Genomic DNA, 90,039 nt, shown 5'->3' on the forward strand with positions numbered 1-90,039 from the left:
AGAGTAAGGCGTTGCTTATTTTTTTCAATGGTTCCTCAATTCTATACAGCCCCTATATAACCTGTTTCTTCTTGAAACTCTCTGATAGCAGCCATTACAGAAGTTTCATTAATCTCCCCATAACCTCTCGGCAGCTCTATAATATAGCTTTGATGAGCTTGTCGAAATACTCGAACAAATAAAAACAAATCATTTAGTTTGGCAATAATAATAGCGCCGTTATTCGATCCCTGCTCTTTTATAAAATGGTATTGATTTTCTTGTAATACTTTAAACCAAGGATTTTCGTATACAGTTTTCACTTAATCTCCAAACCAATTTTCTTTTGCATAATGGGATACATGCCAAACCAATTTCTTCTAGTAAACTGTTCTTGACCTTTTTCTATCAGTTTATCTTCTATATATCCTACCGCTTCATCTGTCAAAAACTTTGCAATTTCGGTAGTACCTAAGGTAGATACTATTTCATATAACTTCATAGCATATCCTATGTAGTCAATTTCTTTTTTTAAAGACTTTACGTGCATGCTCGCTTCTAAAAATGCTTTTGGCACTTTATCTATATATCGTATATTATCTTGTAAAAAACCCTCTCCCACGTTAGCGAATAGCGAGTTGTAGGCTGGATCTATAATTTCATTTTTAAACTGCTGAGAAGGGATATCGCTATTATTTATTTTAAAATACTTGTCTGTTAACTGATACCATTGTGACCTAGAGTTCAATATTTGGCATTTTTCTAAAAACTCTTGTTTAATAGATCTCTTGCATAAGTCATTGCTAGCCTTTGATACTCCGTCAACGAAGGTCAATAAAACGGTACTTTTGCAAGAGGTCTAATGTGCTCAGAAGTAAAATACATATGATCCGAGCTTTGTAGTACAGGTATTATTTTATGAGTTAACGAATGACTGGCTATCTCTGCCTTTTCAAATGTAGGCGTCAAGCTACGAGTCAATTTCTGAATTGTATCAATTTTTCTTAAGATATTATCGAGCTCATCCTTGGTAATATCAGATTTTTTGGGTTTACGCTCTAGGCTCGAGATAATATAACTATCAGGAAGTTGCTTAAAATATTCGACAAGACACATGCTACCATCAAAATTCACTCCTCTAATTATCAGCTTTCCTTGCCCATCCTCTTTTAAATACTTAGTTATATTACCTCTATCCAAAACTTTCAATATATGGTTGCTATCGATCAGCATGTTTGGAGTTACTATAATGCCATTAGCAAAGGTTAATCCTGTCAAAAATCGCTTCAAAAGCTCCTCAAACTTCAAATCACGAGTAGAGTCACAGTTGGATAGAAGCAAGTTTTCTTTGAGAAACATATAACCCTCTTTGGCTTTTTTAATGGAGTGAACAAACCATAAATGTACTTATGAACCTTTAAACTACAATAGTCTTCTAAAATATTTTATAAAACTCTCTATGTAAAAAGTATTAAGATTAAACACCACTAAACGCCGCATAAACTCGATTTAACCCCTCAAGCAGCAGTGCCTCAGGACACGCCACATTAATACGCATTTTAAGGTGTCCCTCGCGGCCATATTTGATACCAGAATTTAGCTCAACTTTCGCCGCGCGCAGCTTGTCATACAGCACTTGATCGTCATCAAAGTACGCCGAGCAATCGAGCCAAATCAAATACGAGGCTTCTGGGTGCATGACCTTGATATCTGGCAGATGCCCTGCTAAAAACTCTAGCGTAATCTCAATATTTTTTTCAATATAAGCCAGTACCTGTTCAAGCCATTCTCCGCCCTCTTCATAAGCACTTTGCATCACCGTATAAGCAAATAAATTCAGCTCATATTCATCATTTAAATTTTGCTGCTGACTGATTTTTTTGCTCAGCGTCTCATCTTTAGCAAAAATCATTGAACCTTTGATACCCGCGATATTAAAGGTTTTAGTCATGGAGGTCAGGCTGACCACCTTGTGCGCGTAACCTGCCGCTTCTGCTAACTTTAAGAAAGGCGTAAACGTATGATCAGTCAAGGTTAAATCTTGATGAATCTCATCGCTGACGATCGCTACTTCATACTTTTTACATAGCGCAAGTAGTGCTTTAAGCTCATCAATAGTCCAGACGCGCCCGCCCGGATTGTGCGGGTTGCATAATAGATATAGCTTAACCTTATGCTCGATAATTTTAGCTTCGATATCTTTTAGATCGAGTTGGTATTTACCCTCGACTTCCTTTAACGCAGACATCACAAGCGTGCGCTTATTTTGCTGCACCTTAGTTATAAACGGCGTATAAATGGGATCATTGACCATTACCGCATCGCCTACTTCGGTAAATATCTGCATCATTAGCGCTAGACTTGGCACTACGCCCGGCGAGAATAGAATATTTTGCTTATTCAACTGCAAATCATAACGACTGCCGTGCCAGTTGATAATCGCCTTATACAAAGCATCAGTCGGTTTGGTATAACCCAAAATACCATGATCTACGACACGCTGTACGCTAGCCAAGATAGGCGGCGCTGCTCTAAAGTCCATATCGGCGACCCATAGCGGAATGGTATCGTCACTATAGTGCCACTTAAGTGATCCCGTACCGCGTCTATCGATGATTTCGTCGAAGTTATATTGCACTGGTATTGTCCTTGGTCATACGGTTAAAGAAAGCTTTACATCATGCGTTCGGTAGCGTTACGAGTCTCTACCCACCCTTAAACTCAGGCTCGCGGCGCTCAACCATCGCCATTGCGCCCTCTTTTGCGTCTTCTGAATGAAATAAATGCGGCAGATAACTGTGGATATTGGCCAGAGCTGACTTTGCGCCATTACGGCTGGCATCTTGCGCGGAGGATAGTAGCCCTTTTACCCCAAGTGGCGCGGCGCTGCAAATCTCTTTGGCAATCGTTAGCGCGCGCTCGTACTCTTCACCATTGGGTACGACTTCACTGACTAGGTTTAGTCTGTCGGCGGTTTGCGCGTCAAAGTTTTTACCTGTCAGCAAGTACGGCATGGCTTTTTGCCAGCCTGCCGCCGCAACAAAGCGTACCGTCGCCCCGCCAAACGGCATGATACCGCGCTGCACCTCCATCTGCGCAAAGTTGCAATTGCTACTAGCGATAACCACGTCACTGTTAAGCATCAGCTCAATCCCAGCGGTAAAGCACGTGCCTTGTATCGCCACCACGACAGGTTTGGTGCGCAGCTTACCGCCGATACCCCATGGATCGATTTCATCGTCACTAAATTCAAACGCGCCTTTGTCCCATTTGTCTTGCAGCTCCATCAGATCAAGACCAGCGGTAAAGTGCTCGCCATGTGCGAAGATGAGCGCACAACGTAGATTATCGTCGTTCTCATAATCTGTTAACGCCTCGGAGAGTTGTTTGATCATATGACTGTCAAAGGCATTGCGTTTGTCGGCGCGATTAAGCCCGATGAGACAAATGTAGCCGTCAGTTTCATAAGTGATGCGATTGCTTGTATCGTTTTGGGTGGTCATGGTTATATCCTTTTTAGGTTTGTCGTTATCGTAGGGTGTGATCTCATTTTTAAAATAATGCTACTGACTTTTAATATAGACAGCCTTACCCTATAACACAAGACGAAAAGCACTAGCATCGGTAGCAGTTGACCTTAAAATTAATAGCTGCCACTATTATTAATCTTACGATACTCCTTAGTAACCACTAGAGCATTTTATGGAATTTTGGCACGGTTTTTTGCTTATCACTAGCGTGCACTTGCTAGCAGCGGCCTCCCCTGGCCCTGATTTCGTCTTAGTTTCACGTGAAACATTAACCAAAGGTCGACGTACCGGGTTGATTTGTAGCTTAGGGATTACCTTAGGTCTAGCCGTGCATATTATTTATTCGGTGCTAGGACTAGCGGCAGTGATTGCCCACTCACAGCCGTTATTGACCGCTATTAAATGGTTGGGCGGCGCGTATCTTATTTATCTAGGTTGGCAAGGAATTGGCGCTAAACCCAAACAACCAGTAGAAACGACCACTTTTACTAATAATGTTAATAGCAACAGTAATAGCAATGTTACAGATAAAACTGAATCTAGCTTTGCTACTCTGCGCCGAGGTTTTTTTTGCAACGTTTTTAATCCCAAAGCGCCAGTCTACTTTGTCGCTATATTTACTTTAGTATTATCACCCGATATTCCGCTTTGGCAACTCTCTATCTACGGTGTATGGATGATGGTATTACAGATGGCTTGGTTTAGCACGGTGGTGATGCTATTGTCGATTCCTGTCATCCTCAAACGTTTTCAGCGTTTTGAGCATTGGATAGATCGCGTACTCGGTACAGCAATGGTTGTATTGGGCTTAAACCTGATCTTCCGTAGCCGATAAACCATTTAGCGTTGATGAAATCTGCTAAACTAGACGGTTATCTTCAGACTTTATAGCCTACTACTACTATGACTAGCAGACCAAACCCTAATAAGCCCCATACAGCGCATAGAAACCGCTCGCCTGAGACCGCGAAAAAACTCGGTCAATTGCATCCGCGTAATCCGCATCAAGGTCGCTATGATTTTGAGCTATTGACCCGCGCGCTACCTGAACTTGCCGATTACACAATTACCAACCCGAAAGGCGAGCCAACGATTAATTTCTCCGACGCCAAGGCCGTACGTGTGCTTAATCAAGCACTACTCGCGCACTATTATGGCGTCAAGTTTTGGGATATCCCTGAAGGTTATTTGTGCCCGCCGATTCCTGGACGCGCCGATTACATTCATTATATTGCCGACTTGTTGGCGCAGACTACTCATGTGAGCGAAGACAATACGCCGCCTACAGGCAAAGATATTCATGCACTTGATATCGGCACTGGTGCCAGTGCTATCTACCCTATTGTTGGCAGCCAAAGCTATGGCTGGCGCTTTACCGCGAGCGACATCGATCCGGTCTCAGTGAATACGGCGACGGTAATTAGCCAAGCCAATCCTAAGCTCAAAGGCGCGATTAAGGTCAAACTGCAACCTGAACCTAAGCATATCTTTAAAAATATTATCGGTCGTCAAGACTATTTTGACGTCGTCATATGCAACCCGCCTTTTCATGCTTCATTAGACGAGGCCATGGCCGCCAATAGCCGCAAGCAGCACAACTTGCAGCGCCATCGCGGCAAAAACGAAAGCGCGCAAATCAGTCGTCACTCTACAAAGTCAGGCAATGCCGCGCAAAACCTTAACTTTGGTGGTCAACATAAAGAATTGTGGAGTGAGGGCGGCGAGATTGCTTTTTTGAGTAATATGATAAGAGAAAGCCAACAGTTTGCTGCGCATGTAGGCTGGTTTACCAGTTTGGTCTCAAAGTCTGAAAACGTGAAACCTTTGCAGCAGCTACTAAAAAATATTGATGTGGCGCAAATGCGTATTATTGAGATGAGCCAAGGTCAAAAGAACACGCGGGTCTTAGCTTGGCGTTTTGATACTAACGAAGCGTAATTATCGCTAAAAAATGATGATATCGTTTCACGTGAAACAAAAAACTGCTTTGGCTATCAAAGCGGTTTTTTTAATCCATTTAGATGACTATATAGATTGAATTGAGAGCATACCCTAGCCAACAAACATGACCTTTAAGCCAATGAGTACAAGTACAAAGCCGCCGAGCGCTTCTGCTTTATCTTCAAGATAGGTACCTGATTTTTTGCCCAAGTAGATGCCGATAGCGCTAAAAACAGCTGTGACAATCGCGATGATTACACAAGCAAGCCACGCATTAAGCGCCAACAGGTTAAGTGTAAAACCAGCAGCCATCGCATCGATACTGGTGGCAATCGCCAGAGTAAACATGGTGCGATGACTGATGTTTTTCTTTCGGCTATCGTCTATAGCAGCCGCTTCATTATTTACTTGCAGCCCCTTATCTACGGTCTCTTCCTCATCTGCCAAAAAGACTTCATAGAGCATCTTGCTACCCAGTCCGATGAGAATAAATCCACCGATCCAAGGCGCAGCAGCAGCCAGCCAACCTAACAGTGCCGCGCCCAGCAAATAGCCGATAAGTGGCATCACACCCTGCGCAATACCAAAATATAACGCTGCATAAATAGCCAAACGCAAGGTATAGCGTGGGTTTTGTTGTTGCGATTTAGCGCCCAGTCCAATCGCAACTGCGAATGCATCCATCGCTAGCGCAATAGCGAGTAACAGTACTTCAATCATCTGATGTCCATCAATTATAATTGCCAGCTTATGACAATTTACTTATAAAAGTTTCACGTGAAACAAACTTATTATTAAAAAAATACCGCCTTGGAAACCAAAGCGGTATTTTGTATAAACGCTAAAGATTAGATATCAAGATTAGACACTGTAAGCGCGTTTTCCTCGATAAACACGCGGCGCGGCTCGACATGATCGCCCATTAGACAGGTGAACATATGATCGGCAGCGATGGCATCTTCGATGGTGACGCGTAGCATACGGCGATTCTCTGGGTCCATCGTAGTGTCCCAAAGCTGATCAGCATTCATCTCACCTAGACCTTTGTAGCGCTGGATAGCTAGGCCGCGGCGCGCATCGAGCATCATTTGCTGCCATAAGTAATCAAAGTCGCGTATCGGAATATCTTTAGTAGTACCACTACCCGCTTCACGGCGAATAAAGGCGCTATCTTCTAACAGAGTATTCCACTCCGCTGATAAACGCAGCAGCTTGCTATACTCGCTCGAATTGATAAAACTGGCATCGAGCAAGTAATGATGCGCCAGCTGATGCACATACACCGTGATACGCGGTAACCACTGGGCCTTGGTCGATAAGGCATCGCTATCAGCCGCCTCACTCTCATCAGCAGTCAATGCGGGGGTCATACCCAGCAGATCAGCGGCAGCAGCGTCCATATTTTCTGGTTGCGGCTCATGGATATTGACCAGCTCAATCTCAGGGCTTAGCTCATCACCGAATTGATTCAGCTGAGTTTGTAGCTGCGCCTGCCACTCCTGCATCGCTGACTTATCATACGTCATATCCGTATTTAGCTTGGGCGTGTGCGTCAAAGCATCCAAAATCACGGCAGGGAAACGTATCTGCAAACGGGCTTTTATCAGCTGCGTTTGGTTATAGTCGTTAAGCAGTGTCTCAAGCGCTTGACCAGTAATCGCTGGCGCATCTTCAGAGACGTGCAGCTTGGTATTATCAATCGTTGAGGACAATAGATAAGCTTTTAGTGCTTCATCGTCTTTTAAATACAGCTCTTGACGACCTTTTTTCACTTTATACAATGGCGGCTGTGCGATATAAATATAACCACGCTCAATCAGCTCCGGCGTTTGACGGAAGAAAAAGGTCAGCAGTAGCGTACGAATATGTGACCCATCGACGTCAGCATCAGTCATAATGATGATTTTGTGATAGCGAACTTTATCCGGGTCATATTCATCAGGTCCGATACCACAGCCAAGTGCGGTGATTAAGTTACCGACCTCAGCTGACGATAGCATCTTGTCAAAACGTGCGCGCTCGACGTTCAAGATTTTACCTTTAAGCGGCAAGATAGCCTGAGTTTTACGGCTACGGCCTTGCTTTGCCGATCCGCCCGCAGAGTCACCCTCCACGATGTAGAGCTCTGATAGTGATGGATCTTTTTCTTGGCAATCTGCCAATTTACCAGGTAGACCTGCGATATCTAACGTAGTCTTGCGGCGCGTCATCTCACGTGCCTTGCGAGCAGCATCACGGGCTCTAGCGGCATCGATAATCTTATTGGCAATCGCTTTAGCCGCACTTGGGTTTTCAAGCAAATAATCATTAAATTTATCATGCATCGCCGATTCGACTGCTGACTTGACTTCGCTTGATACCAGCTTGTCTTTGGTCTGGCTAGAGAATTTTGGATCAGGCACCTTCACTGAAACAATCGCACTTAACCCTTCTCGTGCATCATCACCGCTGACCGCGACTTTTTCTTTCTTAAACAGATTTTCGCGGTCCATATAACTGTTTAGACCACGCGTGAGCGCTGAGCGAAACCCTGATAAATGCGTACCGCCGTCGCGCTGCGGGATGTTATTGGTGAAACAAAACACCTTTTCGTTATAGGTATCCGTCCATTGCAGCGCCACTTCTACCGCGATACCGTCGTCTTGCTCACTGGTAAAATGAAAGACCTCGTTGATACCTTCTTTACCTGCGTTGATATAGCTGACAAACTCTGACAAGCCGCCTTTGTGCTCAAACTCATGACGCTTGTCGATACGCTCATCAGTCAAGACAATGCGCACACCTGAGTTAAGAAAAGACAGCTCGCGTAAGCGTTTAGCTAAGATGTCGTACTCAAAGATGGTGCCAGTAAACACCTCATCGCTAGGATAAAAACGAATCTGTGTGCCGGTCTTATCGGTCGCTTCTAGTTGCTCGATATCGGCATCAGGCACACCATCGGTATAAGTCTGATGGTAATGATAGCCTTCACGCCAGATATTCATCTCCAACTTTTTTGATAAAGCGTTGACGACTGAAACGCCGACCCCATGCAAGCCGCCCGAGACTTTATAGCTGTTATCATCGAACTTACCACCAGCGTGTAGTACCGTCATGATCACCTGAGCGGCCGACACGCCTTCTTCAGGGTGGATGTCGACAGGCACGCCGCGCCCGTTGTCCATGATACTAACCGACTCATCTTCATGAATAATAATATCAATCTGATCACAGTGACCGGCGAGCGCCTCATCGATAGAGTTATCCACCACCTCAAAGACCATATGGTGCAAGCCTGTGCCATCATCGGTATCACCAATATACATGCCAGGACGTACGCGCACCGCCTCTAGGCCGCGAAGTACACGAATATCTTTGGAGCTATAGTCTGAAGGCACTCCTTCCGCTGTAGCAGTCGTTGAGGCAACGCTGCCGACTGTCAGTTGCTCGTGGTCGTTAGGTAATGAATCACTCATGTGCATTCCTTAATCTAGCCATCATCAGCCGTTTGCCATTGACCCATCACTACGATGAAGCCGCATGACATCATGTCAAATCCAATCTGGAGAGTTAACACCAGTAGCGCTATGTCGGTGAGCCAAAGTACGAGTCGTCAGTACCTTATAAAAGCTTTCTTACTTTAAGCCAAGCTTAAAAACCATGTTTTATTTTCTTGCTATTAACCTCTGCTCTTTTATGTCTTATCAAAGCTAAAGAAGTAAATAAAACATATTTATTATCATAAACTTAAAGACAGTTAAAAACTGTAAAATCACTGCGTGACGCTACAAAACAACTTGCTGAGAACAGGACAAAAATAAAGCCTTATTTTAGCATTTTTTTGCCTCTAAGTCACTGTTTACTGGTCGTTTTATTGCTTTGGACGGTCATACTAGGGTGGACGGTATTTTAATAAATACCTATGGTGTGTTCTCATTTCAAAATGATCATAAAAATGAGATAAAGTGCTGTTGAGCATGAGAATCAAATCAGAAAATAACGCAGATGATATAGTTAAGCTCATTTCGGCTGTTTGACAAGATTTAGCGCTATTAGAGAGGCAAAACCTGCCCTTGTTTCACATGAAACATCATAGGGTTTGACCACAAATCATTGACCATAGGCGCGATATCAGCGGTCAGGCTGCTCATAAACACCTGACAAGGCAGTTTGGCTAACGTGGATAATAATATCTCTATCGCTCTCTCATCTAGCTCGGCGGTGATATCATCAAGTAGTACCACTGGTGTGGCAGTGAGCACTCTTTCGTTTTCATTGGTACTTGCTTGTGTCGTGCTAGCCGTCTGTAATAATAAAGGCAATTGTGATAAACGTAGCGCGGTGATGAGTAGCTTTTTTTCGCCGCGAGACAAGACGTTTGCCGCCTGCTCTTTTAGTATCGGTAAGGTGTCAGTAATTACCTGCTTGCTGCCTGAGCCAGCAGGTAGCTTGTCAGGTAGCATGGTATCGTTGGTTGCTACGGTGTCATTAGAGCGCCAATGGACATGGATATCAGCGCGATGATTGCCGATACGGGTATAGCCCAACTGCAAGTCTTGCTCTAAGCGCTCACCTAGTTGTACCTCTAGCGCCACATCAGTATCGTAACCTGCATGGTAGCTTAGACTCAGCTGCTCGGCGTAACTCGGCAACAGCTGAGCGATGCTGTCGGCAAAGTAAGGTTGCCACTTTGTAAACACGTGCTGACGATAATGGTGAATAAGCGCGGCATGATTGCCAAGCCCTTTATCCCAAGACCTCAACTCAGTAAGCTGTACGTGCGTTAAATGCTTACTTTTTTTTAATAAACTATTGCGCTGTTTTAGCAGGCGCTGATAGGCCAGCCACTGCGGGTGGAATCCTTGTTTCATGTGAAACACTAGCCAGTCTAACAACTGGCGACGACTGGCGCTGCCCTGCTCTAGCATGTCCATACTAGAAGGATCAATCAATAGTGTCGGTAGTTGCTCAGTCAAGATGCTTTGATTATAGACGGTGCTTTGATTGAGCCGCAGCAGCGTTGTGGCATCGGCTTGCTTTTGGATCGCCAATGTATTGCCATCGCTCAAGCGCGCATGAACGGTAGCAGTGTGTTGATGATGCTGAATATAACGTTTAGGCTGATGATGGCGAAAGCTTTTGCCTCTGGACAACAAAAATATAGCTTCAAGCAACGAGGTTTTGCCGCTGCCATTGGCACCAATCATCACATTACAGGCGGCAGTGTGCAAATTGACCTGCGTAAGATTACGCAAATTTGAGATTTGTAGACGTTCAATCATGATAGCGACAGCCGCCTATTAAAAACGCTTAATTTAGCAGATAAACGTTTGGTAAAGAAGGGTTTGAGAATTAATTTGAGTCGAAAGTTTAGAGTTTACTAAGGCCTGTTTTTGATCTAAATTGGCAAAAAACAGCCTTAGTAACACCGTTAAAACCACATACACGTTGTTTTTAGTAGGAATAAACTGCGAACACTAAATACGCATTGGCATAATCACATACTGATGAAACTCATCACCTAGCTGATTGACCAACACCGAGGCATTGGATTGACTCATATGCATTTGTACATCGCCTTGGATGACGCCCAATACATCTTGTAGATACGCGGCATTAAACGACAGCTCCATCGGCTCGCCTTGATATTTCGCCTGAATCACCTCGACCGCTTCGTCTTGCTCAGCATTGTTGGCGCGTACTTCGACCATACCGTCGGTGGCAAAATTAAAGACCACACCGCGAGATTTTTCATTACTCAAAATCGCCACACGGCGCAGTACTTCTGTCATTTTTTCTTGATTAAACAGCGCCAACTTATCCGTATTGCTCGGCATGACTCGGCGGTAATCAGGAAACTTACCATCGATCAGGCGCGCAGTAAAAGTCACTACCAGATCATCACTGACCTGCCCTGCACTATCCACCTCACCAAATGGCAAGCTGACTTGCAAAAACTCACGGCCAAAGCTTAGGGTGACAGGATTGTCTTTATCACCCAGCATTTTACCCAGCTCAGAGGCCAAGCGCTCAAGCTCAATGACCGCTTTACGAGGCAAAATAGCTTGCATATTTAGGTCGCTGCTGACATCGATCACACTACGTGCCAATGCCAATCTGTGCCCATCGGTGGCCACCGTGGTCAGCTGCTGCTGAGAGACATCGAACAACATACCAGTCAAATAGTAACGCACATCTTGGATAGCCATCGCAAACTGAGTCTTGTGAATCAGATCCGTCAGACGGCTACGACTGATGATAAGCGGCGTGATGTTCTCTGGATTGCCTAGGCTTGGATAGTCTTCACTTGGCAAGGTGCCCAAAGTGAAGCGGCTCTTGCCGCTGGTCAGCAAACAGCGCTCGTTTTCTTGCGTGGTCAAATTGATCTGAGCTTGAGCTGGCAGCGATTTACAAATATCTTTTAACTTAGTGGCAGGTAACGTGGTCGTCCCTGCAGCAACACAAGCACCGGCAGGCAATTTCAATGTCGATGTCAGCTCGACCTCTAGGTCAGACGCCGTCAAGATCAGCTGCGACTCAGATAGCTGCAACTTAATATTGCCTAAAATGACCATGTTGTGGCGCTTATCAGCAGCTTTGGCGATCAAATTAATAGCTTTTAGTAACGACTCTCGATTAATCGATAATTGCATGCTTAGTTACTCTTATTTAAAGGATTCTTTTTTTACAAAAAACAAACTACAGTCAGTTCGAAATAAAATCGATACACTCATATGAACGTGCAACTGGTACAAACTTTCCTTGCTTGCTGTGTCTACGCTGACAGATGCTGGGCAAAATTATACCAGCTGCACTGTATCGCTTTTACAGTGAATCAACTATACAAATAGTGGCTTAATCATACCCTGTCTACTGACGATAATCTATAAAGCATACGTCTGCCTAGACATTGATAGAATTAAACTATTTTAAAATAGGTGCTGTCCTACTGGTATTCATTTTTCTTGCGTTCTGTACCGAAGCAGACAGAGGCTGCAAAAAATAAAGACCAGTAGCCTATGACATAAAACATGCCAGTGTTATGTCGGGTTGACTATAGTATAAACCATATCATGGCGCTAAAACATAGTAAGACTGAGAGCTGCTAACCTGCTTGTAACATAAGGGCTAGCGTCTTGTAATCCTTATCAAACGCTGGGTCTGCTGCACGCAGCTCATTGACCTTATCACAAGCATGCATCACTGTCGTATGGTCACGGCCGCCAAACGACTGACCAATCTCTGGAAAACTATCACCCGTCAGCTCACGTGACAAAGCCATGGCTACCTGCCTCGGTCTTGCGATACTGCGGGTACGCTTGCGCCCCATGATGTCTTTTACCGTCACATCATAATATTCAGCGACGATTTTGCGGATGTTGTCCATATTGACTGCTTGTACACGCATGGCAACGATATCTTTTAGGGCATATTGCACCATCTCTAGTGTGATTTGCGCGCCAGTTAAGTTGGCATTGGCAAATACTTGGTTTAGGGCGCCCTCTAAACGCCTAACATTAGAGACGACGTTTTGCGCGATAAACAGCGCACATTCTTTAGGCAACGTCATCCCATAAGAAGCCGCTTTTTTCTGCAAAATCTGTACACGTGTATCAATCTCAGGTGGATCAACAGCCACCGTCAGCCCCCAAGAAAAGCGCGACCTAAAGCGCTCATCAAACTCTGTCATCTGTGAGGGGTGTCTATCAGATGCCAAAATCAGCTGTTTATCTCCACTTGTGAAGTCAGCAAATAACGTCAAAAACTCATTACTACTTTTTGTCTTTCCAGCCAATACATGAATATCATCTACAATCAACAAATCTACTTTTTTTATTTTTTTCTTAAAATCTTCTATTTTATTATTTCTTAACGAATAAACTAATTGATTAATAAATTTTTCGGAAGTGAAGTAATAAAAACTTTGATTATTCTTTAAATAGCGATGTGCAACGGAATGCATTAAATGCGTCTTTCCCAACCCAGAAGGCCCGTATATAAATAAAGGATTGTGCCGGTTTTTTGACTGGCGCTTACCAAGCTCATAACAGGCTTTGTAGGCCAAATTGTTAGACTTACCAGTGACAAAGGTCTCAAAGGTGAAGTCAGGGTTGAGATAACTAAGCGATTTTGCATCAGCAGAGCCAATTAATTCTGCCTGACGCGTATTGGTATCGATGTCAGCCTTTGCCATATGATGATGCGCGGTCTGAAAATTTTGGTCAGTAAGGGTAGGGGAGGGGATATCCTCTACAAACAGAGAGCCTGACTGCGCTTGTGGGTTATCTTCTACCTGACGACCAGCATTGTCTACACGCACCACCACTTCTTCGATACTGCCTTGGCTGTGCTTAGATACCAGCTGCTGAATATCTTGTAAATGATTTTTTTTGATGTAAGTTACAAAATAATCATTGGGCGCAAGAATAATTAAACTACTAGCTTCTTGATGCGCTGACAGTGGCCGTAACCACATGGTAAATACGTTGTCCTTGACGCTGTAACGCAAGTCATTTAGGCACTTATCCCAAATAGTGGCTGTATCTATCATGAAACCCATTACCTCGTTAATATCAAATCCCTAGCAAACTGACACCAGAGGCAAGCCTTTCGCTACTACCAGCATCGACATTTTTGCTCGCTTTTGATAATCAAATAAAAAGACAGCCACATGCTGTCTCTTGTCCGCCAAACAAGGTGATAATCTACCACAAATCGCCTGTGGATAACATCCTCTATTTTGGGGATAAGACTGTGGATACTTTTGGGGATAAGTAAAAACATTCAGTTATCCATAATTCATACACAAGTTATCCACAACCTTACCCATAGTACAAGCTACTGATATAAAATAGAAATAACAAGTTAATAACAGAAAAAACCGTCCCCAATAACAACAATATCTATATATATTAATAATTAATTATTATGGAGTCGGCAGAAAACTGTGGATAACTAAACGATTTTGAGATCCTTGAATATCTGTTTGGATGACAGTTACTACTAGATAAATTATGTTTAAATATCTAAATTATTTGAGACGAACAGAGGTCTTTACCGGATTCAACGATAATGTCATAAAGCAAATTAGTTTATTGACCAAAATAATAGGGAATGGTATAATCCTCCGCTATTACGAATTTAGTCCCATTATTTTGATAGGTGAGTTATGAAACGTACATTCCAACCAAGCGTGATCAAGCGTAAACGTACTCACGGTTTCCGTGCACGTATGGCAACTAAAAAAGGCCGTCAGGTCTTAGCCCGTCGCCGCGCTAAAGGACGTCATCGCCTTACTGTATAATCAGTAGATAGCGATAAGCATGGCCATATGTGCTTGTTGTGTTTCTATTAATTATAGATTGCGATAGTCAGTCTTCACAACTAACACATCGTCATATATTAAAAGCGCCGATATCGGCGCTTTTTTTGTCTCTATACTTTGCTTTGATATTTACGCTATTATTCTTGCTACCATCTTAAGCTCTAAAACTAGGTTGATTATGTCCCATACTGCTTTAGTGACCCCCAATGCTCGCTTTACCAAAGCGCAGCGCCTGCTCACGCCTACAGCGTTCAAAGAGGTGTTTGATGCGCCAGAGCGTAAACTTCATCAAAGCCATTTGATGGCGTTTGTACGTACTAACACGCATGAAGGTGCACGCGTAGGTATGGCGATCACCAAGCGGAAAGTGCCCACGGCCGTGATGCGCAATCTAATCAAGCGCCAAATACGTGAGCAGTTTCGTATCAAGTCTTTTAATCTAGAAAATAAAGATATTGTTTTTATAATAAAAAAGCCTTTAAAAGGTGTAGATAATACAGATTTAAAAAATCAAATAAATAATATTTTTAAAAAAATAGAAAAAAAATAAAATGGAATTTTTAATAAAAAAAGTAAATAGTATTCTTTATAATTTTATTGTTTTTTATCAAAAGATAATAAGCCCTATCATACCGGCGCGTTGTCGTTATTATCCAACGTGCTCTAACTATGGCAAGCAGGCATTGGCATGGCATGGGGGGTGGTCGGGTAGCTGGCTGCTACTAAAGCGCCTAAGTCGCTGTCATCCTTTAGGCGGACATGGCGTTGATTTTGTGCCGTTACCGTTGTCTAGTTATCATTATCAATACTTATCCCCTGCTCGGCATACTGCTCAAGGTTTGTATGTATTTAAAGACACTACAAGCTATGTTTCACGTTTAAATCATTTAATGAGCGTGCTCTGAGCAAACCTGCGCTTGGACTGGCTGAGGATAACGCTTTAGTTACCCACAAGTTATCCACACTCTTGTATCATTTAGAGCGGTTTTTTAGTAAAATGATGAACATTTTATGTGATTGACTACTGATATTGCCGCTTCAAACACGGGTGAATACTGTGCGGTGGTCATGATACATGCCTGATTTTTCATTCCCTAATTTTTCAATCTAGGAAAGATTTATGCAAAAGATATTTCGGGTGATGATCATCATTGCGATGCTAATCACCGCTTATCTGCTGATTTTGGCATGGCGAGATGATTATGCCGATGCGCCAGCTGTAGATACGGTGCCAGAAACTATCACCTCAGTGGGTGCTGACATCCCGTCTACCACTGGTGCAGCAGGTGACATTCCAGTACAGACGATGCCTGTAGATGCGAGCGGCGTCACTGACGCGCCAGTGACAGACGCAGGTCTAATCACAGTCACCACAGATCGCTATGATATAAAAATCAATCCAGAAGGCGGCGATATCGTCTATGCTGCGCTCAAACAGTATGATGCAACACTCGATAGTGATAAGCCTTTTGTGTTATTAGAGAATAATAACAATCGGGTATATGTGGCGCAGTCGGGTCTGATTGGCCAAGATGGTATCGACACCGCAGAAGGTCGCGCGGTTTATAGCCACACTGCCAATAACTATGTGATGGAAGCAGGCCAGCAGACGCTATCGGTACCGCTCACTTACAAAAAAGATGGCGTAACGATCACTAAGACCTTTACTTTTACCCATGATAAATATCCGATCGATATCAGTTATCAAATCCAAAACGCTTCTAACAATGCGTGGCAAGGGCAAATGTTTGCGCAGCTCAAGCGTGATGACAGCAAAGATCCTGGTATGTCTGATAAAGGCGCGCTCAGCATGGCGACTTATCTAGGCGGTGCTTGGGGTACGCCTGACGACCCTTATAATAAGCTAAAGTTTGATAAGTTCAACGACGGTGAGCTGACTACTACCAGTGACAAAGGCTGGGTGGGTATCGTGCAGCATTACTTTGTTTCTGCTTGGACGCCTGACAATTTCACGGGTAAGTTCTTTAGCCGCGCGACAGGTAACGACTACTTTATCGGCTTTAATAGCCAGCCTGTCAATGTCGCGCCAAACAAGCAAGTGACGCTCAATGCAACCTTGTACGCAGGACCAAAGGTGCAGTCTGAGCTTAAAGAAGTCGCCGTAGGGCTCAATCAGACCGTTGACTATGGGTTATTGTGGCCAATATCTAAGATTTTATTTGCGATTCTTGATGGCATTCATAAAGTCATTGGCAACTGGGGTTGGTCAATTATTGTTCTGACGATTTTGGTGAAGATCGCTCTTATGTGGTTTTCGAATAAAAGTTACTATTCGATGGCGAAGATGCGTGCTATCGCCCCAAGACTGCAGGCACTAAAAGAAGAGTACGGCGACGATCGCATGAAAATGTCGCAAGAGATGATGGCAATATATAAAGAAGAAAAAGTCAATCCGATGGCGGGTTGTTTGCCTATCTTGCTGCAAATGCCGATTTTCTTAGCCTTGTACTGGGTATTGGTTGAGAGTGTGGAGCTGCGTCACGCGCCTTGGATTTTGTGGATCCAAGATCTCTCGGCGATGGATCCTTGGTTTATCTTACCATTGTTGATGGGTGCATCGATGTTTGTACAGCAGCAGCTAAACCCGCAGCCAGCTGATCCGATGCAAGCAAAGGTAATGAAGTTTTTACCAATTATCTTTACCGCCTTTATGCTGTTCTTCCCAGCAGGTTTGGTGCTTTATTGGACGGTGAACAACTTGTTTAGTATGACGCAGCAATATATCGTCAACAAAAAAGTTGAAGAAGAACAAAAACGTCGTACCGCTAAAGTACTTGATTAAATCACTTCACGTTTTTAGTTTTCATTAAAAACCATCGCAGCGGCGGTGGTTTTTTTATTTGTTAGTATTTTACAATCACTTTGTCATACAACGGTAAACGCAAGATTTGCTATATTAAGTTTGGCTTTGTCAGTCGCTCTTTAGCCGTCTATAATGGGACTTTTAACAAATGAGAATGATTGTGGATTCTTTTGAGCTGGCGCAAGCCGTACCTGCTACATCTAATACGCCTCATCCATCAGGATTGGCTACGATTGCCGCCATTGCGACGCCGCTTGGGCGCGGCGGTGTCGGCGTGATACGGCTATCAGGTGCGCGTGCCTATGATATTGCGTGTCAGCTGACGGGCAAGACAGCATTTACACCGCGCATGGCCAGTTTTTGCCGATTTTATCAAGCGGATGGTACCATCGTTGATGAAGGCTTGGTGCTGTACTTCAAAGGCCCGCACTCGTTTACAGGTGAAGATGTGATCGAGCTGCAAGGGCATGGTGGCATGATTTTGCAAAACCAGCTGCTCGCCTGCGTATTTGAGTTGGGTGCCAAGCAAGCGGGTGCAGGGGAGTTCTCTTATCGTGCTTTTGATAATGATAAATTGGATCTGGTGCAAGCAGAAGCAATCGCTGATGCCATTGATGCAACCAGTGCCGCTGCTGCCAATAGTGCCATCCGCTCGCTCAGCGGCGAGTTTTCGCAAAAGATCAATCAGCTATTAGAGCAACTTATTCATTTGCGTTTGCACGTCGAGGCTGCCATCGACTTCCCTGATGAAGAGGACGTTGATTTTTTATCGGATGGCGTGATTCAAGACAAGCTTGAGCAAACGCAAGATAAAATCCGGCAAGTGCTGGAAACGGCAAAACAAGGCCAGCTGTTACGCGATGGGATTCATGTGGTGTTGGCAGGGCGGCCTAATGCGGGCAAATCAAGCTTGCTTAATCGTCTGGCAGGGCAAGAGCGCGCCATCGTGACCAATGTGGCAGGCACCACGCGAGATACGCTACAAGAGACCGTCGTCCTCAACGGCCTGACCTTGCATCTCACCGACACTGCAGGTCTGCGCGATACCGACGATACTGTCGAACGCATCGGAATTGAGCGCGCGCGTACCGCAATCACACAAGCCGATATGCTACTGATGGTCTACGATGTCAGCCGCGACCTTGCAGAAGACAGCACACCGCTACAGCTGGCAGAGCAGCTATTTGGCAAGCTCCCAGAAGCCAAAAAACTACTGATTATCGCCAATAAAAGCGACTTACTCACTGATGCCCACGATAAAGCGCAAATGGCGAGCTCACAAAACGAAATTACTCAGCATGGTTATGAGCAAGTCAATGTTTCATGTGAAACAGGCGCTGGTATCGAGACATTGATCGAGACATTGTGTGCTAAGGTTGGTTTTCATCCACCAGAGAATAGCCTCATCGCCCGTACGCGTCATATAGATGCGCTTAGACGGACAGCTGGGCACTTAACAGAAGCGCATGAGCAGCTGACGATCTTTCAAGCCGGGGAGCTGGTGGCTGAGAGCCTGCGTCAAGCACAACTAAGCCTCGGTGAGATCACCGGAGAGTTTAGTGCTGATGACTTACTAGGTAAGATATTTGGTAGTTTTTGTATTGGCAAATAATGCTACTGATTGGCTATTTAAGTTCGCGTATCAACTTTTAAAAGTACGTCAGCTATCAAACTCAGCCTCATAAATGACGCTATGTATTCTTAATATCAAAATAAGGAAACGCTATGCACTGCCCTTACTGTAACGCGTCAGATACCAAAGTGATTGACTCGCGTCTGGCGGCAGAGGGTGCGCAGGTGCGTCGCCGCCGCTCGTGCAATAGCTGCCAAGAGCGCTTTACCACCTTTGAGATGGTGGAGGTTGTGATGCCGCGTATCATCAAATCTAGCGGCAAGATTGAGCCATATGACAACGAAAAGCTGCGCCGCTCTATTTTATTGCCGCTACAAAAGCGCCCCATCACCATTGATGATCAAGAGGCAATGATTAGCCGAATCGAAAAGCGCGTCAGGCAAATGGGGGAGCGCGAGATTAGTAGTAAGGTGCTGGGCGAGATCATCATGAGTGAGCTAAAGACACTGGACGATGTCGCTTATGTACGCTTTGCCAGTGTTTATCGCGATTTTCAGGATATCGATGCGTTTCATCAAGAGATTGCCAATATTCGCCCCAATGAAAAATAGTCTCTGTCAGTGCCATGGTTGAATGTTCAACACACCCTACATATTCTTTATAAATGAAGCCAATTATTATGTCGAATTCTAACCATGCGCAAGCTACACAAGACCGCTATTTTATGATGCTGGCGATTGAGCAAGCCAAGCAAGGACTATATACCACAAGACCCAATCCGGCGGTAGGCTGCGTGATTGTTCAGGCAGGAATGGTGGTCGGGCAAGGGTTTCATCCTAAGGCAGGCCAGCCTCATGCAGAGGTGTTTGCCCTCAAAGATGCTGGTGCGCAAGCGGTTGGTGCCACCGCCTATGTGACTTTAGAGCCTTGTAGCCATACAGGACGTACGCCGCCTTGTGCTTTAGGTCTGATAAAAGCAGGCGTACAGCGGGTGGTGATAGCTGGTCTCGACCCTAATCCGCAAGTAGCGGGGCGCGGCGTACAGCTGTTAGAGCAAGCCGGCATTGCAGTCACTGTTGGCGTATTGACAGAGCAAGCAGAAGCATTAAACCATGGGTTTTTAAAGGCGATGCGCACCCAGATGCCCTACGTTCGGCTTAAGATTGCCACCAGTCTCGATGGCCGTACTGCGATGGCGACAGGCGAGTCAAAATGGATTACCTCGGTAGCGGCTCGTGAGGACGTACAAAAGCTTCGCGCCCTAAGTGGGGCTATTATCACTGGCAGTGAGACCATCGTTACTGATGATCCACAGCTCAACGTGCGCTCTACTCAGTTAGGCGTGCCGGCTGAGCAAGTTCCGGCTCCTAAGGTGGTCGTACTCGATAGACGTCAGCGCTTAGCGCACAACGCGCAATCAGAATACCAACTATGCCGCCGCGCAGATACGCTGTATTGGCGTAAGGACGATTTAGCCGAGCTATTAAGGCATCTGGTCAGTGAGCATCAATGCTATGATGTATTGGTAGAGGCGGGTGCTAGCGTCGCAGGTAGTTTTTTATACCAACAACTGGTAGACGAGCTGATTGTCTATCAAGCGCCTTGTCTGTTGGGTGCAGCGGCGCGGCCGATGGTGAATTTTCATCCGCTGTCTTTATCTGAACAATTACGTTTTAAAATGAGCGGCCATGAGCAACTCGGCCCTGATCTTAAGCTGACGTTGTATCCTTTATAGACCATAAGTTATAAACACCTTATCCACAAGCTTTGAATACTAAGGTCAAGATACCTGCCCTATAGATAAAGGGTGAAATAGGTATCTAGATAGTGGCGTTGCCTGAAGGGTGCACCTGTTTCACATGGAACTGTGTATAACTCTGTTTCATGTGAAACTAAAAAGGCCTTAATTTACTGTTTATTTTATAAATAATTAATAAAAATCATATACTTACGTTGATGTTATGCTTTTGATAGTGTAATAGTAAAAATGCAAAGGTTTGTGGATAACTCTGTATAAAATAAGGATTTATCGCAGACGGGCTTGATTTATTGTTAGTTATCCACAACTTATCCCCTTATACGCTTAAAAGACAGTGCTTTTAGGAAATATTTAGATAAAAGCAATGCTCGTTCATTGTTTATTGATAAGTAGTCATCATTTATCATCTATTGGATACCATTGTAATAATCGTCACTATTGTTAAACGCTTATAACAGCAAAAAATTAGGATACGAGGTCTCTATGTTTACTGGAATTATAGAAAGTGTTGGAAAAGTCACGTCCATGCAGCCTACCGGCGGTGACATACGCTTGACGATAGAGTCAAACGAGCTAGACTTTAGTGATGTCAAATTGGGCGACTCTATTGCCTCAAATGGTATCTGCCTCACTGTGGTAGAGATTGGCGATAAATCTTACTCTGTCGATGTTTCACGTGAAACGATTGCTCGTACTGCATTAGAAACCCTAAAGCCTGGGGATATCGTCAATTTGGAAAAAGCGATGCTACCCACCACGCGCTTTGGTGGTCATATCGTCGCAGGTCATGTCGATGGGGTCGGCCGCGTTAGTAAACTGCAACAAGACGCGCGCTCTATCTATATCGAGATTGAGATCCCAAAAGAGCTGGCGCATTATACCGCGACCAAAGGCTCTATCACCGTCGATGGCATCAGTCTAACCACCAACCTAGTACGTGACAATGTGGTTTGTCTCAATGTCATCCCGCATACGGCGCAAGTGACCAATATCGCCAAACACTGGCTGGTCGGCAGTAAGGTAAATATCGAGGTAGATATCGTCGCCCGCTATTTGGAACGTCTGTTAAATAAGTCGCAAGCTGGTGACATAAACCCACCAAGTCCGCAAAGCCAAATCACTGAGGCATTCTTAGCCGATAATGGTTTTATGAAGTAGTGATAAGCTAAAGCGTAGGTATCGTCGATTCTAAATAAAAGAGTCAGGTATTGATTAACCAGCAAGGCTGATAAACGTTTTCTGGCGTGCTGTGCCGTTGCTGACAGAGGCTACAAAAAATTTTATCAGCCTTGCTTTTACTATACGATGCGCACAAAGGCCAGTCAGGTAGCGGGTTAATATTTTGATATTAACCCGCTATTTTTTTTGGATATAGATACAGATATAGATATAGTAAGCGGGATTTTAGTGTTTTATCAGATGTTTTAGCACAGCCTCGAGCCTTTTCTTATTGATAGGTTTGGATAAAAACTCGTCCATACCCACTTGTATACAAGCGTCGCGATCCTCGTCTGAGCTGTTCGCGGTTAGGGCGACGATTGCAATATCATCCCCTTGCGCGCGAATCGCTTGCGTGGCTTGTAGCCCGTCCATAACTGGCATACGGCAATCCATCAAAATAAGCGAGATATCCTCCCGCTGCGCCTTTAGCTGCTCAAGCGCTTGTTGGCCGTCTTCTGCTACGATACTGCGATAACCCAGTTTACTTAAGATTTTACAGGCAATTTTTTGATTGGTTGGGCTGTCTTCTACCACCAGTATCAGCGGCTCTACGTCATCCTTGTGTAGGGGCGCGGCCACCGTCATGTCGTTTTTGGGCGTTTGGGTGGTCAAGGTTTGCCGAACAGGTAGCGTCAGTCGTGTCAGCTCAGAGAGCAGGAAGGCGCTCTCTAAGGGTTTTAATAAAAAACCATCGCATTGATCCAGCAGGACAGAGGGAATACGGCGCTCAGGCTTCATGCTACACAAAATCTTAGGCAGTGATTTTTTAGACAATAAGTCATGTAGTGCTTGACATCTATCGTTGCTGGCCAGTATCAGGCGCTCTTTGGTTGCCTGTGTCTTTGATGCATAGCTCTTTGGTGCGGTCTTCGATTCGTTGATAGAGGTCTCGGCGGACAGTTTGTCGCTTTGCTCTGCCACTGGGTCAGAGAGGTTTATGGCGGTGTGGTCAGTATAGTATTCATAATCCAATAACAAGATGGGCGCTAGGCTCTGGGCGTCTTTGCCAAGCCGCTCGGCCAAGTGCTCGATGGTGGCACTATCAACATCGGTATAGATCGTCGCTGGAATTGATAAACAGTGGCACAAGCGGCGCAAGTAATCGGCCAGCAAGGTCTGGTTGACCACGGCGATAAGATGAATATGCTGTAAGTGCTGGTGTGGGTGATAAATCGGCTGATAACTTGGCTGCCGACAAGGCAGATAGAGGTTAAAGGTGCTGCCTTTATTGACCGCGCTTTTTAGCTCAATAAAACCGCCAAGCAAACGGGCAAAACTATTGACGTTATTTAAGCCCAAACCCGCTTCGATACCATGGTAATAAGTGAGGTTGTTGTGTTGCTGAAAGGACGGGCTTTGTTTATTAAAATAACTCAATAACTGATGCTGTTTGGCGATATCGATACCTGTGCCTGAGTCTTTGATACTAAAACGTACCCAGTAGTGCGTCTGCTGCGCTTTTACCTGTTCATTGATCGGTAGTAGGCTGCCTTTATTGATTTGAGATACTTGCTCAGGACTGATAGCATCGATTGCCAAGGCGACGTAGCCTGAGGGAGTAAACTTGATTGCATTGTGAAGTAGATTTAAGAGTATCTGGCGCAGGCGTGTATGATCTGTATCGATCACACGAGGACACTCTGGATCAAAGAAATAAATAAACTCTAGCCCCTGCTGGCGCGCATGATCTACGGCCGCGTCACCCACTTCTTGTCCAAGCTTATAAATATCGACAGGCGCTATGCTCAGGCGGGTTTTTCGAACCTCTATATCGCCAATATCTAGCATGTCGTTGAGCGTGGTGAGCATATAGTGACTGGTTTTTATCAGTGTCTCAAGCGTGTGGTTTTGCTTGTCGGTCAAGGTGCTAGGGTCGATAGGCTCGAGTGTGTCTATCAAAGACTCCAGCGGTAGGCGCAGTTTACGCCCCATGATGGAGCGCAGCTCGCTAAACTCATCGATTTTTTGTTGTAATTGTTGGTTTTTTAGCCGTAGCTGCTCTGTTTGGCTGGCCAGTTCATTGATATTATTGAGCAAAACGGTAAAGCCATGCACCTGTCCGTGCTCACCAAACCATGGCGTCACATGCAGCTGATAGGTTTGTTGGTCTTTTATTCCTAGCACCGTTAGCGTACGCGTGACGCGCAGATTAACCAGCCTTTGTAGCAGTTGTTGGGTGGGGTCGTCTTTGCCAGCGACAAAGTCTGTCAGCTGCTCGCTGCCACTGCTGTGCGCAGGTCTGATAAAGACTTGTTCAAAACGCTGGTTAAAAAAACTGATTTGACCGTGGCGCATGATCATTGCCATCGGTAATGGTGCTTGCTCAATCAGGCGCTCAAGACGGTGCTTGAGGGTTTTGATGCGGCGATAGTCGTTGTGTAGCTGATAATTGATACGGCCGAGCGCATGACCTAAGCGTAAAAACTCCGCAGTCGATTGGCTTTCTAAAAATGGCGGCGGGGTATAGGCTTCTTTTGCATTATCACTCAAATTATCCGTATAACGTAATAGTTGCTCCCAGTTGGTGCGTCGCTTGAGCATGTATAGCAGTGCAGTGATAAACAACGCAATGGCTGCCATCAGTGGCAACCAGTATTTATAAGAGGTCCAGTCGATATCAAGCGGCTTATGACGCAATATCATATATATCCGTTGGCCACTATCTAGCTCAATGGTGCCCGCCAGATTGCGCGCATTGAGCGTATAAGCGCCATTATTCTGAGCAGAGGCTCTGACAGTCGGGAACGTCACTGTCGAAAACGCAGGCTCGTTCGGACGGGTATCACGATGAATGTATGTCTGTCCGGAGGGCAGCATAAAGATAAGCTGATAGCTGATGCCGTTAAGTGCCGGATGCGCCAAAACCCCCTTTAGCTCATCGTTTCGTAGCACAGCATGCTCAGTGAGCTCGTGTTGTAAGGTAAAAAAAGTATCGACGCTGTGCTGCTGTTGATACTGCCTCATACCATCAAACAACATAACATAATACAGTACTAGCATCACCAGCAACGTTAGGACATAAAATAACAATAAGCGCTGTAAGGACTGAAACTGTTGCATGAAAGCGAGGTCCTATATCGTCACTTAGCAGGATAAATGTGGCATGAAAACTACCATGATAAAGCAGTCAATGTCTTTAATATAACCAATGACGGTTATCTATAGCAAAACAACCGCTGTTTTATTGTCTATAGCGCCTATTATAAAGCGAAAAGACCTCGTAAGTAACGCTGAGTAGGCGAGGTTACAATCATGGCACAATACGCCAAACTCACCTATAATGAAGCACCGAACCCTATATAATGCATGATTATGACGACAATTGCTCCTGCTTCTAAGCTATCCCCTTCATCTAGCCTTGCCGACACAACTTCTAGCACGCCATTACGTGTGGTGTTTGCTGGGACGCCTGAGTTTGCGGCGGTCAGCCTCGAGTCGCTCATTGCCCAGCAACAAGCACTCAACATAGAGATTGTGGCGGTTTATACCCAGCCTGATCGCAAAGCGGGCCGCGGGCAAAAACTAGCCGCCTCAGCGGTCAAGCAAGTGGCGCTCGCCCATGATATCGTGGTAGAGCAGCCACCGACCTTTAAAAAATCGAGCACCGAAGGTATGGCAGCCCGCCAGACGCTGCGTAGCTATCAGCCCGATGTGATGATTGTCGCCGCTTATGGGCTGATACTACCTGCGGGCGTACTGACGATACCCACTTATGGCTGTCTTAATATTCATGCTTCGCTACTGCCGCGCTGGCGTGGTGCAGCGCCCATCCATCGTGCGCTCTTGGCAGGCGATAGTGAGACTGGTATTACCATTATGCAGATGGATCAGGGACTAGACACCGGTGATATGCTCTACAAAGTCAGTGCGCCTATCACTGCTGATGACACGGCAGCCAGCCTACACGACAAAATGGCAACATTGGGTGCGGACGCCATCGGTACTGTGTTAAAGGATTTGGCGCATTACCAAGCCCAAGCCGCCGCGCAAGATGACAGTCAAGCCAATTACGCCGAAAAACTTGTCAAAACCGAAGGCGAGATTGACTGGGCACAATCGGCGACGATGATTGAGCGTCAAATTCGTGGTCTGACACCGTGGCCAGGCGCTTATACTTTTTTCAATGGTCAGCGTGTGAAGATTTTGGCCAGCCTACCTGTCAACCCCTCGCAGCAAACCGAACTGCCCGCTGGTACCATCATCAGTGTTGGACGCAAAGCGATATTGGTCGCTTGTGGCAAAGAGGATAGCTTGGCGGCCAGTCATACTGAGCAGGCGAGTGGGACATTGGCCATTACTCATCTGCAGTTTGCAGGTGGCAAGCCGATGACAGCAGAGCAAGTCTGCCATGGCAACCAATTAAATGATGGCGACCAGTTCACCAAAGAATCAAACTAATTAATTAAGCTTAATGTACTTTAGTTATAAGTTATCTAACCTTTATCAGACGCTATCGCGCATACGTCAAGGAACAGCAACTCAATGAGACATCCCAGCCCCGCGTCTAAAAACCATAAACCCTCAAGCAACCTGATTATGAATGGCAGTGTCCGCGTACGAGTCATACGTACCTTGTTGGCCATTCAAAATGGGCAGTCGTTGGCAAGCGTTCTTGACCCTTTGCTCAACAGCTTGCACGATGGTGATAAAGGGTTTGCCCATGCGCTACTTTTGACGACCTTACGCCAGTGGCATGCACTGGCGCGGCTGCTGGATAGTTTGGCGGACAACCCTATCGATGAAGTCGAGGTTCGTACCACCATTCAGGTCGGTCTGGTGCAGCTACTGTATCTAGAAGTCGCTGACCACGCCGCGATACACGAAACGGTGGAGGCGGCAAAAGAGGTCGGCTTTGCTCATGCGACTGGTCTTATCAATGCCATCCTGCGCAAGGTTGCCAAAAACCCCAATAAGTTTCGCAAAAAATGCAATAAAAACCACAGCCTGCCGAACTGGCTTGCTTATCAGCTCAAGCAAGACTGGAGCGATCAGTATGATGCGCTGACACAAGGGCTGCGGCAGTCAGCCTCGATGTTTTTACGAGTAAACGCGGCGGCCACCTCAGTTACAGAGTATCAAGAAGCGCTAAGCGGGGCAGAGATTGAGACAGAGCTGACCGAGATGACCACAGGTTTTTGTCTACCCAGTGCCTCTAACGCTGCGCCCGTTACCCTAGCCACTACAGGTCTGCGGCTACGCCAAAGCACTGCTGTCAGCGCCTTGCCTGACTTCGCTGACGGCATCGTGAGTGTACAGGACATGCACGCGCAGCTTGCGGCACCGATTATCCATCGTGCTTTGATGAGTAAGGTGAGCGCTGATAAATCTCAGGCGGGCTTGGATAATCATGAGCTGCATATCTTAGATGCTTGCGCGGCACCTGGGGGCAAGCTGGCGCATTGGCTAGAATTATTGAGCTCTGAAGATGCGTCAGTCTTGTTTCACGTGAAACAAGACGATACAGCGGTGACATCAGTGCCTACGGGTATTAAGCTCACCGCTATCGATAACGAAGCATCGCGCATCGAGCGTATTTATGACAACCTAAAGCGCCTTAACTTTACCCAGACAGACTTGGCACAAAGTAGCAGTGGTATCGCCCTAGATATCGTCTGCGCCGATGCAACCCGCTGGCGCAGCACTGGTGCGTCTAAAAAGCAAGATTCTGCTAAAAACAGCGGCGTATTTGATGCTATATTACTGGATTCGCCTTGTACGGCGACCGGCGTGATTCGTCGTCATCCAGATATCAGCCTCTTGCGTACCGAAGAGGACGTCGAGCAGACTGCGTTATTGCAAGCAGAAATATTGCAAAACCTATGGCCACAGCTCAAAGTCGGCGGTTACTTGTTATATGTGACTTGCTCTATTTTAAAGCAAGAAAACGTCCTGCAAATGCAAGACTTTGTCAGTCGTCATGACGATGCGGCGGCGGTTGCGTTTACTGAGGCGTGTAGTTGGGGTATCGAACAAGCGATCGGGCGTCAATGCTTGCCGATAGATCGCGATGGTGGCGATGGTTTTTATTATGCGCTGCTACAGAAGACAATGGCATAAAACTGCTGAATAAACCGTTTTAAATATTGAAAAAAATCATTGTAGACAGGACAATCTCATGAAATATATCAGTACCCGTGGTCAGACAGCACCGATGGATTTTAGTGATGTGCTTTTGATGGGGCTTGCGCCAGATGGCGGTTTGATGCTGCCTGAGCAGTATCCGAGCATTGATAGCGCTACCCTTGATGAGTGGCGTACGCTGAGCTATCCGCAGCTTGCCATGGCGATTATGCAGCGCTTTGCCACGGATATCCCGGCGGCTGATTTGCAAGATATCATCGAGCGTACTTATACCGCTGACGTATTTGGTTCTGATGAGATTGTCCCTGTCCGCAAACTTGAAGACGACCTGTATATTTTGGGATTGTCCAATGGTCCGACGCTGGCATTTAAAGATGTGGCTATGCAGTTTTTGGGCAATGCCTTTGAATACGTGCTGAAAAAGAAAGGCGCGCGGATTACCATCATTGGTGCCACCAGTGGTGATACGGGCAGTGCGGCGGAGTATGCGCTACGCGGCAAAGAAAATATCGAAGTCTTTATGCTGTCACCGCATGGCAAGATGAGTGAGTTTCAGCGTGCGCAGATGTATAGTTTGACTGATGACAATATCCATAATATCGCCATCGACGGTATGTTTGATGACTGTCAAGATATCGTCAAAGCGCTGCAACAGGACGCGGCATTCAAAGCCGCTTATAATCTCGGTACGGTGAACTCGATCAACTGGGGCCGTATCCTTGCGCAAATCGTTTATTACTTTAAGGCCTATTTTGCCGTCACCACAAGCAATGACGAAAAAGTCAGCTTTAGCGTACCATCGGGAAATTTTGGCAATATTTGTGCCGGTCACATTGCTCGTGAGATGGGGCTGCCAGTCGATCGCCTTATCGTCGCCACCAACGAAAACGATGTGCTCAATGATTTCTTTAATCAAGGTGCCTATCAGCCGCGCCCAGCTGAGCAGACTTACGTGACCTCTAGCCCATCGATGGATATCTCAAAAGCCTCTAACTTTGAGCGTTTTGTCTATTTACTGCTCGACAAAGACAGCGCGCGCGTCCATGCGTTGTTTGAAGGCGTAAAATCCGGCCAAGGGTTTGATTTGTCTGATTTGATGGAAGCAGTTAACACACGTTATGGTTTTGCTGCTGGCAAATCCACCCATAGCGACCGCTTACAAACCATCAAGGCGCTTTATGAGCAGCATGGTGAGTTGGTTGATCCGCACACTGCCGATGGTATTAAAGTCGCTAAAGAATTACAACGCGCAGGCGAAGTTATCGTATGTGCCGAGACTGCTTTGCCTGTAAAGTTTGCCGATACCATTGTTGAGGCTGTTGGGCAAATTCAGATTGCTCGTCCAGCGCATACCGAGGGGCTAGAGGACTTGCCGCAGCATGTCGTGGTATTAGACAATGACGCTGAGCTGGTCGCTGAACAAATTCGTCAACATGTAACGGCAAACCCAGCGTAATTAATAAAGGTATTTAACGCTCATTGTAAAAAGCAAATCTAGGAAATCATCCACATAAAGGTTACGGCATTGTAATAAAGTGTTTATGATTGTGTTATGGTAGATATAATTGTAATATGAGAAACAGCGTCGGCAAGTCATCATCGTGCTAGACGCTTTTTTAGCCATAAACATCAGTCAATTACAAAAAACAGCTGCCCAATAGGCGTCATAATAATTGCATTGCTGTGTCTGTAAACTGCGCTGAGTCTCTACGAATATATAATCGAAGGGCTTGACAGGTATAGACGTAAGTAGGGTTTGTTAAGGCGGCGACAGCGGTACATATTGTGGATATAACAATGAAGATGAGCTTAAAAAAGATAGCAAAAGCACTGTTGATCACGACATTTAGCAGTGCCATGCTAATGAGTACTGCCTACGCCAATAATCCACCACCTACCATCAAAGCCGATGCCCCCAATCGCTACATCGTTAAAAAAGGCGATACCTTATGGGATATCTCTGGGCGCTACTTAGACAGCCCATGGCGCTGGAAAGAGATTTGGGCAACCAATAAACAAATCAAAAACCCGCATCTGATCTACCCAAACGACATCCTTATCTTGTGCGTGATTCAGGGTAAAACCTTGGTCGGTGTCGATACGGGCGAAGGCTGTGCAGGAATCGAAAAGCAACTGACGGGTGATGTCACCGCCAGTGCGGTCACTGTGACCTCAACGGCCAACAGTATCCCTCCTATTCCTTGGTCAGCAATTCAGCATTGGCTCGATAAGACCATCATTGTCGATCCACAAGATTTTAATACCACGCCATACATCTTGGCTTCTAAAAACCGCAACTTAATCACCGCCAGTGGTGATAAGGTCTATGCCAAAGGCGTACCACTGATCGTGGGGCAACGCTATGGCATTTACCGTGAAGGTGAGAGATACGTCGAGCCAAAAACCCAAAAAGTCATCGGTCTTGAAGTTACCCAAGTGGCCACAGGCCTAGTGACATCGACAGAAAGCAACGGCGTCACTAGTCTGCAACTGACAGACAGCTATGGCAAAGAAGTACGCGAAGGTGATCGGGTATTTGTAGAATTAGACAATGCGATCCCGCCTGTGTTTTATCCAACCCCAGCCAGCGTCAGTCGTGGCGGTATGATCGTACGAGTGATGGATTCGATCAGCTCCGCAGCAAAAGGCAGCGTGGTCGCCATCAACCTTGGTAGTACGCATGGTGCCAAACCTGGTGATGTGTTGACTGTGTACCAAAAAGGACCATTGGTGCGTGATATCAGAGACAATGATACGCCAGTGCGTTTGCCAAACGAGCCAAGTGGGATGCTGATGGTTTTTAATACGTTTGAACATATCAGCTACGCCTATGTACTGGATTCTGAGCTGCCACTAAATGTCGGTGATCAGTTATTACCGCCGCCATATTTATAAACACGCCAAATACAGTACAAGGTTTTGAGATGAGCACCCGATCTTAGCGGAGGTGAGCCAAACGATGATGACAGTAGTCACCCCTTCTTTATCAGACGAGCAGCGCGCCATAGTGGCGCTATGGTATGAGGTGAATGCGTCATTGTCTGCTTATCACAAGCTGACGACGAGCTTTGGTAGTGCACAGCTGGCGTGGACGGCGACAGTAGAGGCTTGGCGGCAACTGGGTATTCATTATACCCATCTCAAACGCCATGAGTAGCCAGCGCAAACACGCGCTAATATCGACAAAATCCAGCAAGCACGCGTAGAAGGGCGCTATGGATTACTGTTTGCCGATCAAGCGGACTATCCTGCCCAGCTGCTACAGATCTATGATCCGCCGCCAGTGTTGTTTTATCGCGGCAATCTCTCTCGTCTGCACCAAGCCCAAATCGCCATCGTCGGTAGTCGCAAGCCCACCGCCCACGCACAAAAAATCACCTTTGATATGGCGCAGTACTTAGCGCAGGCAGGCTACATTGTCACCAGCGGGCTGGCCATGGGGGTGGATAAACGCGCACATCTAGGCGCATTAGCACAGACAGATTTAGCCCATCAAGGCCGGACGATCGGGGTAATGGGCACAGGAATTGATGTCAATTATCCCAATCATCACGACCAGCTATTTAGTCAAATCATCGAGCAGGACGGCTGTATCATCAGTGAGCTGCTACCGCATACACCGCCGCACAAGCATACCTTTCCACGCCGTAATCGCTTGGTCGCAGGACTCAGTCTAGCGACCATCGTCACCGAAGCCACCATTCAAAGTGGCTCGCTGATTACCGCGCGCTTGACCTCAGAGCAAGGCAAGCAAGTCTTTGCGGTGCCAAGCCATATTGACAATAGCAATGCTGAAGGCTGCCACCATTTGATACGCGAAGGGGCGACGTTGATTTATCATCCTCAGCAGGTTATTGAAGATGTCAGCAGTCAGCTTAGCCACCAGAAAGGTTTTGGTAGTCGCGTGCCGCCGAACAAACGCACACCTTCTGATAATGATAACGCCATACCATCAGCACAGGTTGCCAATACTGCAGAGAGCCCACTGCCATCTGCGATAGCTCATCACCCGGACCCTGTGGCTCCCAAACACTTGCAGCCAGTATATGAGCAGCTTGATTGGCATGGGCAAGATTTGGATGCGCTGTTGCTGGCCACCACGCTTGAAGCACCCGTTTTGATCGGGCAGCTGATGGAGCTTGAGCTATTGGGTCTCATCAGCGTACAAGGCGGGCGTTACTTGCGTGTCTAAAAAATGCTATTTTTGCGAGTGGCTGTCTTAGATTGGCTTTTTGCTGTGGTATGATAAGTTTCTACCTTTTTATTTTTTGTACCTCCATCATGAAACCATCCTCCTCCGTTTTGGCCGACTCTGTCAGCCAAGCTGCTACTTGGCTAAAAAATGGCCAGCTACTTGCTTATCCAACCGAAAGTGTCTGGGGTATCGGCTGTGACCCTTATAATCAAGCCGCCGTACAGCGTATCTTGACCATCAAACAGCGACCAATCGCCAAAGGTATGATTGTCATTACCGATAGTGCCGAGCGTTTAGCGCCGTTGCTTGCGCCTTTAACACAGGCTCAGCGTCAGCCTATTTTGGCAAGCTGGCAGACGGACAGCGACAACACCCAGCCGCAGTATCAACAAGCGCATACATGGCTATTGCCTATCCCGGAAACACTAAGCACCAGTATCCCTCATTGGATAACCGGCCAGCATCAAACCGTGGCGGTACGGGTCATCTCTCATCCACTTATCCAGCAGATGTGTCAGCAGCTGGTCAGTGAGCAAAACCCTTTTGGCCTGCTGGTCTCCACCAGCTGTAACCCTTCAGGCCAGCCGCCTGCCATGACTTTCTCTGAAGCTTATGCGTATTTTTCTGAGCAAATTGGCTACTTACAGGCTGATACCTTGGGATATACACTGCCGAGCCAAATCCGTGACGCGCGCACAGGTCTGATTATTCGTTAGCGCCCACTCATGCTTTACAGAAAATAAGACACACGGCATAAGTAGGTTGGACTGGGTTTTGTATTAATCTGACTATATATCGTCTTATAGTCAACTCTAAATAAAATAGATACATTATATATCAACGTGGAACTGGTATAAATTTTCCTTGCGTGCTGTGCCTGCGCTGCTCGATGCTGCGTAAAATTTATCTCAGTCCCACTGTATCGTTTTTATACTGAACTCACTGTATTATCATATTGTCTTGTGATTTCACTATTGACAGAAATAAAAGAATAGCGCAGTATAGAGATAGACAATGGTTATTAATCTAAAAAATAGCGTGTATCTATCAATTATGAAACTAAATCCTGTGACTGAAAAATTCGTTTTGCATTGGGGAGAGATGGGCTCGCAGTGGGGCATCAATCGCACCATGTCGCAGATTCATGCGTTATTGTTTATTATTGGAAAGCCTTTAAATGCTGAGCAGATTACTGAAACGCTTGGCGTTGCACGCTCAAATGTTTCAAACAGTCTCAAAGAGCTACAACATTGGGGGCTGGTACAAAAGGTCTCAATACTGGGCGACCGCCGCGATCACTTTACCACCAATACCGACGTTTGGGAGTTGGCACGTATCATCGTGATTGAGCGTCAAAAGCGTGAGCTTGAGCCGACAGTACAGTTTTTGCAGGCACTCATAGACAGCCCAGAGTTTGAGCACGAAAACAGCGACGTAAAAGCTCGGCTCCGTGAGACACAAGCATTCGTCGAAACAGTGACCACGTGGTCTTCTGAGATGCTACGATTGCCCAGCAGCGTACTCAAAAAGATATTGAAATTGGGTAGTAGTATAAAAAAAGTCTTACGTTAATGGGCTGTGTTAAACAAGCGATGGTGCGTGGTTTAACGATAGTTAAGCTACTGTAAACAGGTACAGCACGACTGGTATTCAATTTTTTTGCGGGCGGTGCTTAAGCCGACAGGGGACACGGCCTACATAGACTCATAAAAATTTAAGTTGTTATTTCTGTTTTGACAGAAATAACAATAACAAGATAACTTATAGAGGTTTTAGACAGAGGTCTTAGACCAATCACAAATGGATGTGGCACATGAAACCAAATAACACACAAAGTCAGACAGAGCAAAAGGTCAAGGATGTGGTGAGGTCGATAGTCTGGCAAGACCTGCGCCAGCTGACTGGTAGACAGATCGCTTATAACATTATTTTGCCTTATCCATTTTTATTGTTGTCGTGGTGGTTTGCTAGCCAGTCTTGGTATGTACTGGCGTGCAGTGCGTCTTATCTGTTTTTTGCCGCCGCTTTTCGTCAAGCGCATGATGGTTATCACCATAGTTTAGGTGCAGGTCGGCGTCTGACCACTGCTATTTTGTTGCTGCTTAGTGTGCTATTGATGACCAGCTTACATAGTATCCGAGCCACTCACATGGCGCATCATCGAGACCCATTAGGCGATCACGATGTTGAAGGTCGTTTGGCAAAGGCATCATGGCAGCAAGCACTGCTCGGCGGTATCACGTATCGGTTGGCTATCTACCGTCAAGGGCTGCGCTTGAGCAGTCGCCGTCATAGGATGCTGGCTTGGCTAGAGTTTGGATTGATAGCATTGGTGATCATGGGCGTCCTGATGATGAGCGTGTTTGCTGCGTCTACGGTGCTTGGGCAGGTGGTGCTATATCATCTTGTGGTGATGATGTTGGCCAACGCCAGTGTCGGTATCATCGCTGTGTGGGGCGTGCATCATGACTGTGACGAGACGATAGCTCGCACTGAGCGCAACCCTCTGGTAAATCTGCTGACATTTAATTTGCTTTATCATGTAGAGCATCATTTATTTCCTGCGATACCATCCAACCATTTGCCAACGCTTGCCAAGCGTTTGGACGCAGCCGCACCTCACCTGACCAATGCGCCTGTACTACCCAGCCGCGCTACCGTTATAAAGCACATGAAGCATCGCTGGAGTGTCACAAAAGACACGTACAAAAACAGTAATGACAGCGAGTGCCCTATCCGTAAGCGTTTTGCTTAGAGACGAGTAGATCTCTAAATGGATGAAAGAAGGCCAGTTATTTTATAGGTGCTGGTCAAGAGAGTGTGTCTTCATTTTTAATCTATTTAGATGACTATTGATTGAATTGAAGAGATGTCCTAGACCAAAAGACGTTACCAAAAACCTGTGAAAGTCGTTTTGATATCACGGTGAAAGAAGACGATGATGGTGAGACAGCGTTTATCTTAAGCAAAGAGTTGACGATACAGATAGTTGGCGATATGAATAAGGAGTCAGACATGCATATCTTAATCAGTGGTGGTTCAGGGTTTTTGGGTCGAGCATTTAGCGACGAAATCATGGCACGGTATCGTGAGCGAAAAAAGGCACTACAAGTCACTTGGCTGACGCGTGATAGTAACCAGGCGCACCCTGACGATATCGCTATGATGACTTATGATGAGCTTACAAAGACTGATAAAAGCTTTGATGTGATAATAAACCTAGCGGGGGCAGGTATTGCCGACTCGCGCTGGAGCGATAGTCGCAAAGAGCAGCTGATGGCGAGCCGTATCCGGCCTACTGAGGCATTGTTGGTATTTATCGCTCGCAGCCGCAGCAAGCCCAAATTATTGATTAGTGGTTCAGCGATAGGGTGGTACGGCACACAAGGCGATAAACCATTGACAGAAAGTAGTGGTTTTGAGACAGATTTTGCTCATAAATTATGTGATGATTGGGAGCAGTTAGCGCTTAAAGCCACTGAACATGGTGTGCCTGTGGCAATCGTGCGCACTGGTGTGGTGATTCATCCTGATGGCGGGATGCTTGCCAAGCTTCTGACCCCATTTAAAATGGGCGTTGGTGGACAATTGGGCAATGGCAAGCAAATCATGAGCTGGATCAGTCGGGCAGACTGGGTCGGCGCTGTGATATTTATCATTGAGCAGCACCTTGCTGATTATGACAACAGTCAAACCACAAATGATAATTCACTAAAAACCATAAATGATACGCCAGCCATGGTCTACAACTTAACTGCGCCCAATCCTGTGACCAATCATACTTTTACCAAAACCGTAGGTACCTGGCTACATCGTCCAACACTCTTTACTTTACCAGAATTTTTACTAAAGCTGATATTTGGTGAGATGTCGACACTACTAATTGATGGTCAAAAAGTATTGCCACAGGCGTTATTAGCGGCGGGTTATGAGTTTCGATATCCTACGCTCATGCAAGCCTTAGAGGCGAAATAGCGCTAAATAAAAGAATGGTCTACGGAGTTGTTTCATGTGAAACAAATACAACCCGTTTACCATCCGCCTTGATATGATAAAACTGGTGCCTAATTATGGCTGTTAAAAAAAGCAAAGACTCAAGTATCACACTAACAAAACAGTACGCTCGCAAGCCTTATCCGTGGTTAAGGATTGTTGTCAGCTTCGCACTACTTGGTGGGTGGATCGGGGCCAATGCGATGAATTTTATATTGTTTTTGCTGGACGGCGCTTTGCCAAGAAATATGCAAGGGTTTGATTTTCAGTACTTCATAACAAACATGTTCGAAGGTCTTGGTTTTAAGATGATAGCAGGTCTATTTCCTGCTTTGATAACTGCAGGTGTCATTATATATTTTAAACTGCATCTTAAAACAATCAAAAGCTGGCTTGCGTTAGGAGTATTGGGATTTATGGCGACTGTTCCATTTAGCCTCAGCGTAATGCTGATAGCGGATTCGGTAGATCTTGAGCTCTTTTATTTGGCGACATTGGTGGGTATGTCAGGGTTATATAGCGCCATCATAATAGGCGGTTTAACGATTCCCAAATCGTAGTGCTAAACGAATGGATATATTTGACTTTGCTGTGAGAGGTTTTAATTTAGCGGTGTTTCACGTGAAACCATATAACTGATTTATACCAACCCCGGGTTTAAATGAATAGCCACGCTACTTTGAGCGACCCGAGCGCCATGCATCTGGTTTATTTGGATTCGACTATATGAGGTTTTATATAAAAAGCGTGAAGCATTGATGAAAGAGCGTCTAAAGGCCAGCTATGATAAGCAAATCGCACAGGCGGTAAGGGCTGCTGGTATCACCGTGCTTGATAACCAAAGCGTGCTATTAGATGATTCGGTGTGGCTCATCGGCCGCTCAGATGATGTGGATCAGAGCAGACTATCAGCGCAGGCGCTACTGACTCAGGTAGATACCAATCAGCCTATTGTCTATTTAGAGCATCGCCCGTCTATGATGGACGAAATCAGTTCTTTACCGATAGATTTGCATGTAGCAGGGCCCACGCATGGCAGCCAGATATTTCCATTGACGTTATTGATGCGCGGGCTCGCACCCCTACATTATGGCGCTAAGGTGGTAGGGGAGACGCAGCTTTTGGTGACATCGGGATATGGCTTTGGGCCGGTACCGTTTCGACTGGGGACGCGTTCTGAGATTTGGATGATTACCCTGACGCCCAGTGGTGCCGTTGCTGAGCCGTCGTCATAGTCAGCGCGCCAAAGCAGTCAGTCATTAGGCCGCTAACTGCCCCTGCTCACGAATGACCTCACGGACAAAACTGGCAAAACCGTGGATGATTTTGCGGGTTTCTAATCCTAGCCTCTGATGAATGCTCATAAAGTGAATAAAACCATGCGGCGCACCAAGTACCGTATAGTTTCTCACCGATATGCCATGTGTCTTTAGTTGCTCTGCATACGCAAAAGCTTCATCACGTAAGACATCCAGCTCTGAGGTGACGATATAAGTGGGGCAGACGTGGCTGTTGTCCCCCAGCATAGGCGAGTTGAGAATGTGTTGTCGCGGTAAGGGGCTGTTTTTTAGACATGCCGCGTCAAACACCGCCACATCATCATGATCTAACAACAAGCCTTCGCCGTATAGCTCCCAGCTTGGATAGTCTGTCTCGATATCGGTAACAGGGTAAAGCGGCATTTGCGCAAGTGGCTGAGGCAGACGCTCTAACAGCGCAAACATATCTTGCCCCGCTTCGCCTAGGTCTGCCCAAGCTTGTTTAGCAGGGGCGGTGAGCTGCTGAGCAATAAGGGTCGATAAGCCGCCACCTGCGCTGTCGCCTGCCAAGACGATACGTGATGGCAGCGCGCCAAACATATGACAATGCTCGGCCAGCCAAGCATAAGCGCTGATACAGTCTTTTAGCGCGGCTGGGGCGGGGTGCTCAGGTGCCAATCGATAGTCGACACTGACGACAGGCCAGCCAGTCTGCTGGCTCAGGGCATGACAAAACTCGTGATGCGTATCGATACCGCCGATACAAAACCCACCACCATGAAAAAACAACAACACGGTCTCATCAGGATTGTGCACGCTGCCTTTTTTGATTGTCTTTCTATAAGTGCTAGCGTCTGGCTGATAGCAGCGAATGGTCATATCGCCATCATCAGCATTTGCAATCACCTTATCAGTCCAACGAACGCTGACCTCACCTTTTTTGCGAAAGCGCTTTATATTATTCATCAGCGTATCGCCCGTCTGTTGCCATACCTTTGGAGACTGCATGGCCACGGCATCGGCAGCGAACCTCTCACGCAGCTTAGGCATCGGCGTCAGCTCAAGCGGGGTTTTTAGCTTACTATTTATCGCCAAAATCAGCCGTAGATGGGCATCGGCATGCAAGTATTGCTTAGAAGTCGGGCCGCCAAGGTAGCTGACCAAACTTTCTAACAGCGGCAATGGCAAATAACCCAGCCCTTTTATCGCATAATGCAAGGTATGCGCTTGATGATGAACGACTTGCTGATAACCCACACACGTGCTTTTTAACGCAAAGCATTGACGCTTAGCGCTATCTTTTGGTACAGCTTCTATCTCAGGCGCTAGCTCGTTTGAGCGCTTTAGATTGATCAACGCTCTATTTAATAAGGTGTTGAGCGATATGGTTGAGTGAGACATAACACCTCGGATACATGATGGTTAGTGTTTGAAATAACAGATGTTTTTGACCATAGTAAAGTAAAAGAAAACAAAATTGAGTATATTTTGGTAATGGAGTGAATGAAAACCGTAAAAATTTTGGAATAAACCAAAGGTTTGGTAGTGGGTGTGAGCTATAAAGGTAAATCAATACCAGTAGGAGGGTGCCTCTTGCAAAATAGATTGGCTAGATTTGCCTGTTTGTTCCAACGTTTTGTTTCAATGTTTGGCCTCGCTGTTTATGCCGTTGTCAGCACCATATCTCTAGTCCCACGCTCGTTGGTACAGCAATTGTTGTAAATGGGAAAAAATCCTCAGCGCAAGGCTTGAAATTTGTCCTCATCACCTTTATCAATCAGCTATCAAAGCATATTCGCAAAAAATCAGTGATATCTGTTGATTATCTAATAAAAGCGCAGATATCTAATAAAAGCGTAGACTAATAAAAGCACAGCATGACTTGCTGCCAGCAGGTTTGTTGTGCCATACATCAATCGTCATTATTAAAATTCTAAGGAGCTATCATGAGCGAGCAAAACAATAACCACAAATCCCCTGAGCACAATGTGGCGCACGACAATGTCGAGCATAACGGCAGTATTTTAGAAGAAACCATGCAAGAGTTTGATCCAGAAAACAATTTATCTGAAAAAGTCACCATCGACAACGAAATCGATATCGACACTTTCAAAGCACGTATTGCTGAGCTCGAAGGCGAGGTCAAGCAGGCCCGTGAGACTACCGCCCGTGCCAATGCCGAAGCTTACAATGCGCAAAAACGCATGGAGCAAGAAGCCGATAAAAGCAAAAAATTTGCCCTACAAAAATTTGCCAAAGAGCTATTGGAAGTTGTTGATAATCTAGAGCGTGCGATTGAAAACGCCGACGCCAGCGATCCGGTTACCGAAGGCGTGCAACTGACGCACAAAGCTCTGCTGTCTGTCCTCAACAAAAACGGTATCGAAGTGATTGACCCACAAGGTGAAAAGTTCAATGCCGATGTTCACGAAGCGGTGGGTATCGATGCCGATGCCGACGCTGATGTGGTCGGTACAGTGCTACAAAAAGGCTATAGCCTAAATGGTCGCCTACTACGTCCAGCGATGGTACGCGTGGGTCAGTAGGATTTTTTACTTGATTTTAAGCGTCTAAACCTTACTTATATAAAGGGTTTTGACAAAAAATCACACAAAAGACAATTTTTGCTTGATGATTGCCTTGAAAAAACCGACAGGCAAACCGATATATAGCAATAAGTGACCGACTATGGTCTGAAGACATAAGTAGTTATATTTAAAATATACATTAGGAGCATTTGATTATGGGAAAAGTAATTGGTATTGACTTGGGTACAACCAACTCATGTGTGGCAGTGATGGAAGGTGACAAAGTCAAAGTCATCGAAAACGCTGAAGGTACCCGTACCACACCTTCTATCGTCGCTTATAAAGACGACGAAATCCTCGTTGGTCAATCGGCTAAGCGTCAAGCGGTCACCAACCCAAAAAACACTTTGTTTGCGATCAAGCGTCTGATCGGTCGCCGTTTTGATGACAAAGTGGTACAAAAAGATATCGGCATGGTGCCATACAAAATCGCCAAAGCGGATAACGGTGATGCTTGGGTAGAAGTAAACGGTAAAAAACTAGCACCACCACAGGTTTCTGCTGAAATCTTGAAAAAAATGAAAAAAACAGCAGAAGACTATTTGGGCGAAAAAGTAACAGAAGCGGTCGTAACCGTACCTGCTTACTTCAACGACTCACAGCGTCAAGCCACCAAAGATGCCGGTAAAATCGCCGGTCTTGATGTAAAACGTATCATCAACGAACCAACTGCCGCCGCTCTTGCTTATGGTATGGACAAAAAGCAAGGCGATAGCACCGTTGCTGTATATGACTTGGGCGGTGGTACATTTGATATCTCAATCATTGAGATTGCAGATGTAGACGGTGAGCAGCAGTTTGAAGTACTAGCGACCAATGGTGACACATTCCTTGGCGGTGAAGACTTTGACTCAGCATTGATTGATTACTTGGTCGATGAATTCAAAAAAGAGCAAGACGTCAACCTAAAAGGTGACTCACTTGCGATGCAGCGTCTAAAAGAAGCAGCAGAAAAAGCAAAAATCGAGCTATCAAGCGCTCAAAGCACTGAAGTGAACTTACCATACATCACCGCTGACAGCAGTGGTCCTAAGCACTTGGTCATCACTATCAGCCGCTCTAAGCTTGAGAGCTTAACCGAAGATCTGGTACAGCGTACCATGGGTCCTTGTAAGATTGCTCTTGAAGATGCTGGCCTAAAAGTCGGCGACATCAACGACGTGATCTTGGTCGGTGGTCAGACTCGTATGCCACTTGTACAACAAAAAGTACAAGAGTTCTTCGGTCAAGAGCCACGTAAAGACGTAAACCCTGACGAAGCAGTAGCAGCGGGTGCCGCGATTCAAGGTGCGGTATTGTCTGGTGACAAAACTGACGTTTTATTGCTTGATGTGACACCATTGACGCTTGGTATTGAGACGATGGGCGGCGTAATGACCCCAATCATCGAGAAAAACACCATGATTCCTACCAAGAAATCACAAGTGTTCTCAACAGCAGAAGACAACCAGCCTGCGGTAACCATTCAGGTTTATCAAGGCGAGCGTAAAATCGCTAACCAAAACAAACTGCTTGGCCGCTTTGACTTAACAGATATTCCACCAGCGCCGCGTGGTCTGCCACAAATCGAAGTGACTTTCGATATCAACGCTGATGGTATCATGAACATCTCAGCAACTGACAAAGGTACTGGTAAAGCGCAAAGCATCCAGATCAAAGCAGACTCTGGCTTGTCGGATGAAGAAGTTGAGCAAATGGTACGAGACGCTGAAGCCAACGCAGCTGAAGATGAGAAGTTTGCAAATCTGGCACAAGTTCGTAACGAAGCGGATGGTCGTATCCATGCGGTACAAAAAGCGCTAAAAGAAGCGGGTGATAAAGTCACTGAAGAAGAAAAATCATCAGTAGAAGCGGCAATCTCTGAGTTAGAGACAGCGACTAAAGAAGATGATCATGACGATATCAAAGCCAAACTTGAAGCGCTAGACAATGCTTTCTTGCCTATCAGCCAAAAAATCTATGCTGATAGCGGTGCAGGCGCAGAAGGTATGGATCCAAGCCAGTTCCAGCAAGGCGCGGATGCAGCAAGCAACAACCAAGCCGACGATGATGTTGTCGATGCTGAGTTTACAGAAGTAGACGACAAAAAATAAAACGGCTGATAAGCTGACCGTTGATTAATGTAACAAAAAAACGCACCTTTCGAGGTGCGTTTTTTTATGGCAGTTACCCATTTGATCAACGATCGATATTTGGTTCAACGATCGATATTTGACCCAATAAGCTGGGCGCTAATAATCAGTGCCTCATAAGTGAGTATGACACCAGCGTCTCCCGCCTCATCTGTCGCCGAAAACTGCTGCCAGTAGCGCCGCTCAAATTGCTGTAAGCTCGATTTGTTCCAAATGAAAGGCAAGCGCGGGCTGGCTTTGTTTTGCGTTTGATTGGTCGATACACCAGTGAGTTTCATATGTTTGAGTACCGCATAAGGACTAGAAAACGTCACATCAAAGCGCCGTGTCGATAGCACAATATTGTCAAACCCAGCGTGATGCAATGCCAAGCGCCATTGTTGCATGTCAGGATAGTGAAGCCCTTGACCAGTCAGGGCTTTGATTTGCAAAAAATTATTAGGCGTAAAGGTGCTAAAGGCCAGCTGGCCACCTGCTTGGAGGCGAGAGGCAGAGTGGGCAACAAAGCTAAGAGGATTATCAAACCATTGCACAGCATTGGCACTGACAATCAAACTATGTTCTCCTTTGAAGTCGATAGTTTCAGCGTCGCCGATGGCGATCTGAGCATTTGGCAAAATGCCTTGTAGGGTAGCTGTTTTCTCGGCGCATAGCTCATTGATCAGCCAGTGCTGGCTTTGAATGTGCTCGGCCAATAGGCGGGTCATCTGACCTGTACCTGCACCAATCTCTAAGACGCTATCTTGCGTTTTTTTTGGGATGGTCGCCAGCAAGTCGTGACAGATCTTTTGCTGGATAGTGGCGTGCTCATCATAATGACTGGCATTGGCAAAATGGCGCGCGATGGTTTGCTTTCTGTGATCTAGCTTGAGTGCGGCTGAGTGTGTCATCTATGCTATTACATCCTGTCGGCGAGCCATTTTTCCTAAACCATATCATCGTCTTTGACTGATCGTAAGGCATCTGTACGTCATCGCTAGTAGCGATTCAACCTATATTTAAGACAACTACAGCTGCTGAATTAACCGCTCACAGTCATCATAGGTCAGTTTGGCATTCATTACTAGACGAATGCGCGCGCTGTTAGCAGGCACCGTAGGCGGCCTAATAGGCAGTGCATAAAACCCAGCGGCCTGTAGCTGCTGGGCTTTGGTCAGTGTGCGCGCATTATCGCCCAGTATATAAGGGACGATAGGCGAGGTATAGGCGCTGCTGACTGCACTGGTAGAGTATTTGAGGGCAATGGCCTCGCTTAGCTCGGTAGACAGTAGCGCCAAATGCGTCCGTGCCGACGTCAAGCTTGGCATTTTGGCCAACACAAAACGTGTCCAAGCATGGTTGATGGGCGGCAATGCGGTACTAAAGATAAGTGAGCGCATGTGATTGACCAGCCAGCGCTTGATGATTTCATCACACATGATATAAGCGCCAACGGAGGCAAATGCCTTGCCAAAGGTACCAACCAAATAATCAATCTGCCCGAGTGTCTGCGTTTCCTCTGCCAGCCCAAGCCCTGTCTCCCCTAAGACCCCGATAGCATGAGCTTCGTCGACATACAGCTCAATGCGCGTATCTTGAGCTTTTATTTGTACCAGCTGTTGTAAGTCTGCGCGATCACCATCCATACTAAACACGCTTTCGGTCACGATAATGATGCGCCTGATATCGTCATCAGCTCGCTCGATAAGCCGAGCCAGATGCGCGTAGTCATTATGACGATAACGGCGATAGCCAACGGTTTTGTTTTGGCTAAGGCGCAGCCCATCGATGATACTGGCGTGCACCAGCTTATCTGCTAATACCAGCGTTTTGATGGGTAAGGCGGTCAGCGCGGGCAAAATACCGATATTGGCATGGTAGCCGCTGTTAAATACCAACACAGATTTTGGCCTACTCAGATTGCTAGGGCTGCTAGGACTATTAGAGGCATCTTCTGCCGTTTGATACCACGCTTGCATCTCAAGCTCTAAGGCTTGTAACTGCGTGTCGTCTCCTGTGAGTAGCCTTGAGGAGGTGGCACTCATCTTAGGATAATGCGTGTCAGATAATTTATCCATCTGCTCAAAAAATGCCCTTTGTAGCCTACTGTCGCTGCTCAAGCCCAGATAGTCATTACTGGCGATATTTAGTAAGCGTTTGCCTTGATAAATAACATAGCGCCCATCATGTGCCAGCGTAGGTATCTGCCGATACTGCTCATTTTTCTTTAACGTCTGTAGTGCTTGCTCCAGCTCGTCCTTGAGGGTCATCATCTATTTTTCCTGTTATTTTGATAAAACAAAGCGATTTTTTGGCCTTTTTCGGTCTCTTTGTCCCTTGCGACTAGGGCCTGTCTTTTATTCGATCGGTAATCGTCTAACTGGGTGAAACACGAGGATACGCTCGATAAAACCTAGTGCTCAGATAAACGTGCTGCCATCGCTTTCGATGAAATAAGTAGGAATTATTGCACAAAAACGGAGGTTGTAACAAAAGATTTCATATCTTTGCCTTTGTAACCCACACGCTGATAAATACTTGCAAATCTTAACTCTCATACCATCAAACACTGACAGAGAGCTTGAAATAGTTTGTTACTATCTATTCATCGTTAGCAAACAAGGCGATAAGGCCAAAAGCCTATATAAATAGATAACTTGTTTGTCATAGTTTTAAGGAGCTTATCATGAATACTCTACAAAAAACCCTACTTGCACTAGCTACTGGTTCATTGTTGACAGTCAGTGCTCAATCTGCGACGACTTATAGTAACGGCTACACAGGCCAACCTTATGTGGGTGTAAAAGTCGGTCAGTTTGACTTAGATATCGACGATGCTGATGACCCAACAGCTTATGGTGTTTATGGTGGTTATAACTTTGACCAAAACTTCGGTATCGAAGCAGAATATGTCGGCTCAGACGATGCTGACTACATAAATGGTGACCTAGATGCCAAAACGTATGGTGCTTATGGTACGGCTCGCTACCAGTTTCCAAACACGGGCTTATACGCCAAAGGCAAACTAGGGGTAGCCAAAACTGAAGTAGAAGGCGATTACACTGTGGGACCAGTTAAAGTTTCAAATTCTAGTAGTGATACTGGTATCGCTGGTGGTGTTGGCTTGGGCTATTCGGTGAATCCTGACTTTGGCGTAGAAGCTGAATACGCCATGATGGATAGCGATGTTGATGCCAAACTATTAACAGTGGGCGCTCATTTAAAATTCTAAATCGATGATGAAATGACTTAAAGTCTACCGGATTAGAACTTTATAAGAGAAATGCAATCATTGAGAAACGACAGTTTTCTATCTCGTTTCTCAAACCAATACTCTATATAAGATTGACGAACTACACTATCTTAGGGGAATATTATGAAAACTTTACAAAAGACACTATTGGCTTTAGCGGCAGGTTCATTACTCACCGTAGGCGCACAAGCTGCTGTTACTTATGGTAATGGTTACACCGGTCAAGCCTACGTCGGTGCCAAAGTCGGTCAATTTGATCTAGACGTCAATGATGCTGATGATCCAACGGCTTATGGTATCTATGGGGGTTATAATTTTGACCCTAACTTTGGTATCGAAGCTGAGTATGTCGGCTCAGATGATGCAGATTATCGCGGTGGCGATATTGATGCTAAGTCTTATGGCGCTTATGGTACTTACCGCTATCAGTTCCCAAATACAGGGTTATACGCCAAAGGTAAACTAGGTGTGGCAAAAACTGAGATAGAAGGGGACTATACGCGCAATATTGGCAATACTGAAATCAGAACCGAGACGTATTCGGACAGTGATACGAGCCTAGCAGGCGGTGTTGGTCTTGGTTATTCAGTGAATCCAAACTTTAGCGTTGAAGCTGAATACGACAAGTTGGGAAGTGATGCTGATCTAATGACTGTTGGTGCTCAGGTGAAGTTCTAAGGCATTGATTGACCACACCTTATATTTATATATCAGACAAAAAACGATCGCTTTGGCGGTCGTTTTTTTATGTGGCAAAGGTTATTCGGCGCTTTTTGATTTCATCTAAGATATGGGCGTTGTGTTATGAGTGGTGTATATTGATGATTTTTAAGAGGTTATAAACGCTCAAAGTATGCTACATTGAAAGCTAGGATAGCAAGCTAGGATGATTCAAACAGGGTGGGTGGCAATGATGGAGATGTTTTTGATGATTGAGCCTTGGCATTGGTTGGTACTGGGCTTTTTGTTGCTGATTGTTGAGATGTTTGTACCGACATTCGCCAGCCTGTGGTTTGGTGCCGCTGCCATTATTGTTGCAGCATTGGCTTGGCTCTTGCCGATTTCTCTTTTTGTGCAAGTTGTTATTTGGTTGGTGCTGTCGGCGGTGTTTTTAGTGGCATGGTTTAAGTTTATCAAGCCTTTATCAGTGGACCGTACCAAAGCTGGATTGGGCGGTGGTGTCATCGTGGGTGAGACAGGGATGATTGTGCTATCACCGCAGCCCGAGCGCGCAGGTATCGTGCGCTTTAGTGTCCCTATCGTTGGCGCGGCAGAGTGGATGTGCCGCACCACAGGAGAGGAGATTGCAGTTGGTGAGCGGGTGGTGGTGACAGATATCGTGGGCAATGAGCTGATCGTCAGAAGTATGCAGTCGCCTACGCTGAGCCAAAAAAATAGGCAATTTTGACTGCCAGTCAAATACAATTATCAATTATAGGGATGAGTTATGGAAAGCTTTAGCATTGTGATGGTGGTGTTGATTGCACTGGTAGTCTTTACCGTGTTTAAAGGGGTGCGCATCGTACCGCAAGGTTATAAGTGGGTGGTGCAGCGACTGGGTAAATATAGCCAGACGCTAGAGCCTGGTCTCAACCTTATTATCCCTTATGTCGATGACGTCGCGTATAAAGTCACCACCAAAGACATCGTACTTGATATTCCATCGCAAGAAGTTATCACCCGTGATAACGTGGTCATCATCGCCAACGCGGTGGCTTATATCAATATCGTCCGCCCGGACAAAGCGGTCTATGGTATTGAAGACTATGAGTATGGTATTCGTAACCTTGTGCAGACGTCGCTGCGCTCGATCATCGGTGAGATGGATTTGGATAACGCACTATCTAGTCGTGAGGAGATTAAAACCAAGCTCAAGCATGCCATTTCAGAAGACATCGCTGATTGGGGTATCACACTCAAAACAGTCGAGATCCAAGACATCAACCCCTCAGATACGATGCAAGCATCGATGGAAGAGCAGGCGGCGGCTGAGCGTTTGCGCCGTGCGACAGTGACGCGTGCCGATGGACAAAAACAGGCCGCTATCTTAGAAGCAGATGGTCGCCTAGAAGCCTCCCGTCGTGACGCTGAAGCACAAGTGGTGCTGGCCAAAGGCTCTGAGGAGTCCATTCGCTTGATTACCGCTGCGATGGGTGATGAAGAGATGCCGATTGTTTATCTGCTAGGCGAGCAATACATCAAGTCGATACGTCAACTTGCAGAGTCTGATAACTCAAAAATGGTGGTACTGCCTGCAGATATCTTGAGCACGGTCAAAGGTATGGTTGGCGATAAGTTTAAGGTGTAACAACGCTACGGTTGAGCGCTCATATTGACATAACAAAAGACCTCAAAAACGAGGTCTTTTTTGTGCATAAAGTATTTTTTAAAGTACATTAAATCACTTTAGAAAAGCGGTTTTTGTGCTTTTTGTCCAAATATTCATCAAACACCATGGCGACGTTGCGACCGAGTAGACGACCTTTTGGCAGCACACGAATACCAGCGGCATCCATATCGATAAGTCTGTCCTCTTGCATCGCGCCTAACTGCGCAATCTCATCAATAAAATAGGTGATGGCATCGATACCAAATTTTTGATTGATGTCTTTAAAGTCGATGTAGTCGTGACACAGCAGATTCATGATCACATACTCGCGCAAGCGATCTTTGATAGAGGTTTTGATCACTTTGACCGCAGGCATGATGGCCAGATTGTGCTGCGCGGCATCGATGGTGGCTTGATAAGCTTGCAGGTCGGTATCGTTTTGCAAGATATAGCGGCTATTGGCATTGGCGATTTGACTGATCGATGAGACCCCAAAGCCGAGCAAATCACAGTCGCCCATGATGGTATAGCCCTGAAAATTGCGATGCAACTTACCCTCGCGCTGTGCCACAGCCAGCTCGTCATCGGGCTTGGCAAAGTGGTCGATGCCAATGTATTGATAGCCTGCCTCGGTGAGCGTGTTAATGGTGTTGCCCAGCATGGTCAGTTTGGCCGCAGGGCTAGGTAAATCCGCTTCTTTGATTTGGCGCTGGGCTTTAAAGCGCTCCGGCAGATGCGCGTAGTTAAACACCGACAGCCGGTCGGGTGCCATCTCGATGATGCGACGTACGGTTTGCTCCAATGTCTCAGGCGTTTGATGCGGCAGACCGTAGATCAGATCGATATTGATAGAATGAAAGCCCAATTCGCGTGCTTCAGTAAGTACGTTTTCGATTAATTCCGCTGAATGCACGCGGTTGACGGCGATTTGGACGCTCTCCTCTAAGTCTTGTACCCCTAAACTGATGCGGTTAAAGCCCAGATCGCGTAGGACCTTGAGGGTGTTGCCGCTCAGCTCACGCGGATCAATCTCGATAGAGTAGTCGCCTTCATCATCACTCAAAAACTCAAACTGCGTTTGTAAAAACTCCCACAGCTGTACCATCTCTTCATCACGCAAAAAAGTTGGCGTACCGCCGCCTAGGTGTAGCTGCTTGACGACTGGGTTCTTGCCACCTTCAGTGGTCAATAAGCGCCGCTTGAGTTTAATTTCAGCGATGAGATACTCTAAGTAGTCGCCTGAGTCGCTATTTTTCTTAGTAATGATTTTATTGCAAGCGCAGTAATAGCAAAGGTGGCGACAGAACGGAATATGAAAATATAAAGACAGCGGCGCCCGCGCTTCGCGATTTTTTAGAATTTTGGTCTCTAAATCTACTGGTATCGGGGTAAACTCCAGCGCTGTTGGATAAGAGGTATAACGTGGCCCTGAACGATTGTATTTTTGGATCATCGCTTCATCAAACGCTGGCAGCTGCTTGCTGGTGATACTGCCGCGCGTACTGGCATATGGGTTGTCAGGCTGCATGACAGGGCGCGTGGTCGTCGGCTGCTCGTCAGCGCGGTTGTAGGGCTGCTGAGTATCTGGTTGTGAGTATTCTGTCATACGGCATTCCTCGGGTTGACCATACAGGCTGCGGTTTTGGGTGCCGCTTTTGGTTGTATAGAGATGACTGACTTGCTACCGCTAGTATAACAAATCCCTACCAGTAGTGGGGAGACGACTTATAGTAGTTGGGTAAGGACTGGGATGTGGGGAAGTGATAGCGGGGGTGTAAAGGCTTAGAATTGCTACGCTCTTGAAACGGCGCTTGCTCAGCAGAAAAAAAGACCTCAGCGGTGTGGTCTGAGGTCTTTTGATAAGGTTAAATAGCAGTTGGTTTTACTCGGTTAATTGCAGCGTATCGCCCACCGCGTGAGTTGCAATCTCACCGGCACTAAACGGCAGGCGAATCCAGTCTTTTGCAGAGTAACGCCGCGTCTGGTCACGGTTATAAGGGCGTGTGCTATCCGCGGATTGCGAATACGCCAGTAAGGCGTTGACCACAGGGCCTTTGTCATCAAACGTCACCGCTTGCATATATGTCGGGCCGTTATTGATAAAGGCATACTCGCTGGCATCAGCGTTTGGTGCTGGGCCGCGCGCTACGTTAAAGACGCCTTCACGTCCTTGGCCGCCATGCATCGGAATACGCTCGTTGTTTTTGCTGGCATCAAGGGTGTATTGTAGCTCGCCCAATGTGGCATCGAGCGCCACGCCATTGTTTTGAAAGTAGGCAATCGCATCTGCCAAGGCGGCACGGGTGCCCGCTGTGATTTTAAGATCGCGCGGTGTGTTGATAGGGTCAGACTCATCAAACGGCACATCAAAAGCATCATCAGTGGTTTCGGTAAAGTCGACATTGCGCCAAAACTCTCTAAAGACATGAGCGCCCCTACTGTCTAAGTTATTACGGCGGTCCCAATTGCTCAGCACTGTGCAGGCTTGGGTCGCGTCGATACTGCCACCGCTCGATAACGTCAGCATCGGGTTGGCGGCGCAGTCAGCGAGGACATCATCAAGCACTAGCTCCGCGACATAACTGCGGTTGCCATAGACCACTTGTTGGAGGTTTTCTAGAGTAAAGGTGTCGCCGCCTAACCCATCTGAGTTGTCCAAACGATCAAATATCTGCTGAAAACCCATACGCGTGCGCATCAATAACGGTACGCCATCTGGTGGATTGGCCGAGATAAAGGGGGTTAAGCGCCGACGCAGTAGTGGTGAAAAATCGGTCAATGGCTGATTTGGATTGCTAAACCAATAGCTGTCATTGGAGTTGGCCACATAATCATCACGTATCAAAAAAGGTAGGTTTGATGCGCCAAAAATCCCAGCTTGCGGCGAATCTGCATCATTGCCCCATTCACAAGCGGCCTTGCTACCATTGAGCGCGGGTAAATCAAAACTGACAATGCCTTGTAAAAACGGCTGTCCTGCGATGCAGCTCTTTAGCTTGTCTGCAGTCACATGAGGGACGGTTGAGATATCAGCGTACAAGGCTTTGCCCTGTCTATCTGCAGCGATGGTATTGACAAAACCAAGCCCGACGGTGTCTTGCATACGCTCTTTTAAATCTTCGACGCTATCGGCTTTATTCATACTAAGCCATTGGTTAAGTGAGCGCGGGTTTTCTGAGGCAGCATCACGAATGGTAAAGGCCAGATTGTTACTGCCCCATGCTGGCAGGAGACCGTTGACGGTGTTGACCGCGAGCATCGGACCATAATGCGACAGATAGATGGGCTGAGTCAGGCTGCCGTTGTCAGGCAGCTGGATCGTCACATCGACTTTTTTGATGTCGCGCTCCTCGACAGCGCCTTCAGTGTTTTCATAGGTATATTTCATCGGATCGCCATCGACTAGGTTAAGCTGATAGAGCGTAAAGCGTTTGGCGGTAGAGACGGTATGGCTCCAAGCGACGTCTTTATTAAACCCAATATTGGGAAATGGCTGACCTTGCTGAGCGGCGCCCATGACGTCTAGCTCGCCTGGCAAGGTGAGATGAAATTGATAAAAACGCTGTACGCCATCCCAAGGCTCGTGCGGGTTGCCATAGAGAATACCGCGCTGGGTGCCGGTGACCCCACTGCCCAAGGCGTAAGCATTACTGCCGCCATCCATCACATTGATGGTGGTCATATCAAAATCAAAGCCCGCCGCCAGCTCTGATGCTGAGGCCGATGAAGAAGAGTATAGCGATGTCTCTGATGCCGCACCTGAGCTGGTAGGCAGCCTACGGCTCGTCATAGCTGTATCTACTGCAGGCGGGGCTGCTGCGACGATGGGCGCAACAAAATTGGCAAGCCCGCCGCGCAAGTTAGCCTTACCATAAAGCGCAAGCAAGTCATCGGTATCGATTTCTTGTACCCATGGCGCGCCTGCACACTCAGGGTCGATGTTGCCCACCCCTGTATCGCGCAAGTAGCGACTATAGCCTGCCGCATAGCCTGCTACGGCATCAAGTACTTCTGGCTGTTGGGCGGCCAAAAACTGCTGGCGTTTGGCAGGCGAGTTGTACCAGGTATAAAACACATCGCTGGTGACATCACCGTCCTCGCCCAGATAGAGCATACTCTGACCACGAGCGACCACGATTTCGCGGGCCAGCGAGCAGATATTGTCCTCGGCAAAGGCATAACCAACGCCGTATCCTAGGCTTTTATAGTCTTTTGCGGTGATATGCGGGATGCCAAACTCGGTGCGCTGGATGTCCACCTCGTAGGTGGTCGTGGGCTGGGCGGTATCAGCGTTATTAAAACTGTTGTCACTATCCGAACAACCGAATAGAGCTAAGGAGACGGCCACTGTCAGTAGCGTAAGGGTCGGCACACGCCGATGCTTAAGCACATTGATGCTCATAACTTATCCATCCTTGGTTGGTTAAAAAAGCGTGGTACATAAAGCTCGACTCAATCAGCTTTATGAGGCAATAACATCCTTTTATTGCGCATGCGTTTAAGACTAGGGTTGAGATTAAGACGCATCTATTCATCATATAACAATATAGAAGTGTGATGCTAGTGCTGCCTTATTTAACGCATCGGTATTAAATGATATTAAAATTGAAAACAAAGCGAGTGAGACACGACATTTGCGCACTGATAATTAATGTTTTATTATCGATTGATTCCCTATATTAGGAAGTACTGATGTCGTTTGCTCAAGTCTATACCCGCTCAGTCGTCGGGCTGCATGCCCCCAAGGTCATCATTGAGGTGCATTTATCGCAAGGCTTGCCTGCACTCACCATTGTGGGTTTGCCAGAGGCGGCCGTCCGTGAGAGTAAGGATCGCGTACGCTCCGCCATCTTAAACTCAGGTTTTCAATTTCCCAATCGTCGTCTGACCATCAACTTAGCGCCAGCGGACCTGCCAAAAGATGGCGCGCGGCTGGATTTGCCGATTGCGATTGGTATCTTAGCGGCGAGTGGTCAGATCGAGCCTGAGAGCTTGTCCGCGTTTGAGTTTATCGGTGAGCTGGCGCTAAATGGCGAGCTGCGCCAAGTCAGCGGCAGTCTGGCAGTAGCACGGGCGATAAAATCAGAAGGGGTAACGGCGCGGTTAGGGCAGATGACAACGACAGCTGACCCAAAAGGCTGCGCGCAAAAAGAAGATCAGAAAGAAGCTAGCGCGCAAAAACTGCCGCAGTTGATCGTGCCCATGGACAATGGTGCTGAGGCCAGCCGCGTCGAGGGTGTAGATGTATTGGCCGCTGAGAGCTTGCAGGCTGTGTGTGAGCACTTACAGTCACTGACTGAACCAAACGCGACCTCTCAGCGTTTACCCATTGTCACGCCCAGCACCGTGCAGCGGCATGTCGGCTATCAGGTAGATTTGGCTGATGTCAAAGGCCAGCATCATGCCAGACGGGCATTAGAGATTGCGGCAGCAGGCGGTCATTCGTTACTGTTTACAGGGCCGCCTGGCTCTGGCAAGACGCTGATGGCATCGAGATTGCCGACCATCTTGCCAGATTTGAGTGATGAGGAGGCGCTGGAGGTAGCCAGCACTTACTCGGTGGCAGACAGTGATTATGATTATGGTACACGGCCCTTTCGTCAAGTGCATCACACCATATCGGCAGTGGCACTGGTGGGCGGTGGCTCACGTCCGAAACCTGGTGAAATAACACTTGCTGATAAGGGGGTTTTATTTCTCGATGAGCTACCAGAGTTTGATCGTACTGTGCTTGAGGTCTTGCGTCAGCCGTTGGAGGCCAAGCAAATCACCATCAGCCGTGCCAACTCACAAATGACCTTTCCGGCCAGCTTTCAGCTAGTAGCGGCGATGAACCCTTGCCCATGTGGCTATGACGGTGATGGCTCGGGACGCTGCCGCTGTCGACCTGAGCAGATCAAGCGCTATCAAGACAAACTCTCAGGGCCGCTACTTGATCGTATTGATTTGCACATCACTGTACCTGCACTACCCATCGCAGACTTACAGAACGCGCAGACAGGCGAAACCTCCGCCCAAGTCCGCGAGCGTGTTGCCGCCGCGCATCAACGCCAAATAACGCGGCAACACAAGGTCAATAATGCACTGAGCCCAAGCGAGATCGATAAGTATGTGCCACTGGGTGAGGGCGAGCAGCAACTGTTGCAGTTGGCGCAGCAGCGACTTAATTTATCGGCGCGTGGCTATCATAGAGTCTTGCGCGTTGCTCGTACCATTGCCGATCTTGCCGCTAGTCATGATGTCACCAGCGCTCATTTGTCAGAGGCGCTCAGCTATCGGGGCAAAGCATAAGAGCAAATCAGGCTCGCCTAAGTTAAAGGTCTATAGGCTGTATTATCAATGTATAGACTGTATTTTATTGCTTATGCATCGTTTTGCAGGATCCATTGCACTAAGGCGGCAAAGTCATCAAACGCATGGGTGGGATTTAGCTTACGAATATCTTGTCCATAGTTGTAGCCATAAGACAGCCCCAGCGTGTCCATACCGGCGTTTTGGCCGGCCAAGATATCATTTCTAGAATCGCCTATCATGATGGCTTGTGCTGGCGTGACGCCCAGCGTTTGGCAGACATGTAGCAGCGGCGCGGCATCTGGTTTTTTTTGCGGTAAGCTATCGCCGCCGAGCACAGCACTAAACAGCTCTTGCCAGCCGAAGGACTGTAAGATTTTTGGGACAAAACCAATGGGTTTGTTGGTGACCAAAGCCAGGGTGTAGCCCGCTGCTTTTAGTTGTTTGAGACCATTATCGACGTCTGGATAGGCGACCGTTTTGCTACCGCTGATATCTTTATAAGCCGTAAAAAACACCGCTTCGGCGTGATCCAGAGTGTCTGTATTTAGCTCGTCTTCTAGCACCTCTATTTTGCCGACCAAGGCACGTGCCACCAGCATGCGTGAGCCGTTGCCGACCCAATTACGTATAGTATCAATAGGGTAGGTGTCTTTGCCAAGTGTGCTTAGCATGGCGTTTACGGCATCGGCCAAGTCTGGTACGCTATCGATGAGCGTACCATCAAAATCAAAAATCAACAGTTGCTTATCCATTATTCCTCTCGGTTTTGTGTTGCTATAGCGGATTTAAGATAGCTTCGATGCCCAAACAATACCAAGCAATATAAGGCAAGGCAGGCAAGCGACAGTGTGCAATGAGTGGGGGGCGCTGCAAGCGAGCCAAGCGCCGTATCTATTTTATACAAGGATAGCTATCTTGATCGTCTGTGCTACCATAGCACAGCTAAGCTTTTGCACCCACTTTTATGCAGGCTTAAATATCGCTAGTCGACATCTTTATAGCGCTCGCGGTGCGCTTTTTTCATTTGTAGATAGGTGTCATTTTTACGGCACGCGTCCCATTTTTGCTTAAAAATACGAGCGGACTCTGCTTTGATAGGGTCCTCTTGCTGACGCGGTAACTCTTCGCGGCCATGCGCGCCGCTTTGGCCTTTTTTATCGTCAGGTACCGCCCCTTTGTATTTTTTGCCGCCCTTGTGATTGGCATAGCGCCGCGCGCGTGTGTAGCCCATTTGGATAAACTTGCGCGCCATGTCAGCACCAACAAAATCATCCTTTGCCAAGTAATCCAAAAACATCTGATAAATCGTCTCGCTGCTTTGCTTGGCAACCTCAGGAGTGGCAAAGCGCCAGTATGGCAAAATCTCAGACTTATAAGGCTCGACCAACAGCACTCCTTGCTCGCCGCGCCCGACTCGGTATAGCTCAGGCTGCGCGCGCAGGTCTAGGTTTTTATAATCTAAGTCATAATCAAACTCTCGCATCGTGTGCCCTTATCCTTTGTATGATGTTTACGGCTACTATCGAGTATACTGAGCGCAGCTGTCTAAAAAACAGCGCAAAAGTGTTATACAACCGTGACAGTGAGCGATTACTATATGAATCACCGCTGCTGGCTTTATCGCTAAGGCCAGCATTAGATAGCGTTTGATGATTACTGAGTAGGTCAAAACCATGACAATAAAACGTATAAAACCATTTGGCATCACCCCGATTTTATTTTCAAAATATAGGTTGGGTGTCGCGGCGCTACTCATCAGTGTACTCAGTACCACGGCGGCATATGGCGCGTGGTTTGAGCGTTTTATCCCGCAGGGTGAGACCTATACCGTACGAGAGATAGACCGTGACTTGGCCTTTGTGATTGATGGTTTTATCTATGATGCGCGCACGTCGTGCTTTTTGGCGGTGGGGGATCGGGTGGTGTTTTTTGAGGGGCGTCATGGTATTGATTACCGTGCAACGATCTATGACTTGGATTCACGCGAGCGCTGTGAGCTGTTATTGCGCGGTAGGCTATACCAGCGTTAAGTGAGTATTAATCCATAAAAATCAGCCATAAAAAAACCCCAAACATTTCTCAATGTTTGGGGTTTTAGAATCTAGTAAACGAATGGTGGCTCGAGGCAGGATCGAACTGCCGACACACGGATTTTCAATCCGTTGCTCTACCGACTGAGCTATCGAGCCGTCTTCGTTGAGGCGCTATTAAACTAAATATCGCCGCTGCTGTCAAGGGGTTTTTGCATTTTATGTGATAAAAGTCTCTATATCCGTCAATATAAGCGAAATAATCGGGTTTTGTCTTACTTTGAGTGATTGAATTGAGGACACGCCCTAGTCTTTGACGCGCAGCAGCTCATACTCGCTCATGATACGATGAATAGCATCATCGGCAGGGACGAACTCTCGCACGCCTTTTTTGACCTCGGCATCATAGACCAGCTTGATAAACTTGGCATCAATCGCGCGTTTGCGGTTTTCTAGATGTACGGTGAGGTACTGTAGGCGTTTGGCATTGGTTTGTCCGTCATCGAAGCAAGCCACCGCAGCGATGGGCTTATCATTAAACATGCCGACGTATAGATATTGCCCACGGCTAAACCCTTGCTCAACGAGCCGAAGCACCTCTGCACCACTAGGCTGGGTTTCATCGCTGTCATATAGTGCCGCCAAGCGCTCGGCCAGCTCATTGTCGCGTGCAGGTTTTTTGATCAGCGGGGCGTCTAAGCGGTTGATGGCAATGGCTTCTAAAGGCATGGCAGTTGTTCCTATCAAAAATGGAATGTTATAAATAGACAGTGATAAGGTCAGGTCGGTATAAACAAGATAGCACGCGGCATTACAGCGTCACAGCATTGATGATTGATAAAACTCAATGCACTATTTTAGCAGAATACGCAGATTTTGTGCGTGGTTTGGCGCTTGGCCGTGGCGGTCGTGGTTAGGGTTTGCTATGATGCAGGTAGGCCGCGTATTGTCTCTGACAGACAGACTGCATTTAGCCCGTGCGCGCCAGCCGTATTTTAGTCTTTTTTAATCTTTTATCATTGACAGACTTTGTTGACACCGCTCGCAACGTACGAGTGTTTATTGGACGTTTATCGTCCTATTTTATTGAGCACATTTTATTGACCGCTTTTATTGATAGAGAGTAGCCATGACAGCCAATTCGACCACCCATACCCCTGAACAGTCCTTGCCTCAAACCCCAAACCTACATGGCCGTCCAGCGCGCACCGCCACCGTCGAGCGCAATACCGCTGAGACCCAAGTCAAATGTACAGTCAATCTCGATGGCACCGGTCAAGGCGTCGTCGATACAGGGGTGCCGTTTTTGGATCATATGATCGATCAGATCAAGCGTCATGGTCTCTTTGATTTAGATATAAAATGCACAGGCGATACCTATATCGATGACCATCACAGTGTCGAGGACACCGGTATTACTTTGGGCCAAGCGTTTAACAAAGCTTTGGGCGACAAAAAAGGCATCCGCCGTTATGGGCATTTTTATGCGCCGCTCGATGAGTCATTGACTCGCGCGGTCGTCGATCTCTCAGGGCGTCCAGGTCTGCATATGGATATTCCATTTACCCGCTCACATGTCGGCAAGTTCGATGTCGATCTGTTTAGCGAATTCTTTTACGGCTTTGTCAACCACTCATGGATGACCGTGCATTTGGACAATCTTAAAGGCAAAAACAGCCATCACCAAATCGAGTCGACCTTTAAAGCCTTTGCTCGCGCCCTGCGTATGGCCTGTGAATATGATGAGCGAGCGCTAAATACCTTACCGTCGACCAAAGAAGCGTTTTAAGGATAGGTACGGTGCTGCTACGGTCACAGCCGCGCTTATTGCACGGCTTGTACAGTTGGCGCTTTTGTTCGTAGCAGAATTTTATCTATACCTCATTCGCTGTTATCAAATATAATAAAAACGATTCAAAAACGAGAACCAATCAATGACCAAAATCGCCTTATTAGATTATGGCATGGGTAATTTGCACTCAGCTGGCAAAGCATTGTCAGCGGTAGGGGCAGACGTCTCTATCACCAATGACCCAAAAGTTGTCGCTGCTGCTGACAAAATCGTCTTCCCCGGTGTCGGTGCCATGCGCGATTGTATGGCTGGTATGGCCGCTGCGGGTATCGATGATGTCGTACGCGACGCGATATTTAACAAACCCGTGATGGCCATCTGTGTCGGTATGCAAGCGCTGTTTGAGCAATCGGCAGAAAATGGCGGCACAAATTGCCTAGGCATCCTAAACGGTAGCGTAGAAGCCTTTGATCCGGCGTGGAAAGACAAGCAAGGCGCGACGATTAAAGTACCGCACATGGGCTGGAATACCATTAGCGGTATGGACTTTCACCATCCATTGTGGCGCGGTATCGATGACCATGCGTATTTTTATTTTGTGCACAGTTTTTACTGCGTTCCTGCCGATAGCACACAAGTGGCCGCTGTTTGCGACTATGGCCAGCCGTTTTGTGCCAGCGTGATCCAAGACAACTTGTTTGCCACCCAGTTTCACCCCGAAAAAAGCCATACCGCTGGCTTGCAACTGTTAAAGAACTTCGTTGAGTGGGATATATAGCCAGACAACGCTGTCTTTTTCATCAGTAGTCACGCTGAACAGATATCAGCTTGAAAGGTGAGTCGACGGCGCTGTTCACTTCTTATAGGCCGCAGCTATTGCTTGCTGTTATATACGGAAAACACCAGTGGATTTTACTGCCTTTAAAATCAATATCATCGATGTCACAGGCCTAGCCAAAGATGCGCTGCACATCTATGTCGGTGTCGGGGTCTATCTGCTGTGCCTGCTGATACTGCGCCCTCTTATCAAAAATCAAAATCTCAGAGCTTTTATGGCACTGCTGGTGGTGATGAGCGTGGCGCTGCTCGGGGAGTATCTGGATAATCGCCATATCATCCTTCCAAAAGGGGTGTTTGCGCTGGGAGTCTTGGATATCAAAGCCAGCCTACACGACCTGATAAACACCTGCCTGCTGCCCTTGGTGCTGTATGCGGCCAATAAATGGCTAAAAATATTTCAGCCCACCCCCCATGCCAAAGTCTTGCTTAAGCGCCATAAAAAAATGGACGGCTAGCTTTTGCTGTCGCCCGCCACTATAGTTAATCCGATATAAAAACGATACAGCGAGAAGATACGTGGTTTTTCTTAGCCTTGAGCGGCGCAGGCACAGCACGCAAGAAAAATTTGTACCAGTTACAGGTTCATAAGCGGCCTTATCTTTACAAAGCTTACGAAACATAAAAAGTCTCGTCTATTTCACGTTTCCTTATTTTGCTACTTTATAGGTGTCATCTTTCTTGATGAGCCAATACAAGTCATAAAACTATAAGCAATAAAAAAGGAAGCCACTATGAATATCCAAGATCTATTAGATAAAGCCAAAGACACTTTAGACAACGCCAAAAATACTCTAGGCTTAGAGCCGCAAGAAACTGAAGCAGGCATTTATATTCCCTCAACATCATCGCTAAAGATAGCCGCGCCGAGCAAGACCAACTACGATCATACCGAGTACGATAATCCCTATACGGGCGATAAGAAAATCATGATGATCTGTACCGAAGAGCAGTATATGACCATGGAGAACGGTAATAAATTTGATACCGGTAATCATCCGGTGGAGATGATGGTGCCGTTATTACATTTTAAGCAAGCAGGCTTCGACGTGGATGTATTTACGCCAACAGGCGAGTCGGTCAAAGTCGAGCAGTGGGCGATGCCAGAGGACGATGACGACGTTAAACAAATTTATAGTGAGTACGAGTCCAAGTTTAACAATCCCAATAGTATCGCAGGGTTCGTCGCCAATGATATGGCAGAAAGCAATGACTATGCAGCGATTTTTATCCCTGGTGGTCATGGCGCGATGCTCGGCCTGCCGGAGGATAAAAACCTTGGTGCAGTGCTACGCTGGGCGTATAAAAACGATTTGTTTACCTTAGCAATTTGTCATGGACCAGCTGCTCTACTAGCGGCTAATCTGGATAGCCCTGACCGCTCTGATAAAAAGGCAAATCAAGACGATGATGGCAGTCGCGATTTTATCTATAAGGGCTATAAAATGGTGGTATTCCCCACTGCGATGGATAAGCAAATGCCAAAAATTGGTTATTTGCCGGGTGATTTAACGTGGTACTTTGCTGATAAGTTAGAGGATTTAGGCGTTACTATTGATAATAAACTGGCCTCAGGGCAAACGCATCAAGATAGAAAGCTTATCTCAGGCGATGGGCCACTAGCAGCGAATGACTTTGGTAAAATGAGTGCTAAAGCTTTACTAAAAGAGTTTGGTTAGATCGTTTTCATAAAGTCATTATATAAAAAAACGGACTATTAATGAGTCCGTTTTTTATGTCTAAAAAGAAAGCCTTTGTAGGATGTGCCCCGCGCACCGATAGCGGGGTAATAGCCTACAACTGGTGCGATGACGTACAACTTATGCCTAAGCGTAAATGATTCTACTTAGCCCCATCATATAACCCACGCACCACTTCACCAATCACCGCAATGCCTTTGGCCAACGTGTCCTCATCTGCCGCGATACTCATGCGGATACACTCGTGTGCGTGCTGGTAATCGCTGACATCCACACCCGGGAAGAAGTATTCACTCGGCACGATAAGCGTCCCTTTTTCTTTGAGAATATCGTACAGCTCAAGCGTGGTAATCGGCAAGTCCTTAAACCACAACCAAAAGAATATCGCCCCCTCAGGCTTATGAATCATCAATGGATAATCACCCAGCTCTTGTTTAAGCAGCGCAATGGCCTTTTTTGCTTGCTGCTGATAAAAAGGCTTAATCTCGTTATCCGACAAGTCTTTAATAGCGTTATTTTCAACCAAAGGCGTGGCAATAGATGCGCCAAAGCGCGTCGGCGAGAGATTAACCACGGCATTCATCGCGCTGACGGCTGCAATCACCTCAGGTGCGGCAACGATAATACCGGTACGCACTCCGGGTAAGCCAATCTTCGACAGACTAAAGCACAGGATCGTATTGTCATCCCAATTAAGGGTAACGTCTGAATAAATAATATTAGGGAAGGGCATACCATAAGCGTTATCGATAATCAGCGGTACATCGTAACGCTTAGCAATCTCCGCCAAATGCGCCATTTCCTCATCGGTTAAGACATTACCCGTTGGATTGGTCGGACGCGAACAACAAATCGCGCCAATACGCCCTTCCTTCAATGCGGGCAAGTTTTCTAACGCCTCAAAATCTACTCGGTATTTAAAAAACCCTTCTTCGCCATCATGCGTCACTTCATCGATATGCGGCAACACCGCCATAAAATGCTGACCTTCGACATGCACATCACTATAGCCGATATACTCAGGGGTTAATGGTAGTAAAATAGACTTATCGACAGATTCGTTCTGCTCATCTGTGAACGCACCACCAAACAAGTTAAACAAATAGAAAAAAGCATTCTGCGAGCCATTGGTCAGTGCGATATTCTCTGCCGTCAAATTCCAATCATAATGACGATTAAAGAACCCGACCAAGGCATCGATAAAGGCAGCATCGCCCTGCGGATTGGAGTAATTCGCCATACTACTCGTCGCCGTGCTGTTAATGTCCTCACGAAAGCTACCATCGTTACCCAGCGCTTGATAGGTCTGCAAAAACAGCTCATTGACCGCTTCAATCCGTGCCGGATTACCACCGCCTAGCATATTGACTGGCTGATCGCTTTTTAGCGCATCGCCCAGATCATCCATCAATTGTGAGATGCCAGTGGGCTGGGTAAATTTTTGACCGAACTTTGAGAATTTCATAAGGCTACCATGCTGTTTGGGAGGGTGTTATAAGTTGGTGTTTAACCAATAAAGTGGGGCTAGTATAGCAAAAGGTTTCTATAAAATAAGCAATATGCGCGGCTGATATTGACTTATATGTCTATACAGGTTGTGAAGTAAAAAACGCCCTCTAGGTGAGTAGAGGGCGTTCTGTCTGAAGGATTTGTTAGCTAACCCTACCGATGATTTAAAGAGCAAAGGTAGAATTTACAATAAGTAGGTCAGATTTATTTGATTCCAAAAAAGAACATTCTTTTATTTGCTGAGCCGATATCTTCAAAATCTATATTGAGATTATCGGTAATCAGTTTTTTTCTAACATTTTTAGATGCTGCTATTAAATCTCGCTCAAACTTTGCGCCATTGATAGCCAAATCTTTATTATAGAAGTTCGTATATCCTGAAATAAGTATTCTAAGATATAAACTAAAGTCGACATAGTTACCGCATTCACGTTTAACCTTGGTCATCGATTGGAAACTATTTATTCGTCCTATCGCTTTATCAAAAACTGGTCTAGGAATTCGTCGTTGATAAGATTGTAGTCTAGCGTTATAAACTATATCAAAGCCTAGGTATGTAAATTTTCCTCTAGCACCATATATTTTGGTTTTCGGTTTTCCGACTCCCTTTTCAATATCTAAACCAATATTTTTAAGATTTTTTTGAACGTGTTCCTTAATTTTCTTAGCCTTGCTATAAGAGTTATCAAAAATTAGGAAGTCATCTGCATAACGTATATACGGTATATTGTTCTTAACCATTAAATTATCAAATTCGTACAAATACATTGAAGAACACAATGATGCTATTGGCATGCCTTGGCGAACACCCTTGCCCTTAAGTTCTTCTAGATATTTTTCTATCAGTTTTTTGTACTTTAGATCGCCATAATCTAGCTTAGCATCGCAATAAATAAAACTTTTGAAGATAGCAGTTAGCTCTCTATCTTCATCTGGTCCGATAAACTCTTTTTCAAATTTCTTTACAGCGATTTCTCTATTTATATTATCGAAAAATTTAACGATATCTGCTTTAATAACGTATTTATACTTGCTCCGATATTCTATAACGTCATCTAAGGCTTTACGAATGCCATGTATAGTTTTCTTAGTTGGCTGACCGTCTTTATTTGTCGTATCTATTTCTTTCTTATGAATATCTTTATTCAAGGCGTGGTCATACTCACAGAATCTATCATAGATTTCGCCATAATATTTTTTAAGATAATCTAAAAATAGTTTTTGAAGGACTCTATCTTGCACTGAGGGGACACACACTAAACGAGTGTTGTCTAACGACATTACGTTAAGACAGTTTGTTTTAGGCAAAATGATAGGGGTCAAATGATCACAGTTGTACTTAAAATTTGATATTTTTTTACAAATACTATTTAAAGCTTTGTCATTAAAGCTATTTAGATATTCATTAACTGTGATGTATTTAGTATGGTAAGAGTTGTCTGCTTTCGACTTGTTTTTAGCGAGTTGATTGAGGGTTGTTTTGAAATTATCTTTCACATAGGATGAGAATTTAACCTTATCTGTCATGACTATCTCCCTTGCTTCTATTCAACAAACCTTTTGCAAAAATTCATATATCAAATTTTACTAATAAAATAAAGAATTTATGCAAAAGGTCTATTCACTAGATAATCATGACGAAGGTCGAGTGCTCCACGCAAAGTATGAGCAAGCTTTCTTAAGCGTTGAACAATGTCGCCACTTAAATATAGCGCACGTTTGACACGGTACGTCATATAGCTGTCATATGGAATGATAAGCTCATCTATAACAACCTTACAATCAGTTAAATTGTTAACGTCATTTAGAGCCATACCCACCAGTTTTGCGATTTTCTTACGGATTATTTCACTTTTATATATTAACACAAAAGCGTGTGCAATTGTTATCAATACTGCCACAAATATGTATGCCTTTGTCGCAAATGGTGCTGTTGGCGATAGTGCGCCGTTTATCAGTACCGCTCTTTCAAGCCATAATAGCGGCTCAATGAGTTTATTTAACAGGAAAGCTATTTTCGATATGTTCACCATGTCATCACCATTTGATATTGTTTCATCCTCTTGAGTACTAGGTAGCAAGGGCAAGAGTGCTCCACGCAAAGTATGAGCAAGCTTTCTTAAGCGTTGAACAATGTCGCCACTTAAATATAGCGCACGTTTGAAACAGTACGTCATATAGCTGTCATATGGTGTGACAAGCTCATCAATAACAAGCTTACAATTTGTTAAATTGTTTGCGTTATTTAGAGCTAAATAGATAATAGCATTAATCTTTATACTTATAAATTATAAAACACTTGTTAATTAAAAATATTCTAGTACGATTTAGTTTGTACGACTATACACATTTATTAGAGACTTTTTCTACCCTAAATCATCGCCCTGACCTGAGCCATAATCCCCCGTCCAATCACCAATCTCACATAAATAATCGCAATACCCAGCAGCAGGGCGAGAAGCAATCCGCCACCAATAGCCAGATTCGCCCACGGCACGCTAAAGCGCAAATCAAACCACTGGGTAATCGCAAACCAAGCGCCGGCGCTGGCAATCGTCATCGCAAACACCGCGGCGCTCACCCCTAGTACGCCAATCTCTAAGATATTAAGCATATACAAGTCGCGCTTTTGCATCCCTAGCAGTCTAAATGAGGCGCTCTCGGTCATACGGTCCTGTGAAGTGGACAGCAGCGAGCTGATCAATACCATGATGCCTGTTAGCAATGCCAATAGGGTGAAGACATAGACCAAGCGGCTCATTTGCACGACCAAATCTTGGACTTGCTCAGCGATAGCGGTACCGTCAATGGTGGTGACAGCAGGGAACTTGCGTACCAGCTGACCTTGTACCTCGGCGATACGGTCCTCAGGGATATGCGCGGTGGCAAACTGGATTTGCGGCGCGCGGGACAGCACCGATGGCTCAAACAAAAAATAAAAATACGGACTCGGGCCACGATCGAAGCGCGAGCGGATACTGGTAATTTGCCCGATGATTTTGATCCCTTGGATATTAAAAACAATCTCGTCGCCCATGCCGACATTGAGCAAACTGGCGGCCGTATCCAAGATAGATAGGGGTGCTATGGTCTGTGCGGCGTTGTTGTTATTATCGGTATGATCGGTGGTGATAGGCGCATAGAGCGCGTTTTTTTCTAGAGAATCAGTGATGAACTCAGTATCCATCACCGTGTCGGCGTAGCTTAAGTTAAACACTCGCGACGGATCATCAAAACCTTCTGTAGGCTCGATATCTTGTACAGGCACGCCGCCAGCGGTGATGATACGCGCGCGAATAACGGGGTAATAGCTGACCGGTGTGCCAATGATGTTATTAATCGCGTCGTGTTGTTCGCTTTGCACATCGAGCAAAAATATATTGGGCGCGTCTGCAGGGTAGGTGTTGATAAACTGCTCGTTGATACTGTGATTAAGCGTGGTGATAAGTGTTAGGACAGCGACCGACAGCGATAAGGTGACAAAAAACAGCGCCGATTGGTTGCCTTTGCGCGCCAAATTATGAATGGCGATACGCTGCCTCCAGCTGATACGGCGGCGCGAGGCCAGTTGTGCCAAGAGCCATAGCCAGCCACGAGCAAGCAGCCAAAATATCGCGACAAAGCCAATCAGGCCGATCAGCAGCTGCGCGCCCAGTAGCCACGAGCCCACTTCATAAGCAAAAAACACATACAGACTTGTTAGCATCAGCCCGTACCATAGTATAGGCAGGCGTCGATACCATGGCAGGTTTTGATTGGACTGACTTGCGCCTTGATTGAGCAAGGTTGCAGGCTTGGTGTGGTTCAGCGGGCGTAAACCGCGCTGGGCGATGACAAAGCTCAAGAGCAGCGCAATGATGATGGTTTTTAGGATGCTAATGGGGTTGATCGCTAGCGCCACATCGGCAGGTAAGATAGCGCCAAGGTAGGGCTGACTGACCTGTAGTAAGCCGGCACCAAGGATACTCGCTGCGATACAAGCGATGACGGTGGTCGTAAGTAGTAACTGGTAGTAGCTGCGTTTGAGCGAGGCAAGCGGCTCACCTAAGGCGAGGCGAATGGCGTTGTTTTGCTGCTCTTTGCTGACAAAGGCACTAATCACCCCATACATCGCCACCGCCGAGAGCAGGAGGACGGCGATGACCAATAGCTTTAAAAACATCAAGACATTATCAGAAATACGCGAGACAGACGTATCCGCTGACTGAGCGTCAGACAGCTCGATATCAGGGTGGCTTACGAGTAGCTGCTCAAGCTTTGCATGCTGCGCCGCTATTGTCTCGGCATCTCCTGCCATCTCGATACGGTAGTTGACACGGCTGCGCTGCCCCAATAGGTTGGTGGCTGCCAGCGCTTGTTGCTGCATCAGGACCCGCCCGCCAAAACCAAAGGCACTTAAAGGACGATCTGGTTCTTTGGTCAGTACATCACGGATGGTAAAGCGTCCATCACCGATGGTGACGACATCGCCGACGGTAGCGCCAAGACCATTTAGCACCTCTGGCGCGACGATGATGCTATCGGCTGTCAGCTGTTGCCAAAGCGGCTGTCCGGAGGCCAGCTCGACGTCGCCATATAATGGATAAGCGGGAGAGACGGCTTTGAGCTGCGTCAGCAATGTCTGCTCTGCGCTCACCACCATCGCACTAAACTGATGATCGTAGACGACTTGGCTGGCAGGCAGGGTGTTGACTTGTGCCATGACCTCGCTTGGCCAGTCTTGTTTGCTGTTGAGTATCAGATCGCCGCCGACCAGCGCTCGCTGATTGTCAGTGATGTAGTGATCGACGGACTGCTGGATAGAGTCCAGATTCAGATAAGTGGCCAGTGATAGCGTCAGCGTCAATAAAAACAATACCGGATACACCCAGCGTCGCCACCAGCTACGGGTCAGGGCTTGCGCGCCTAACGTGCGAGTAAACAGCGGACCTATCAGGCCATGAGACTGGGTTGTAGCAGACTGAGTTGTAGCAGCGCTTGGTTTATTTTTCATCAGCGTTTGACCCATCTATCGTACCGTCATGCATGGTGATGACTCGATCGGCCATGTCAGCGAGCGCTGGATCATGCGTCACGACGACCAGCGCCGAGCCTGTCTGCGCACGCAAGTCTAGCAATAGCTGCATGACCTGCTCGGCGTTTTGCTCATCCAAGTTGCCTGTCGGCTCATCGGCAAAGACAATCTTGGGCTGGGCGATCAGCGCGCGCGCCACCGCTGTGCGCTGCTGCTCACCGCCGGATAGTTGACTGGGCAAGCTATCACGTCGATGGCCGAGCCCGACTGCTTCGATTAAGGCATCGACCCGCGCAGGATCAGGACGCCGCGCGATATCTAGCGGAAAAGCGATATTTTCGCGCACGCTCAAGGTCGGCAGTAGATGAAACGACTGAAAGACAAAGCCCATCTCGCGCTGACGAATCACCGCTAGCGCCTCTTCATCAAGAGCGCTTAGCGTTTGTCCAGCCAACGTAACCGAGCCACTATCGGGATAATCAAGCGCGGCCAGTAGACCCAGTAAGGTGGATTTACCTGAGCCTGATTTGCCCATAATCACCACAAACTCGCCGGCATCGACATGGATACTGACGTCTTTGATGATGGCCAGCGATTGCTCACCGACTTGCACGGTTTTATGTAAATGCTCGGCACTGAGTATGGCGTTACTGGTAAGTGTGGCGGTCATGGGCAGTTCCGGTTGGTTGGTTTAAGGCCATAAGGCATCGAAGTGAAGCAGCTATAGATAAGCGCCTTTAATTACGCTCACTTTCGACTATTTTTTCTAGCTTGGGCATAAGCACTGGCAAAACATTTTCATTAACGATCATGCGATAGCCCTCTTTAGTCGGGTGAATGGCATCCGCTTGGTTGAGAGCGGCATCACCGCCCACCCCGTCCAAAAAGAACGGAATCAGCGTAACCCCCGTGTCTTCGGCGATGCGCGGATAAATCGCGGCAAACGACTCTACGTAGTCTGAGCCAAGATTGTCATAAATCTGCATGCCGCCCAAAATGACTTCGCTGCCACCTGCTTGCAAGCGTTTGATGGCGGTACGAATGTTATTTTCGATAGTGGCGACTTCTATACCGCGCATGGCATCGTTGGCACCGATGGTCAGTATGGTGATATCAGGTTTGGTCTGTAGCACCCAATCCAAGCGATTGACCAGCCCTGTGCTGGTCTCGCCGCTCAAGCCGGAATTGACGACAGTGATATTGGAATAGCCCATTTTTTTTAACTGAGCTTCTAGTTGGGCAGGGTAGTTATCTTCAGGCGACACGCCCAAGCCTTCGGTCAAGGAGTCGCCCAGCGCCAAGATGGTCAGCGCTGCTTGCTGCTCATCCAACCGTGAGGTGGATGATGTGTCGGCAGTCTGACTGGTTTGAGTAGTTTGGCTGATAGGCGGGGTTGGTTGTGTGCTGTCGGCTGGCGTGGTATCAGCATTATCAGGCGATTTTTGACAACCAGTGGTGGCCATCACCATGGCTAAAAGAGCCGCCACCGGTAGGTGCGAAGTCAAACGAGAAGATGGTTTCATAATACGTAGTCTATCCTATAAGCAATCAAACCAGTGTAGCAAAATAAGATCGCGACCAATATTATGATAAGGTTACCGTGATTTGGGGTTAAGCCGATGTTAAGCGTGCTTACCATCGACCATGATTGGGCGACTGACCAGCCATGCCATCACGACGTTGATGATCATCAAGATCAGCAGCATAAACAGCGCCAAGTCCCAACTGCCTGTGGCATCATGGATCCAGCCAGTACCAAGCGGACCAAAAAACGCCAGTAGATACCCCACTGCCTGCGCCATACCAGACAACTCGCTGGATTGGTTGGCGGTATAAGTGCGCATCGAAAACAGCATCATACTTAAGGTAAAAATCGCCGAACAGCCCATGCCCATGAGCCCAGACCACAGCCAAGCAAGGTCGGTCGATAGGTACATGATGCCCAATACACCAAACACGTTTAAGGCGGCGGCAAAGACGGCCAGTGCCTGAATCGGTCGACCGCGATTGACCAGCCACGTCAGGCTCAAAATCGCCACCGGTGCCATAAACTGAAACACCGAGCCCATTTGTCCAGCACTCACCGCAGACAGCCCCTTACTGAGCCAAATTGACGGTAAAAAACTGGCAACGGTATAAAACAACAAAGACTGCAGACCCATAAACACCGCAATCTGCCAAGCAAATGCTGAGCGCCATACCGAAATGTCTGATGAGCCGGTAGCGAGCGGCGCCACCACCCGTGTCGATGAGCCTAGCCGCACCCGCAAAAACACCCACAAAACCAAGGCAAAAAAGCCCAAAAGCGCCCAACCGCCAAGCGCCCACTGCCAACCAAACTGCTCAGATAACGGCAGCACCACACCTGCGACGATGCCTGCGGCGACGGTCAAGGTCAAGCTAAAGCAGCCTGTTACCAGCGGTATGTGATTGGGTGTGCGCTGTTTGATGACAGGCGCGGCCAAGGTGTTGGCAAAACCGATGGCCAGCGTTAGTAATACCGTCCCGCTCAAAAAGCCAATCCAAGTCGGAATCACCGAGCGGATGACCATGCCAATTGTCAGCAGGGCAATCATCGCAATCAAGGTATTCTCAAGCCCAAAGCGCTTACTGATGGCAGGCGAGATAAGCGCGCCCAAGGCAAAAGTCAGCATCGGCACTGCGCCCAGCCAGCCAAGCTCAGTCTCAGAGATACCGAGCGCTTCTTGCACCACAGGTGCGATAGAGCCAAGCGCCACGATAGGTGCGCGCATGTTGGTCGCAAGTAATACGATCGCACATAACACCAGCCAAAAAGTAAAGCGTGATGATGGCGGGATGGAGGATTTTGACGCTTTTGTTTGAGAAGCAGACATATTTGCGGAGGTAGACATGGCAGCACGACTATTATATAAAATAAAAAACACGTCATTAGATAGCGTCGCCGCAGCGCCGCTTATCAAATAACACCAGAAAAGTCTCATGAAAACGATGAGTTAGAAAAGCCGTTAGGGCTTTACAACACGGGCAGAAAGCCTGTCATATGAACTTGCTGCCCTCTCAAGCAGGGCAAACTTAGTATATGGATGATAACGATGAAGGTTTGATTCTAGATTTATAAAACATCAGCGGCTTATAAAGCTAACAAAACAAATATAGCACAAGAAAAATAGCGCCAACTCTATTTTGTAGAGTTTGACGCTATTATAAGAACAATTGATGACTAAATACTACCAGCGTATGGTAACAGACGCGGTATTTATATCTACTCTAGATAGATTTGCCTAACTGAGCGGCTTTAAGCGCGGTTTCTTGCTGCTCGGCGATGAGTGAGTCGCATTTGTTTGGGTCGTTGCCACAAAATGAGCAATGCTCGTCGCCCATCAGTTTGGCCACCCCGCCGCAAGAGCCTTTTAGGGGCTTTTTTTTCACCATATATCCAATACCCATAAAGACAAAAAACAGCACAAATACGGTAAAGGTAATCGCAAGCATGGGGAGCAATTGAGTAAACATAGAGGAAACCTCGTATTAAAAATAGGGCTGTCATCTATAAAGACAACACCTTTATAGTATAGCAGATTTTTGCAGATGCCGCTTGAGTGTATGAAGATGTTTGGCGCATGCAGCTGGCAGTTTACAAGGGTTTGTCGGCGCGTAATGCTTGCATCGCTGGTGTCTGTACCACTTGCCATTTCCCAATATTGTCAGCGTCTTTGATGGTTTTTTTATCACTATCACTATCATTATCGGTATCGGCTAATACCACAAACATCGCCGCTAGGTTTTGCTTTTGAGCGACGTCTAGCGCCTGCTGATACGGCATGGCAGTCAGCGCCGTCGCCCACGCATCGGCCAGCGCCACAGATTCTGCGGCGACAGTGACAGAAGGCGCGCCGCCCGCGATGGGAGTGCCCGTGGTGGGGTCGATGGTATGGCTATAGCGCTCGCCATCGAACACCACAGAGTTGCGGTAGTTGCCAGAGGTCGCCAGATGCATTTGATTGGCCGTGCTGATAGGTTGGCGAATCGCTGATATGGTCTCGCGCTCACTGACGGTGCTGTCTTCGATAGGGGCGTCGATAGCGATTTGCCAAGGTTGTTTTTGTTTGTTGACACCAGAGGTCGCAATCTCGCCGCCTATCTCCACCATATAGTTTTTGATTTGATAGTTGTTTTTGAGCACATCAGCGATGACATCGACGCCATAGCCTTTTGCCACCGCAGAAAAATCCAGCCCCACGCCTTCTTTGGTTTTGTAGATGCTTTGCTGATCTTGTACGATACTGTCAAAATCGACCAAGGCTTTTGCTTGAGCGATCTCGAGCGCAGTGGGCGGATTTTGTAAGCGCTCGACGGTCATGGTACTACCAAAACCCCACGTCTCTACTAGGGGCATCACAGTTGGATCAAAGGCACCGCCGGACTGCTGATAGACGGTGCGCGACACCTCAAGCACATGCGCAAAGTCGGCATCGATCGCTATGGGTGTGTCTTTTCCTAGTTGGTTGAACTTAGAGATAGTAGAGTCAGATTGATAGGTCGACATGCTATCATTGATCTGTTGCAGCCGCTGATCGATGGCTGCTTGTATGGCCGCTTCATCCGTCCCTGCTGGTAACTGATAGCTAATATGATAGCTGGTGCCCATCGTTTCTCCGCTTAGGTAGTCATAGTCAGGGAGCTGCTGGCAGGCACTGAGGCTCAGTATAGCGCCTACAGTGGTCATCGTCAGTAAGGTCGGGCGTATGGATTGAGGCGCGGCAAAAAACGCGGCAAAAAACGAGGTTACATTTGTCATATGAGTCATCACAGCTTGATAAGGTAAAGGGGTGAATGGAGCGTCAACGAATAACGGCGCTAAACCTCTCCTATTTTACACCCCTTATCACTTATAAGGCCAATAGCGTTGCCTCAGATTTTAGTTCAAGTTTTGAGTCAGTGCTTTTCTTAGCGGTAAATCTTTTGACAAAAAAAGAGCCTCACTTGAGACTCTTTTTTTACTATCGCTTTTAGTGTTGCTTTTTTACTTAGCCACCGAAGTCATCAAGTAGGATGTTTTCATCCTCTACGCCCAAACTATGGAGCATGTCAATTACCGCCGCGTTCATCATCGGTGGCCCACACATGTAGTATTCACAGTCTTCTGGGTTTGGATGGTCTTTTAGGTAATTTTCAAGTAGCACATTATGGATAAAGCCGGTCGGACCATCCCAGTTATCTTCTGGTAATGGATCAGATAGCGCCACATGCCACTCAAAGTTATCGAACTCTTCTTCGAGCTGATCGTAGTCTTCGACATAGAACATTTCACGAATCGAGCGCGCACCGTACCAAAAGCTAATCTTACGCTTAGAATTTAGACGTTTTAGCTGATCGAAGATGTGCGAGCGCATCGGTGCCATACCAGCACCGCCCCCGACGAAGATCATCTCAGCATCGGTATCTTTGGCAAAGAACTCACCATACGGACCTGATACCGTCACCTTATCGCCAGGTTTTAGGCTAAATACCCAAGACGACATCTTGCCCGGCGGGATACCTTCAGGACCACGCGGCGGTGGACTGGCGATACGGATGTTAAACTTAATGATGCCTTTTTCTTCTGGGTAGTTGGCCATCGAGTACGCACGAATGACAGGCTCATCGACTTTTGAGACGTATTTGAAGACGCCGAACTTTTCCCAGTCTTCACGGTACTCTTCACCGATATCAAAGTCTTTGTAATGTACTTCATGCGGCGGCGCTTCTAGCTGTACATAGCCACCAGCGCGGAAGTTGACTTCCTCGCCTTCTGGAATCTTAAGTACCAGCTCTTTGATAAAGGTTGCCACGTTATCGTTAGAGATAACTTCACATTCCCATTTTTGTACATCAAAAAACTCAGGGTCGATCTCGATTTTCATGTCTTGCTTGACAGCTACCTGACAGGCTAAGCGCATGTGATTGCGAATCTCGCCTTGTGTAAAATAGCCTTCTTCGGTGGGCAGGATAGAACCGCCACCTTCAATAACGCGGCAACGACACTGCGCGCACGTACCACCGCCACCACAAGCTGAAGATAAGAAAATACCTTCGCTTGCTAGAGTTTGCAGTAGCTTGCCGCCCGCTGGTGTCACAACGTCATTATCGGGATTATCATTGATATGGATGGTAACATCACCTGAACTGACCAGTCTTGAGCGTGCCGCCAAAATAATGGCGACAAGGCTCATGATGATCAAGGTAAACATAGCAACGCCACCAATCGCCGTAGCATAATCCATGATATGTATCCTTAATCTATGGAGTAGGGGAGTAACAGGACGCCTAGCGTCTACTGCTACCCCTACCGAATAAATGAATTAAATAGGTCAAATCGCTAACTAGGCTTTTCAGCGTAGCGGTTTAGATTGACATACCGCCAAAAGACATAAAGCCAAGTGACATCAGACCAACTGTGATAAAGGTAATACCAAGACCACGCAGCGGCGCTGGGATGTCTGAGTATTTGAGCTTTTCACGGATGCCAGCCAATGCGGTAATCGCTAATGCCCAACCAAAACCTGCGCCCACGCCATATACGACCGATTCGCTAAAGTTGTAGTCACGCTCCACCATAAACAGAACACCACCCAAGATGGCACAGTTGACAGTAATCAGCGGTAAGAACACCCCAAGCGCGTTGTACAAGCTTGGAACGAACTTATCTAAGAACATCTCTAGAATCTGTACGGTCGCAGCAATCAGACCGATATAACTGAGTAGGCCTAAGAAGCTTAGGTCAATATCAGGAAAACCTGCCCATGCCAGCGCCCCACTTTTTAGGATAAACTGAAACAACAGATTGTTTAGCGGTACGGTGATGGCCATCACGACAATGACCGCGACCCCAAGACCTATGGCCGTTGAGACTTTTTTGGACACTGCCAAAAAGGTACACATACCTAAGAAATAGGCCAGCGCCATATTCTCGATAAAGACTGAGGTTATAAATAAACTAACATAGTGTCCCATTAGTGACCGCCTCCATGTACCATGCCTTTAGATTGCGGCTTCATGACAAACTCAGCGTCTTCAACTTGTTCTGGTTTCCAGATACGCACAATGGCGATAAACAAACCGATGATAAAGAACGCTGACGGTGGTAGTAATAACAAACCGTTTGGAATATACCAGCCGCCATCAGTGACAGGCTGCAAGATGGTGATACCAAACCAGGTACCGGCACCGAGTAGCTCACGGATGGTTGCGACAAATAACAATACCGCTGAATACCCGAGGCCGTTACCGATCCCATCCAAAAAACTAGGGACAGGCGGATTGCTCATGGCAAAGGCTTCGGCACGGCCCATCACGATACAGTTGGTAATGATCAAACCAACGAAGACCGATAGACCTTTACTCACATCATAAGCCACCGCTTTTAGTACCTGATCGACCAAAATAACCAACGAGGCAATAATCGTCATCTGGACGATGATACGGATGCTCGATGGAATTTGCTTACGGATGATAGAGATAAAAAAGCTCGAAAACGCTGTTACCAGTGTCAAGGCCACACACATCACCATGGCGTTGGCCATGCTGGTGGTGACTGCCAATGCCGAGCAGATACCTAGGATCTGTAGGGCAATGGGGTTATTGTCAAAGATAGGCGTGGTTAAAATACTTTTGGTGTCAGCCATGTTATGCCTCCTTGCCGTTTGCTACTGGCGCTGCCAGTTCGGTGTTCGGTTTAGCTGTCAGCGTCGCTTGACTGGCTTGCGTGTCTGCATTGTCAATCGTTTGACCACTGTCTTGGCGCAGCTTATCTAGATAAGGCTTGTAGCCTTGCTCACCCAGCCAAAACTGAATCATATTGCTGACACCGCGACCCGTTAAGGTTGCACCGCTGATGCCATCGACCCAGTTATCTTTTGGTGTGCCAGCTTTGGTCACGCCAGTAGCCACATTGCCATCTTCGTCATACGACTGGATGCCACTCCATTGGGCGCGCCACTCTGGCTCTTCGATACGAGCACCGAGCCCTGGGGTTTCTTTATGCTCATAAAAACTGATACCTTTGATGGTATTCATGTCGCTCTCAAGCGTTAAGAAACCATAGATCGTGCCCCATAGGCCATAGCCTTGAATCGGTAGTACCACCACTTCAGGATTGCCAGCGTCGTCGCTTTTTACGTAGACTTTGGCATATTTTGGCTTACGGCCAATACCAGCAGGATCGTTGTCGCCCAAGTCTTCACTCAAAGCTTGGTTTTTGGTCGCTTGACTGGCGTCATAGGCGTTGCGATCAGGGATACCAGCGGCTTTTAGCGCCTCATCATCGAGATAGTCACCTGTATTTAGGTCGATGATCTCGACATCAAAATCTTTAAAACGCTTAGCCACATCGCTTGCAGTATCTGACTCAGCATTGTACATGCCGGCGGCAACGAGGATGTTTTTGTTACGGTCTAAGCGAGCATTTTCGATTTGTGCTGGTTTTAGACCCACAGCAACTGCCGAGACCAATACAGAGCACACCAAACATAGCGTCAGTGCAACGCTGATGGTTTTTGCGTTATTACTTTTGGGCTTGGACATAACGAACCCTCCGAGCAGTTTGGCGTTTGATGTTTGCTTGGGTAACAAAGTAATCAAACAATGGAGCAAATAAGTTGGCGAATAAAATGGCCAGCATGATGCCTTCTGGGAAGGCTGGGTTGACGACGCGAATCAATACGGTCATAAAACCAATCAAGATGCCATACGCCCAGCGGCCTTTATTGGTATGCGCAGCAGAGACAGGATCGGTTGCCATAAATACCGCACCGAAAGCGAAGCCACCGATGACCAAATGCCAATAAAACGGCAGATTCATCATCAGATTGTCTTCTGAGCCAATCATATTAAAGGCCAGCGAGGTGGCGATGAGGCCGACCACACAGCCTGCCATGATGCGCCATGAGGCGATACGCGTCCACAGTAGTACGGCCGCACCCATGAGGATAGCGAGCGTAGAGACTTCACCGATACTGCCTTGCATGTTGCCCAAGAACGCATCACTCCAAGTGATGGCATTACCATAGACATCGACGAAATCTTGTGGAGCGACGCCAAGTGCTGCAAGACCAAGCGGGGTCGCGCCAGAGAAGCCGTCCACCGCTGTCCAGATTGAGTCACCTGACATATACGCTGGATAGGCAAAGTAGAGGAAGGCACGACCTGATAGGGCCGGGTTTAGGAAGTTTTTACCCGTACCACCGAAGACCTCTTTTGCCACGACCACACCAAAGATGATACCCAAGGCGACTTGCCATAATGGGATATCTGGCGGTAGACAAAGCGCAAAGAGCACTGAGGTCACAAAGAAACCTTCGTTGACTTCATGGCCGCGCACCACGGCAAAGATAATCTCACAGAGAATACCAACCGCGAAGGTGACGATATAAATGGGTAAGAACTGCATGGCCCCATAGACAAAGCTGGCCCAAATACTATCTGGGTTGTAGCCTGCCATGCTGGTGATGACCGTGCGCCAGCCTTCAGGCTGCAAGCCTAGCTGAGCGATAGCGGTTAATGCTTGGTGGCCGATATTGTACATACCCCAAAACATCGCAGGGAAGGTACAGAGCCAGACGGTAATCATGATGCGTTTGAGATCGATACCATCGCGCACGTGTGACGAGGCGTAGGTAGTGGTACCAGGCTGACGCAAAAACGTATCGAACATCTCAAAGATGGCATAGTACTTTTCGTGTTTGCCACCCTTGGTAAAAGACGGCTCCATACGATCGAACATATTGTGTAAAAATTTCATCGTGGTTAGCCCTCCAGCTCAATGCGCGTTAAGTTATCACGCAAGATATCACCGAATTCATATTTGCCAGGAGAGACGAAGGTGCATAATGCCAAATCTTCTTCGTCCAATTCGAGTGCGCCCAAATCAACGGCGCTAACGATGTCCTCAACAATCAAGGCACGTAGTAGCTGTGTTGGCAGATAATCTTGCGGCATGACTTCTTCATAGACACCGATGGGTACCATCGCACGCGGTGAGCCGTTGCTGGTGGTGGTGAAGTTGTATTTTTTGCCACCAAAAAACTGCGAGATATAGATCGGCAGTTTAGAGAAGCGGTTTTTACCAACGGTAAAGAAGTGAAATGCTGGACGCTCACGGCCTTCAGGTAGGACGCTGACTTGGTTGTGAAAGCGGCCAAGATAAGCGATGCTGCTAAATACCTTGCGTCCTGACAGCACTGAGCCTGAAATGACACGGTTTTCACCAGCGGCCAGTTGGCCTTTGGTCAATGCTGTGATGTCAGCACCGCGTTCGGTTGCGATCAGATGTGGCGTATTGACTGCAGGGCCTGCCAAGCTAATCATACGGCGTGTGTACAAGCGGCCAGTGGTAAATAGCTTACCGATAGCAATTACATCTTGATAGCCAATCGTCCAGACGGTGACACCGCGCATGATTGGATGCAAAAAGTGAATGTGCGTGCCGGCCAGTCCTGCTGGGTGCTTACCTGCAAAACTATGATACTCAGTGACGTTGTTTGCCGCGGTTTTTGCAACGGGCGTCAGGCTAGCATCACCATGATGACAGACAAAAGTCTTAGGGCTGAGGGTAGATAATACTGCGAGGCCGTCATTGAACGCTTGCAGCTCCTCATTGATCAGCAGCATCGGGTCAAACGCAAGTGGATTGGTATCCATCGCGGTGACAAAGATGGCATGCGGACGGGCACCGATTTCTGGTGCGCGGCTATAGGGGCGCGTACGAAACGCAGTCCATTCGCCAGAGGCCAGCAGTTGGGTTTCAACGACCTTCGAGTCTAGGTCAGCAAGTTGCTGGGAGTCATAGCGCTCGAAGTCTACTTCTTCACCGTTTGGGTCGACCGCAATCACAAGGCTTTCAAACACTCGGCGCTCGCCGCGATTGATCGCGACGACTTTACCAGCAGCAGGGGCAGTGTAGATAACACCAACACGTTTTTTGTCTTCAAAAACGGGCTGGCCTTTAGCTACGACATCACCTTCTTTGACATTCATTGTGGGTTTCATACCCACATAATCATAGCCAATGACTGCTACATGTGTTGGTTGGTGCTCAGATATCTCGCGGGAGGGTTCACCGGTGATGGGCAAATCCAAACCTTTTTTGATGGTAATCATAAGCGAAAACTTAGTCCATAGTCTAAAACGATACCAGACGTCCTGTTTGGTATATCGGCAGCATGAACATCTGCGTCATTTAATAAAGCCCTCAACTCGCTATTCCTATAGTAGGATAGAGATACATAAGGCTTTGAAAACAACGCAAGAATATCACTGCTAGTAAGAGTATTAACGCTGACCTTAGACTCCTTAACAACACGTTAATGTCTTATTCGAATTACCAAAGTTGGCGACTGGCTACCAAGGTGTATGCTAAAACCATCAAACCAAACGCACTCACTTTGGGTGTTGGCCAAAAGCGACTGCATTGATCGTAAACAGCTCCATCATACGTTTCATTGAAAATTAAAACCTGTAAACCAGCACGATTGTCGCTTTATGAAATGGCTTTTTGTTGCAGAGCCAATGACATAAAAACGCAGCCAAGTAATCTACAAAGATAGATAAACTGGTCGAAGTCACACTAGCCCTGCCGCTGGTAGACATACGGTATATGACCATCTGCCGCTGGGAATATAGGAGTGACTGTCTAAGGCGTTATCTCATGATAGGGATGTAAGGGAGATATATAAAAAGACGTCTCAAGGGTAATGGCGCAGCGCAGTCTGCTCTCAGACTGGCATTGAAGATTGTTACGTTAACCCTTTTAGCCAACTGTCAGCCAATATTGTACTGGTTCATTTAGCTGTTGCTCGATTCATCCTGACCGCCATGAGCACTTCAGTGATGGTTAACTGAAAAAAAGTGTGGCGCATGGTTGCTATCATATAGAAACAAATACAAATTTACCTAGGATTATACGCTAAATTGACCTAAAATTGCCAGCCGGTAAGTGAATTTACCTAATGTTGCCAGTGTTTCCGTCTGCTAAAACTTATGGTTATGATTGTTAAGTTTTTGGCATTATTCGTTGTTTGAATTATTCAGATTTGAGCCAACACGAAGAGAATTTACTGATACTATATTCTGACTGATTTTGTTAGCCACTGATTTCGAAATGGTCTGCGGTAGTATTTTAGTATCAGTGATATGTTAGATTACTTATTTTATTTGTGCGTTATAAGGAATGTCCTATGTGTGCTGTGCCTGTCATTATTCCGGCGATTGATTTAAAAGATGGTAAATGTGTGCGCTTAAAGCAAGGCCGTATGGAGGATGATACGGTGTTTTCTGACGATCCTGTGGCCATGGCGGCGCGCTGGGTAGAAGAAGGTGCGCGCCGCTTACATTTGGTGGACTTAAATGGCGCGTTTGATGGGGTACCAGTACATAGACAAGTGGTCAATGACATCGCCAAGGCTTATCCAACTCTGCCTATCCAGTTGGGCGGCGGTGTGCGCAATATGAACACCATCGAGCAGTACATCACTGCAGGTTTGACGTACATTATTATCGGCACCAAAGCAGTCGAAGATCCCAACTTCGTCACTGAAGCTTGCCGTGAGTTTGCAGGACATATCATCGTGGGTATCGATGCCAAAGACGGTATGGTGGCGACCCATGGCTGGGCAAATGTCACTGATACTCGCGCTACCGAGCTGGCCAAGCGCTTTGCCGATGTAGGCGTATCGTCAATCGTCTATACCGACATCGCCCGTGACGGTATGATGCAAGGCGTCAACGTCGAACAGACAGTCAATCTAGCTCGCGAAGGTGGCCTGCCTGTGATTGCCTCAGGCGGCGTGACCGACATAAAAGACATCGAACTACTAAAACCCTATGGCGACTGTATCGAGGGTATCATCACCGGCCGCGCCATCTACGAAGGCACACTCGATTTGCGTGCTGCTCAAGCATATCTAGACAGCTAAGCTCACCTAAGATTTGCTAAAAAATTACTCGCTAAGCTCTTACTTGCTGGGCTCAGCGCTCAATGGCGAGGACTCAATGGCGAGGACTCAATGGCGAGGACTCAATGGCGAGGACTCAATGGCGAGGACTCAATGGCGAGGACTCAATGGCGAGGACTCAATGGCGAGGATAGGCAACGCGCTACGGCTATCTGTTTGCTGCGCCATAGCGGCGGCGTCAAGCAAATAGCCGTATGTTTGCTTTATCGTAGATAGATTTACGCCTAGCTGATAAGGTAAGACAAAGAGCAGGAACCACGCTTGCATAAGACCTTGAGGTTTTGGCAATGATGCAACAAGCAAAGGATGCTTATGTCGATTTATCTCACGCAAAAAACGCCCACCATCATCCGCCGTCTGGCCAGTCTGTGTGGTCAGCTGCTGTTGCTATTGGCGCTGCTTGGTCAGCTGCCAACTCATGCAGCTATTGAAGATGCTGCCTCCATTAGTGCTGCGCTCAGTGGTGACAATGTTGACAATGCAGAAGCGCTTGATGAAGACAATGCCGAGCCAGCACCTGCTACCTCTGACAGCATAGCTGAGACGCCAGAGATTATAGAGCCATCACCTGAGCCTGACCCGCCGCCTATCATCAGTGGTGAGAGTACCAATAACGCGCAAATCGAGACCACGCCGACTCCGCAAAAAGACAATGATATCCGCCAACGTATCACTGGTATATTTTCAGAAATAGACGGGTTGCAAGCGGTCAATGTCAGCGTGACGCAAGGGGTGGTTACCCTGACGGGAGAGACGCCCAATGAAAAAAAGGCGCAGCAAGCCATTAACTTGACCAATCGCTTGACAGATGTGGTCACGGTCGAAGACCGAATTAATCGCACCCTAGATGTACAAGACAACGTTACCACTGTCTATCAAGGCCTAAAAGCACAGGTGACCAATCTAGTGAAGGCATTGCCGCTACTATTGGTCGGTATAGTGCTGTTTGGCTTGGTGACTTGGTTTGGCAGCTGGCTCTCCAATCGCAAAAACATGTGGCAACGTCTGACGCCAAATCCATTTGTGGCAGAGCTACTGGCCCAAACCATCAAAGTTATTTTTATCATCTTTGGTCTGATCTTGGCGCTGAGCCTGATCGGCGCAGAAACTGTCTTGGGTACGCTACTTGGCGGGGCAGGCGTGATTGGTATCGCAGTTGGTTTTGCGGTCAAAGACACGATTGAAAACTATATTGCCTCACTCATGCTTAGCATCCGGCAACCGTTTCGCGCGCGTGACCACATTGTCATCAATGGGCAAGAGGGTATCGTCGTGCGCCTGACATCGCGGGCGACTATTTTGATGACTTTAGATGGCAACCAGCTGCGCATTCCGAATGCCGAGGTCTTTAAAGGTACTATTCTAAATTACACCAAAAACCCTGAGCGCCGCTTTACTTTTGAGCTGGGTGTGGACGCCAACGATGACCCGCTGGCAGCCATCAAGATTGGGCTAGATGCGATACACCAGTTGGCGTTTGTCTTAGATGAGCCAAAAGCGATTGCCGTCATTACCAATGTTGGCGACTCAAATATCATTTTAGAGTTTCAGGTATGGGTGGATCAATCCGAGACCGATTTTTCTAAAGCGCGTAGTATCGCCATTCGCGAGACCAAGCACGCGCTAGAAAATGAAGGCTTTAGCTTACCTGAGCCTATTTATCGACTGCGTTTTAACCATAAATTAGAGCAAGCTTTTGAGCAGATGCCACAAAACAACGCCACCTCGGGTGCTACCCTTACGACCACCGTGCCCAGCGCTACTTCAAGCAATCAAGTGCCAAGCTCCACCGATGATAAAGATAAAGAGCAAGCAAAAGCCCGTGCCAAAACTATTTTGCAAGGCCGCAGTGCCAGCGATGTCCTCGATGCCCGCCCCGATGATAAGCTGATGGAAAAGGTCGAGCAAGAAATCGCAGAAAACTCAGATGAGACTGATTTGCTAAATAACAATAGCCCGCAAGAATAATCAGCTTAGCGCCTGTCCGCAACTCAATCGATAGCCATCTAAATGAGTGAAAAATGGCTAAATCTGGCCAAACAGGGTCAAATAGCTGACTAATATCTCGAGATTATCTGCGCTATCTTCCTTGTTTAGTGGCAAATGTTTAGCGGCAGTTTATCTCATTTTTATCACCATTTTTAAAATGCGAACAGGCCCTAAAAAACGGCATAAAAAGTGCAATAAAATAGATATTTGATGACTATCTAGAGACGAGACACTTTTATGCAAATGAAACATTTGATTATCTTTGCACTTGTGGGCATGGTGGTATTATTGGGTTTTAATCTGATAAGCGGGCATCAGCGTGATAAGCACAGAGAGATACTAGTAAACAATAATAGCGCTGAGTCGGCGACTGCGACAGATGCAGGTGCAAACACTGGCGAAAATATTGCCAGTCAGCCGTTAGGTCAGCAGCCCAAGGCCATCTTGGATGATGCCACCGCGCAGATAGAGCAAGCACAGCTAGCCGAGCAGCAGCGAGTCGCGCAAGTGGCTAAAGCCCAGTAGCGTAGCGGGCACAAAAAAAGGCTAACACTGGGTTAGCCTTTTTTATCAATACCTTTTTATCTACCACATCTTATGTAGCTTAGCTTTTTTTGCTTGAGCCTTTGCGATTGCTGCTCTTTTTAGCTGGTGATTTTTTGGCTGGTTGTTTTTTAGCTTGGTCTTTTTTGGTTTGGTTCATCTCACTGGCTTGTAGCTTGGCTTGTAAATCAAAGTCAATTTGTAGCAAGTCCATATTAACGCCTGCGACTTTGACTTTGACCAAATCGCCCAGACCAAACAGCGTACCTTTGTCTTTACCGATAAGCTGCTGCTGCGTCTCATCATAGACAAAGAAGTCATCGCCGACGTTTGAGATATGCACCAGACCGTCGATATACAAGTCAGTCAAGGTGACAAATAAGCCAAAGCTCGTCACGGTGGTCACCACGCCATTGAACTCTTCACCGACATGATCTTTCATGTAGTGACATTTGAGCCATGACTCCACAAAACGCGAGGCTTTTTCGGCGCGGCGCTCGGTATCTGAGGTTTGCGTGCCTGCGTCTTCGAGTGAAAAATCCATCACTGGCTGTTTGCTACCCGTGACTTTTGCCTTGATCGCACGATGTAGCATCAAATCAGGATAACGGCGGATAGGCGAGGTAAAGTGACTGTACTCGTCATACGCCAAGCCAAAGTGACCGATGTTGTCCGGCGCGTAGTTGGCCTGCATCATCGAGCGCAGCAGCATGCTGTGGATGCTAATGGCATCGGGTCTGTCTTTGGTGGCTTCGATGATACGCTGATAATCGGCCTGCGTTGGGCTCTCTTCTGGAAAGCTCAAACCAAAATTTTTGGCGTACTCATGGATACGCATGGATTTTTCGCTATCTGGCCGATCGTGGTTGCGATATAAGACAGGCAGCTCATGCTTGAGAGCAAAGTTTGCCGCACAAGTATTGGCCAGTAGCATACATTCTTCGATCAGCTTTTGCGCATCGCCGCGCGTACGTGGCAATATTGCTTCAATGCCACCTTTTTCATCAAACTTAATGTAGGTCTCTACTGTCTCAAACTCCATCGCATGACGCTCTTCGCGTTTTTTCAAAAGCAGCTCATAGAGTTGATGCAGTGTATCAATTGATTTTTTGACGTCTTTATTGCCTGTCAAAGACTCAGGCACGCCTTTGTCTTTTGGATTGTCAAAATACGCGTTGACTTGGTTGTATGTCAAGCGTGCTTGTGAGTGCATCACACCTGGATAAAACTCATAGCCTGTGATTTTACCAGCGCGCGATATCTTGATATCAGCCACCATACATAGGCGATCACGATCAGGGTTTAGCGAACAAAGACCATTCGACAATACTTCAGGGAGCATCGGAATGACACGATGCGGGAAGTATACTGACGTACCCCGCTCATACGCGTCTTTATCTAACGGCGAGTTTGGCGTGACGTAGTGGCTGACATCCGCGATAGCCACTAAGACGCGGTAGTTACCGCCTGAACGTTTTTCGGCATATACCGCATCGTCGAAGTCGCGTGCGTCTTCACCATCGATGGTGACTAGGGGTAAATGACGTAAGTCAGTACGGCCCTTTAGGTCTTTGTCAGTAGGCTCCTCGTAATCATTGGCTTGCTTGAGAGCCGCTTCACTAAATTCTGATGGAATATCATAATTCAGTAACGTCGTTTCGATGATCAGCTCGCGGTCGTTGTCATCGGAGAGAACTTCAGTGATTTTGCCAGTAGCAAACTCGTGCTGGTTTGGCCAATCGATGATGTCGATTTTAACGGGTGCGCCTTGCTTTGCGTTTAGAGCCTGTACGTTGTCATCAGTGACAGTAATGGGTTGGTGATGGTTTGGACTACCAAGCTCGACACAGTAACCTTCGTCATCACGTGCTAGCGTACCGATGAAGTTGTTTTGACGACGCTCTATGATATCGACGATGCGGCCTTCGGTGCGACCGCGGTTGTCTGTTGAGGTGCCGATTGCGGCTACTGTATCGCCGTTAAATACCCAACGCATTTGTTTTTCGTGCAAAAACAAATCGGGCATGTCTTCTAATAGCACAAAGCCAAAACCTTTGGGGTGCGCAGACACAGTACCGGTGACCACATCTTGCTTAGTCACTGTCCGATAACGATAAGGACGACCTTCACGGTTTACTTGACCGTCGCGTGCCATGGCTTTTAGGCGATTGCCCAGCGCATCAAACTGATCTGGATCTTCAATCTCAAAGATCTGCGCCAGCTGCTTGTGAGTGACTTCGCCATGCTCATTAATCGTGCTCAGTATTAGCTCGCGACTAGGGATAGGATTGTCATATCTTTTTGCCTCACTTGAGGCGTTTGGATCGTTCCAACTCATAAATTACCGTATCTATTTTTAAAATTATTAATAAGGGCTATCTTAACACGAACGACGAGGCAATATCTTGCGTCAATCGTCTAATCTGTATTAAGTCGCAGCAAGCTGTCTGCTTTTACAGAAGACAGCTGAAAAAGCCCATCAAATATCGATATCCACCGCATTGGACTTATCGGTGATTTTTTTGCTGTCTAATTCCTTTGAGACCTCTAGTACCGTGGTCTGATTGGATTTATCGAGATACTTTTGTGCTTTATCGACCTCAGTGGTCAAGGTATTGACCGTTTGTTTCATGTTCTCTAGCGCTTCAACTTTATAATTGCTGATCATGTCCATCGTATCATAGACATTATTGAAGGCGTTTTGCAGTTTATCAAGCTCGATACTGCTGCTGGTCGCCTGCTCATGGATCTCGCCCGATTGACGTTTGAGCATCGCAGAGGTCGATTCGATCAAACTGCTGGTGGTTTTATTCAGCGCAGTGATTTGATCAAGTACCAGTTTTTGATTGGTCATCGCTTGTGCGACCACCACCGCCGTGCGGAGCGCTGAGATGGTCGTCGTGGTCGCGCGATCGACACCTTTGATCAGCTCCAGATTGTTTTTGCGAATGGTATCAAGCGCCAAATAACCTTGGACGTTGACGGCCAACTGCGTCAAAAAGTCGGTGTTTTTTTGGCGCACATAAAACAGCATCTCTTCTTTGATGATGCGCGCTTTTTCTGGGTCAGTCGCCTCGATGGCATAGACTTTTTGCTCCAACTGCTCATCGATTTTTTTGCCCACATAAATGTACTGACGAATCGATTGCATCAGCTCCCACATATTGACTTTTTCTTGCTCAATCATGGCGTTGTCTTTGAGCAGCTCGTCTTTGCCGTTATAGAGACTGGTCACGACGGCATTGATATGTGACTGCGCTGACTCGTATTGACGAAAGTAATCTTGAACCTTGTTGCCAAAAGGAATAAGGCCAAACAGCTTGCGTGAGCTGGTCAAATCTTTTTTGCTAGGGTCCAAATCTTCGACGATACCGCGCAGCTCTGTCAGAGATTTGGCGATGGGGGAGTTATCAAACAAATTGTCGTTGATGCTTTTTGCTGGCAGCTCGAGCATACGATTAGAAACTTGCGCGGACTCACGAATCTCTTTATTGCCTAAGTTGTGTATGGACTGGACGTTTTGTTGAAACTCAGGGCTATGTACAGAGTTGGTGATGACATGATCGACAAAAGCATCAACTTTAGCATCGAGCTCTGGTATCTGGCTTTTATCGAGGGTTACCATCTGGTCGGCTTCACTTTTTTGTATTTCTTTGACGGGCTCAGGCGGCGTCAGTGAAATGCTTGGCGCAGCGGCATTTTCTGGTGGCGTCAATTCTTGCATAAAGTTTCCTATAATATCTAGAGGGAAAAAATCAGTAATACATCATCCGTGCGGTTTATGTAGTGTCGACTATATCGGGTATTGTTTTATTTAAAAGACAAGTCGCGGCCTGTATGTCACAGCCTGTGGTTTATATAAAGCCGAATAAATACAAAGGCGAATAAATACAGAGCCATTGAGCTTTAGACTAACTGGTAATGAAAAGCTTGAGAAGAGAGGTTTTGTAAAATAGCGTCAGCTTGTGATACCAAAAACAGTGTTTAAAAACGCTATAACTGATAAAAACTATAGGTGATAAAAACCATAGTTAATAAAGGCAATATCGCTGCTTATGATAAATAGGCAGAAAGCCTATGTACAAAAAAACCATCAATATCCCGTAGCATATTGATGGTCAACAGTATAAGTATCCATATTAATCAATATCGACATTATCTAACATCGACGGATTAGCATGCCGATTGATAGCTGCCACTAACTAATAGCAATCTGGTTAGTCGATCACTTTTTCTTAGTTGGGCCGAGCAGCATACCCATCTGACGACCTTCCATCTTAGGATATTGTTCGACGTTTGAGATATCAGCGGTATCTTCAATGATGCGGTCAAGTTGCTTGCGACCAATCTCTTGGTGCGCCATTTCGCGTCCACGGAAACGAATACTAATCTTAACCTTATCTTGATTTTCTAAGAAACTAATGATTTTACGCAGCTTAACTTGATAATCCGCCTCTTCAGTACTAGGGCGTAGTTTCATCTCTTTAAGCTGAGTCTGCTTTTGGTTTTTCTTAGCTTCTTTGGCCTTTTGTTTTTGATCATATAAGAAGTGCTTATAATCCATGATCTTACATACAGGCGGTTTTGCTTCAGGAACCAATTCGACCAAATCTAAGTTTTCATCACGCGCCGCTTTCATCGCGGTTTCGATATCGACCACGCCCATTTGTTCGCCGTCTTCTTTAACGAGTCGGACTTCTTTGACTTTGATATCTTCGTTGATGTTCAAACGGTTGGACTGTTTAATAGGTATTACTCCTCATCTGTTTTTGGGGTCTGTCGGCCTTTTTTACCGACAGCGGTCTGTACTAATGCCATAAAGTCAGAGATACTCATCACGCCAAGGTTTTCGCCTTCACGCGTCCGGACATTGACGCTGCCCGTTTCAATCTCTTTATCCCCTAATACTAGCATATAGGGAATACGTTCTAATGTTTTCTCTCGTATCTTAAATCCAATCTTTTCGTTACGCAAGTCGCTAACGGCTCGAATACCGACGTTTTTCAGCTCATTAACCACATTTTCACAAGCCTCTGCTTGCTTGTCAGTGATATTCATCACCACCACTTGCTTGGGTGCAAGCCATACTGGCATCCAACCGGCATAGTGTTCGATCAAAATACCGATGAAACGCTCGAACGATCCTAAGATAGCACGGTGTAGCATGATTGGGGTTTCACGCTCGTTTTGTTCGTTGACGAATTCGGCATCAAGACGCTCAGGCATATTGGGGTCGACCTGAATGGTACCGCACTGCCAAACGCGGCCTAGAGAGTCTTTTAGACTAAATTCAATCTTCGGACCATAAAACGCGCCTTCACCCGGTAAGTATTCCCAATCGAGACCTGAGCTGTCGAGAGCATCGGCCAAAGCTTTTTCGGAAAAATCCCAAGACTCATCAGAGCCGACACGCTTTTCAGGGCGGGTGGAGAGCTTCATAATGATGTTGTCAAAGCCGAAGTCTTCGTAGACTTTTAGGGTCAGTTTAATAAAGTCAGCGACCTCTTGCTGAATTTGTGCTGCGGTACAGAAGATATGCGCATCATCTTGAGTAAAGCCGCGTACGCGCATCAAACCATGTAGCGAACCTGAAGGCTCATTACGGTGACACGAGCCAAACTCTGCCATACGCAGTGGCAGGTCACGATATGACTTTAGGCCTTGGTTAAATACTTGCACGTGACATGGGCAGTTCATTGGCTTTACCGCATAATCACGGTTTTCGCTGGCAGTGGTAAACATATTGGTGGCATAGTTGCCCCAGTGTCCTGAGCGCTCCCACAAGCTACGATCAACGATTTGCGGTGTTTTAATTTCTTCATAGCCGTGATCGTGTTGGACTTTGCGCATATATTGCTCAAGCACTTGATAAATCGTCCAGCCATTAGGGTGCCAAAACACCATGCCCGGCGCTTGCTCTTGCATATGAAACAGATTGAGCGCTTTACCAATTTTACGGTGGTCGCGTTTTTCCGCTTCTTCAATACGCTGGATATAGGCCTTTAGGTCTTTTTTATCAGCCCACGCTGTACCATAGATACGTTGCAGCTGCTCGTTTTTGGCATCACCGCGCCAGTATGCACCCGACATTTTGGTCAGTTTAAACACCTTCAAAAACCGTGTGTTTGGCACATGCGGCCCACGGCACATATCGACGTACTCTTGATGATGGTACAGACCAAAGGCTTCTTCACCCGGCATATCATTGATCAGTTTCAGCTTATAATCTTCGCCGCGCGCTTCGAATATCTTGATGACTTCATCGCGCGGTGTCATTTTTTTGATAACATCATAATCTTGTTTGATCAGTTGCATCATGCGTTTTTCGATGGCTTCCATATGCTCAGGGGTAAACGGCGTCTCGCTATAGATGTCGTAATAAAAACCATCTTCGATGACCGGTCCGATGACCATTTTTACCTCTGGATAGAGCTGTTTTACTGCATGACCTAACAAGTGGGCGCAGGAGTGGCGAATGATATCGACACCGTCAGCGTCTTTTGGCGTCACGATTTCAACTTTGGCATCATGGGTGATCGGATCGTGTGCATCGACTAATTGACCATCAACGCGCCCAGCGACTGTCGCTTTGGCAAGTCCTGCACCAATACTCTGCGCCACTTCCATGACAGTTGTATTGCCTTCAAAGTTTTTTACGCTACCATCTGGTAAAGTAATCGCTACCATAATCTATTCACCTTTTTGGATCCGTTGGCAGTGATGATTGCAACCATCAATCATATAACCGTAAGACCGCATCAATTATATCTAACTGCTGTGATATGTTAAGAAAAGTACCACCCAAAATACTAAGTTGAGACGATATTAACAGCAGGCTTTTGGCCACTTTATCTAAAGGCTCACTTTAGCATTACAAGGTAGTGTCATAAAAGCCACTATTATAGCAAACACTGCCTAGCAACACTAGGTTGGAGACTATAGATACAAAGTGACAAAAGTATTATAACAAGCGACGTCAGCACGGTGACTGTTCAAGTATCGATGCAGCACTTGATGCTTCAAGGTTACCTAATTACCGATGCTATGAAAAATAACGTCTTATCTCGCTGCATCATGTTTATATCGGATTGACTATATAAGTATTTATTAAGCAGATTTCAATAGGTAATAGATAACGCCAATTTTGCTACCACTATATAACTAATGAAGTGATGATGGTTTAAGTCGCAGCGCCGTCCTAAAAAAAGTTTTTTCACTAACATATTGAAAATACTAGTCTATTTTATATTTATCAAAATTAATTAAAAAACTTGTCAAAAAGCAGTTGACACCCGTCAGAAACTCTCTATAATACGCACCTCATCAGGACGAGCTAAGCATTACTAGGGTAAATTACATAGTAATAACGCAGCGAACCTTGAGAAACAAATTATAAAAAAAGCTTGACAAACCAAATCGT

At 46.7% G+C, this 90,039-nt stretch carries 73 protein-coding genes, 1 tRNA gene and 1 pseudogene; 36 read left to right on the forward strand and 39 right to left on the reverse strand.

Annotated elements, in window-relative coordinates; genetic code table 11:
* Window positions 1-41: 41 nt before the first annotated feature.
* The 5 genes from JFC05_RS12895 to JFC05_RS06435 all read right to left on the reverse strand — a co-directional run bounded on the left by JFC05_RS12895 (window position 42) and on the right by JFC05_RS06435 (window position 3,482).
* On the reverse strand, window positions 42-302 hold the full coding sequence (locus JFC05_RS12895; RefSeq protein WP_198336257.1) for an NUDIX domain-containing protein: 261 nt from the start codon (window positions 300-302) through the stop codon (window positions 42-44).
* The gene (locus tag JFC05_RS06420) at window positions 299-814 is read right to left on the reverse strand and encodes a hypothetical protein (protein WP_198336258.1); all 516 of its coding nucleotides are present in this window, start codon (window positions 812-814) and stop codon (window positions 299-301) included. Before JFC05_RS06420 ends, JFC05_RS12895 begins: the two co-directional genes overlap by 4 nt.
* Window positions 811-1,338 (reverse strand): hypothetical protein, encoded by a 528-nt coding sequence (locus JFC05_RS06425; protein WP_198336259.1) that lies wholly within the window; start codon window positions 1,336-1,338, stop codon window positions 811-813. Before JFC05_RS06425 ends, JFC05_RS06420 begins: the two co-directional genes overlap by 4 nt.
* A 118-nt stretch (window positions 1,339-1,456) precedes the next feature.
* A complete protein-coding gene (locus JFC05_RS06430) occupies window positions 1,457-2,617 on the reverse strand; it encodes a MalY/PatB family protein (protein WP_198336260.1) in 1,161 nt (386 codons plus the stop codon).
* A gap of 67 nt (window positions 2,618-2,684) precedes the next feature.
* Window positions 2,685-3,482 carry a crotonase/enoyl-CoA hydratase family protein gene (locus tag JFC05_RS06435; protein ID WP_198336261.1) on the reverse strand — a complete coding sequence of 266 codons (798 nt, stop codon included), beginning with the start codon at window positions 3,480-3,482 and terminating at the stop codon, window positions 2,685-2,687.
* Between the two features lie 199 nt (window positions 3,483-3,681).
* Here JFC05_RS06435 and JFC05_RS06440 point away from each other — a divergent pair, with 199 nt between their 5' ends.
* The gene (locus JFC05_RS06440) at window positions 3,682-4,344 is read left to right on the forward strand and encodes a LysE family translocator (RefSeq protein WP_198336262.1); all 663 of its coding nucleotides are present in this window, start codon (window positions 3,682-3,684) and stop codon (window positions 4,342-4,344) included.
* A gap of 68 nt (window positions 4,345-4,412) precedes the next feature.
* Window positions 4,413-5,447: a 23S rRNA (adenine(1618)-N(6))-methyltransferase RlmF gene (gene rlmF, locus JFC05_RS06445; protein WP_198336263.1), complete on the forward strand. Its 1,035-nt coding sequence runs from the start codon at window positions 4,413-4,415 to the stop codon at window positions 5,445-5,447.
* A 114-nt stretch (window positions 5,448-5,561) separates the two neighbouring features.
* Here rlmF and JFC05_RS06450 read toward each other — a convergent pair whose 3' ends face one another.
* The 5 genes from JFC05_RS06450 to dnaA all read right to left on the reverse strand — a co-directional run bounded on the left by JFC05_RS06450 (window position 5,562) and on the right by dnaA (window position 13,980).
* Entirely contained in the window at window positions 5,562-6,170 is a 609-nt protein-coding gene (locus JFC05_RS06450; protein WP_198336264.1) for a manganese efflux pump MntP, read from the reverse strand.
* A gap of 128 nt (window positions 6,171-6,298) precedes the next feature.
* Entirely contained in the window at window positions 6,299-8,905 is a 2,607-nt protein-coding gene (gyrB, locus tag JFC05_RS06455; RefSeq protein WP_198336265.1) for a DNA topoisomerase (ATP-hydrolyzing) subunit B, read from the reverse strand.
* A gap of 576 nt (window positions 8,906-9,481) precedes the next feature.
* Window positions 9,482-10,711: a DNA replication/repair protein RecF gene (recF, locus tag JFC05_RS06460; protein ID WP_198336266.1), complete on the reverse strand. Its 1,230-nt coding sequence runs from the start codon at window positions 10,709-10,711 to the stop codon at window positions 9,482-9,484.
* 195 nt (window positions 10,712-10,906) lie between these two features.
* The gene (dnaN, locus tag JFC05_RS06465) at window positions 10,907-12,082 is read right to left on the reverse strand and encodes a DNA polymerase III subunit beta (RefSeq protein WP_075101301.1); all 1,176 of its coding nucleotides are present in this window, start codon (window positions 12,080-12,082) and stop codon (window positions 10,907-10,909) included.
* Window positions 12,083-12,534: 452 nt separating this feature from the next.
* A complete protein-coding gene (dnaA, locus tag JFC05_RS06470) occupies window positions 12,535-13,980 on the reverse strand; it encodes a chromosomal replication initiator protein DnaA (protein WP_198336267.1) in 1,446 nt (481 codons plus the stop codon).
* 618 nt (window positions 13,981-14,598) lie between these two features.
* Here dnaA and rpmH point away from each other — a divergent pair.
* The 8 genes from rpmH (at window position 14,599) to JFC05_RS06510 (ending at window position 22,068) form a co-directional block, all read left to right on the forward strand.
* Window positions 14,599-14,733 (forward strand): 50S ribosomal protein L34, encoded by a 135-nt coding sequence (gene rpmH, locus JFC05_RS06475; protein WP_007394757.1) that lies wholly within the window; start codon window positions 14,599-14,601, stop codon window positions 14,731-14,733.
* Window positions 14,734-14,932: 199 nt separating this feature from the next.
* Window positions 14,933-15,304 carry a ribonuclease P protein component gene (rnpA, locus tag JFC05_RS06480; RefSeq protein ID WP_198336268.1) on the forward strand — a complete coding sequence of 124 codons (372 nt, stop codon included), beginning with the start codon at window positions 14,933-14,935 and terminating at the stop codon, window positions 15,302-15,304.
* A gap of 1 nt (window position 15,305) precedes the next feature.
* Window positions 15,306-15,659: a membrane protein insertion efficiency factor YidD gene (gene yidD, locus JFC05_RS06485; RefSeq protein WP_198336269.1), complete on the forward strand. Its 354-nt coding sequence runs from the start codon at window positions 15,306-15,308 to the stop codon at window positions 15,657-15,659.
* A gap of 215 nt (window positions 15,660-15,874) precedes the next feature.
* Window positions 15,875-17,557 (forward strand): membrane protein insertase YidC, encoded by a 1,683-nt coding sequence (gene yidC / locus JFC05_RS06490; RefSeq protein WP_198336270.1) that lies wholly within the window; start codon window positions 15,875-15,877, stop codon window positions 17,555-17,557.
* Between the two features lie 175 nt (window positions 17,558-17,732).
* Window positions 17,733-19,190, forward strand: a complete 1,458-nt coding sequence (gene mnmE, locus JFC05_RS06495; protein ID WP_227697446.1) for a tRNA uridine-5-carboxymethylaminomethyl(34) synthesis GTPase MnmE — start codon at window positions 17,733-17,735, stop codon at window positions 19,188-19,190.
* Window positions 19,191-19,303: 113 nt separating this feature from the next.
* Window positions 19,304-19,762: a transcriptional regulator NrdR gene (nrdR, locus tag JFC05_RS06500; RefSeq protein ID WP_198336272.1), complete on the forward strand. Its 459-nt coding sequence runs from the start codon at window positions 19,304-19,306 to the stop codon at window positions 19,760-19,762.
* Between the two features lie 68 nt (window positions 19,763-19,830).
* Window positions 19,831-20,886: a bifunctional diaminohydroxyphosphoribosylaminopyrimidine deaminase/5-amino-6-(5-phosphoribosylamino)uracil reductase RibD gene (gene ribD, locus JFC05_RS06505; protein ID WP_198336273.1), complete on the forward strand. Its 1,056-nt coding sequence runs from the start codon at window positions 19,831-19,833 to the stop codon at window positions 20,884-20,886.
* A 507-nt stretch (window positions 20,887-21,393) separates the two neighbouring features.
* On the forward strand, window positions 21,394-22,068 hold the full coding sequence (locus tag JFC05_RS06510; RefSeq protein ID WP_198336274.1) for a riboflavin synthase: 675 nt from the start codon (window positions 21,394-21,396) through the stop codon (window positions 22,066-22,068).
* Window positions 22,069-22,314: 246 nt separating this feature from the next.
* On the opposite strand, the gene JFC05_RS06515 is transcribed toward JFC05_RS06510, so the two are convergent.
* Window positions 22,315-25,191, reverse strand: coding sequence for a response regulator (locus JFC05_RS06515; RefSeq protein ID WP_198336275.1), 2,877 nt, complete (start codon window positions 25,189-25,191; stop codon window positions 22,315-22,317).
* Window positions 25,192-25,443: 252 nt separating this feature from the next.
* Here JFC05_RS06515 and fmt point away from each other — a divergent pair, with 252 nt between their 5' ends.
* The 11 genes and pseudogenes from fmt to JFC05_RS06570 all read left to right on the forward strand — a co-directional run bounded on the left by fmt (window position 25,444) and on the right by JFC05_RS06570 (window position 37,635).
* Window positions 25,444-26,529, forward strand: coding sequence for a methionyl-tRNA formyltransferase (fmt, locus tag JFC05_RS06520; RefSeq protein ID WP_198336276.1), 1,086 nt, complete (start codon window positions 25,444-25,446; stop codon window positions 26,527-26,529).
* Between the two features lie 84 nt (window positions 26,530-26,613).
* Window positions 26,614-28,188 carry a transcription antitermination factor NusB gene (locus JFC05_RS06525; RefSeq protein ID WP_198336277.1) on the forward strand — a complete coding sequence of 525 codons (1,575 nt, stop codon included), beginning with the start codon at window positions 26,614-26,616 and terminating at the stop codon, window positions 28,186-28,188.
* A 58-nt stretch (window positions 28,189-28,246) separates the two neighbouring features.
* Window positions 28,247-29,668 carry a threonine synthase gene (thrC, locus tag JFC05_RS06530; RefSeq protein WP_198336278.1) on the forward strand — a complete coding sequence of 474 codons (1,422 nt, stop codon included), beginning with the start codon at window positions 28,247-28,249 and terminating at the stop codon, window positions 29,666-29,668.
* A 341-nt stretch (window positions 29,669-30,009) separates the two neighbouring features.
* A complete protein-coding gene (locus JFC05_RS06535) occupies window positions 30,010-31,107 on the forward strand; it encodes a LysM peptidoglycan-binding domain-containing protein (protein WP_198336279.1) in 1,098 nt (365 codons plus the stop codon).
* Window positions 31,108-31,171: 64 nt separating this feature from the next.
* A pseudogene (dprA, locus tag JFC05_RS06540) lies at window positions 31,172-32,404 on the forward strand (DNA-processing protein DprA).
* 89 nt (window positions 32,405-32,493) lie between these two features.
* Window positions 32,494-33,123, forward strand: a complete 630-nt coding sequence (locus JFC05_RS06545) for an L-threonylcarbamoyladenylate synthase (protein WP_198336280.1) — start codon at window positions 32,494-32,496, stop codon at window positions 33,121-33,123.
* A gap of 337 nt (window positions 33,124-33,460) precedes the next feature.
* Window positions 33,461-33,979: a GbsR/MarR family transcriptional regulator gene (locus JFC05_RS06550; protein WP_100748948.1), complete on the forward strand. Its 519-nt coding sequence runs from the start codon at window positions 33,461-33,463 to the stop codon at window positions 33,977-33,979.
* A gap of 241 nt (window positions 33,980-34,220) precedes the next feature.
* On the forward strand, window positions 34,221-35,162 hold the full coding sequence (locus JFC05_RS06555; protein WP_198336281.1) for a fatty acid desaturase family protein: 942 nt from the start codon (window positions 34,221-34,223) through the stop codon (window positions 35,160-35,162).
* A 170-nt stretch (window positions 35,163-35,332) separates the two neighbouring features.
* A complete protein-coding gene (locus JFC05_RS06560; RefSeq protein ID WP_244658184.1) occupies window positions 35,333-36,382 on the forward strand; it encodes a TIGR01777 family oxidoreductase in 1,050 nt (349 codons plus the stop codon).
* Window positions 36,383-36,477: 95 nt separating this feature from the next.
* Window positions 36,478-36,960, forward strand: a complete 483-nt coding sequence (locus tag JFC05_RS06565; RefSeq protein ID WP_198336282.1) for a hypothetical protein — start codon at window positions 36,478-36,480, stop codon at window positions 36,958-36,960.
* Between the two features lie 198 nt (window positions 36,961-37,158).
* Window positions 37,159-37,635 (forward strand): metallophosphoesterase family protein, encoded by a 477-nt coding sequence (locus tag JFC05_RS06570; protein ID WP_198336283.1) that lies wholly within the window; start codon window positions 37,159-37,161, stop codon window positions 37,633-37,635.
* A 24-nt stretch (window positions 37,636-37,659) separates the two neighbouring features.
* Here the strand turns inward: JFC05_RS06570 and JFC05_RS06575 are convergent, their stop codons facing one another.
* Complete coding sequence (locus JFC05_RS06575) at window positions 37,660-39,060, reverse strand: alpha/beta hydrolase (protein ID WP_192993025.1); 1,401 nt, start codon at window positions 39,058-39,060, stop codon at window positions 37,660-37,662.
* Between the two features lie 545 nt (window positions 39,061-39,605).
* Between JFC05_RS06575 and grpE the strand changes: the two genes are divergently transcribed.
* Together grpE and dnaK are read left to right on the forward strand one after the other, a co-directional pair.
* Window positions 39,606-40,205, forward strand: coding sequence for a nucleotide exchange factor GrpE (gene grpE, locus JFC05_RS06580; RefSeq protein ID WP_198336284.1), 600 nt, complete (start codon window positions 39,606-39,608; stop codon window positions 40,203-40,205).
* 197 nt (window positions 40,206-40,402) lie between these two features.
* Window positions 40,403-42,340, forward strand: coding sequence for a molecular chaperone DnaK (gene dnaK / locus JFC05_RS06585; protein WP_105244441.1), 1,938 nt, complete (start codon window positions 40,403-40,405; stop codon window positions 42,338-42,340).
* A 104-nt stretch (window positions 42,341-42,444) separates the two neighbouring features.
* Here dnaK and bioC read toward each other — a convergent pair whose 3' ends face one another.
* Window positions 42,445-43,269, reverse strand: coding sequence for a malonyl-ACP O-methyltransferase BioC (bioC, locus tag JFC05_RS06590; protein ID WP_198336285.1), 825 nt, complete (start codon window positions 43,267-43,269; stop codon window positions 42,445-42,447).
* 117 nt (window positions 43,270-43,386) lie between these two features.
* On the reverse strand, window positions 43,387-44,628 hold the full coding sequence (locus tag JFC05_RS06595; RefSeq protein ID WP_198336315.1) for an 8-amino-7-oxononanoate synthase: 1,242 nt from the start codon (window positions 44,626-44,628) through the stop codon (window positions 43,387-43,389).
* A gap of 416 nt (window positions 44,629-45,044) precedes the next feature.
* Here JFC05_RS06595 and JFC05_RS06600 point away from each other — a divergent pair, with 416 nt between their 5' ends.
* From JFC05_RS06600 to JFC05_RS06615, 4 genes are all read left to right on the forward strand, one after another.
* A complete protein-coding gene (locus tag JFC05_RS06600; protein ID WP_198336286.1) occupies window positions 45,045-45,590 on the forward strand; it encodes a porin family protein in 546 nt (181 codons plus the stop codon).
* 144 nt (window positions 45,591-45,734) lie between these two features.
* Window positions 45,735-46,289: a porin family protein gene (locus tag JFC05_RS06605; protein WP_198336287.1), complete on the forward strand. Its 555-nt coding sequence runs from the start codon at window positions 45,735-45,737 to the stop codon at window positions 46,287-46,289.
* Window positions 46,290-46,521: 232 nt separating this feature from the next.
* A complete protein-coding gene (locus tag JFC05_RS06610; protein ID WP_105246459.1) occupies window positions 46,522-47,019 on the forward strand; it encodes an NfeD family protein in 498 nt (165 codons plus the stop codon).
* A gap of 39 nt (window positions 47,020-47,058) precedes the next feature.
* The gene (locus JFC05_RS06615) at window positions 47,059-47,919 is read left to right on the forward strand and encodes an SPFH domain-containing protein (RefSeq protein ID WP_075101278.1); all 861 of its coding nucleotides are present in this window, start codon (window positions 47,059-47,061) and stop codon (window positions 47,917-47,919) included.
* An 88-nt stretch (window positions 47,920-48,007) separates the two neighbouring features.
* On the opposite strand, the gene hemN is transcribed toward JFC05_RS06615, so the two are convergent.
* Window positions 48,008-49,468, reverse strand: a complete 1,461-nt coding sequence (hemN, locus tag JFC05_RS06620) for an oxygen-independent coproporphyrinogen III oxidase (RefSeq protein WP_420850563.1) — start codon at window positions 49,466-49,468, stop codon at window positions 48,008-48,010.
* A gap of 354 nt (window positions 49,469-49,822) precedes the next feature.
* On the reverse strand, window positions 49,823-52,342 hold the full coding sequence (locus JFC05_RS06625; protein ID WP_198336289.1) for a penicillin acylase family protein: 2,520 nt from the start codon (window positions 52,340-52,342) through the stop codon (window positions 49,823-49,825).
* Window positions 52,343-52,632: 290 nt separating this feature from the next.
* Between JFC05_RS06625 and JFC05_RS06630 the strand changes: the two genes are divergently transcribed.
* Window positions 52,633-54,231, forward strand: coding sequence for a YifB family Mg chelatase-like AAA ATPase (locus JFC05_RS06630; protein ID WP_198336290.1), 1,599 nt, complete (start codon window positions 52,633-52,635; stop codon window positions 54,229-54,231).
* Between the two features lie 71 nt (window positions 54,232-54,302).
* On the opposite strand, the gene JFC05_RS06635 is transcribed toward JFC05_RS06630, so the two are convergent.
* Both JFC05_RS06635 and JFC05_RS06640 read right to left on the reverse strand, forming a co-directional pair.
* Window positions 54,303-54,986, reverse strand: a complete 684-nt coding sequence (locus tag JFC05_RS06635) for a phosphoglycolate phosphatase (RefSeq protein WP_198336291.1) — start codon at window positions 54,984-54,986, stop codon at window positions 54,303-54,305.
* 230 nt (window positions 54,987-55,216) lie between these two features.
* Window positions 55,217-55,717 (reverse strand): DUF4385 domain-containing protein, encoded by a 501-nt coding sequence (locus JFC05_RS06640; RefSeq protein ID WP_105244414.1) that lies wholly within the window; start codon window positions 55,715-55,717, stop codon window positions 55,217-55,219.
* A gap of 190 nt (window positions 55,718-55,907) precedes the next feature.
* On the opposite strand from JFC05_RS06640, the gene JFC05_RS06645 reads away from it, so the two are divergent.
* Window positions 55,908-56,264 carry a hypothetical protein gene (locus tag JFC05_RS06645; protein ID WP_198336292.1) on the forward strand — a complete coding sequence of 119 codons (357 nt, stop codon included), beginning with the start codon at window positions 55,908-55,910 and terminating at the stop codon, window positions 56,262-56,264.
* 83 nt (window positions 56,265-56,347) lie between these two features.
* On the opposite strand, the gene JFC05_RS06650 is transcribed toward JFC05_RS06645, so the two are convergent.
* Both JFC05_RS06650 and JFC05_RS06655 read right to left on the reverse strand, forming a co-directional pair.
* Window positions 56,348-56,423 (reverse strand) — tRNA-Phe (locus JFC05_RS06650).
* A 147-nt stretch (window positions 56,424-56,570) separates the two neighbouring features.
* A complete protein-coding gene (locus JFC05_RS06655; RefSeq protein ID WP_198336293.1) occupies window positions 56,571-56,993 on the reverse strand; it encodes a hypothetical protein in 423 nt (140 codons plus the stop codon).
* A gap of 400 nt (window positions 56,994-57,393) precedes the next feature.
* Here JFC05_RS06655 and hisB point away from each other — a divergent pair, with 400 nt between their 5' ends.
* The 4 genes from hisB (at window position 57,394) to JFC05_RS06675 (ending at window position 60,572) form a co-directional block, all read left to right on the forward strand.
* Window positions 57,394-58,053, forward strand: a complete 660-nt coding sequence (gene hisB, locus JFC05_RS06660; protein ID WP_227526355.1) for an imidazoleglycerol-phosphate dehydratase HisB — start codon at window positions 57,394-57,396, stop codon at window positions 58,051-58,053.
* Between the two features lie 145 nt (window positions 58,054-58,198).
* Window positions 58,199-58,834: an imidazole glycerol phosphate synthase subunit HisH gene (gene hisH, locus JFC05_RS06665; RefSeq protein ID WP_198336294.1), complete on the forward strand. Its 636-nt coding sequence runs from the start codon at window positions 58,199-58,201 to the stop codon at window positions 58,832-58,834.
* A 127-nt stretch (window positions 58,835-58,961) separates the two neighbouring features.
* Window positions 58,962-59,351, forward strand: a complete 390-nt coding sequence (locus tag JFC05_RS06670) for a hypothetical protein (RefSeq protein ID WP_198336295.1) — start codon at window positions 58,962-58,964, stop codon at window positions 59,349-59,351.
* Window positions 59,352-59,627: 276 nt separating this feature from the next.
* Window positions 59,628-60,572: a DJ-1/PfpI family protein gene (locus JFC05_RS06675; protein ID WP_198336296.1), complete on the forward strand. Its 945-nt coding sequence runs from the start codon at window positions 59,628-59,630 to the stop codon at window positions 60,570-60,572.
* Between the two features lie 163 nt (window positions 60,573-60,735).
* Here the strand turns inward: JFC05_RS06675 and JFC05_RS06680 are convergent, their stop codons facing one another.
* The 15 genes from JFC05_RS06680 to JFC05_RS06750 form a co-directional block, all read right to left on the reverse strand.
* Entirely contained in the window at window positions 60,736-62,058 is a 1,323-nt protein-coding gene (locus tag JFC05_RS06680; protein ID WP_198336297.1) for a valine--pyruvate transaminase, read from the reverse strand.
* 248 nt (window positions 62,059-62,306) lie between these two features.
* Entirely contained in the window at window positions 62,307-63,629 is a 1,323-nt protein-coding gene (locus JFC05_RS06685) for a reverse transcriptase domain-containing protein (RefSeq protein ID WP_198336298.1), read from the reverse strand.
* Between the two features lie 77 nt (window positions 63,630-63,706).
* Window positions 63,707-64,279 (reverse strand): hypothetical protein, encoded by a 573-nt coding sequence (locus JFC05_RS06690; RefSeq protein WP_198336299.1) that lies wholly within the window; start codon window positions 64,277-64,279, stop codon window positions 63,707-63,709.
* A gap of 194 nt (window positions 64,280-64,473) precedes the next feature.
* Window positions 64,474-67,095 carry an ABC transporter permease gene (locus tag JFC05_RS06695; protein WP_227697444.1) on the reverse strand — a complete coding sequence of 874 codons (2,622 nt, stop codon included), beginning with the start codon at window positions 67,093-67,095 and terminating at the stop codon, window positions 64,474-64,476.
* Window positions 67,085-67,786, reverse strand: coding sequence for an ABC transporter ATP-binding protein (locus tag JFC05_RS06700; protein WP_198336300.1), 702 nt, complete (start codon window positions 67,784-67,786; stop codon window positions 67,085-67,087). Before JFC05_RS06700 ends, JFC05_RS06695 begins: the two co-directional genes overlap by 11 nt.
* A 67-nt stretch (window positions 67,787-67,853) precedes the next feature.
* Window positions 67,854-68,639 (reverse strand): arylesterase, encoded by a 786-nt coding sequence (locus tag JFC05_RS06705; RefSeq protein ID WP_198336301.1) that lies wholly within the window; start codon window positions 68,637-68,639, stop codon window positions 67,854-67,856.
* A 99-nt stretch (window positions 68,640-68,738) separates the two neighbouring features.
* The gene (locus JFC05_RS06710; protein WP_244658185.1) at window positions 68,739-70,022 is read right to left on the reverse strand and encodes an MFS transporter; all 1,284 of its coding nucleotides are present in this window, start codon (window positions 70,020-70,022) and stop codon (window positions 68,739-68,741) included.
* Between the two features lie 343 nt (window positions 70,023-70,365).
* On the reverse strand, window positions 70,366-70,611 hold the full coding sequence (gene nqrM / locus JFC05_RS06715; RefSeq protein ID WP_198336303.1) for a (Na+)-NQR maturation NqrM: 246 nt from the start codon (window positions 70,609-70,611) through the stop codon (window positions 70,366-70,368).
* A gap of 121 nt (window positions 70,612-70,732) precedes the next feature.
* Window positions 70,733-71,824, reverse strand: coding sequence for an FAD:protein FMN transferase (locus JFC05_RS06720; RefSeq protein WP_227697448.1), 1,092 nt, complete (start codon window positions 71,822-71,824; stop codon window positions 70,733-70,735).
* Window positions 71,825-72,125: 301 nt separating this feature from the next.
* Window positions 72,126-73,361 carry an NADH:ubiquinone reductase (Na(+)-transporting) subunit F gene (nqrF, locus tag JFC05_RS06725; protein WP_105244401.1) on the reverse strand — a complete coding sequence of 412 codons (1,236 nt, stop codon included), beginning with the start codon at window positions 73,359-73,361 and terminating at the stop codon, window positions 72,126-72,128.
* A 121-nt stretch (window positions 73,362-73,482) separates the two neighbouring features.
* Window positions 73,483-74,091 (reverse strand): NADH:ubiquinone reductase (Na(+)-transporting) subunit E, encoded by a 609-nt coding sequence (gene nqrE / locus JFC05_RS06730; RefSeq protein WP_075101261.1) that lies wholly within the window; start codon window positions 74,089-74,091, stop codon window positions 73,483-73,485.
* Window positions 74,091-74,762, reverse strand: coding sequence for an NADH:ubiquinone reductase (Na(+)-transporting) subunit D (locus JFC05_RS06735; RefSeq protein ID WP_075101260.1), 672 nt, complete (start codon window positions 74,760-74,762; stop codon window positions 74,091-74,093). The genes nqrE and JFC05_RS06735 overlap by 1 nt, the downstream gene beginning before the upstream one ends.
* A 1-nt stretch (window position 74,763) precedes the next feature.
* Window positions 74,764-75,660: a Na(+)-translocating NADH-quinone reductase subunit C gene (locus JFC05_RS06740; RefSeq protein ID WP_198336305.1), complete on the reverse strand. Its 897-nt coding sequence runs from the start codon at window positions 75,658-75,660 to the stop codon at window positions 74,764-74,766.
* The gene (locus JFC05_RS06745; RefSeq protein WP_192995121.1) at window positions 75,641-76,876 is read right to left on the reverse strand and encodes an NADH:ubiquinone reductase (Na(+)-transporting) subunit B; all 1,236 of its coding nucleotides are present in this window, start codon (window positions 76,874-76,876) and stop codon (window positions 75,641-75,643) included. The genes JFC05_RS06740 and JFC05_RS06745 overlap by 20 nt, the downstream gene beginning before the upstream one ends.
* Window positions 76,877-76,881: 5 nt before the next feature.
* A complete protein-coding gene (locus JFC05_RS06750; RefSeq protein WP_198336306.1) occupies window positions 76,882-78,234 on the reverse strand; it encodes a Na(+)-translocating NADH-quinone reductase subunit A in 1,353 nt (450 codons plus the stop codon).
* 1,076 nt (window positions 78,235-79,310) lie between these two features.
* On the opposite strand from JFC05_RS06750, the gene hisA reads away from it, so the two are divergent.
* The 3 genes from hisA (at window position 79,311) to JFC05_RS06765 (ending at window position 82,601) form a co-directional block, all read left to right on the forward strand.
* On the forward strand, window positions 79,311-80,048 hold the full coding sequence (gene hisA / locus JFC05_RS06755) for a 1-(5-phosphoribosyl)-5-[(5-phosphoribosylamino)methylideneamino]imidazole-4-carboxamide isomerase (RefSeq protein WP_198336307.1): 738 nt from the start codon (window positions 79,311-79,313) through the stop codon (window positions 80,046-80,048).
* A gap of 351 nt (window positions 80,049-80,399) precedes the next feature.
* A complete protein-coding gene (locus tag JFC05_RS06760) occupies window positions 80,400-82,055 on the forward strand; it encodes a mechanosensitive ion channel family protein (RefSeq protein ID WP_198336308.1) in 1,656 nt (551 codons plus the stop codon).
* 258 nt (window positions 82,056-82,313) lie between these two features.
* Window positions 82,314-82,601, forward strand: coding sequence for a hypothetical protein (locus JFC05_RS06765; protein ID WP_198336309.1), 288 nt, complete (start codon window positions 82,314-82,316; stop codon window positions 82,599-82,601).
* 79 nt (window positions 82,602-82,680) lie between these two features.
* Here the strand turns inward: JFC05_RS06765 and rnr are convergent, their stop codons facing one another.
* From rnr to thrS, 4 genes are all read right to left on the reverse strand, one after another.
* A complete protein-coding gene (gene rnr / locus JFC05_RS06770) occupies window positions 82,681-84,957 on the reverse strand; it encodes a ribonuclease R (RefSeq protein ID WP_198336310.1) in 2,277 nt (758 codons plus the stop codon).
* A gap of 141 nt (window positions 84,958-85,098) precedes the next feature.
* The gene (locus tag JFC05_RS06775; RefSeq protein ID WP_198336311.1) at window positions 85,099-86,343 is read right to left on the reverse strand and encodes a toxic anion resistance protein; all 1,245 of its coding nucleotides are present in this window, start codon (window positions 86,341-86,343) and stop codon (window positions 85,099-85,101) included.
* Between the two features lie 501 nt (window positions 86,344-86,844).
* On the reverse strand, window positions 86,845-87,348 hold the full coding sequence (infC, locus tag JFC05_RS06780) for a translation initiation factor IF-3 (protein WP_198336312.1): 504 nt from the start codon (window positions 87,346-87,348) through the stop codon (window positions 86,845-86,847).
* A 23-nt stretch (window positions 87,349-87,371) separates the two neighbouring features.
* Window positions 87,372-89,306, reverse strand: coding sequence for a threonine--tRNA ligase (gene thrS, locus JFC05_RS06785; RefSeq protein WP_198336313.1), 1,935 nt, complete (start codon window positions 89,304-89,306; stop codon window positions 87,372-87,374).
* Between the last annotated feature and the right edge of the window lie 733 nt (window positions 89,307-90,039).

The organism is Psychrobacter celer, from assembly GCF_016107555.1.
GTDB classification, from domain to species: domain Bacteria; phylum Pseudomonadota; class Gammaproteobacteria; order Pseudomonadales; family Moraxellaceae; genus Psychrobacter; species Psychrobacter celer.

Excerpts from the sequence above, each read along its gene's own strand:
- hisB (WP_227526355.1), top strand. The coding sequence starts at position 57,394 with ATGACAGCCAATTCGACCACCCATACCCCTGAACAGTCCTTGCCTCAA.
- JFC05_RS06695 (WP_227697444.1), bottom strand. The coding sequence starts at position 67,095 with ATGAAAAATAAACCAAGCGCTGCTACAACTCAGTCTGCTACAACCCAG.
- hisA (WP_198336307.1), top strand. The coding sequence starts at position 79,311 with ATGTGTGCTGTGCCTGTCATTATTCCGGCGATTGATTTAAAAGATGGT.
- JFC05_RS06640 (WP_105244414.1), bottom strand. The coding sequence starts at position 55,717 with ATGCGAGAGTTTGATTATGACTTAGATTATAAAAACCTAGACCTGCGC.
- JFC05_RS06635 (WP_198336291.1), bottom strand. The coding sequence starts at position 54,986 with ATGGATAAGCAACTGTTGATTTTTGATTTTGATGGTACGCTCATCGAT.
- JFC05_RS06550 (WP_100748948.1), top strand. The coding sequence starts at position 33,461 with ATGAAACTAAATCCTGTGACTGAAAAATTCGTTTTGCATTGGGGAGAG.
- rnpA (WP_198336268.1), top strand. The coding sequence starts at position 14,933 with ATGTCCCATACTGCTTTAGTGACCCCCAATGCTCGCTTTACCAAAGCG.
- JFC05_RS06765 (WP_198336309.1), top strand. The coding sequence starts at position 82,314 with ATGCAAATGAAACATTTGATTATCTTTGCACTTGTGGGCATGGTGGTA.
- rnr (WP_198336310.1), bottom strand. The coding sequence starts at position 84,957 with ATGAGTTGGAACGATCCAAACGCCTCAAGTGAGGCAAAAAGATATGAC.
- nqrM (WP_198336303.1), bottom strand. The coding sequence starts at position 70,611 with ATGTTTACTCAATTGCTCCCCATGCTTGCGATTACCTTTACCGTATTT.
- JFC05_RS06570 (WP_198336283.1), top strand. The coding sequence starts at position 37,159 with ATGAAAGAGCGTCTAAAGGCCAGCTATGATAAGCAAATCGCACAGGCG.
- JFC05_RS06605 (WP_198336287.1), top strand. The coding sequence starts at position 45,735 with ATGAAAACTTTACAAAAGACACTATTGGCTTTAGCGGCAGGTTCATTA.
- ribD (WP_198336273.1), top strand. The coding sequence starts at position 19,831 with ATGTCGAATTCTAACCATGCGCAAGCTACACAAGACCGCTATTTTATG.
- JFC05_RS06655 (WP_198336293.1), bottom strand. The coding sequence starts at position 56,993 with ATGCCTTTAGAAGCCATTGCCATCAACCGCTTAGACGCCCCGCTGATC.
- thrC (WP_198336278.1), top strand. The coding sequence starts at position 28,247 with ATGAAATATATCAGTACCCGTGGTCAGACAGCACCGATGGATTTTAGT.
- JFC05_RS06610 (WP_105246459.1), top strand. The coding sequence starts at position 46,522 with ATGATGGAGATGTTTTTGATGATTGAGCCTTGGCATTGGTTGGTACTG.
- JFC05_RS06645 (WP_198336292.1), top strand. The coding sequence starts at position 55,908 with ATGACAATAAAACGTATAAAACCATTTGGCATCACCCCGATTTTATTT.
- nqrF (WP_105244401.1), bottom strand. The coding sequence starts at position 73,361 with ATGGATTATGCTACGGCGATTGGTGGCGTTGCTATGTTTACCTTGATC.
- JFC05_RS06720 (WP_227697448.1), bottom strand. The coding sequence starts at position 71,824 with ATGACCACTGTAGGCGCTATACTGAGCCTCAGTGCCTGCCAGCAGCTC.
- bioC (WP_198336285.1), bottom strand. The coding sequence starts at position 43,269 with ATGACACACTCAGCCGCACTCAAGCTAGATCACAGAAAGCAAACCATC.
- JFC05_RS06510 (WP_198336274.1), top strand. The coding sequence starts at position 21,394 with ATGTTTACTGGAATTATAGAAAGTGTTGGAAAAGTCACGTCCATGCAG.
- gyrB (WP_198336265.1), bottom strand. The coding sequence starts at position 8,905 with ATGAGTGATTCATTACCTAACGACCACGAGCAACTGACAGTCGGCAGC.
- JFC05_RS06450 (WP_198336264.1), bottom strand. The coding sequence starts at position 6,170 with ATGATTGAAGTACTGTTACTCGCTATTGCGCTAGCGATGGATGCATTC.
- JFC05_RS06675 (WP_198336296.1), top strand. The coding sequence starts at position 59,628 with ATGAATATCCAAGATCTATTAGATAAAGCCAAAGACACTTTAGACAAC.
- dnaN (WP_075101301.1), bottom strand. The coding sequence starts at position 12,082 with ATGCAATTATCGATTAATCGAGAGTCGTTACTAAAAGCTATTAATTTG.
- rpmH (WP_007394757.1), top strand. The coding sequence starts at position 14,599 with ATGAAACGTACATTCCAACCAAGCGTGATCAAGCGTAAACGTACTCAC.
- dnaK (WP_105244441.1), top strand. The coding sequence starts at position 40,403 with ATGGGAAAAGTAATTGGTATTGACTTGGGTACAACCAACTCATGTGTG.
- JFC05_RS06735 (WP_075101260.1), bottom strand. The coding sequence starts at position 74,762 with ATGGCTGACACCAAAAGTATTTTAACCACGCCTATCTTTGACAATAAC.
- fmt (WP_198336276.1), top strand. The coding sequence starts at position 25,444 with ATGACGACAATTGCTCCTGCTTCTAAGCTATCCCCTTCATCTAGCCTT.
- JFC05_RS06555 (WP_198336281.1), top strand. The coding sequence starts at position 34,221 with ATGAAACCAAATAACACACAAAGTCAGACAGAGCAAAAGGTCAAGGAT.
- JFC05_RS06775 (WP_198336311.1), bottom strand. The coding sequence starts at position 86,343 with ATGCAAGAATTGACGCCACCAGAAAATGCCGCTGCGCCAAGCATTTCA.
- dnaA (WP_198336267.1), bottom strand. The coding sequence starts at position 13,980 with ATGATAGATACAGCCACTATTTGGGATAAGTGCCTAAATGACTTGCGT.
- JFC05_RS06545 (WP_198336280.1), top strand. The coding sequence starts at position 32,494 with ATGAAACCATCCTCCTCCGTTTTGGCCGACTCTGTCAGCCAAGCTGCT.
- JFC05_RS06690 (WP_198336299.1), bottom strand. The coding sequence starts at position 64,279 with ATGACGTACTGTTTCAAACGTGCGCTATATTTAAGTGGCGACATTGTT.
- JFC05_RS06435 (WP_198336261.1), bottom strand. The coding sequence starts at position 3,482 with ATGACCACCCAAAACGATACAAGCAATCGCATCACTTATGAAACTGAC.
- JFC05_RS06425 (WP_198336259.1), bottom strand. The coding sequence starts at position 1,338 with ATGTTTCTCAAAGAAAACTTGCTTCTATCCAACTGTGACTCTACTCGT.
- nrdR (WP_198336272.1), top strand. The coding sequence starts at position 19,304 with ATGCACTGCCCTTACTGTAACGCGTCAGATACCAAAGTGATTGACTCG.
- JFC05_RS06565 (WP_198336282.1), top strand. The coding sequence starts at position 36,478 with ATGGCTGTTAAAAAAAGCAAAGACTCAAGTATCACACTAACAAAACAG.
- JFC05_RS06740 (WP_198336305.1), bottom strand. The coding sequence starts at position 75,660 with ATGTCCAAGCCCAAAAGTAATAACGCAAAAACCATCAGCGTTGCACTG.
- rlmF (WP_198336263.1), top strand. The coding sequence starts at position 4,413 with ATGACTAGCAGACCAAACCCTAATAAGCCCCATACAGCGCATAGAAAC.
- mnmE (WP_227697446.1), top strand. The coding sequence starts at position 17,733 with ATGATTGTGGATTCTTTTGAGCTGGCGCAAGCCGTACCTGCTACATCT.
- JFC05_RS06705 (WP_198336301.1), bottom strand. The coding sequence starts at position 68,639 with ATGAAACCATCTTCTCGTTTGACTTCGCACCTACCGGTGGCGGCTCTT.
- JFC05_RS06750 (WP_198336306.1), bottom strand. The coding sequence starts at position 78,234 with ATGATTACCATCAAAAAAGGTTTGGATTTGCCCATCACCGGTGAACCC.
- grpE (WP_198336284.1), top strand. The coding sequence starts at position 39,606 with ATGAGCGAGCAAAACAATAACCACAAATCCCCTGAGCACAATGTGGCG.
- hisH (WP_198336294.1), top strand. The coding sequence starts at position 58,199 with ATGACCAAAATCGCCTTATTAGATTATGGCATGGGTAATTTGCACTCA.
- JFC05_RS06515 (WP_198336275.1), bottom strand. The coding sequence starts at position 25,191 with ATGCAACAGTTTCAGTCCTTACAGCGCTTATTGTTATTTTATGTCCTA.
- hemN (WP_420850563.1), bottom strand. The coding sequence starts at position 49,468 with ATGCAGCCTGACAACCCATATGCCAGTACGCGCGGCAGTATCACCAGC.
- recF (WP_198336266.1), bottom strand. The coding sequence starts at position 10,711 with ATGATTGAACGTCTACAAATCTCAAATTTGCGTAATCTTACGCAGGTC.
- JFC05_RS06575 (WP_192993025.1), bottom strand. The coding sequence starts at position 39,060 with ATGTCTCACTCAACCATATCGCTCAACACCTTATTAAATAGAGCGTTG.
- JFC05_RS06595 (WP_198336315.1), bottom strand. The coding sequence starts at position 44,628 with ATGACCCTCAAGGACGAGCTGGAGCAAGCACTACAGACGTTAAAGAAA.
- JFC05_RS06630 (WP_198336290.1), top strand. The coding sequence starts at position 52,633 with ATGTCGTTTGCTCAAGTCTATACCCGCTCAGTCGTCGGGCTGCATGCC.
- JFC05_RS06440 (WP_198336262.1), top strand. The coding sequence starts at position 3,682 with ATGGAATTTTGGCACGGTTTTTTGCTTATCACTAGCGTGCACTTGCTA.
- yidD (WP_198336269.1), top strand. The coding sequence starts at position 15,306 with ATGGAATTTTTAATAAAAAAAGTAAATAGTATTCTTTATAATTTTATT.
- yidC (WP_198336270.1), top strand. The coding sequence starts at position 15,875 with ATGCAAAAGATATTTCGGGTGATGATCATCATTGCGATGCTAATCACC.
- JFC05_RS06615 (WP_075101278.1), top strand. The coding sequence starts at position 47,059 with ATGGAAAGCTTTAGCATTGTGATGGTGGTGTTGATTGCACTGGTAGTC.
- JFC05_RS06600 (WP_198336286.1), top strand. The coding sequence starts at position 45,045 with ATGAATACTCTACAAAAAACCCTACTTGCACTAGCTACTGGTTCATTG.
- nqrE (WP_075101261.1), bottom strand. The coding sequence starts at position 74,091 with ATGGGACACTATGTTAGTTTATTTATAACCTCAGTCTTTATCGAGAAT.
- JFC05_RS06760 (WP_198336308.1), top strand. The coding sequence starts at position 80,400 with ATGTCGATTTATCTCACGCAAAAAACGCCCACCATCATCCGCCGTCTG.
- JFC05_RS06745 (WP_192995121.1), bottom strand. The coding sequence starts at position 76,876 with ATGAAATTTTTACACAATATGTTCGATCGTATGGAGCCGTCTTTTACC.
- JFC05_RS06535 (WP_198336279.1), top strand. The coding sequence starts at position 30,010 with ATGAAGATGAGCTTAAAAAAGATAGCAAAAGCACTGTTGATCACGACA.
- JFC05_RS06685 (WP_198336298.1), bottom strand. The coding sequence starts at position 63,629 with ATGACAGATAAGGTTAAATTCTCATCCTATGTGAAAGATAATTTCAAA.
- JFC05_RS06625 (WP_198336289.1), bottom strand. The coding sequence starts at position 52,342 with ATGAGCATCAATGTGCTTAAGCATCGGCGTGTGCCGACCCTTACGCTA.
- thrS (WP_198336313.1), bottom strand. The coding sequence starts at position 89,306 with ATGGTAGCGATTACTTTACCAGATGGTAGCGTAAAAAACTTTGAAGGC.
- JFC05_RS06700 (WP_198336300.1), bottom strand. The coding sequence starts at position 67,786 with ATGACCGCCACACTTACCAGTAACGCCATACTCAGTGCCGAGCATTTA.
- JFC05_RS06525 (WP_198336277.1), top strand. The coding sequence starts at position 26,614 with ATGAGACATCCCAGCCCCGCGTCTAAAAACCATAAACCCTCAAGCAAC.
- JFC05_RS06680 (WP_198336297.1), bottom strand. The coding sequence starts at position 62,058 with ATGAAATTCTCAAAGTTCGGTCAAAAATTTACCCAGCCCACTGGCATC.